The sequence below is a fragment of the Micromonospora sp. DT201 genome (assembly GCF_049841575.1).
GTDB lineage: Bacteria > Actinomycetota > Actinomycetes > Mycobacteriales > Micromonosporaceae > Micromonospora.
On sequence record NZ_JBNCKP010000010.1, the window covers coordinates 56508 to 171850 of the forward strand.

Here is a 115343-nt window from a genome sequence, read left to right on the forward strand (position 1 = left end):
TCGCCGACCCAGATGATCTTTCCATCAGATGGTCGGCCCGGCGGGCCGCACGAGGAGTTACTTTACACGCCGCTCGTGGATCATGCACATCGCCTTCCGGTGCCTTCCTCCCAGCGCTTTCGCCGCAGCTCAAACCGCCTCGCGCACGCTCATCGACACCATGCCGGGGCGTGTCCGGGTGGCGTCCGACGGCCCTCTGGCGGCAGCATTGCCACGTGTCCCATCCCTCCCCCCTGGCAGCCGCCCAGCACCGGGCCCTCGCCCTACGCGCCGCGGGCGACCTCAGCGCCGCCCGGCAGCTGCTCGCGGAGGCCGTCGGCTCCGCTCCCCCGCCTTACGGTGACGACCACCCCGAGATGCTGCACAGCGCGCACCTCCTGGCCCGGCTGAACCGCGAGGCGGGCGACCCGCTCGCCTCGCGCCGGGTGCTGGAGGAGGCGTTCGCGGCGGGCGAGCGGCGCTGGGAGCACTCCGACCCGGTGATGCTCGCCCTCGCCTTCGAACTCGCCGAGGTGGCGGAGGAGTTGGGCAACCGGCACGAGGCCCGTCGCAACTACACCCGCGTCGCCGCTGCCGGGCCCGCGGTGCTCGGGGAGCACCACCCGGCGGTACGCGCCGCCCGCCACTACCTCGGGCATCCCTCGTCGACGCCGAACGAGCAGCAGGGCCCACCGCCGACTCCCGGTCCGGACTCGGTCGCCGCGGCGACCGAGTCCGGCACCCGGTCGGCCCTGTCCGGCCCGACCTTGTCGATGGCGACCCTGGCCGCGATGCGGCCCTCCGCTGGTGGCCCGTCGGCCACCGGCTCGCCGTGGGCTCCGCCGCAACCGCCGGTCACACCCCAGCCAACCCCTCCAGGGGTACGCGGACCCGCCGCGCCCACCCGGCCCAACAACACCGCCACAGCACCGGCTCCAGTTTCTCGGCTGACGCCCGTCCAGCCGGCACCTTCCTCGGTCGCGCCCACGCAGCACACCCTGCCGTCCGCCGAGCCCGGGCCCACTCTGCCGCCGCGTCAACGCGCCGACCGACAATCGCCCGAGCCCACGGCGCCGCCGCGTCAACGCGCCGGCCAACAACCGCCCGCAACTGCCCGGCCATCGGTCGGCCAGCCGCCGATGCCGAGGGCCGACAGCCAGCCGCCCCAGCCGAGGGCCGAAAGCCACCCGCCCAGGCCGAGGGCTGAAAGCCAGCCGACGCTGTCATCCGGCCAGCGGCCACCACAGCGACCGCCGTCCGGGCCAGCCGTAGCGCCCCGTCAACGCATGGGCGACCAGGTGACCCACCAGACGGTCGACGTGCGACACCAGCCGCCAGCCCCGTCGGCCCCCGCGCCGGTCGCCACCGCGCCAGCAGCGGGGGTGCCGGCCCCCCGCTGGGACAACCCCACGATCCAGGTACGACAGATCGAACCGCTGCTCGCCGAGGAGGCTGCCCGAGCCGCAGCCGGGCCAACCGGGCCAACCGGGCCAACCGGGCCAACCGGGGCGAGTGGATCGGTCGACGCGTCCGGCGGCGAGGTGACGTCACCGGGCTGGCCCTCCTCAACCAGTGGGCACCCGGGGCCGGCGTATCCGGTGAGCGGGGCACCAGCCCACCCGGTCAGTGGGCCACCCGGTCCTTCACAACCGATCTCCGCGCCACCCGGCCACCCGTACCCGGTCTCCGGGCCACCAGGACATCCCTACCCGACCTCTGGACCACCGGCCCACACCTACCCGGTCTCCGGACCGCCCGGCTACGGGCCACCCGTGTCCGCACCACCCGGGCACACCTACCCGGTCTCCGCACCACCCGGTTCTGGGCAGCCCATCTCCGCGCCGCCTTACGGGCAACCTGTCTCCGCGCCTCCAGTGAGCGCGCCGCCGTGGGGGCTGACCGCGCCGCCGTGGAGCCGCAGCGCTCCCCCGCAACCTTTGCCGGCTCCCGGTGCCGAAGCTGCTGAGCAGTCCCCGATGGACGAGGCTGGCGCCCGCGTGGACGGTGAACTCGAACTGAGTAGCGTCGATGTCTCGGTGGTGCCGACGCAGCCGTCCCGTGTCGCGCTGGCCAACCAGACCGTGGTGTTCCCGTCCGTCCCGCCGGACAGTGGCCCGACCAGGGGCGACACCGGTTCGAGCCAGCCCATCGCCGCGCAGCCGAACCCGACACCCGCGCAGCCAAACCCGACACCCGCACAGCCAAGCCAGGCGGTGACGGTGGCCGACCCGGCTCCGGCAGCGTGGTCACCGGGCACCGACGCCGACCAGGCGAGGCCGACCGCGCCGCGTCAAACGCCGCAGCACCACCAGGGGCAGTACCCGACCCAGGAGCAGTACCCAACCCAGCACCAGTACCCAACCCAGGGGCAGTACCCAACCCAGCACCAGTACCCTGCCCAGCAGTACCAGCCGACCCAGGCTCCGTACCCAGGCCAGCAGTACGAGCCGACCCAGGCTTCGTACCCAGGCCAGCAGTACGAGCCGATCCAGGCTTCGTACCCGGGTCAGCAGTACCAGTCGGTGCAGGACGTGTACCGGCCGGCGTACGCCGATGAGGGCGGGTCGCCGGGCCGCAGCCGTGCGACGCTTGTCGGCGCGGTGGTAGCGGCCGGGGTGGCCGTCGTGGCGGTGGCCGGCCTGGGTGCGGTGATGCTGACCCGCGACGACCCGCCGTCCCGCACACCGACGACGGAGGCGACACGGACAGCGGCCGGGCCTCCACCAGGGGATCTGAAGCTTCGCGATGACTCGACCACGATCACGCTGACCTGGACGGACCCGTCCGGCGGGGCGGTGCCGTTCATGGTCGCTGCCGGTCGGGCCGGGCAGCCCTTGGGTGTGCTGGCCACCGTGGACCCGGGCAAGACCAGCTACACGGTCAATGGGTTGAACTCGCGGGTGGATCACTGCTTCACGGTGTTGGCGGTCTACTCCACCGACACCTTTGCGACCTCGGCGCAGGTCTGTACAGCGCGGGAACCCACCGCCACGTCGAGCAGCGAGCCCTCGGCCCAGCCAACGCCAAGCTGAGGCGAGGCCGACCCGAGCTGAGGTGACCCGAGCTGAGCTGGGCGTCTACAGCACACACGCTCGGTATCCACAGGGGTGACGGTGCGGGTTCCCCCGTCACCAGCAGAGCCATATGATGGCACCCGGCTCAGGGGAGGGGTCGCCGCGAGGCGCGCCACCTGCCACGACTCAGGGAGGCAGCCGGCTGTGGCCAGCATCGACGACGCCGAACGGACCAACGCCCCTCGCTCCCGGTCTCGACTTCGGGGCGGGCTGGTGACCGTTGGCACGGTGACCGCGCTGCTGGCCGCCATGGGGTTGACAGTCCTCGGGCTGGGCGCAGCCGACAACGCGGTGGCGAATTACGACGCGAGTTCCTGGCTCTGGAGCACGGCGCGCAGCGAGCTGGCCCGGGTCAACGGGGTCACCGCCCGGGTGGACACCCGCACCGAGATCCCCAGTGCCCGTCAGCACCCGATGCAGATCGCCCAGACCGACCGGCTGCTGATCCTGCGTGACCTGCAGACGGGGCAGATCAGCTCACTGGACCTGGCCACCCTGCAGCTCAGCGCGACTACCAAGACCACTCCTGGCCTGGGCGTGAGTGTCGCCCTGCACGAGGATTCGGCGTTCGTCGTCGATGCCGTGCAGGGCATCGTGCGGCAGCTCGACCCGCGGTCGCTGACCCCGGTCGGCGAGCCGGTGCGCTATCCCCCAGGCATCACCGGCGGCACCTTCGACGGCAAGGGTCGACTCTGGATCGCGGTGCCCAGCCAGGGCACCGTCTCGGCGATCACCGCCGCCACGTTGCCGTCCGCGCCGGCCTCGGCCGCGCCCGCCGGAGCGGGGCTCAGCCCGAAGCGTGTCGAGTCGTACGACGTCGCCGAGGCCAGCCACGAGCTGGTGGTGTCCACCCTGGATGAGGGTGTGGCGGTGCTCGACCGCACGGCCGGGAAGCTGGTGCGGGTGCAGCGGGGCGAGGTTCACCCGACGCCGTTGACGCTGTCCGGTCCGGCGGCGCTGCCCGCGCGCACCAGCGGGCAGCGGGTCCCGGTCACCGTGCCTGCCGAGCGGCGGGTGCTGGTGGTGGGTGACGGTGGTGAGGAGCGGGCGTTCACGGTGCCGGGCGAGGGTGACCGGCTCAGCCCGGCGGTGGCCTGGGCGGACCGGTTCTACTGCGCCGACGAGGCCACCGGCACGATCTACGCCTTCGACGCGGGCGGTCAGCTGGTCGAGACCATCGCTGGGCGGGCGACCGGGCCGATGGAGCTGGAAGTCCGGGAGAATCACCTGTTCATCAACTCCCCCGACGCGGCGACCGCTCGGGTGGTGGACGACAAGAACCAGGTGCGCGAGGTCAACAAGTACGCCAATGACGTGCTCGGCGGCGACCCGCCGCCGGTGGCCCCGCCGCCGCCACCGCCGAAGAAGCCCCGGGTGGGTAAGCCGAGCGCGCCGCGCAGTGTCACCGCCGCCGCCGGCAACGCTCAGGCGCGGGTGAGTTGGCGGCCGGCCGCCGCCAACGGCGCCGAGATCATCAAGTACGTGGTGGAGGGCGCCGAGCAGCGCCTGGAGGTCGGTGCCAACCAGCGTGCGGTGGAGGTCAAGGGTCTGACCAACGGCGAGACGTACCGCTTCGCGGTGCATGCCGTCAACGCCAAGGGCGACGGTCCGTCGCGCAACAGCAACCCGGTCACCCCGACCGCAGCGGTGCCCGACCCGCCGGCCAGCGTCACCGCCGAGGAGCGGCCCGACGGCACGGTGCTGGTGAAGTGGCCGGCGGCGAACGGGCAGGGCAACACCATCGCCAAGTACGCGGTCACGGCCAGCTCGGCGGGGGCGAACGCGCCGGCCGGCGAGTCGACGAAGACGGAGTTGGTGGTGCCCGCCGGTGAGTTGGAGTTCGGCACCCAGTACGCGTTCACCGTGGTGGCGGTCAACAACAAGGGTGCCGGTTCGGCGGCGTCGCCGGTCAGCAACACGGTGGTGCCGTTCGCAGCACCCGGTCGGCCGCTGGACCTGAGCGCCGGCACGGTCGCCAACCAGCCGGGTGCGGTCACGGTGCAGTGGGCGCCGGCCGAGGCCAACGGGCGGCCGGTGACGAAATACCTGGTGGACGTCGGTGGTCGTGCCAGCGAGGTGACCGACACCCGCACCACCGTCACCGGGCTGGGCAACGGCCAGAACGTCACGGTGAAGGTGAAGGCGGTCAACGAGGCGGGGGCCGGCCCGGAGGCAACCGCCACCGCGCGTACGGTGGCCGAGCCTCGGGTCACGGTGACCGGGTCGTCGGCGACGGCCACCTCGGCGACGGTGACGTTCACCGTGGACGCCGGCGGCGGCCAGGCCACCTGCTCGGTGAGCACGCCGGGTGAGCCGGCGAAGGCCGGGGCGTGCTCCAGCATCACGGTGCCGGGCCTGACGCCGGGCACGGCGTACACGTTCACGGTGACGGCCACCAACGCCGCCGGTAACGGCACGGCGACGAGGGCGCAGGAAACGCCTCCGCTGTACGGCATTGCGACCTGCAACAACGGGCCGGACGGCGACCAGCGGACCTACTGCAACGAGGAAGTTAGCGGACGCAACGGTAACGAGGTCTTCAAGGTCGCCGAGCAGGACAACAAGCAGCAGGTTGGCTGGGCGGAGCCCGGCACCCGGCTGAAGGCGTACTGCAAGAAGGCCGGTGACGACGTCGACTCCTGGATCTACAACAATGGGAAGCGCAGCACCTGGTGGGTGCAGGTCGACTTCAAGGGTAAGAACTACATCCCTTGGGCCTGGCTCAACCTGGAGGGCGGCGACAACATCAACGTCCTGCCCACCTGCTGAAACACCAGGCAAGGAGCACCGCCGACCGTGAACACCCACGAGCCGCTCACCCAGCCGGAGGTGCAGGGCTTCGCCGCCCTCGCCGCCCGGCTCGCCGAGAACGTCAACGCTGTGGTGCTCGGCAAGCCGCAGGTGGTTCGGCTGGCGTTGACCGCGCTCTTCGCGCAGGGTCACGTGCTCCTGGAGGATGTGCCGGGGGTCGGTAAGACGACCCTCGCGCGGGCCATCGCCGCCACGGTGAAGGGTGAGTGGCGGCGCATCCAGTTCACGCCCGACCTGCTCCCGTCGGACGTGTCCGGGGTGACCATCTTCAACCAGGCGAGCAGGGACTTCGAGTTCCACCCGGGGCCGGTCTTCGCCAACATCGTCATCGCCGACGAGATCAACCGGGCGTCGCCGAAGACCCAGTCGGCGCTGCTGGAGGTGATGGAGGAACGCACCGTCACCGTGGACGGGGTCCGGCATCCGGTGCCGTCGCCGTTCCTGGTGGTGGCCACGCAGAACCCGGTCGAGATGGACGGCACCTACCGGTTGCCCGAGGCACAGCTGGACCGTTTCCTGGTCAAGCTGTCCGTCGGCTACCCGGACGAGGCGGTCGAGGTGGAGGTGCTGCGCGGCGCGACCGTGCGCTCCCCGGAGGCGCTCGCCCCGGTCACCGACACCGCCACCGTCGGGGAGATGGTCCGGATGGCCCGCCGGGTGCACATCGCTGAGCCGCTCTACGCGTACGCGGTCCGGCTGGCCGCCGCCACCCGCACCCACCCGCAGGTGCGGGTGGGGGTCAGTCCGCGAGGTGTGATCGCGTTGACGCGGGCCGCGTGTGCGTACGCGCTGATCGACGGGCGGGGTTGGATCATGCCGGAGGACCTGAAGGCGCTCGCCGAAGCGGTGTTCGCGCACCGGTTGCTGCTCACCCCGGACGCCCAGGTGCGCGGGATGACCCCTGCGGAGGTGCTGCGCCAGGCAATCGCCTCGGTGCCGGTGCCCCTGCCGTCGGGGCAGCCCGCTCCGGTGCAGGGCTGACCGGCAGCAGCGGCATGGGGATCACCGCCCGCGGGGTCGGGCTGCTCGTCGCCGCCATCGTGCTGCTGGGGGCGGGTTTCCGGTTCGCGTACCCCGAGTTGACGCTGCTTGGCGCGGCGGCCGGCGCGGCCGTCGGCTACGCCGCGCTGGTCGCGGCCTGGCGGCCCCGGCTGACGGTGACCCGCCGAGCCGACCCGGACCGGGTGGCGCGCGGCGAGCCGGCGAGCATGACGTTGACGGTGCGCAACACCGGCCGGCTGCGGTCGGCGAACCTGCTGGCCGAGGACCGGTGCGGGGAGCGCACCGTGCCGGTGCCGGTGCTGCGCCTGCGCCCCGGTCGGGACACCGAGGTCCGCTACGACGTGCCGACCCATCGTCGCGGGGTGGTGCCGGTCGGGCCGCTGCGGGTGACTCGGCGTGACCCGTTGGGGTTGGTGGCGCTGGCCCGCCCGTACGGTGCGGCGGTGCCGGTCTGGGTGCATCCCCGGATCCACCCGCTGACGGCGGTGCCCCGCGGCTCGGGGCGCAGCCTCGACGGCCGGGTGGACGGGGTGCCCCACGGCTCGATCACCTTCGATTCGCTGCGGGAGTACGTGGTCGGCGACGAGTTGCGCCGCGTGCACTGGCGGACCAGCGCCCGGGTGGGTGAGCTGATGGTGCGGGAGAACGTCGACACGAGCCTGCCGCGTCTGGTCGTACTGCTGGACAACCGCGCCGCCGCGCACCCGCAGCGGGCGGGTGGGGTGGCGGAGTCGTTCGAGTCGGCCTGCGAGGCGGCGGCGTCGATCGTCACCGCCGCGCACCGCGCGGACCTGCCGGTGTTGTTGCTGTTCGCCGCAGCGAACCCGGACTCCGAAGCGGAGGCGGGGACGCCCGGCGGGGACCCGGACGTCGGGCAGGCTCTCGGGCCGCTGGACCGGCTCGCCGCCGCCGAGCTGTCGGGTGACGACAACGCGGTACGCGCGGCAACCACCCGGCTGCGCCAGGACCGTCTCGGTGACACGCTGATCTTCCTGACCGGGGCGGGTGGTCGGGACGAGCTGGGGCACGTCGGGGCGCTGCGCGGGGCGTACCCGTCGGTGGTGGTCGGGGTGTTCGGCGCGGCCGAGCCGACGCCGCCGGGCGCAGCCGGCCTGGTCGTCGTCGACGCGGCGGACGGCGCGCAGTTCGCCGCCGAGTGGGACGGGGTACGCCGGTGGTGACGCGCGTCGTGAAGGTGCTGCGGGCGGCGGTCGTCCCGCTGGCGCTGATCGGGCTGACCGCGCTCGCCGGGGTGGTGCTCGGCCGGGTGTACGCGGGTGACCTGCTGACCCGGCTGGTCATCGGTGCCGCGGTCGGTTCGGTGCTGGTCAGCGTGGCCGCCCGTCGGCTGCCGTCCTGGCTGGTGGCACCGGTGTCGGTCGCCGCGATGGCCGGCTGGACACTCTGGTCCCTGCGGCTGGCCGCCACCCACGCCGAGTTACCGGGCGGCCTGCTGGAGATCACGGCGGACGCCGCTCGTAACGGCATTCCTCGGCTGCTCACCGCGATGATTCCGGTGGAGCCCACACCGGACACGGTGCTGGTGCCCGTTGTCGCCGCCTGGCTGGCCGGGCTGGCCGGTGCGGAGGTGGCGCTGCGCGCCGGTCGGGTGTTGTTGGGCTACCTGCCGGCGGCGGGGCTCTACGCCGCAGCCCTCTATGTGGTCGGCCCGAATGCCACACCGGCGGTAGGGGCGACGCTGGCGTTCGTCACGATCGCGGCGGTCGGCCTGGCGGCCCCCACTCCAGCGGCATCGACTGCCGGCGATCCGACCGCCGATCTGGCCCCCCGCGTACGCGCGGCGGTGCGACTGCGGCTGGCCACCAGCGCGACGCTCGGAGTGGCCCTGGTGGTTGGGCTGGTCGCGCTGCTCGGCCCGGCCGTCGCCGAGGGAATCGACGGTCGGCCCGTGGACCCGCGCCGGTACGTGGAGCCACCGCAGGTGCAGACGCTCGACGAGAACCCGTTGATCCGGATCTCCGGCTGGGCGCTGCATCCGGAGCAGAAACTCCTCGACGTGAGCACGGAGAGTTCCGCTGCCCAGACCGGCGCTACCGCACCGAGCACCGGGCCGGCCACCGACGACACAGCGGCGGCGGACGACACCGACGCGAGCGTCCGGATCCGGTTGGCGGTGCTCAGCGACTACGACGGGGTGACCTGGCGGGTCGGCGCGACGTACCGCAACGCCGGGCGGATCCTGCCGGCCGCCACACCGCCGGACGACAGCACGGTGAAGACGGTCCGCCAGCAGATCACCGTGGCGGAGCTGAGCGGTCGCCTCCTGCCCGCCGTCGCGACACCTCGGGAGGTCAGTGGGGCGCGGGTGGCGTACGACCAGGAGAGCGGGACGCTGATCCGGCCGGAGGGGTTGACGCCGGGGCTGCGGTACGCGGTGACCTCTGCCGAGGAGCACCCGGACTCGAACCTGTTGGCCACCGCCAATGTGCCGGCCGGTGCGGAGGTGGCCCGGGTGCTGCGGGTCGCCGAAGGGGTGCCCGACCCGATGCGCCGGTTGGCCACGCAGCTCGCCGAGGAGAACGGCGCGCCGTACGCGCGAGCTGTGGCGATCGAGCAGTTCCTGGCCGAGCACTACCGGGTGGTGGCGGACGCGCCCAGCGGGCACGCGTACCCGAATCTGGGTTTCTTTCTTTTCGGGCCTCGTAACGGCGGCGGGCAGGAGGGCACCTCGGAGCAGTTCGCGGCGGCGTTCGCGGTGCTCGGCCGGCTTTCCGGGCTGCCGACCCGGGTGGTGGTGGGCTTCCGGGCTGGCGGGCAGGGGCCGGTGCTGGCCGGTGACGCGTTCGCCTGGCCGGAGGTGCTCTTCGACGGGTTGGGTTGGGTGCCGTTCGACCCGCGGCCTCGCCCGAACGAGGAGCCGAGGCCGGTGGAGGAGGATTTCCGCCCGACGCCGGAGGACCCGCCGCCGTCGGAGGTGCCGGCGCCCACCGCGGAGCCGAGCGCGTCGCCGGAGCCGGTCGCCGCCCCCGCAGGGCAGCCCGGTCGTGGGGGTGTGTCCACTCCGGTGCTTGTCGCTGGCGGCAGCGGCGGCCTGCTGCTGCTGGTGGGGGCGCTGCTGCTCACCCTGTTGGCGATGCGCCGCTCGCTCACCCGCGCCCGGCTCGTCCGGGGCGATCCCGGTCAACGCATTGTCGGCGCCTGGCGGGAGGTCACCGACGCGCTGCGGCTGGCCGGTCGACCGGTCGGTGCTGATCTGGCGGCCACCGAGGTGGCCGGGCACGCCCGCAGGGCGCTTGCCGATGCCCGCAGCGGCGGTCCCGCCGCTGCGGATCCGGACATCGGTGGCGTCGACGAGCTGGCTGAGCTGCTGAATCGAATGGGCTTCGCCCCGGATGCGGCAACCCCGGATCAGGCAACTCGGGCCGCCGAGGTGGCGAGCGCCTACGTGGCAACCCTGCGTTCCGCCCGCCCCTGGTGGCGACGCGTGCTCTGGTCCGTCCACCCCGCCCCGCTGCGTCGCCCCCACCGCTCCCGGCGGTGATCAAGAGGTTTGCGTCACCGCCGGGCCCATCCCTGACGCAAACCTCTTGATCACCGGAAGGAACGCCTGGGGGTGGGGGGGTGGTGGGTGGGGGGTGTTAGGGGGTTAGGCGGCGGATTAACTTGCGCATGCCGGCCTGCCAGCCGTCCGGGTCCTCGGCGCGGCGGCGCGCGTAGTCGGCGACCTTCGGGTGCGGCAGGATCAGGAAACGCTCCTCGGTCAGCCCGGCGATGGCCGCGTCGGCGACCTGGTCAGGGGTGAGCACCGCACCGGACGCGGCGACCACCCGGGCGCCGAGGTGGCCCTCGACGATCCCGTCGGCGAGCATCGGAGTGTCCACCCCCTGCGGGCAGAGCGCACTGACCCGGATGCCCCGGTCGCGGTAGGTGATGGCCAGCCACTCGGCGAACCCCACTGAGGCGTGCTTCGTCGCGGTGTACGCGGCGTCGCCCACCGCGGTCAGCACGCCCGCCGCCGAGCAGGTGTGCAGCAGGTGACCGCCGCCCCGGGCGAGCATTCCGGGCAGCACCGCCCGGGCCGAGTAGACGTGGGCGAGCACGTTGACCCGCCACGCCCGGTCCCAGCCGGCGTCGTCGACCTCCACTCCCCCGCCGGTGGTCACGCCCGCGTTGGCGCAGAACAGGTCGATGCGGCCGTACCGCTCCTCGGTGTCGGCGACCAGGTCGCGCACCTGCTCCTCGTCGGTGACGTCGAGTGCGATGGCGTGCGCGACCGGGCCGATGCCCTCGGCGACCGCGTCCGCCGCTTCGGCGTTCAGGTCGGCGACCACGACGGCGGCGGCACCTTCGGCGGCGAAGCGGCGCGACAGCGCGGCCCCGATGCCGCCCGCGCCACCGGTGACCACCACGATCCGGTCGGTGAGGTTCACTCGGACGCTCCTGCGGGGTCGGCGCCCAACTGGGCGATGAGGGTGAGCAGGGCGGTCGCGCCGCCGGCGGTCACCTCCGGGGTGGGCAGCAGCGCGAGCACCGGCACATCCACGCCAGCGTCGACATAGCGGCGCACCTCGGCGCGGCACCGCTCCGGTGTGCCGTGCAGCACCAGGGCGTCGACCACGTCGTCTGGCACCGCCGCGCTGGCTCCGCGCCGGTCACCGGCGGCCCAGGCCTCCCACATCGGTGCCAGGGCCTTGTCGCGGCCGAGCCAGCGGTGAAACTCGGCGTACGCTCCGACGGTGAGGTAACTGGTGATGAGTCGGCGGCCCAACGCTCGGGCGTACGCGGTGTCCTCGGTGGGGCAGACGAAGATCCGGGCGGCGACCTCGAAGCCGGCACGTCGTTCGCCCAGCTCGGCGAGGGCGCGTGGCACGTCGTCGGCGCTGAGCCAGTTGAGGATGACCCCGTCGGCCTCCGCGCCGGCCAGCCGGAGCATCCCCGGGCGCAGCGCGGCGAGCAGGATCGGCGGCGGCACCGCTGGAGGCAGCTCCAGCGTGAACCGGCGAACGGTGAATGTGTCGTAGGCCTTGTCGATCGTCTCGCCGCGCAGCGCGGCGCGCAGGAAGCGCAGCATGTCGCGGGTCCGCCGGAACGGCTCGTCGAACGGCACGGCGTTCCAATCCCGCACGAGCACCGGCGAGGACGCGCCGATGCCGAGCGAGAACCGGCCGGGCGCGGCCTCCGCCAACGCCGCCGCGCTCATCGCCAGCAGCCCGGGGCCCCGAGTGAAGACCGGTGCGATCGCGGTGCCGAGCCGCAACCGGGGCTGCCAGGCCGCCGCGAGCGCCAGCGGGGTGAACGCGTCGGTCCCGGCGACCTCGGACGACCACACGTCGGTGAACCCGGCCCGGTCGAGGGCCGCGTAGGCGGCGTCATGGTGGGCCAGCGCGATCCGGTCCAGTGGCACGGTCATGCCCCATCGATTCGTCACCGATCGATCGTGCCCGTTGACGGGGCGCGCGAGCAAGATCCCCGTACTGGGCAGAATCGCCGGTTTCCGGCTTTCCGCGCCAGCGTGGGGTGCTACGACTGCGAGGTGGACCAGACAAACGGCGTAGGCCACTGACCGTGGGTTCCAAGGCAGCGGGACGCCTGGAGCCGGTCCCTGCGTCGGCTACTCCCGGCCGGGCCACCTTCCTGGAGCTCTTCTTCGACCTGGTCTTCGTCTTCGCGCTCACCCGGATCTCGGCGCGCGCCTTCGAGGAACTGACCCACGAAGGCGCCATGGCTCAGGCCTGGGCTGCGGTAACCAGCGGCGGCAAGACTCTGCTCCTGTTGCTGGCGCTCTGGTCGGTCTGGCAGGGCACCGCGTGGACGACCAGCCGGTACGACCCGTACCGGTTGGCGTTGCAGGTCGTGGTGATCATCGCGCTGGTGGGCAGCATGGTGATGGGAGTGGCGATCCCTCGAGCGTTCAGCGCGACCGGGATCATGTTCGCGGTGGCGTACGTCGTCACGCAGGTGTCCCGGCCGCTGATCTTGGCGGTCGCACTCGGCGCGCACCCGTACCGCCGGCTGAAGGTGCGCATGGCGGTGGTGTTCGCCGTCAGCGGGGTGCTCTGGATCGGCGGGGCGACGCTGCCGACCGATGGGCAGGTGACGCTCTGGACCGCGGCGCTGACCCTCGAGTACGGGGCCGCCCGCTTCGGGTGGCCGGTCCCAGGGCTGGGCCGATCGACCGTCTCGAAGTGGGAGATCGCCGGGGAGCACCTGGCCGAGCGATACCAGCAGTTCTTCCTCGTCGCGCTGGGCGAGACGATCCTGGTGGCGGGTTTCGCGTACAGCGCCGAGCCGTACGAGTCGGGGCACGCGTGGGCGTTCGGGCTGGCGGTGGCCACCTCGATCATGCTGTGGCGGATCTACGTCCAGCGCGCCGGTCAGATTCTGGGCGAGGCGGTGATGAAGGCCCGGCATCCCGCCAACATCGGCCGCTCGGCTGCCGACACCCACCTGGTGATGGTGATCGGCCTGGCTGCCACCGCGATCGGCTACGAGCTGATCATCGGACATCCGCTGGAACAGATCCCGGGGCCGTGGTTGGCCATGGTGCTCGGTGGGCCGGCGCTGTTCCTGGTTGGCCGGGCCCGCTTCGAGTACGAGGTGTTCGGGCGGGTCTCCCCGTCCCGGTGGATCGCTGTCCTGGTGCTGGCGGCGTCGGCGGTGCCGCTGCTGTTCCTGCCGGGACTGGCCGCCACCGCTGTCGGGGTGCTGGTGCTGGCCGCGGTCGCGGTCGCCGACATCCGCCGTGCGCGCGGCGCCCCGCCGGAGGCCGCCGCGCCACCGTTCTGAGTCGTCGACAACACCATTGCGTTGCTGGCTGGGGGTCGGCGTGACAACCCCTCTGAGGACTGGGAAGGGAACCTTGGGGTCCGTGGCGGAAGAGCCTGTCATCACGCGTGGGCGCCTCGTAGGGCGGTTGGCAGGGGTGTTCGGGTCCCCTTTGCTCTGCTTCACCATAGGCAACACCCGGTGTCCGGATATCGGACGCGCGGTGTTGCCTGGATTGAAGCAGAGCAAAGGCGGCGATGCATAGGTGCCTGCCTGCCTGCCTGCCTCCGATGTCTCGACACAAGATGACCAACCAGGAGGTCTGTTCCCAGTCTCCTAAGGGCGTTGACATGACGGCCACCGCCCCGCCGCAACGGTGCTCAGGCCATCGACGTGCGGTGATCTTGCGGACGGCGCGGCCGGTTAATCTTGCCGAGTGACCTTTTCGCTCGTCGCCCGCTCCGCCGACGGCCGCCTGCATGGCGTCGCCGTCGCCAGTAAGTTCCTCGCCGCCGGTGCGCTGGTGCCGGCCGCCGCCGCCGAGGTCGGCGCACTGGCCACCCAGGCGCACGTCAACCTCGCCTATCGACCGCAGGGCCTCACCCTGCTGCGCACCGGGGTGACCGCCGCCGACGTGGTGGCCGGGCTGATCGCCGCCGACCCCGAACGGGACCACCGCCAGCTCGGCGTCGTGGGGGCCAGCGGTTCGGGCGCGAGTTGGACCGGGCCGGCCTGCCATCCGTGGGCGGGCGGGCGGACCGGCGACGGCTGGGCCGCGCAGGGCAACGTGCTCACCGGCCCGGAGGTCGTCGACGCGCTGGGCGATGCCTGGCTGGCCGGGTCGGCGTTGCCGTTCGCCGAGCGGCTGGTCGCCGCGTTGCGAGCGGGCGACGAGGCCGGCGGCGACCGACGTGGCCGGCAGAGCGCCGGCCTGCTGGTGGTCGAGCGCGGCGGAGGGTACGCCGGCGGCAGCGACGTGCTGGTCGACCTTCGGGTGGACGACCACCCGGACCCGGTCGCCGAGCTGAGTCGACTGCTCGCCGTGCACACCATGCTGTTCAGCCGGCCCGATCCGGCCACCCTGCTCGACCTGAGCGGCGCGGTCGCCGAGGAGGTGGCGGTGTTGCTCAGCGCGCTGGGCCATTCGGTGGTCGACGACGGGACGGAGGCGGCGTTGATCTCCTGGGCTGGGCTGGAGAACCTGGAGGAGCGGCTCGTGCCGGGGCGAATCGATCCGGTGGTGCTGACGCACCTGCGCGGCGTCGCCCCGCACGTCCCCGCACCGCGCTCCGCGAGCTGACCCACCCAGGCCGGTGCCGGCCGCGGCCGGTGTCAGCAGCGGCCGGTGTCAACGGCCGAAGGCTAGCCAGCGGAAGCCGGCGGCGTCGATCGCGGCCTGTTCCGAGGCGGTCAACGCCGCTCGGCCGGTGGTCTTGCGGATCAGGGTCAGCTCGTCCCAGCGCAGCCCGGCGGGTGTCGGCTTCCCGCCGGTGAGCAGGTCGGCGATCACCGCGGCCGCCTGCGAGGTCAGCCACGGCGGCCGGCCCAGCGCGGCGGCCAGGTCCAGACCGTGCACACCCACTTCGACGACCCGGGTCCGCAGGAACTCGGTGAGGAGCATCGCGTCGCCGTGCCGGGTTCGGACCACCCGATCGGGCGGCGCGGCGGCGACTGCGGCGTCGGTGGCCCGCCAAGCCGTGTCCAACTCGGTCGCCAGCGCTGCTCGGTCCACCTGTAGCGCGTCTTGCCGGCCGCCGGCGATCCGGTCGGCGTCCACCTGCGCGGTGAACTTCGCCCTGCCGAAGTAGCCGGCGGCATCCACCTCCGCGCGTGGCGGGGCCGGCGCGGCGAGCATGTCGGCCAGCCGGCCCACTCCGGTGCGGACGTGGGCGATCAGCTCCCGGACGGTCCACGGCGGGCAGTCGGTGGGTCGGTCGAGGTCGGCGTCGACCAACTCGGCCAGGATCTCGGTGAGCTGCGCGCACTCGGCGGAGAACGCCACGCGGACGGGGTCCACCGGCGCTCAGCCCTTGACCCTGGGCACCAGCCGGTGCACGACGGTCAGCACCAACGCCATCACCACCGCCATCGTGCCGGCGATGCCGGCGGCGCTGCCCGCGTACCCGACGAACAGTGGTCGGCGGGTCAGCTCGTCCGGCCCGGTGTCGCGCAGGTCGACCAGCCAGGACAGGGACAGATCACAGGCGACCAGGGCGAGCACACCAACCACCCCGAGCACCAGCGCGGCGATCCGGTGCGCGTCGCCGGGGGCGACCTCGGCCTGCTCTCGTTGAGTGATCAGCAGGAGCATCCCGGCCAGCGCTGCCCAGACACCCACCACCAGGTACGCGGCGACCGCGTCGCTGGGTCGGTGCCAGCCGGCGGAGAGGGTGGCGACTCCAGCGACGGCGGCATAACTGGCGGCGAGGAAGGCACCGACCGCCCGCACCTTGGCCGGCAGCACGAGCACGAGCGCGACCGCCACCGACGCGGCCACCGTGGTGTGCCCGCTGGGCAGGCTGTTGCCCACCGCGAGGCGCTCCGGGTCGAGGCCGTAGTCGGGCCGGTTGAGTCCATGCTTCAGCAGCTGGGTTGAGATGTTCGCTCCGGCGATCAGCAGGGTCGCGGTGATGGCCAGTGCGATCCGTCCCCGGATCAGTGCGATGAACCCGATCATCGCGGTGGCGGCCAGCAGGGAGACCACCGACATCGCGTTGAGGATCCGGTTGACAGGGCCGTCGATGGTGTCCTGCCCGATCCGGTTGCCGGTGAGCGCCACAGTGTCCACCCACTGGCCAATCTCGCTGTGCACGGCCACCCGCCACACGGCGAGGAAGGCAGCCGCCTGGACGAGGGCCAGTATGACCAACCAGACCGCGGTCCAACCCCGTGCCGTCGCGCGCATCCGCACACCGTAACGGCCCACGGTGGCCGGTCGACCGGTGGCCCGCCGGCCGTCGCCGGTTAGGTTGTGCCAAAGGCGAGGAGGCGGTGGTGGGCGGAACACCGGAGCGCGACATCAACCAGGTCACACCCGACCCGGACCAGCGGACGGGCACCGAACCGGGTCCTCGCGGGCAGAGGCGGGCCGAGTCACTGGCAGATCTGTTGGGCGGGCGAGGCGGTGCCATCGATGCCACCCTGCCACCGCTGGCGTTCGCCGCGGGGTGGCTGCTGGGCGGCGAGTCGCTCTGGGGTGGGGTCGGTGCAGCGCTGGCCGTGGGCGCGGTGGTGGCCGGCGTACGGCTGCGCCGCGGTGATCGGCCGCGTTCGGTGCTGATCGGTTTGCTGGCCGTCTGCGTCGCGGCGTTGATCGCGGTACGCACCGGCCGGGCCGAGGATTTCTTTCTCATTCAGGTGCTCTCCAACGCCGCCAGCGCACTCGCCTGGGCGATCAGCGTCGTGGTGCGCTGGCCGCTGCTCGGTGTGCTCGTCGGTGCGGTGCTGGGCCAGCGCACCCGGTGGCGGCGCGACCGGGCGTTGCTGCGCGGGTACGGCCGGGCCAGTTGGGTGTGGACGGCGACCTACCTGGTGCGGCTCGCGGTGTTCGTGCCGTTGTACCTGGGTGGGCAGGTGCTCGCACTGGTGGTGGCCCGGGTGGCCCTGACCTGGCCGCTGGTCGCCGCTGCGCTGGCACTGAGCTGGGTGGTGCTGCGGCGGTCGTTGCCGGCCGGGCACCCGGGTCTGCGTCATCCGGTCACTGAAGACCCGGCCGCACCGCCCCGCTGACCCGGGGCGGATCCGGGCGGTGGAGGGCAAAAAAGTGGAGAGGCCGCCACGGGGGGAGCGGCCTCTCCGGTGACGTACGTTACTCCGTCACGGACTTCGGCGTGATCCCGTGACGGCCCGAATTTCTGGGCTTTTTCGCGCTTGGCTCCAGTCCGGGCGGTGGGGTGGGCCAGCCGATCCGCTGCGTCGGCCAGATGGCTGACCCACCCCGGCCTGACCGTGGGTGTCAGGCCGTCCGCCGGCCAAGGTCCGTCGTTCCCCGGACCCGGGCCGGCCCCCGGGGTGGGCGGTCCACGCCACCCACCCCGGGTTGCCTCAGCCGTTCGGGAACAGGCTGCCGTAGTCGGCGTACGCCATGGCGACGTCAGCCTGTGCCCAGAACCGGTGGTAGTTGAAGCTGGGCTCCGCACCGCCGTCCAGGTACGCCTGAACCTTGGGCCAGTCCGGGTCGTTCTTGTAGAAGGACCGGAGGTCGAGGAAGGTCTTGCCGGCGGCGATGGTGTCGCCGTTCGGCATCTTCCCGGTCCAGCCCGGCGGGACGTAGACGCCCTGCCCGGTGGTGGCGTTGTAGGTGTCGTCGAAGCGCCGGTAGTCGCCACGCTTCTCGGTGGTGGAGACACCCTTGGCGTCGCTGGCGGCGGAGAGCGCGTCGAGCAGCCCCTTGGCGGTCGTCTTGGCCGCCGCGTTGCCCGACTTGGCCGCGTACGCGATCAGGATCCGGGCGTAGGAGGCGGCGACGCCGACGTCCTGGCCCTTGCTGATCACCTCGACGTGCAGGTTGGTGTTGGGCTGCGGGTTGGACGGGTTCCAGGTGGTCGGCTGACCGGTCCACGCCATGTCCGACGGGATCGACCAGTTGGTGCCGACGGTGGTGTTGGCGATCGCCCACGGCACCCACTTGTCCAGCAGCGCCTTGGCCTTCGCGTTGCCGGTCTGCAGGTACAGCTCGGCGATCCGCTGCATCGACCAGGCCTGCATGCCGAACCACTGGTTCGACGGCGGGTCGTTGTAGACCGGGTCGACGTCGTAGAACATGCCGTAGAAGGTGCTGGTGCCGGCCGGCGGCTGGGCGTAGCTGCCGTCCCAGCTGTTGGTGGCGCCGCCGGCGATGCCGCCCTCGGACGACTGCAGCCAGGTGTAGAACTCCAGCTGCCGGTCGAAGCTCTTGGTCCAGTCGGCGACCGCGGTCGACGACTGCGGCTTGAGCTCCGGGGTGTTGGTCAGCGCCCAGGCCGCGAACGGGTTCTGGTAGCCGAAGTGGTTGTGGCTGGAGCCGATCCGCCAGGACCAGTTCTGGCTGGCGTCGTACGCGCCACCCCAGGCGTAGTACCAGGACAGGAGGTAGTGCGCCGAGTCCTTGCCGCTGCCGGCGGGGCAGGTGCTGGCCCCGACGCAGTTGCCGATCTTCTTGAAGTACTTGTCGAACATCGCGTACCGCAGGTAGTCACCCATCTTGGCGGCCTTCGCGATGGTGGCCGCCACGTCGGCCTGCTTGCCCTGCGCCTTGGCCCAGGTCAGCGCCCAGTACGCGGCCTGCACGGCGCGGGCGTCGGCGTCCGGGGCGTTGGTGTACTTCCACTGCTTGGCGGGGGCGCCGGTGTCCTTGACGAACAGGTCGAGGTAACCGTACTGACCGCCGTGCTTGAAGGTGTCGCAGGACGGCTGCGGGATGGTCTCCCACACCGACTCCTGTGTGCCCCGCTGGAAGGTGTTGATGTAGGCCGGCTTGGTGGTGCCGTCACCGCAGCGACCGAAGCCGTAGGTGTTGTCCACGTCCATCAGCCAGTGCATGCCGTAGATGTCGCCGGTGCCGTAGGTGGACTGCAACTCGGCGCGGAGCGGGTCCTGCCCGACGGAGATGTTCGGGTTCAGTGCCGAGGGGTACTGGCTGGGCAGGTTGTACTCCGCGGCGTACTGCGGGGTGCCCGCGGAGCCGGCGGTCGGCTGGTCGGCGTGCGTCGGGATGATGTACTTCTCCATGACGGTCCAGGCGTTGTTGAACGGCGCCCAGTTCTGGGTGACGCGGCCGTACTGGGCCTCCAGCCAGAGCCAGAAGCTGAACGCCTCCGAGGTGGTCTCGTGCCCGTGGTCGGGCGCCTCGACGATCAGCGTCTCGACCGAGTGGTACGGCACGCCCTCGGGGCTGAAGTAGCCCGAGTTCTTGATTTTGCCGTACTGCTCGAGGAACTTCGCTATGTAGGTGTTGTCGCCGCCGGGGGTGTCGTTGTCGATCTCGGTGGCGGTGACCGCCAACGAGGCGAGACCGGTGGCGGAGGCGGTGATGGTGGCGGCACCGCCTGCGGTGTCGGTGTCCTCCGCCGCGGCGACCGTGACGGTGACCCCGGTGTTCCAGTTGCTCGGGGTCAGCGTGGCGGTGGCCGGCGAGACCGTGACATCGGTGTCGCCGGTGCGGGTGAGGGTCACTGGCACGTTTGCCGTCGGCGCGGCGCTGAGCTTCAGGTTGAAGGTGGCGGTGCCACCCTCGGTGACGCTCACCGCGGACGGGGTGGCGACCAGTCTCGGGCCGCTTGCGGCGGTGACCGTGAACGCCTTCTCGTCGACCCCGATGCCGTTGGCGTTGTCGTACGCCTTGGCCTGGACGGTGTAGCTGCCGGCCGGCAGGTCCTCCTGGGTGTAGGCGTACGGGGCGGAGGTGTCGGTGTTGATCAGCAGGCCGTTGCGGTAGAACTCGACCTTGCTGATCGTCCCGTCCGGGTCGCTGGCGGTGGCGGTCAGCGGCACGTCAGCCGGTGCGGTGAACGGCCCGGTCGGCAGACCGAGGGAGACCGTCGGCGGCTGGTTGGCCGCGGTGCCGTTGCAGACGGTGCCGTTGAGGGTGAACGAGGTGGGCTTCGGGTTGCTGCCCGAGTGGGAGCCGTTGAAGCCGATGGTGGTGGAGGCCCCGGTGCCAAGACTGCCGTTCCAGGACTCGTTGGTCGCGGTGACCTCACTGCCGGACTGGCTGAACTTGGCCGACCAGCCCTGGGTGACCCGCTGGCTGCTGTTCGGGAAGGTCCACTTGAGCGTCCAGCTGCTGACCGGGTCACCCAGGTTCTTGATGGTGACGTTCGCGGTGAAGCCGTTGTTCCAGTCGTTGGTCGCGTAGACCACGTCGCAGGCGGGTGCGGCCTGTGCTGCGCCGGCGGGCAGGGTCACCCCGCCGATGGCGAGCACGGCGGCGGCGACCATCGCCACTCGACGGCGTCGTGCCAGTTGTCTCATGTGCGCGGTGTCTCCTCGGACCGGGCCGGGACGGTCCCCGGCGAGGCGCCTGCCCGCGATGGTGGTGGTCTGCGGGGGTTGTGAGGCGCCGGGAAGGTGGTCTTCCCCGGGCCCGGCCGGGGTGGGGCGGTGCGGCCTGCACGGGAGGGGTCCCGCCGGCTGCGATCGGGTGACCGTGACCGGAAGTGGTGCTCCGGCTGCCCTCGGTGGACCCGCGCTCACGCGATGTGGCTCCTGTCGCGTTGAATCGACAGTCTGCCATGGAAGCGCTCCCACAACAAGCGCAGACGCCACTCGTTCAGCTCGTTGTTTCGATCTCGTTTTGGGTCTTTCACAAAGGCGTGACGGGCGTTACAGTCGCAACATCGGTCGATGGGAGCGCTTCCATCGACAAGGTTCCAACAAGAAGATCACCGGGGCTGTTTCTGACGGGCCCGGTGAACCAGCCCGAGGGCCGACGACGGGCCAGCCCGGACGCCGTCGTCAGCCATCGTCCCGCCACACGGAGGGAGGTGGAACCAGAGCCACTCGCGTGGCCCGGCTCCCGCGCGACACGCACGGCAGGACCCAAATTCCGCCCGTGTGTGTGCAGTTACGGTGGGGACGGGGGTTGCCCTCCCCCGTCCCCACACTAAACCCCCGTACACGATGGGAAAAGAGGCCGACGGGACAGGCGCGCCGCGCCGCCCGGCGGCCTCGTTCGCTGTCCGGGGCCTCCAACCGCCTCGACCCGCCATCGCCGGCCGCCATGACGGCCAGGTGACCCGGGTTGGCCACTCCTGGCCTAATCTGGGAGCGCTCCCGAATCTCGGCGGTGGCCCCGTATCCACGAGGAGAATCCATGTCGATACCTACTGGGCCTGCCAGCCCGCTGCGCTTCCCCGACAACTTCGGTTGGGGCGCGGCAACCTCCGCTTACCAGATCGAGGGCGCCGCCAAGGAGGACGGGCGCGGCGAGTCAGTCTGGGATACTTTCAGCCGCGTCCCAGGGCGCACCCGCAACGGCGACACCGGCGACGTGGCCGCCGACCACTACCACCGGTACGCCGAGGACCTCGACCTCATGCGCGACCTCGGTTTGCGCAGCTACCGCTTCTCCATCTCCTGGCCACGAATCCAGCCCGACGGCACGGGCGCGCCCAACCAGCGCGGGCTCGACTTCTACCGACGGCTCCTCGACGGGCTGCACGACCGCGGGATCACTCCGATGGCCACCCTGTTCCACTGGGACCTGCCGCAGGCACTACAGGACGCCGACGGCTGGGAGTCGCGCGACACCGCCTACCGCTTCGCCGACTACGCCGACCTGGTCTTCGCTGCCCTCGGCGACCGGGTGCCGGCCTGGCTCACCATCAACGAGCCCAAGACGGTGGTGCAGAACGGCTACCTCACCGGCCACCACGCCCCCGGCCGGCAGGACCCGGACGCCGCCTACCTGGTCGCGCACCACCTGCAGCTCGCGCACGGGCTCGCCGTCGGCGCACTGCGGGCCACCGGCAGCGACAGCCGGATCGGCCCCGCACTCAACCTGCACCCCTGCTACCCCGCCGACGACTCCCCGCAGGCTGCCGCAGCCGCCCACCTCTATGACGGCTACGAGAACCGCCTCTACCTGGACTCCCTGCTCAAGGGCAGCTACCCGGAGGATCTGCTGGCCGACCTGGGCCCGCAGAGCCGGATGGTCCAGGGCATCCGCGACGGCGACCTGGCGATCATCTCCGCGCCGGTCGACGTGCTGGCGGTGCAGTACTACACGCCGATCTACGTCACCGCCGACGGCGGCACCGAGCAACGCTGGGCGACCTCCGAAGCCGCATGGCAGCAGATCTACCCCGATGGGATGTACGACCTCCTGACCCGGATCACCCGCGACTACGGCCCGATCCCACTCACCATCACCGAGAACGGTCTGCCCACACCGGACACTCTGGCCGCGGACGACACCGTCCACGACGCGGGTCGGATCAACTTCCTGCGCGACCACCTCACCGCCGTGCACCGGGCCATCGCCGCCGGGGTGCCTCTGGAGAGCTTCCACGTCTGGTCGCTGCTGGACAACTTCGAGTGGGATGCGGGCTACGACCAGCGCTGGGGGCTGGTCTACGTGGACTACCCGACCCAGCGGCGGGTGCTCAAGAGCAGCGCCAACTGGTACCGCTCCGTCATCACCGACGGCGGCTTCTGAGCGGGCCGCCACCCGGACGGCCGGGCCCGGACGGCTCGGCTCCGGTGAGCCGATGACCGTCCGGGACTCGGCCGGCACATCAACGGGGCAACGCCTGCTGCAACTCCGCCCGCAGCGCCGGTGTCAGCATCTCCCCCGCCTGCTTGGCCAGCCGGGCCATCTCATAGCCCACCACACCGATGTCCGCGTCACCGGCGGCCAGCGTGGCAAGGATCGAACCGTCGCGTACCTGCATCACCAGGAAGTAGCCACGGCCCATCTCGACCACCGTCTGCTTGACGACATCGCCGTCGAACATCTGGGCCGCGCCCGCGGTGATGCTCATCAGCCCGGAGGTCACCGCCGCGAGCTTGTCCGCGTTGTCGCGGGGCAGGTGGTCGGAGAGCGCCACCAGCAGCCCGTCCGAGGAGACCACCACCGCGTGCGACACGCCCGGCACCCGCTCCGCGAACGCGCTCACCAGCCAGCTCAGGTCACGTGCCTCCTGGCTCAACGTCGTCACTGTCGTCGTCCCCCTTCATCGTGCCCCACGGACGGCGGCACGGGTATCTCGGTGGTGTCCTCGGCCTCGGCGCGCCGCACCCCGCTGTAGAGCCGGGAAAGCATGCCGCCGACAGCCTCCGGGTCCGGGTCGGCGCGGTGGGGCGCCGACATCGGTTGTGCCGGGCGGGTGACCGCGCTCAACTGCGCCATCGGCACCCGCACCGGCAGCCCCCGTTCATTCGTGCCACCGGTCACCGGGATGGCCGGCGGCACCGCGGGCGCGGGCGCTGCCGGCGCGACCGGGCCCTCCCGCGACCACCAGCCACCGCCGTCACCACGGGCGGCGGCCGGGGTCAACACGTCCTCGGCGCGCACCGGCACCGGACGTGCCTGGCGCGGCACGGCGAGGCCCGGAGGGCGGCCGGCAACCGGCAGATCCCGTGCTCCGTTGCCCAGCCCCGGGGCGCCGGCCCCCCAGGAGACCCCGGGCGGCGTTGCCACTCCCCGAGCGGCGCTCGTCGCCAACATCCGGGCCGGCGCGGGCGGGTCCAGCTGCACCGGGCCCCCTGGCGCCAGCAACTCCGCGGGCAACGCGAGCCGGGCGACCAGGCCACCCTCGCCCCCGTCGAGCCGCACGCGTAGGCCCAGCCGGGCCGCCAGGTGACTGACCACGAACAGACCCATCCGCTCCACCGTCGCGACGTCCGCGGCCGGAGGGCTGGCCAGCACCGCGTTCGCCTCGACCAGTGCGGCCGGGCTCATGCCCAGACCCTGGTCGGTGATCTCGATCAGCGGAGCCGCAGCCTCGACCTTGGCTGTCACCACCACCGAGGTGTCCGGGCGGGAGAAAGCGGTGGCGTTCTCCAGCAGCTCCGCCAACAGGTGCACCAGCTCACCGACGGCGTGCCCGACCACGTGCACCTCGGCCACCGACTCGATCTGGACCCGCTGATACTGCTCGATCTCCGCTGCGGCGGCCAGCAGCACCGCACCGAGGCCGACCGGCCGGTTCCACCGACGGGTGGAATCGGTGCCGGCAAGCACCAGCAGACTCTCGTCGTTTCGGCGCATACGAGCGGCCAGGTGGTCGAGCTTGAACAGGTTTTCCAGCTGGTCCGGATCGCCCTCCTCACGCTCGAGGTCGTCCAGCAGCTCCAGTTGACGCTCCACCAACACCTGGCTACGGCGGGCCAGGTTGACGAACATCGCGTTGACGTTGCGGCGCATGAGCGCCTGCTCGACGGCGACCGTCACCGCGCTGCGGTGCACCGCCACGAACGCCTCGGCCAGCTCGCCGATCTCGTCGAGCGAGCGGACCACCGCCGGCGCGACGTCGATGCCGGGCACGCCTCCGGTGACGGTCTTCAAACGGTCCAGTGCGTCCGGGAGTTCGACCTGCGCGATCCGGAGCGCCTGGCTACGCAGCAACCGAATCGACCGGGCGACCGACCGCCCGACGAGCAAAGAGATCAGCAGGGCGACCAGCAGGACCACGACGACCCCGCCGACGACAAGCAGGGTGGCCCGCAGCTGACCGTCACTGGCGTCGTCGGCCTGCCGCACGGCGTCGTCCAGCACGCCCGCCTCAAGCTGACGCAGCAACTCCTGGCGCTGTTGGCTGGCCACCCACCACTGCTCCGACGGCAGCACCTCCGGCGACGCGTCGCCGGTCGACAGACTGCGTTCCTCAAGCCGCACGGCGACCAGGAACGTCGGGGCAACCGTGGTCTCGTCGTACCGGCGGATCTGGTCGCTGGTCGCGGCCACCCGGAACGCGCCGAGCGCGGTCAGCTGCTGGGCGCGCAGATCGGCGAGGAGCACCCGGTCCTCTGTGCCGTACCCACCGGCGCGGGCGGCGGCGTAGAGCTGGGCCCGGACCCGGGAGGAAAGCTCCTTGACCCGAGCCAGCTGAACGTAGCGCAGCACCGCGTCGTTCAACTCGGGCTGGTCCTGTCCAGGGGCCGGCTCGGCGAGCAGGTCGATCATCGCGCCGACGGCCCGGTGATAGTTGCTCAGGATGGTGTCGCTGCTGAGCACCGCCGGCGGGATCGCTGGCCGGATGTCAACCACCTGGTCGTACGCCGCCAGTGCCTCGGAGAACGCGACCCGCCAGGACGCGTCGGCGTCCGCGAGAGGCTCGGCGGCCCGACGCAGGTCCTCGATGGCCCGGTCGGTGGCCGTCTGCAACGGCTTCAGGTCGGACGCCGAAGTGTCCCGGTCGCCGCCCCTGTGCCGCTCGCCCAGCTCCCCCGCCGAGCGGTCGCGCTCCTGCTGAAGTTCGTGCACCACGGCGGTGATCTGCCGGCCGATGCCGACCTGACGAGAGAAGTCGTTCAATGCCGTCGTACGCCCCACCAGCGCGCTGGTCTGCACACCCGCAAGCACCAGGAACGCCATCGACGGCACCATCAGCACGGTGGCGAGCTTCGTGCTCATCCGCCAGTCCCGCAGCCGGAACGGTGACCGGCGTCGATGCGGAACGACTCGAACGTCGAAGCGGCGCCGACGGTGGTTCGACACCGCGCCGTTCGCCGGGTCGGGACCTGCCGCCACCCTGCCTCCTCCGTCCTACCGCGTCCACCGCGGTCCGGGGAGCGCCGTCCATCCAACCAGGCTCGGGAGCGCTGTCAACGGCCCGGGCGACGCGGAGGCTCAGGAAGGATACTGCGGGTGGAACGTCCTGTCGTGGTCGGCAAAACCAGCTCGTCCGTCTGGCCGATGTCGGCGAGGTCGATCGCGTCACCGAACCGGCCCAACGCCACCAGTGCCGCGCCGGTGGCGCCGATCTCCGGGTTGCGTTGGTGCGACACCGGTCGCGGTGCCAGCGCGGCGGCGAAGGCCTGCCGCCACCACGTCGAGGCTGCCACCGCACCCCCGCCAAGCACCACACCGACCGGCTTGTCGATCGTGGACTCCAGCACCGCGAGATCCTCGGCGACCAGCTCACACAGCCCCTGCATCAGCCCGGCCAGAATGTCCACCGAGGTGGTGCTGAAGCTGAGGCCGCCGAGCCGGCCGGTGCCCGCCGGCGCCAGACCGGGCGGCCGGTCGCCGCCGAAGCGGGGGTCGGCCGGCCGGCCACCGCCCGCCGGCACCAGCGCCAGTGCCGCGTCCAGCTCCGCCCCCTGGGGCAACCGCAACTCCCGGTCCGCCCAGGCGAACAGGTTGCCCCCACTGGCGTACGCCGCACCGGTCACCACATGGTCGTGGTCGACCCGGTACCGCCACAGTCGCTCGGGGAGCCGCGGCATCGGTTCGCCAGCCGGGATCCGCTGCATCAGCCGTACGGCCGCGGAGGTGCCCACGGTGACCGCGGCCCGGCTCGGGTCGACGCAACCCGAGCCGACGTTCGACGCCCCACCGTCGCCCACGGGCGGCGACCACCGGGCCTGCGCCAGTTGCGGCCAACGGCGGGCCTTCTCAGCGCGAAGCCGGCCGTGCCAGTCCAGCTCACCGAGGGGTGGCAGATCCTGCGGTCGTGCCCCGGCCAGGGTCAGCGCCTCCTCGTCCCAGCGCAGGGTGCTCAGGTCCAGTAGACCGGTCCCGGAGGCCTGGGAGACCGACATGGGCGCCGTGTCGAGCAGCTCGCCCAGCACGTACTCGGGCAGGCCGACGAACCGTGCGATCGGTGTGCCGGACTGCTCGCGCAACCAGGGCAACCGCATCGACCAGTACGAGCGGTGCCACCAGCAGCCGGTGCGCTGGTGGAAACCGTCCGGGTCGGCCGGCCCCGCCGTGCCACCGACCGGCCCGGGCCGGGTGTCCAGCCAGGTGATCACCGAGCCGAGCGGGGTGCCGTCGTGGTCGAGTGGGAGCACCGAGTGCCACTGGGCGGAGACCGCCACCAGGTCGACGTCGTGCAGGTGCCCCGCGTCGGCCAGCTCGTCCAGGCAGCCGACCAGGGAGGCGAGATAGTCGGGCCCGGACAGCGTGCCGGTGCCGTCGTCACCGATGGCGAGGTCGATCTTGCGCCGGGCCAGGGCGCCGGGCAACGGTCGGGTGTCCCCGTCCAGCACCAGCCCGCGTACCGAGGAGGTGCCCAGATCGAGCGCGAGAATGTTCATCGCCGGTCAAGTTACCCGCTGTCAGGCCGCCCAAGGGCGCGTAGGGTGGATGACATGCTCGCGCATCCGACCTACTGGTGGCCCGCCGACCTGGCGGTCCACTTCCGCGCGTAGCTCCATCCACGCGGCCGCCATCGAGGCGGTCGCCGGATCTCCCGTCCGGATAGCCCGCCCCGACGGCGGCGCCCGGCCCGACGGAGACTCCGATGACCCACCTCACCGACCTGCTCGCCGCCGTCGCCCACGGTGTCGATCCTGGCCCCTTCGCGCTGCTGCGCCGAGACGGCGCGGACGAACTGGAGCTGTTCACCGGCCCGGTCGACACCGTCGAGCGGCTCGCGGACATCCCGCTGACGCCGGAGACCCCCGGGGCACGGACGCTGGCCCTGGTGCCGTACCGGCAAATCACCGAACGCGGGTTCGCCTGCGTCGACGACGGCGCTCCGCTGGAGTGCCTGCACATCCGCGAGCATCGGCGGATCGCACTGGCCGACGCCCTGGCCACGCTGCCCGACGAACCGGTCCGCACCATCGATGCCGCCTTCGACGTCAGCGACGAGGAGTACGCGCGGACGGTGCAGCGGGTGCTCGCCGAGGAAATCGGCCGTGGGGAGGGCGCGAACTTCGTCATCCACCGCGCCCTGCACGCCACCGTGCAGGGCCCACCGCTGGTGGCCGCGCTGGCCGCGCTGCGCCGGCTGCTGGTCGCCGAGCGCGGTGCGTACTGGACGTTCGTGGTGCACACCGGCACACGGACGCTTGTCGGTGCCAGCCCGGAGCGGCACGTCAGCGTCGACGACGGGCTGGTGATGATGAACCCGATCAGCGGCACCTTCCGGAGCGCCGGTAGCACCGCGGACCGGGCGGCGCTGCTGCGCTTCCTCGCCGACGAGAAGGAGGTCGAGGAGCTGTACATGGTGCTCGACGAGGAGTTGAAGATGATGGCCACCGTCGCCGAGCACGGCGGCCAGGTGATCGGTCCGCACCTGAAGGAGATGTCGCACCTGGCGCACACCGAGTACCTGCTCGCCGGGCGGGGCACCCGTGACGTGCGGGAGGTGCTGCGCGAGACGATGTTCGCCCCCACCGTCACGGGCAGCCCGATGGAGAACGCCTGCCGGGTGATCGCCCGGCACGAGCGCCGGGGCCGGGGCTACTACGCGGGTGTGCTGGCCCTGCTCGGCCACGACGAGGCTGGCCGGCAGACGCTCGACGCGCCGATCCTGATCCGTACCGCCGAGATCTCCCCCACCGGCAGGATGCGGGTGCCGGTGGGCGCCACTCTGGTCCGTCATTCGACGGCGGCCGGCGAGGTGGCCGAGACGCACGCCAAGGCGGCCGGAGTGCTTGCCGCGCTCGGCCTCGGGCCGGCGGCGCCCGTCGGCGGCAGCGGGCCGGTCGCGCGGCTGGCCGACGACCCGGAGGTACGCGACGCGTTGGCCGCGCGCAACGCACCGCTGGCCCGGTTCTGGCTGGACCAGCGGGCACCGGACGCGCCCGGCCTGCCCGGGCTTGTCGGCCGCCGTGTGTTGATCGTGGACGCGGAGGACACCTTCACCGGGATGCTGGCCCATCAACTGGGAGCTCTGGGGCTCGCGGTCACACTGCGGCCGTGGCACGTCAGCGGCCCGGTCGACTCATACGACCTGGTAGTGGCCGGGCCCGGGCCGGGCGACCCGGGCAGCCTGGACGAGCCGAAGATGGCGGCGCTGCGGAGGCTGCTGGCCGGGCTGCTGGCGAACGGCCGTCCGACCCTCGCGGTCTGCCTCGGCCACCAGGTCCTCGCTGGGCTGCTGGGGCTGACACTGCACCGCCGGGAGACGACCTATCAGGGATTGCAGCGGGACGTGGAGCTGTTCGGCCAGACCCGCCGGGTCGGGTTCTACTCGACGTTCACCGCCCGCGCCGAGTCGGACCGGCTGGCCACCGCGTACGGGCCGGTGGAACTGGCCCGGGACGCCGGCGACGGCGCCGTGCACGCCCTACGTGGGCGCGGCTTCGCCGGGGTGCAGTTCCACCCGGAGTCGGTGCTCAGCCCGGACGGGCTCGCGGTGCTGACCGAGCTGTTGAGTGACCTGCTGCCGGCACCGCGCGCCGACGAGCTGTCCGCCGCGGGTGGACGCGCATAGTCGCCCCGCCTCTGGGGTAGGGCTGGATCGACCGGTGGTGCGGACGGGCTGAGAGCCCCCGCCCGCGCCACCGGTCGCAGTCACCCGACTCACAGCCGCCGTCACCCAGCCATGCCCGCCTTCAGCGCGGCCCCGATCAGCACCGCGCGTCGGGCGGTGAGCGCGCAGGCCCCGAGTGCCACGGAGTCCGGGGCGATCTCCCCGTTGTTGCTCGTGTGCGAGGCGCCGTACGGGTTGCCAGCGATGAACTGGCTGGTGTCGGTGTATCCGGGGGTGACCACGATGCCGCCCCAGTGGTAGAAGACGTTGAACAGCGAGGTCAGCGTGGTTTCCTGCCCGCCGTGCAAGGTCCCGGTCGAGGTGAAGCCCGCGTAGACCTTGTTGGCCAGAGCTCCCTGCGCCCAGAGCGGGCCAGAGGTGTCGATGAACTGCTTCAGCTGAGCGGCGATGATGCCGTACCGGGTCGGCGCGCCGAAGATCACGACGTCTGCCCAGGACAGGTCGTCGAGCATCGCCTCGGGCACGTCCTGGGTCTCCAGGTGGTGCGCCTGCCAGCCGGAGTTGGAGCGGATCGCCTCGTCCGGCGCCAACTCGCGCACCTTGCGCAGGCGCACGTCGGCGCCGGCATCCCCGGCGGCTTCGCACACGGCCTGCGCCATCTGGTACGTGGTGCCGGTGGCGCTGTAGTAGATCACCGCTACCTTGGTCTGGGCAGCCATCAGATGTCCCCTTTTCGTCTCGGGTCAGCTCCCGCGACTACCCGTTGGGTCAGATCTCTAACGGAGGGACCAGCCGCTGCTGGCAGTAGAACAACACGCCGACGTTGATCTGCTCGCCGCGCTCGATGCGGGGCACCAGCCGGATGAGCGCGTATTTAGCGGATCGCGGTGACCTGGCGGAGCACGCCGCCCACCCTACTGTGATTGGCCGGGCAGGGCGGCCGCCCTGCCCGACCATGCCCGTCCCGGCGAGAGCGGCACCTCTGAGTCGTGGTGATACCTCAGAGCCAGCACGCGCACGGGTGCGGGCCGGAGTCGGTGCGGGCGTCAGTCGAGCTTGTCGCGCAGTTTGTCGACCTGGGTCTGGAGGCGGTCCACCGCGTTCTCGTTGTTGACGAACGTGGTGATGCCCGCGGCCAACCCCAAGCCGATCAGTACGGCCACGATGCTGAGCACGAGGCCGCCGATCGACACGCCACGGCCGGTGACCCCCGGTCGGCGGGCCATCTTGAGGCCGACGATGCCGAGGATGATCCCGATGATGCCGAGCACCAGCCCCAACCAGGCGAGGATGGCCGTCAACGCACTGAACAGACCGGCCACCCCGAACACCAGGGCGAAGGTCGCGGCGGCGCTCGTCTTCGCGTGGCCGTCTGCCCGATGGGTCCGGGACCCGGCCGGTGCGCCGGCACCCCGGGCCGGCTCGCTTGCGGCAGTCATGAGACTCCCTTCCGTACGCGCGGCGCGCGCACTTCCGGATGGCCGCCTTCCCATTGCGTGTGCGGTTATGCCACATCCGGTGCCCGGGCGCGTGCCCTACCCTGACGCAACCACCTCCGGGGAAGGATTCCGATGACCAGGGACCTCACGGCATCCGAGGCGCTCGATCTGCGGATGACGAGCCTGCTGCTGCGGGCGCACCCGAACGCCCAACCCGGCGGCGTCGCCGACGTGGTCGAGTGGTTCGGCGCGATGCAGGCGCAGGATCTGGCGAGCGGCCTGTGGTCGTTGGGCGCCCGGCTACCGGGACGGACCATGGTCGACGTGCAGGCGGCGCTGGAGCGCCGCGAGGCTCTGCGCACGTGGCCGATGCGGGGCACCGTGCACCTCGTCCCACCCGCCGACGCCCGCTGGATGCTGGAGCTGACCGGCGTCCGCTCGCTGGCGGCCGCGGCGACGCGCCGGGCGCAACTCGGGCTCACCGATGTCGACGCGGACCGGGCGGTGGACGTGCTCGGCGCCGCGCTTGTCGGTGGGGGCCGGCTCACCCGAGCGCAGTGCCTGGCGGCCCTTCGCACGGCCGGCCTGTCGACCGACGACCAGCGCGGCTACCACCTGCTCTGGTATGCGAGTGTGCGCGGGGTGACCTGCGTGGCACCGAACGTCGGCACCGAGCAGACCTTCGCCCTGCTCGACGAGTGGGCGCCCGAGCAACGCCACCTGGAGCGGGACGAGGCCCTGGCGCTGCTGGCCCACCGTTACACCCGTGGGCACGGGCCGGTCACTGCCCGCGAGTTCGCCGGCTGGACCGGCCTCACCCTGACCGATGCCCGGCGCGGGCTGGCCGCTGCCGCCGATGTGCTGGGCACGGTCCGGGTCGATGGTGAGCCGATGCACGTCGACGCGGCGTTGGCCGACATCGCGTTGGCCGACGCACGCACGCCGTTGGACGACGTGCTGGCGCTGCCCGGGTTCGACGAGTACCTGCTCGGCTACCGGGACCGCGCGCTGATGCTCGACCCGGCGCACCAGCCGGCCGTGGTGCCGGGCAACAACGGCATCTTCCAGGCCACGGTGGTCCGCGCAGGCCGGGTGGTAGGCGTGTGGAAGCGCAAGATCGGGCGGTCCGCGGTCACCGTGACGATCCAACCGCTGACGCCGCTGGACGCTGCCGCACGCGCCCGGGTAGAGCAGGCGCTGGGGCGGTACGCCGACTTCCTCGGGCTGCCTGCTCGCTTCGACTGGCCGGCCTGACCGCCGCTCGCGCACGACGGGGGCCGGCGGGCGAACCCACCGGCCCCGTCCGGGTGGCACTGTCAGTCGGCGAGCGCGCCAGCCGCCCGGCCCTCGTGCAGGGTCAGGTTGCGGCCGTTGGCCGGGTCGAACAGGTGGATCTTCTCCAGGTTGAACCAGACCCGACGCGACTGCCCCTCGGCGACCGGGGACTCCGCGGACAGCCGGGTCACCAGGTTGCCGCCGGCACCGGCGAAGTCGGCCGCACCGGCGTCGGCGGCCAGCTCCTCCAGCTCGGCAGCGCTGGCCCGCTCCCCTTCCACGGTGAAGTAGACGTACTTGTCCGAGCCCATCGACTCGACGATGTCCACCGGGGCCTCGAACTCGATGCCCCGGCGGCGGGTGTCCTCGTCGACCAGCTCGGCGTCCTCGAAGTGCTCGGGGCGGATGCCGAGGATCAGCTCGCGGGGTGCGTCCGCCGCCTCCAGCTCGCGGCGCAGCCGGTCGCCGAGGGGCACCTCACCCAGTGCGGTGTGCAACCCGCCTTCCTGCACGGCGGCGTGCAGGAAGTTCATCGACGGCGAACCGATGAAGCCGGCGACGAAGAGGTTGCGCGGGTGGTCGTAGAGCTCCTGTGGGGCACCGACCTGCTGCACCGCACCACCGCGCATGATCACCACCCGATCGCCGAGGGTCATCGCCTCGGTCTGGTCGTGGGTGACGTAGACGGTGGTGGTGCCGAGCTTCTTCTGCAACCGGGACACCACCGTGCGCATCTGCACCCGCAGCTTGGCGTCGAGGTTGGACAGCGGCTCGTCCATCAGGAACGCCTTCGGCTGGCGGACGATCGCCCGGCCCATCGCCACCCGCTGGCGCTGCCCGCCGGAGAGGTTGGCAGGCTTGCGGTCGAGCAGCGGAACCAGCTCCAGCACCTTCGCCGCCTCGTCGACCTTCTGGTTGATGGTCTCCTTGTCCAGCTTCGCCAATCGCAGCGGGAAGGCCATGTTCTCCCGCACGGTCATGTTCGGATAGAGCGCGTACGACTGGAACACCATGGCGATGTCCCGGTCCCGGGGAGCCTTGTCGTTGACCCGCTGCCCGGCGATGCGCAGCTCACCGGAGCTGATGTCCTCCAAACCGGCGATCATGTTGAGGGTTGTGGACTTACCGCAGCCCGAGGGCCCGACCAGGATCACGAACTCGCCGTCGGCGATCTCCAGGTCGACGTCCTGCACGGCGACGGTCCCGTCCGGGAAACTCTTGCTCACCTTGTCGAGCACGATGTCAGCCATGACTACTCACCTATCCCTTGACTGCGCCGGAGGTCAGGCCGGACACGATGCGGCGCTGGAAGAAGAGGACGAACAGGATGATCGGAACGGTGATCACCACGGCGGCGGCACAGATCGCCCCGGTGGGGTCCTCGAACTGCGACGCGCCGGTGAAGAACGACAGCGCGGCCGGCACGGTGCGTGACCGCTCGGTGGAGGTCAGCGAGATGGCGAACAGGAAGTCGTTCCAGCAGAAGATGAAGACCAGGATCGCCGTGGTGAACAGCCCGGGCGCGGCCAGCGGTGCGATCACCCGCCGGAACGCCTGCCCCTGAGTGGCACCGTCCATTTTGGCTGCTTTCTCCAAGTCCCAGGGGATCTGCTTGAAGAACGCCGACAGCGTGTAGATCGCCAGCGGCAACGCGAAGGTGATGTACGGCAGGATCAGCCCGGGCCAGGTGTCGAAGATCTTGAGCTGACGCTCGATCTCGAACAGCGGGGAGACCAGCGACACCTGCGGGAACATCGCGATGAGCAGGGAGATGCCGACCAGCAGCCGCTTGCCGGGGAAGTCCAGCCGGCTGATCGCGTACGCGGCCATCGCGCCGAGCACCACCGCGATCAGCGTGGCGATCAACGCGATGCCGATCGAGTTGACCAGCGCCCGGACGAACTGGTCGGTTTCGAAGATCGTCCGGTAGTTGTCCAGCGTCCACTCCCGGGGGAAGAATTTTCCGTCGGTGAGGGTGGCTGGCGTCTTGAACGACAGCGACGCGATCCACAGCACCGGGACCATCGCGAAGACGACCACGAGGACGTCCAGCAGACCCCAGCGCAGCTTCGCCCGGGTGGTGGTTTCGACAGCCATGTCAGCGCCTCTCCCCGTCGTCGCTGCCGGGGGCAGCGGTGCCGAACAGCTTCACGAAGACGAAAGCGATGATCGCCACGGTGATGAAGATCAGCACCGACATCGTCGAGCCGACGCCGAGGTTGAGACCCCGGAGCAGGTTGTTGTAGGCGAGCATCGACACCGACGACGTCTCGTTGCCTCCGGCGGTCAGCACGAAGATGTTGTCGAAGACCCGGAACGCGTCCAGCGTGCGGAACAGCAGCGCGACCAGGATCGCCGGCTTCATCACCGGCAGCATCACCTTCGTGAACTTCTGCCAGGCCGTCGCGCCGTCGGTGGACGCCGCCTTGAGCAGGTCCTCCGGCACCAACGCCAGCCCGGCCATCAGCAGCAGCGCCATGAACGGGGTGGTCTTCCAGATCTCCGCGAGCATGATGATCGCCAGGGCGCTGGCCCGTTCGGTGAGCGGCGCGCCGTCGCTGAACAGGTCGGCCAGGTAACCGGTGCCGGGCGTCCAGGCGTACCGCCAGGAGAACGCGGCGACCACGGTGACGATCCCGTACGGGATGAGCGCCGAGGTCCGGACCAGGCCACGGCCGACCAGAGTGCGGTGCATGATGATCGCCAGACCCATGCCGAGCACCAGCTCGACGGCCACGGTGACCACCGTGATCAGCGTTGTCACCCCGAATGCGGTCCACCAGAACTCGTTGCTGAGCACGGTGACGTAGTTCTCCAGCCCGATGAACTCGCGCTGGTCGGGGAAGCGCAGGTCGTAGCGCTGCAACGACAGCCAGAACGAATAGATGATCGGGTACGCGGTCACCAGGACCATGACCAGCGCGGCGGGCGCGCAGAGCAGCAGGCCGAGTTTGCGTTCGGCTTTCTTGTTTTCGCTCAGCGGCGGCTTGCGGCGGCCGGCGCGTTGGGTGGGCACGGTGGCGCGCTGGCCGGTCTCCTCGGTGGCGGAGTCTGTCGGCGCGGCGTTGATGCTCATGGAAGCACCCCCTTCGACTGGAGGGCGTCGGCGATGGCGTCGCGCAACTCGTCCGCGGTCTGTTGCGGGCGGATCGCCGACGGCGGGGACAGGATTGCCGACATCACGGTGGAGATGCTCTGGTAGGCCGGGGTCAGCGGACGGGTCGCCGGCTCCTTCAGCTCCTCCAGAATCGTGTCCTTCATCGGGTACGCCTCGGTCATCTCCGGCTCGTCGTAGACGGCCTCGATGGTCGGCGGCACGCCGTCGTTGATGGCGGAGAACTTCTGGTGCTCGGCGCTACGGATGCACCGGGCGGCTTCGAAGGACAGCTCCGGGTGCTTGGAGTAGGAGCTGACCGCCAGGTTGACCCCACCGATGGTGACCTTGCTGGGGGTGCCCTCGTCGACGCCGGGGATCCGGGCCCAGCCGACCTGCTTGGCCAGCTCCGGGTTCGCCTCCTGCAGGGCCGGGTAGACGAACGGCCAGTTCACCTGGAACGCGCCCGAGCCGGACTGGAACTCCAGCCGGACCGGATCTTCGGTGGCGTTGCTGAACGACGGCGAGGTCACGCCCGACGTGGCGAAGCGCTGCAGTTGCTCCAGCGCCCGAACCGTGCCGTCGTCCATCACGGCCTGCTTACCGTCGTCGTCGAGGATCTTTCCACCGGCGCTCTCGGCCAGGGTGTTGTAGAGGACGACCAGACCCTCGTACTGGGCGCCCATGGTGAGCACCTGGTACGGCTTGCCCTGGTCCTTGAGCTGCTGGGCAGCGCTGATCATCTGGTCCCAGGTCGTCGGCGGCTGGGGCACCAGGTCCTTGCGATACCAGAGCAGCTGGACGTTTGTGTTCTTCGGCGCCGCGTACAGCTTGCCTTCGTAGCGGGCGGTGTCCAGCGGCCCGGCGAGGGTGCCCTGCTCGACCTCGGCCTTGTCCTGGCCGGTCCACTCACGGATCCAGTCGGCGCTGGCGAACTCCTGGGTCCAGGTCACGTCCAGGCCGAGCAGGTCCATCCCGCTGTCCTCGGCGGCCAGCCGGCGCACCATCTGCACCCGCTGGTCGTCGGCCTGCCGGGGCAGGACCCGGTAGGCGATCTCATACCGCCCCTGGGCTTGCGCGTTGCAGTCGTCGACGACCTTCTGCAGGTTCTGCTCGGGCGGGTAGTACAGGTTGATCGTCGGTGGGCCACCAGCTTCGTCCGCGCCGCACGCGGCTAGCGGCGCGACCAGCGCCAGCGCGGCAGCTGCCGCTCCGAGCCGAACAATCGGCCGACGCCGGCGTCGAGCCGTCTCGGGGTCCGTCATCGCCCTCCCCCTCTCTTCGGCGAGAACCGGGGAGGGGCAACCGTGCCCCGGTGCACGGCGAGACATTCCGAGCCGGTGAGCTGCGCAAACACGCCCGCCCGGGTGCTCCGTGCGGGCTACACTGCCCCACCCGTGAAGCCGCGAAACCTGGCCACGAGGACGGCCGAACACGGGTTTTCGCTTCGGTATATCGCGACGCCAAATAGCAAGGTATTATGTGTCGCATGGTAGTGGCAGGGAGTCAGCCGGTTGAAGACAACGAGCGGCAGACCCAACTCTTGCGGGGCGCGCTGGACATGTGCCTGCTGGCGCTGCTGGCGCGCGAGCCGGCGCACGGCTACGAGCTGGTTCGGAGGATGGAGACAGCCGGGTTCGGCGCGATCAGCTACGGCACCATCTATCCCCTGCTGACCCGGATGCGCCGACTTGGCCTTGTTGCCCACGAACAGCAGGCCAGCCCCACCGGCCCACCCCGCAAGGTCTACGCGCTGACCGAGCCCGGCCGGACCCACCTGGACGCCTGGCGGAAACAGTGGAACCACTTCGCCGACACTGTCGGCGCCGTTCTCGACCCGCTCGACCATCGCCCCCCGAGGAGTTGACCATGGACACCATCGACAGTCTTCTGGGCGAAGCCGACCAGGCGTGGCGCGCGTACGGGGTCGGCCCGGCCGATCGGGCGGCACTCGGCGCCGATCTGCGCCTCGACCTGCGGGCCGCGGCTGCCGACGGGGGCGACCCCGCGCAGTTGATCGGCGATGACGTGGCCGGCTTCGCGCGGCGGCTCGCCGACGAGGCCGGTGTCCGACGCGTGCGCAGCGACTACGGCCGCGTTCTCGGCACCGCACTGATCGGCGCGATGGCCGGTGCGGTGCTCGGCTACGGCCTCCTGATGGCGGTCTACCCGATATTCGTCCGCGTGGTCGACATCCCCCGCTCGATCGACGTACCGATCCAGCTCGCCGTCGCCGTCGGATACGGCATACCGGCCGCCGTGGTCGCCGCGGGAGCGGTCATCGCGGTGCGGACCCGGCTACGCGACCTGCCCAAGATCCGGCGGACGGCTCGGTTGATGAGCGTCCTCGTGCCGGCGGCCGGCATCGTCATCACGCCGATCACCGTCGGCTTCGCCTGGGCCACCGGCTACAGCACGGCACCCGAAGTGGTGACTACGGAGATCGCCATGGTCCTGGCCGCGCTCGCTGGTGCCACGGTCCTGGCCCGCCGTCTGTCGCTCCGCGAGGGCCGGACCGCTTCCGACACCCCTCACACAGATACCACGGTAATCAGGCCCGTGTGACGCGCCACCTATCGTCAGCCCCGGGCCCTCGCCCAGGAGAGGAAGCGCTCGGTCATCCTGGCTGGCGGATGATCCGGGTGGAGTTGGGTGAGCTGGTTCGTCGCCTCGTGCATCAGGGTGCCGAGATAGATCAGCAGTGCGGTCCGGCTGGCCCGGTATTCGGCCAGCAGGGCGAGCTTGGCCGGCTGGCAGGGCCACTCCTTGCCGCAACTGCGGCACCGCCACAGCGGGCGCATGGCGACGTGCGGGACGGGCGGCCGGATCACCATCACCGCCACCGCACCGCGGGCTGCTGGTCTGTCGGGCTCAACACATCGACCTCCTCGGGGGGCAGGGAAGGGGCCGCTCCCGCAAGGGGGAGACGGGAGCGACCCCGGGTGCAGGGCCCGCCGCCGCCATTGCGGCCACCAGCGGACCCGCCACTGGTGACAGTGTGGTGATGACGCGACTACGGTCGATACGTGCTCGCGCCATCCGTGCAGCTCAACGGTCCAGGCGAGCACCTAAGAGGGACACGCCGAGCCAGACTGAGCGAAGGTTGGGGAATCGATGGGGACCGTCACCGACTACGTGCTGGAGGAACTACGCCTGTTCCGGACGGGGTTCGGGCTCAGTCAGGACGACTTCGGCAAGGGCATCGGCTATTCGGGATCGCACGTCAGCTCGGTGGAGACCGGCGGGCGACCGCCCACGAAGGAGTACATGAGGGCGGTCGACACCCACCACCAAACCGGCGGACGCTTCCTGCGCATGTTGGACGGGTTGGCCCAGCTCGACGCCGAGCCGGCCTGGCTCCGCGAATGGATCGAGTTCGAGCGGGAGGCGACCACGCTGCGCTGGTTCGAGTTGGCGTACGTGCCGGGCCTGCTCCAGACCGAGCGGTACGCCCGCGCGACGCTGGCCGGTGGCCGGTTCGACGCGGAGGACGTGGACCGGATTGTCGCCTCCCGGCTGGAACGGCAGGCGATCCTGCAACGCCCGCGCCCGCCTCAGCTCATCGCCGTCCTGGACGAGGCCGTGCTGCGCCGGCCGGTGCTCGACCAGCCGGGGCTGATGGTCGAGCAGTGTGAGCACCTGGTCGAACTGGCGGCGGCGGAGCATATCCAGGTGCACATCGTGCCGGCGGATGCTGGGATGTACCTGGGGCTGGCCGGCCAGTTCATCATCGCCGAACTGCCGGACGGCGCGCGGGTCGCTCATGCCGACAACCAGCTCACCGCGCAGATCATCGATACGCCGGCCGATATCGCTAAGCTGGCGAAGACATGGGAGATCGTGCGGAACGAAGTGCTTCCGCGCCGGCAGTCAGTCGAGCTGATCAAGGAAGTGGCGAAGTCATGGACATGCTGACCCCGCAGTGGCGCAAGTCGACCAGGTCCGGCGGCAACGGCGGGTCCTGTGTCGAGGTCGCCGACAACCTGCCGCACGTGGTCCTGGTGCGTGACACCAAGGACCGCGACGGCGGCACCCTGCACGTCGACCCGACGGCCTGGACGGCGTTCGTCGAGTACGTCAAACAGCACTGACCGTGCACCCGCTCCTCGCGGGCTGTCTCCGGGGCGAGCGCCCGGCAAGATCCGCACAACTTCCCTGATGGTGCTGCCTCGGGGCCGCCGGAGGCAGCACCATCACCGAAACTGCGCGGATCTTGCGGACCTCCTTGCACGCCCGCACGACACCGGGCCCACTGGACCAGGCAGGTTGGAACCATGATCGCTCAGTTCAAGGATCTCTGTCTGGATGCCGCTGACCCGCTCGCGCTGGGTGCCTTCTGGGCCCGGATGCTCGACGCGGACGTGGCCGACGCCGGTGACGACGACACCCGGGTGGACCCGCGCTCGGCGCGCTCAAAGGCCGAGTCGATCTGGGTGAACAAGGTGCCGGAGCCGCGGGTCGGCAAGACTCGCGTACACCTGGATCTGCGGTTGGCCGACGCGGAGCCGGCGGCGCTGCTCGCGGATGGCGCGCGACTGGTCCGCGAGCCCACCGGCGAGGCGACCTGGTGGGTGCTGGACGACCCGGAGGGCAACCCGTTCTGCGCGTTCCCGGCCCGCGACGGCACCCGGCCGGGCCCGTTCGAGCTGGTCGTCGACTCGACCGCCCCGGCCGCGCAGGCAACGTGGTGGGCCGGGGTGGTCGGCGGCACCGTCGAGGACGAGGGGACCCACGCGTCGGTGGTCGGCGCGTCCGGGTTCCCCTGGGACTACTGGGTCTTCGACGCGGTGCCCGAGCCCAAGACGGTCAAGAACCGGCTGCACTGGGACGTCGACCTGGTCGACCCGGAGCCCACCGCGCTGATCGGCGCCGGTGCGACGCTGCTGGCGGAGCCGAGCGCCCGCAGCAACTGGTGGGTGCTGGCCGACCCGGAGGGCAACGAGTTCTGTGCCTTCGCACCACGCTCAATTGGGTGAACGACCGACTACCGAGCGCGGGCGGTGTCGGCTAGCGTTTTCGTAACGCCGCAGCCAGCGCGGTCGCCGCCGCCGTCGACACGCCTCGGCCGACCCCCAGCCTGCCCGATCGGTTGGTAATCGCGGGAACGTCCCACCGCCGCTCCCCCGGTTCGGCAGGATCGTCCCAACGAGGAGGTGCCGTCGTGCAGGACACCCGCGCTCTCGCCCTGACGTTCGAGGTGAGCGGCCTGCCACCGGTAAAGACCGAAGCGTTGTCCATCTTCGCCGCCGGGCATCGGCAGGCGACGAGGGTCCGCACCCTGCTCCAAGCCGCCCTCACGGCGGCCCAGCGCACCGGCTGGACGCCGTTGCCCGGGCCGATCGAGGTGGACCTGGTCCTGCGCTGCCCGCCTGGGCACCGGACGGCCGACGCCAGCACCCTGCTTGGCGGCGTCTGCACGGTGCTGCAAGACAAGAAGCGGGTGTCGAGCATCGGCCTCACCCACCTCGGCGTGCTGGTGGACGTCGCCCTCTTCGACGACGACCGGCAGATCCGCCGATTGTCGTACCAGGAGGAGCCGGCGGAGGACTTCTCGTACCAGGTGCGGGTCGCCGCCGTACCGGCCGGGGTTTGATCAACGTCCGCGGTGGGGTACCGCGGACGCCGACGAAGGGAGCACCGATGTCGGAGCCACATGTCACGCTCGACCCACGCGGGCTCGACCCTGTGCAGCAGAAGCTGCGGGGCCCGCTGGAGGAGCAGCTGACCTCGGCGCTTCAGGCGGCCACCGACCGGGTCCGCACCGGCTACGCCGGTGAGCCGGTCGAGCAGGTCTGCCAGCGGCTCCTGGACGAGACCCGCTCGGGTCTGCATCCCGACATCGCGGCCGCTTTCAACCCCGACATGGACGAGTTCTGCCGGGTGGCGGTGGCGATCGTCCGACGCGAAGGATCCTGATAGTCCCCTGGCCGGGCTGGGACTCTGGATCGGTCAGGCCGCCACGGGGTCGACCCGCCAGCCGGTCGTCGGGTGCGCCGCGACGGTGGGCGCGGCGGCCAGGTCCTCCAGCGTGCGACGCAGCCGCGCGCCGGGGATCCCGAGCTGCCGGGCGACCCGCTCCGGCTGACGCAGGGCGTCGGACGCCGCGCCGAGCAGGGCGAGGAGCCGTCCGGCCACCTCGTTGTCAGATCGCAGGGCGGAAACCACGGTGGCCAGACTGGCCCGTACCGACAGGTCCTCGTAGTCCAGCAGATCGAGGCGTTCCCGCCCGTCGGCCAACTGGCCGACCAGGGCACTAACCGATGAGCTCCGGCACCGATCGGTCGATGCTGATAGTCAGCGGACCGTCCGGCTGAAGTCCAGAAACACCGACGGCCCGATCGACCGACGCCAACCATCCAGGCAGTGCCGACTCCACCAGGTCGATAGAGGTCGTCACCGGCGAGTACCCGATAGTGAAGGCTCGGATGTCGTCGCCTACATCCAACCTGATGAACTGCCATCGGGAACTGGCGCGGTCCGCAGCACGCAGCGTCAATTCAGAGTTGTTTATGGAGGCGATGAATTCCCCCGTGACACCGACCACCTCCCGACCGACGTTTCGATTGACGAACGTGAAGGAATCCACGACCTGCTCGCCGCCCGACAGGTACGACCTGAGGTCGGATGCCTTCTTCACCGAGGCGAGGTCGGCATCGCACAGCCAGGTGGATCGTCTCAGGCAGAAGCTCGGAGCCTCGCCTTCCGGCTCGTCCTCCAGCGAGGTGTCGGTCCGGTAGATCCCTGTGACGGAAACACCGGGGCCCTCATCGATCATGGCCGTCAGCCAAGGCTGGAACAGCAATCGGTCCCCTGCAAAAGAGGCACTGATCATTCGGATTCCGGCCAGCTTGGCCACAGCGATGCGCTTGAGCGTGCCGACGTTCTGCAGGAGGCGAGGCGGTCGCATCACCGTGAATCCCAGGTACCCAGCTTCCGCACCTTGGCCATCACCCACGGAAGCCGCCCTTCAATATGCGCGGGATCACTAGAAATCCGCCATGTTCCCCAACATACAAACCCTCGTTCGGATCAGTACCCTTCTGGACGGCGAAGATGTTGTCGTTCTTGTCGACCTAGAGATCGAAGTAGGATTCTTTATCAGGCAGGCCATCCTTGACCGTGTGCGGGTCGACCCCGTTGCGCTTGAACCACCGGTCGTCACGCTTCGTCGGGTTGTCGGGCTTTGGCGTCTCCAGGCCTGTCGGCGTACGCGATCATAATCGTCGATGCTGTTCGCGTTTGCTGCGGTCAGAAGTGCCACAGCAGGTCGCGGAACGCGGCCAGCCGCAGGACACCGCCGTCGGTCGGGTCCAGCTCGTCGTCCTCCAGCACCCAGGTGTTTTCGTTCGGGATGAACACCGCGTTTAGCCCGGCAGCTCGCGCCGGCAGGATGTCCGACTTCGGGGAGTTGCCGATCATCCAGGCGCCGGACGGGTCGAAGCCGTGTTCCCGCACCAACCACCGGTACGTCTCGACGTTCTTCTCGGCGACGATGTGCGCGGCCCGGAAGTGGTGCAGCAGCCCGCAGGCGTCCAGCTTGCGTTGCTGCTCCGCCTGGTCGCCCTTGGTCAGCAGCAGCAACTTGTGCCGATCAGCCAGCTCGTCGAGCGCATCGGCCACACCGGGCATCAGCTCCACCCGGTGCTCGATCAGGGCCACCGACAGCCGGTCGATCTCCTTACGTTCGGAGTCGGTGGCCGGCCGCTCCCGCAGCCGCTCCAGGCACTCCGCCAAACTGCGCAGGAAGACCTTGCTGCCGTACCCGTGCGCCACCGCGTTGGCCCGCTCGATATCGTCGAGGATCGTTCGAATCTCAGCCCGATCCAAGGTGGGGTGATCGAGCCATTCGAGGAAGTCGTCAATCACCCGCTCGAAGACGACGTTGTTCTCCCACAACGTGTCGTCCGCATCGAAGATCAACACCTGCGCCTGCCGCCGCGCCGTCATACCAAGTCCTCCTCGTGCCAGCTGTCGAGGCCGAGGAAACAGGATAGGCGCGAGATCGACTACCGATTTTCTCGGCGCGATCTCCCCCGCCTGACAGCGGCGCGCGTTGCTGGTCACGGCCAACGCAGCAAGCGCTGTGCGATCAACGCTTCCCTCTCCTCCTGCCCTTCAGGGCGGAGCCGGCCACCCCGGGTGAGCATCACCACCCCGTGCAGCAGGCTCCAGCCCACCTCGGCGAGGGTGTCCGGGTCCCGGCCCTCGGCCAGTGGGGTCAGGGCCGCACGCAGCTCGGCGAAGACCGCCCGCGGCGCGGCCGGCACCCCATCGACGCCGAGGGCCAGGTCGGGGGTCAGCGCGAGCATCGCGTCGTAGACCTCAGGATTCGTGTACGCGAAGTCGAGGTACGCGCTCGCGACCGCCGGCCAGGCACCCTCGGGGCTGCTGGCGGCCTCTGCGTGCGCCTCCGCCAGATCGGCGGCCAGGTCGGCGAAGGCGCACACGGCGACGGCGGCGAGGAGCGCCTCCAGATCCGCGAAGTGTCGGTAGAGGTCGCCGACGTCGATCTCGGCCCGCTCGGCGAGGCGTCGGGTGCTCACACCCGCCCAGCCCTCCACCTCGGCCAGCTCTCGCGCGACCGCGACGATGAGGTCACGCCGGTCCTGTTCGGTGGCCTTCTCGGCAGGTCCGGGCACGCACCCGAGCCTAGGGGTGGACACCAGCCGTAGTCTTCCGGTGACGGATTGGCGACTGTGCCGGATCCTCAGGCCAACTACGCCAGCCGGTCGTCGATGATGGGGTGTTGCAGGTACGGCGGCCACGGAACCTGCCCCCACGTGCCACAGCCGACCCCTGAGTCGTGAGCACTCCAGCTGTAGAAGGATGCCACCGCTATGAGTTGCCTCGGGCAGCCCGGGCACGTTGTCAGTGGCGGCAACTACCTTTGCCGGTGTGACAAATGATCTCCGTGAAGCGTTGATTCCCTTTCGTACGAGGGCCGTTGAGGTGGGCAGTGTGGACCCGATACCGGCGGAGGAGGTGGACCGGTGGATCGGCCACGCCCGGCCTTGCGCGATCCTCAGGTTGGACGGAGAGGGGCCGGTCGCGGGGAGGTTCGGCGGGCCGCTGCTGCTGCCCGCCGACGTCCCGGACCCGAGGCACCCGTACGTCGGGTACATCGACTTCGCCGCGTTGCCGAAGGGCTCGACGGACCTTCCTCTGCCGCCGGACGGACGCCTGCTGCTCTTCGCCGAGATCTGGGAGCTATGGGACGGCGACAACCGCGGCCATGCCGTCTATGTCCCGGCCGGCACCCCGGTGACAGAGCGCGACAGGTATACCTGGACGGCCTACGGACTGACCTACGGGTACAACGACGTCGACGAGTTCCGGGAGAACTTCGACAACTTCCCGCAGGGCGAGTTGAGAGTCACGGCCGAACCGGACCTGCCGGACCAATCACCTGACGGTTTCCCGCACGCGGACGGGCTCTTCGATGTCTGGTGGGACGTCGCGGGCAGGAACCGGAACCGGCATCTGCAGCTCGGCGGCTACGCGGCGTACCCGGACCCGCTGGAGGAGATCGTGAGCTGCGCTGTGCAGCAGGCCGAGCAAGGGCGGTGGGGTGGCGGTGAGCCGGTGTCGGGCGACCCCGAGGACTGGGTTGCGCTGGCCTACTGGGACGCGGATGTCGCAGACCGGGAAGGCACGCAAATGCAGTGGGTCATCCAGCGCGCGGACCTGGAGGCCGGTCGCTTCGACCGCACCTACGTGACCGGCTACTACAACCCCTGACCCGGCCGGGCGAGCCGGTGACCGTGACGGACGGTCAGCGGCTCGCCGGGGCCGTCAAGCCCTGCCGCAGCCCACCAGCGGCGGTCGGACACGGCGCGCCATGAATTCGGTCCTGAGGGTGCGGATCGAGAGGTCGGCTGCGAGCTGGTCACTCGTCGGACTTCCCAGCGCGGGTCCCTGGGCGGAGCCCGCACCCGGGTCTCCCCGTACCTGACCGAGGCCCTCGTTGTCCCGGGGGCGGTGTGGTTGATGTCCGAGGCCGTGGCCGAGCTTGAGACCCGCAGTGGGGCATCCGATGCCGCCACTCCTCAAGCGGATCTATCTCGAAGTCGCCGATCGGAGCGCTGAGCGATGAGTGCACGCCCCGACAACGCCGTAAGCATGAGCGTCGATCGCATCTATGCTCCACCGGCAACGCGACCGTGACGGGAGACCGCAGTGATCGACACGATCTTCTTTGATATCGGCGGGACGATTCTTGACGAGTCCCGCGAGTTCGAGACCTGGGCGGACTGGCTCGGCGTTCCACGGCACACGTTCTCGGCGGTCTTCGGTGCGGTGATCGCCCGGGGTCTGGACTATCAGGAGACGTTCCGGGTCTTCCGGCCCGATTTCGATCTCGCGGCCGAGCTGGAGCGCCGAGCAGCTGCCGGCAAGCCGGAGTCGTTCGGCGAGGACGACCTCTACCCCGACGCGCGGGGCTGCCTGACCTCCTTGAAGGAGCAAGGTCTGTTCGTGGGCCTGGCCGGCAACCAGCCAGCTCATGCCGAAGCGCTCCTGCACGCTCTCGACCTCCCGGTGGACGCGATCGGCACCTCACACGGTTGGGGCGTGGCGAAGCCGTCACCGGTCTTCTTCGAGCGGGTCATCAGCGAGGGCGGTGGCGATCCGTCCTCGATCCTCTACGTTGGCGACCGCCCCGACAACGACGTACGCCCGGCCATGGTGGCCGGTATGCACACGTGCCTGATCCGACGCGGTCCGTGGGGTCACATCCTCGACCTTCCGGCCGTGTCCGAGCAGTGCCTGTTCCGCATCGACTCGCTCGACGAACTCCCGAGCCTGGTCGCGAAGCACAACGCGGCAAGGTGAGCGTCCCGGTCAGGGCCCTTGCGGGGGCCCTGACCGGGACGACCGGTCAGCCGATCCGGCCGGCGCGCTGCCTGCGCCCGGTCAGCAGCACGAGGACGATGCCGAGGAGCGCCAGCATCGCGCCGACGGTCAGCGGTGCGGCGATGGCGTCACCGGTCACCGGCAGGCTCCGCGGAACGTAGCGGAAGGTGAGCGCGCTGGAGACCCCACCGTCGGTGCGCACGACCACTGTCGTGTTCCCGGCCGCGCAGGGTGGCGTACGGAAGGTCAACGAACGCCCATCCGGTGCCACGGTGACCTCGTTCACCGGGATGGTCCGGCCGCAGATGGTGACGACGGTGCCGCCCGGAACGAAGCCGGAACCACCGACCGTCACGGTGGTGCCGCCACCGGCCGGTCCCTGAGCCGGGGACAGCGCACTGACGACCGGCGGGGCAATCCGGTACGCGAAGCCGTCCGGCACGACGACGTCGTCACCGGGAAGTTGGACGGTCACGTCCACCGGGCCGGGCAGGCCCGCCGGGGTGACCACGGTGATCGTCGTGCCGGCCTGGTTGACGGTGAACCCGGTGCCGGGCACCCCGTCGAACGTCACGCCTGTCGCGCCGGTGAGGCCGGTCCCGGTGATGGTCACCGTGGTGCCACCCGAGTTCGGGCCCGTCGTCGGGGTCAGACCGGTCACGGCGGCGTCACCCTGATCGGCCAGGTACGTGTAGTCCAACGGTGCGGACGAACCACCGCCAGTGGTCACCACCACGACCGCCGGGCCGATGGCGCCGGGCGGGGTGACCGCCGTCAACGACGTGCCCTGCGGATTCACCGTGACGTTGGTGGCTGGTGCACCGTCGAACGTGACAGTCGTGCCACCGGGGACGAAGCCCGTACCGGTGATCGTCACGGTCTGTCCACCCGCCTGCGGGCCCTGGTTCGGAGTGACCGCCCCGGCGGTCGGAGCAGCCGCCACGTACGTGAAGCCACCCGGCGCGTCCGCGTTCGCCCCCGGGAGGAGGACGCTCACGTCCACCGGGCCGACCGGCCCCGGCGGTGTGACCACGGTCAGTGAGGTGCCGCTCGGGTCTACGACGAGGTTGGTACCCAGCGTGTCGCCGAAGGTCACGCCCGTCGCGCCGGTGAACCCGGTCCCGGTGATCGTCACCGTCGTACCGCCGGCGGTCGGCCCGGAGTCCGGCGTGAGGCCGGTGACGGCGCCGCCGCCGGCCAGGTACGTGTAGCCCAGCGGCGGTGCCGTGCCGTTCACCGTGCTGACCACCACCGACGCCGGGCCGATCGCACCGGCCGGGGTGACCGCCGTCAACGAGGTGCCGCCCGGTGCCACCGTGACACCGGTTGCCGGCACGCCGTCGAAGGTGACAGTGGTGCCACCCGGGATGAAGCCCGTGCCGGTGATCGTCACCGTCTGGCCGCCCGACTGTGGGCCCTCGTCCGGCGTGACCGTAGCGGCGGTGGGCGTCGCCGACGGCCGCTCACAGGTGGCCTCGGCCACGATGACGGTTCCGACCGGAATGATCGTCGGGGTGCCGAGGACGGTGCCCGACAAGGAGAGAGTGACCCGCACGGCGACCGCGGCGGCACCGTTGGCGGTGGTCATCTCGGTCCGGGTCAACGAGGCGTCCAGGATCGCACCCAGCAGCCCCGGCACCACCACGGGCACGCTGCCCACGGTGGGCGGGCCGTTCGGCGTCGGCGCCACCGTCACGCCGAAGAGTTCCATCCCGACGAGCGTGGTGCCGGCGCTTGTCGCACCGACCTGCGGGCAGGTCGCGGTAGCGGCGGCCTCGGTCGCGTCCAGCACGTCGACGCCGAGCACGGCCAGGTTGAAGTTGGTGACGCGGGCAGCGGCAGACGACGAAGCGGCAGCGCGGGTGGCGGTTACCTCGACGGTGCCGCCGGCGGTCACGCCGATCGCCCCGGGCAGCGAGACGGCCTGGTTGTCGGTGTCGGTGCCGCCGCCGGCCGGAGCGGTGGCCGTACCGATGGTCCGGTCCGCATCGATCACAGGAGTGCCGAGCACCGCTGCGGACAGGCCGACGACAACACCCCGCGCGCTCGCGTCGCCCGGTGCCGCCCGCGCCGGCGTCCCCAGTCCCAGGGTCGCCAGGCCGGCGACCAGCACCGCCGTGGATGCGGTCGTCATTCTTCGCAGGACAGAACTCACCAATTTCCCCCGTTCAGCTCGACTGACGGGCGTGCTCAGCGTGTTCGGCACCCGTCAACGATTGAACGAGGGCAAAAAAGACAAGTTGTGGCATTACGGGCATTTCATACCGAAGGCGGCGGTCGTTCGTCGGTATCCGCGTGCCCCGCGTCACGACGTTTGACTTGAAGCGCTTGAGGTTGGGGACGCTTCGGTCATGGCAGCGACGAGGGCCGGTCGGGACCGGACACAACCACCCCTGACCATCCAGGAGATGGCCCAGCGGTCGGGCTTCAGCGAGCCGACGCTGCGCTACTACGAAAAGGTCGGCCTGCTTGGGGTGGTGCCGCGCGACGACAGCAGCGGCCACCGCCGCTACGACACCCCGCTCGCCGAGCGGGTCGACGCCCTGGCCTGCCTGCGATCGTCCGGAATGAGCGTCGCGGAGATGCGCCGGTACCTGGCACTGCTCGACGAGGGCGACCGGGCGGCCGCCGCCGAACAGCACGACCTCTTCGCGCGGCATGCCGAGCGGCTGACCACCGAGATCGAGCGGCTACGGGTACGCCAGGCGTACATGCGCGGCAAGGCGGACATGTGGGCCGCCCGGTACCGCGGTGACAGCGCTGCCGAGGCCCGCGCGATCAAGCAGGTCGAACGAACCCTTCAGGAGTTCTGAACAACGATGGGAGAGATCATGCGCAACGACATACCGCTGAGCGCCACCGACGACACCCCCGTGCTGGTGACCGGTGCCACCGGACACCTCGGCGGGCACTCCGTCGTCCGGCTGCTCGACGAGGGCTACCGGGTGCGGGTCACCGTCCGCGAGCCGGGCCAGCAGGACGAGGTGCTCGACCGGCTCCGGCAGATCGGCACGAACCCAGACGGCCGGGTCGAGTTCCGGACGGCGGCCCTGTCCACCGACGAGGGCTGGGCCGAAGCGGTCGACGGGGTGCGGTACGTGCTGCACCACGCGTCACCGTTCCCGTTCACCCCGCCGAAGGACGAGGACGAGGTCATCCGGCCAGCACGCGACGGAGCGCTGCGCGTCCTGCGGGCCGCCCGCGAGGCCGGCGTACGGAGGGTGGTGCTGACCTCGTCGTACGCGGCGGTGGGTTACACGGTCAAGCCCGACGGACGATACAGCGAGGCGGACTGGACGAACGTTGATGACAACATTCCCGCATACCACAAGTCGAAGACGCTCGCCGAGCGCGCCGCCTGGGACTACGTCCGGGACAACGGCGGGGTGGAGCTGAGCGTCGTCAACCCGACCGGGATCTTCGGGCCGTTGGTGGGACCGCGGGTGTCCGCGTCGACCGGCCTGGTGCAGGCGTTCCTGCAGGGGTCGATGCCGGTCGTACCCCGGATGTACTTCGGGGTGGTGGATGTTCGGGACGTGGTCGACCTGCACCTGCGCGCGATGCTGCACCCGGCCGCTGCCGGCGAGCGGTTCATCGGCGTCGGCGGGCCGTCGGTCAGCTTCTTCGAGGTGGCGAAGATGCTGGCAAAGCACCTGCCCAGCCTCGCCGACCGGGTGCCCGCCCGGGAACTCACCGACGAGGAGGTCCGCGAGGCCGCGAAGACCGAACCGGCGCTGCGGGACGCGGCCGCCCTTCGTGGCCAGGTCCCGCTGATCAGCAACGACAAGGCTCGCAATGTCCTCGGCTGGCGGCCTCGCCCGGTGGAGACGACCATCACCGACACCGCCGACAGCCTGATCAAGTTCGGCCTCGTGACCGGCTGACGGTCATGCAGGCCGCATGATCGCGCTCGATCCATGTTCGAGTGGCCTCCCGACGCCGAGGACACCACTACAACATGGATCGAGCGCGATCATGCCGGAAGTACTCGGGGAATGCGATCAGGTCCCGCCAGTCCGGATGGGTCTGGAACATCTGAGCGGCACCGTAGATCGGCCGGCGGCCCCAGTCGCCCTGCGAACGCTTCACCCGGAGCGGGTCGGATATTCCACCTGAAGGTCGTCGCCGAAGAACGCCGCGTGGTACGCAGCGCACTGATCAGTCGGGAGCGCCCGCCACCGGTTGATCGGCTGCCGGGGCACGGACGGCAGCGCGGCCAGTTCGGCGGCGTACTCGCGGACCAACCCCGGGAGCCGGTATCCGGCCAGCTCGTCGAGGTACACGAGGTGCGTGTCGATCAGCTCCTCGAGTGCCCGCCACGCCCGTTCGGTGTTGACGCCGAGCCGCGCCGCGGCGCCGTCCGGCAGCAGCTGCCCGTCCGGTGCGCCGCCGAGCAGTTCGAAGAGCCGACCGGCTACCTCATCCTCGGAGCGGACCGCCGCGTAGCCGGTGGCGAGTCGTTCCCGCATGGAGAGGTCACCGTGCGCCAACCAGTCCAGCCGGCGACGCCCGTCGCCGATCTGCTCGACCAGCCGATCCATGGGCAACGCTGGCCGGCCGGCCAATCGGGCGCCGGCGACCCGCAGGGCCAGGGGCGAACCCGAGCAGTGCCGGAGCAGCTCGCGGGTCGCGGCGGGATCGGCGTCGAGGCGCTCCGGGCCCGCCAGCGCGCCGAGCAGGGCCCGCCCGTCGGCGTCACCGAGTGCGCCGACCGTGATCCGGCGTACCCCGTCGAGGCTCTGCAGCTGGCGCTGGCCGACCACGACGAGTGCGGGCCCGGGACCGGCGGGGACCAGCGGGCGTACCTGCGCGGCGTGGGTGACCCCGTCCACCACCAGGAGGATGCGGCGGCCGGCGAGCCGGGAGCGGAGCCGACCGGCCCGCTCCTCCGGGTGCTGCGGGACGTCGGCGGCGACGACGCCGAGGCTGCGCAGCACCCGGGCGACGACCTCCTCGGCCGGCACGTCGGTCCGGTACCCGAGGTCGACGTAGACCTGGCCGTCGGGGAAGGCGGCCGCGACGGTGTGGGCGGCGCGGACCGCGAGTGCCGACTTGCCGCCGCCGGCGGGCCCGCAGACGACCGCGACGGCGGGCGTCGGGCCGGTCACCGCAGCGACCACATCGGCCAGTTCCCGGGTACGCCCCACGAAGGCGACCAGGTCCGCCGGCAGCTCACGGGGGCCACCCAGCTTCCGTCGACGGCCGACACCCGGTGCTGGGCGACAGGGACTGGTTCGACCACCACAGGCGGCGCCCAGCCCAGCTCGGGCGATCGGTCGAGCATCGCGCGGTGCAGTGCCGCCAGTTCGCTGCCCGGCTCGATGCCGAGTTGGTCGTAGAGGCTGTCTCGGGCGGCCCGGTACGCCGACAGCGCGGCGGGGGTGTCGCCGCACCGGAAGAGGGCGAGCATCAGTTGACCCCACGCGCGTTCCCGCAACGGATGAGCCGCGAGGTGCTCGCGCAGATCGGCGAGCAGGTCGGCGTGCTCACCGACGGTCAGCCGGACCTCGGCCAGCTCCTCGAAGATCTGCAGCCGCTGCTCGTCCAGCGTCGCCCACCGGTTGTCCAAAGACGTGCTACGCGGCACGCCCCCACCGGCCGGCCCGCGCCACTGGGCGAGGGCATCGGTGAGCCGGCCGATCACGGTCACCGGGGCAACGTTGTCCCGTCCTGCCCGAGCGTCCCCCGCCAGTCGGAGGAACTCGACGACGTCCAACTCACCCGCGGCCAACCGCAGCTCGTACCCGCCCGGATGGGCGACGATCCGATCGCCGACCGCGCGGCGCAAACCGGCCACATGGGAGCGGAGGTTCGCCACCGCCGAAGCAGGGGTGGAACCGGCCCAGACCATCTGCGAGAGCCGGTCCAGCGAGACCGGCCGGTTCGCCTCGAGGGCAAGCCCGGCGAGCACCGCCCGACGCTTGGCAGCGCCGACTGTCACGAGCTGGTCATCGACCCGTAGCTCCACAGTGCCCAGCAGTCGGACATCGATCTTCATCTCACCGCTCCCCCGTTGAACCTTGAGCGCGCTCAGGCTAGGCGGCGGCGCAACGGCACGACAAGGCTTGCGCAGGGCGACATTAGGGTGACAAACGTCTATGTTTACGACGGCGTGTCGATGTAACGAAATTGGCAGGACGGACGCCCCGGCGAGACATCTGCGCATTCAACCCGACCGGTATTCACCACGATCCCCACCGATAGCGTCCGTCGTATAACCGAGGAGATCATCCACTCTGCCGGGGCAAGGGTGACAAAAGTGCGCACGGCGACGATGGCCAGCACGGCTGTCTGGGCTTGTACGGCGCGGCCAATCGCCGCACTCGCCGGCGCTGCTTTCCGTGATCGGTCGGGCACCAGAGGACCCCTCGCGGGCCAAAGACCGAGTTAGACCGACAGCGCCGACGAAATTTCAAGTAGATCAGCAAGCACATGCCCTGCCGGTCCCCAGGGTTGCGACGGCTGTAGCGGCCGTCACAAACTACCCCACCCTGGCTCTGCTGGCGCCATTGTGGCCATCTCTCAGGGTCCCGCAGTAGCCATTCGGCCAGCTCGCCGGAGCCCGCGCCACCCCCACAGGCCCTCAGTGCAGATTCCACAATCGCTGTCGCATCGGCGGGCAGATCGGCATCCCCGAAGGCGGGCAGCAGCAGCAACAGCCGTTGCTGCGGCACAGTCACTCCGTATGGCGCTCCCGACCAACTAGCGACTGCAATCAGCTCGGGCCAACTCAATCCTGGGCGAAATTCGTGACCCCCAACGTTCGCCAAACCGATCGGGTGTTCACCGTTTGACCGACAAAGTATATATTCCATGCTTAGGTCATCCGTCAAATTTCGGTATACCACATCAACCTCATGCCCGCCACGCAACCCGAGCGGGAACACTGGCCACCTGTCCGCGTCGGTCAACAAGCTGAAGTAACTCAGACAGGCCGATTCGTCAACCTCAAATGCCTCCGTGACCACCGAAGGCAAGCGTATCGCACAAATATGTCGGCCAAAAGATCGGCTCAGCCAGGAATGGCGTACCGTCGATCAAGGGAAAGTCTTCGTATCCAGGCATCTTCACGCCTACATACCCTGCCACTGGTCGTTCGGTCTACGACTTCGCCGGGGCCTTGGCCAGCCATGGCCCACCCATCAAGCTGCCCGCCAGGCCATATTCGAGTACATTAAGAGTGGTACAACACCCGCCGCCAGCACTCGACCCTGGGTTACCTCAGCCCCGCCGCCTTCGAAGCCACCGACTCGCACCTGCTACCAGCGATCCAGGCAGCCTGAACTGCTGCCGGCCGTCGCCGTCCTCGCGGTCGGCGACGCGCTGCTCGCCTCGGCGGTCACGCGTGCGCTCATCAACGTGTTCGCGGCCGGCCCGACCTCGGGCTGTCCATGGTGAGCAGCCCGAGGTCGAAGCCGACCCCCCTCTCGCCCCAAGTAGGCGGATGGCACAGCAACCGTGCCATCCGCCCACAACTGCTCATGGAACTGTGTTAATGAAAACTAGCCATCTTTGCCAGATCGCGTATCTGATTCAACGCACCTTCTCGATCCGCCCCAGGGCGGAGAAAAAGTTCGGATTCCGCCCAAGGCACCAACCGGTCTCTGATCGACAGCAGCAACTCCTGCCGCACATTCTCATCGAACTGGTCCAGTACAACTATTCCCAGGTTCTCATCTACAACTTCATCAAGCGCGCCAGCCGCACTTTTGTCTACGACACTCCGCGATAGCCGGCGAACCACCCAGTCAAAGAGCCATGACGGTGCCGACCATGCCAGGTCTCGACTTTCCGACAAAGAAATCAAGCCTGCCATGTCCGTTGCGACCCTCCAACCGTGAACACTCGCGCCCCGGTCGGTGGAGAGACCGCCTCGGGGGTTGACCACCAGGGAACTCCCCACATCCCCATATCCACCCAGCCCATGCGCTCGATCTCAACGGAACTTCGCCCATATCCGACACGCCAACGCGGGCATCATCACTCCCCGCCACTATCGATCATGAACCGGCTGTGCGGAACGATACCCACCGGATGGTGGGCATTGTCGCCATTCTCAATCCTGATTCTTCTCCAGCGATTCCGCTCTTTCATTCAACGCTGCGGCGATTTCACCCCAGTCGGGACCAAAGTTTCGCAGATCCGTCGCCGCCTCTCTCAGCAGAGCCACGTCGTCCGGCCTCTGTAGACAGGCCATCCGGTACGCGAGATTGCGCGCCCACACCGGTAGGCCCATCCAATCCTCGTCGAGCACGGCATGGAGAACGGCGACGATTTCGTCCGCCGGTGAGAATGTGATCACCTCGACGAACTCCTGCTCGATGTTCCTGACCTCGGCCAGACCGCGCTCGCCGAACTGACCCGACGACAACTTCCGGGCCAGGTCAAGCAATGTTTCCACTCGGCCTCCACATCCCCGTCAGTTGAGCCAGTTTACGACCCCGGCTCGATGCTGTGAATCAGCGCCGCTTCTTACGCCTCGTCTCAAGGTCCTCCAAGTGATCAAACAGAGCTTGGCAAATCAGACGATCGAACGAGTTATTCCGCATCTCCAAGGGCAGCCAGGATGCAGGATCGTCAGGAGCCAGCTTCCGAAGGAGCAAAGCTTCCCACCCCTAGGTTCTGCCCAGTTCCGAGGTCGCCAACCAACTTCTCCTTAAGCTTGGCCAGCAGATCATCACCAGAGCCCTCCTCGTACCCCTTGAGGAAGGCCACGTACATGCCGTACGAGCCGTCCAGCCCGAACATACGAGGCCGCTGCCGAAGATTCTGAATGAGTCTCCGTCGATTCACGAAACAGGTGTCCACTTCAAGATGTCGCCGCCATATTCCCAGCGGGATTCGAACTCCTCCTTAGGATCACCTTAAGCGCGGGCACGGGCCTGTCGCCAGTACGACGACAGACCCGGCCGACTTGATCTTATTCCTCTGCGGCGTCAGCCTGCTTTCGCAACTCTTCTGCTATACGGTCCCAGTCTGGGCCATGATTGAACAGGTCAGCCGATGCTTCCCGCAGCAGGGCCGAATCTTCGGGTCGCTGCAGGCAGGCCAAGCGATAGGCGAGGTTGCGGGCCCAGATCGGAAGACCGGCATAGTCCTCGTCGAGGACCGTTTCAAGCATGCGAACGATTTCATCCGCCGAAGCGAATGTCACCGCTTCGAGGAACTCGGATTCAACCTTTGCAAGTTCCACCTGGCCCTGGCTCCAACTGGCCGCAGAAAGCAACCGTCCCAGTTCTAACAGGCTTCTCAAAGTCACTCTCACTAGTTGAGCCAGTACATGCCGACACTGACTGAATTTGGTCCCGTCTGCACCACTCGGTAGCTGATGGAGCTCCCGTCAACGTCTACTGTTCGAGCCGGAGCCTGGGCTCCACGTCCACCCGCCGGCAGCGTCTCACCTCCCGACTTGTAATTTTCAATATCTTTGATAATGGAGTGCTCGACCTGATCTGGAGTTAGGGAGGTGTTACGTAGGTCCGTGGGTTGACCACAACTCCGATGCCCTCACCAATCTTGCAGTAGATTCCGCTGAAATCCTCCTTGGAGGCGCTGCTGTCGGCGGAGGCCTTACGCTGACAGTTTCCGGCCTCGCCGCATGCGCGGTTACTGAGCCTTTCCGCGCAACGTGTTAGTGACTGAGAGTTGTCACGTGGTACGGGCGTGGTCGAAGTGGAGGATGACCAGGGCAGCGGCGACGATACGGCCTCCCGTCCGGTAGACGCAGCGCCACCCGCCGTTGACCTTGACATAGGTCTCGTCGACGTACCAACGGTCACGGGGTGAGTGATGGGCGAACCGGGCGGCATCGGAGTGAACCGCTGCGCCCACCGGTAGACCGTTACATGGTCGACCTCGATCCCGTGTCGGCGAGCAGTTTCTTCGACATCGCGGTAGGAGAGCCCGTATCGCAGGTACCACCAGACCGCCACGACGATCACCTCGGCCGGGGAACGGAACGCCGCGCGACCAGGCAATGTACGAGGCGAAGCGATCTGGCGCCTTTCTCCAGACCCCGTTTGTGACCGGCCAGGGCAGCCGTCGTTCGGATGGTTTCTCTACTTGGGCGGGATGAGGGCGGCGATCTCGCAGCGGGTGAGCAGCCAGGGCAGGTGCGGCGTCCCGATCTGTCCGCGGCCGCGGGCGACGACCACCAGCGTGACGTCGCCGACGCGCATCACCGCGCGGTCACCGCTGGCGTACGCCTCGTCGCCGATGCCCGGAAGCAGGGTCGCCGCCCTGCGCCCGTTCGTTTGCCACGCGAGCCTCCCGGCCATGCCGGCGGCCCATTCCGCGCGCAGCAGCAGGCTGTTGTCGGCCTCGGAGCGGAAGTCAACGCGCTGTGGCTGTTGCCGACGGTCCGCGCGTACCGGTTGGCCGACGAGCCGTGCCACGTCGTCGACCGACAGCGGAAGGGGTCCTGCCGTGCGGACTTCGCCGAAGAAATCCCTGAGCGCCGGGCCGGTCTGTTCGTCGGCGAACGCGGCCGCCGGCCGGGCTTGCGCCGCCGATCGCCGGATCACCGCGGTGACCCGTCTGCTCCAGGGCCGGGCGGTGATCGTTACGACGTCGCCGGAGTGGCATCGGTCGCTCCACCTGGCGGGCAGCCCCCAGGCCGTGGTCGTGTCCGTGGTGCCGTCGTCGATTACCAGGTAGTCGAGTCGGGGACGGCCGTTGTGCTGCCGCCAGGGACGGCGTGCGAGGACTTCGCCGGTGACCTCCTCGGACCTCGCCAGGTCGAGCAGGGCACGGACCAGCACGTAGACGCCGACGGTGATCAGCGCGTATCCGGGTAGCGAGTACCGGCTTGGGTGACCGGCGATGGCCGCGGCGATCGAACCTGCCGCCACGAACAGCATCGCTTGGAGGATCAGGGTGCGGGTGGTGCTGGCACGCCAGGGGCCTCGCGGGTACCGCACCCGGATCCGGCGCCAGCCGCCCTGGTACGACGACCACAGCCTGCGCCGCGTGCCGACCTCGAGATCGAGCACGTCACTGGCCCGCCGGGTGACGCCCAGAGCGGAGCCGTACGCCAGGTAACGGTCCCAGACCGCCACCGCCGAGGGTGGCAATTCCGCGAACTGCTCGTGGTTCCGCAGCCAGACCTGTACCCCGAACCAGCGGGAGGCGGCCTCCAGCCCGGTCGGGGTGTCCCGTTCGCCGATGTGCTGCACCAGGCCGACAAGCGCGGCGGCGAACGGCAGGACAAAGCAGAACGCCACGAGGCGGTGGGTGTGGTGCACGGCCATGGAGCCGCACGTCACGGCGATCGCGAGCGTGCCGAAGTGCAGTGCCGTCATCATTGTTCGGCCGAACCGGCGCTCGGACAGCCCGGCCGCCCTCGCGTCGGCGACCACGGCGGCGCGCAGCCGGCTGTTCCAAGCCTTTGACTCGTTCTCGTTGCGGAAGGCCAGCGCGGTCAGCGGTACCACTCCGTCGACGGCGAGCCCGCGGATGCGGTCCAGCACCTGCCGCTCGTACGGCCGCAGACCGCTTGGGTCTGGCTGATTGCGGGCCAGGTGCACGGTGGTGCGGTAGGGGTCGGCATCCGGCTGGCGCAGCTCGTAGTAACCGGCCGCAGCCAGATCGAGCACCGTCGACTCAGCCGTGTCGACGCTCGTGGACCAGCCGTTGACCAGCATGCTGACTACGGCCGGCGACTCCGAGCCGAGGTCCATAGTGGCTGGTCCCACCGGCGGCGCCGCGGGCCGGGTGACGATTCGGCAGCCTGCATACGCGATCAGCCAGAGCCCTACGCTGGCCACGGCGATGATGAGTTCGAGCATCGGTCTAGAAACTGACCTCGACCGGGCCTCGTTCCGAACCGGCCACCGCGAACAACTCCCGCCGGTGGAAGCCGAGCAAACCCGCAATCAGGTTGGCGGGAAAGCTTTCGATCGCAGTGTTGTACTGCTGTACGGCGTACGTCACAAACTGCCGCGAGTATGCGATCTTGTTCTCGGTGGTCGCGAGCTCGGCCTGCAGCGCCGCGAAGTTCTCATTCGCCCGCAGCTGCGGGTACGCCTCGCCGAGCGCGATGAGCCGGCCCAGCGCCCCGCTCAGCGCGCTCTCGGCGTCGGCCTGGCCGGCGTCGCCGCCGGAGTGAGCCATGGCCGCGCCGCGGGCGGTTACCACGGCGTCGAGGGTGCCGCGCTCGTGCGCCGCGTATCCCTTGACGGTCTCGACGATGTTCGGGATGAGGTCGTGCCGCCGCTTGAGCTGTACGTCGATCTGCGACCAGGACGCATCGACCTGGTTACGCATGCGGACCAGCTTGTTGTACAAACTGACCAGCCACACCGCGAGCAGCGTAACGGCAGCCAGCCCGACTAGACCGACGACCACAACCGATATCATGGCGGGCAAGATAGCTTACTGGGCTAAGCGTGCCGACGGTGGCCCGCACTGGTTGACTGAGCCATTGCGCGCAACGGTCCGCTTGCCGACTGTAGTGGGCTCAGTGTCCGGAAGGTCCGAGACGCGCCTGATCGGCCATGCCACGTAGAAAAGGCGCAGAACCCCGGTACGAAGTGGTCCTCTCACAGATCAACTTCACAGGGGTCCTGCGCCGACGATGAGTGTCACGTACACCGCCGTGTTACCCGTAGACGAGCACACCGTGGACTTCCTGACCGGGTTGTTCGCCGCCGAGCGCGTCCGCCGGGGCACCCGGGCCGGCACCCGCGCCCCGTGCTGCCGCGACCAGGCCGTCATGGTGTTGCGCTGGTTCCTCGACGGCACCCGGATGCGGCAACTCGCCACCGACAACCAGACCAGCATCTCGACCGGCTACGACTATCTGAACAAGGGCATCGATGTCCTCGCCGCCCGCACGCCCAGCCTGCACGCCGCGCTACTCGCGGCCAAGGCGGCCGGGCACGACTACGTGAACATCGACGGCACCCTGATCGAGACCGACCGGTGCCGCACTCCCGGCCCGACCGAGGGCGTGGACTTGTGGTGGTCCGGCAAACACGACCAGCACGGCGGTAACGTCCAGGTCGTCACCGTGCCGAACGGCTGGCCGATCTGGACCTCCGAGGTACGGCCCGGCCGGGAACACGACACCACCGCCGCACGCGCCCACGCCGAGATCCTGCCCGCTCTCACCGAGGCCGGCGCCGACCTGCGTACCTTGGGCGATCTGGGCTACGAGGGTCTCGCCGACACGGTCACCGTCGCGTTCAAAAAACCGAAAACCGGCGGACTGCTCCTCGCCCAGCAGCAGTTCAACAAGGCACACAACAGCCTGCGCGCGATCGGTGAACGCGGCAACTCGCTGCTCAAGACGACCTTCAGAGCGCTACGCAATATCAGCCTCAACCCGTGGCGGATCGGGAAGATCGTCGCCGCCGCGCTGGTCATCCTCCACATCGACCACGATCGCACAACATGACGACCGTCCGTAGTCACTACCTTGCGCGGAAAGGCTCACTGCGCCGGCGCTTGCGGGGGTAGTTACCGCACCTATCACCGCTGCGGGTTGCGGGCTGGAGCCGCTTCTGCCCCAGGTGCCGGCACTGGCGGTCTGGTTGTCCGTCTTCACCGTCGGACCCGCGCTGGGATTGACCGTGTACTTCGCCTCGGTGGCCGCCCCGGACACCGTCGGGAAGCGGGCGTACACCTGGTAGGTGCCCGACTGGGGCACGTTCAGCTGCCAGGTGAACACGTTGGTGCCCGTACCCGCCCGATGGCGCGACAAGGTGGCTAATGTCAATGTTTATCGGCAACGTGTCGATGTAACGAAATCAGCAGGGAGGACGCTCCGGAAAGATCCGCACCGCCAACCGATCCGGCATTCGCCACGCCCCGCGCCCTGGCGTGCTCGAAGTGCCGGGGCGGCACCGGTCAGCCGGCCGAGCCTTCGGGAAGGAACTTTACGCGCCAGTCCAGGGGGAGCGCGCAAAAGAGACCCCGATTTGGCTGTGTTGATCGCTATACCTGAGAAGAAATGAACTGAATGAGAAGTCATCAAGAAACACCGGCTGAAAATCGGGTGCGATCATCGCTACCCCCCACTGGTTGGGGTCTGCACCGCCAGCCTTCCAGTTGATAGTCCAACCGTCGGCGATTGCGCCCCAGGCTATGAGTGCAACCGGCTCCGGATAGAGGGCCGACATTACATCTGAAGGCATGCCGGCCGCCCGCGCTCCCTGACGCTGCATGAGTTCGACCATGTCAAACTCACTCGCCGCCATGGGGGCATAAATTCGTACGTCGCAGAAGATACCGACACCAAATTCGTCGATGAACGACTTATAATCGTCCGGGAAGGGGATTCCCAACTGCCGTTCCACGTTCTCCCAGTTGCGTGCCTCTGGCCTCACGGCCGGTGAACCTAGGACATGGGACAGTTCAGGGAATTCATTGCTCGGCGCCCGACTGCCCCACCTAAATTGATCACGCTCAAGGACGCGCGGAAGCGATTGTCGGACCTTGGGCTGAAAAGCCCTGAAGCCTCCTAGCAAGGAGGGCGCAGCCGCCTCCGTAGTGGCAAGCGCGACCACGTCCCCCAGTACAACCTTGAGGAGGAACTGGCACACGCCACCCGAAAAAGAATGCCACTCAGTGAAGTCAACGTCAGCCCAGACGACAATCCATGAGTCAGGCTCTGTCGAATTGGTGAGCCAGAAGAAGAGCTCCCCGCGCGGGCCTTCCCCCCACGGCAGAAGGCCATCCGGCTCGGGGAAGATAGGGTAGGGGAAGACTCCGTCACCGTCCGCCCTCCATTCGCGCATGTCATTCAGCCGGTGGCTGTAGTAGCCCAGGAAATCCTCAGGATCACCCCTTTTCACACCGGGACGAATAACGGTTATCGCTTCGGCGAACCTCCCGTCTGGAAACCGCTCCACCAAAGCCTTGTAGTCCCCAGGCAACGCCAGGTTTCCCAGCGACCGCTCTATCAACGACCAGTCGAAAGGCCTGCCGGACTGACCGTCCGGCAATTCCACGGCACTGACAAGCCTATCAATACATCCCATGGACGTCATCCACGCTCAACTCCCGCTTCGTGAACTGCTGCAGCAGGCCACCGTCCCGGGTCAGCTCAGACCCGCCGCACGGGCCTGCTCCACCTAGATCGTGAAAGACCTGGGCCAAGGCTGCGTGAAAACTTGACACAAGTGTGAAGAACCTAGGGACCAAAGATCGTTAATACGCGGAGATCCGCCCTGCGCGGTCCTCGGCTGGATCCCGATCGGCTAGAACGTTGGGGGGATGCACGTTCCAGAAATTCGGCCGTCCGGGCGGCAACACCGGAACTAGAGCCTGGTAGACCCGCTCGGCCGCACCCTCGTCGTATTGCGAGAAGCACTCGGTGGCCTGAGCCAGGTAGCCGCCGCCAGCGAGATGCTTGACCCTTACGAAAGCGCCGGTCCCGTTCAGTCCGGCCTCGCCCCCTAGCCGGTTGCCGATCTCTTCAGGCAGAAGTGTGATCCAGCCATAACCGCGCAGAACCCGCCGGGCTCGGGGAAGTACATCGACCGGATCGACACCCAAGGCCAGTTCCAGTACAGACGGATAAACTTCCCACTTCCAGGAAATCTCGCCGTACACCGGATCGGCATGGTTCGCCACCGCCTCCAGGAAGCCGACAAACCGTTGCTGGTTTGCCCCTTCGGCCAGAAAGCTGTCGCCGGAAACCTGCATGAGCAGCCAACGATCGCCATCGCCCACCCTTTTGCACTGGACAATCAGCCCCTGCCCGTCTGGACGCCCCTGTTCATCGTTCGTGATGATGTCGAACCAGGCGAGATCAGGCACTTCGTCAAACCCGTCTAGGAATTGCCGCCACGCCTCCGGGGAGTAAGGCCGGCTGAAGTCGCTCCCATCACTCTCAAGCCCGATCATCGCACTGATGGCGCTTGGGCCTCGTACCGCACGAGCCTCGCCAGTCAACTGCTCGGGAGAGACATCAAGAACCCGTTGGTGGAAACGTGCGCCCAAGTCATCCCATGCCCGGCCAAAGAACATTTTAATCACCGAGACGACCTTCTCCATATCATCCTCGATGGCTACGCAAAGGTGGGCTCGAACCAAACTTGCCGACCGATTCCAGACCGCATTGACCTCTTCGGGCGTTGGCCTTCGCCGACGTTCCACCAGCAACTCCCTGCTAGAGCAGACCACGTGATCATGGCATGGATCACCTTGCATGGCGTGGCGGGCCACGGTGCAGGCTGACCCGCCACGCCAACTTAAATCAGCTAGCCGACAAGTTCGAAAAGCCCTCGAGAGGCCGCCCCCACACCGCCGGCAGCAGCGCCGCCGGTGCCGGCTGCTGCACCACCACCAAAAATGGCCCATCCGCCGAATATCAAGGCGGCCGAACCGCCACCGATGAGAAGCGCGTCGTACGCGTAGGACGAGTACTGCTTGTCGTAGCTGGTGGTCAGCGGCGCGCTGTTCTCGTTGTAGGTGAACGACGTCGAGTTCACCACCGTGCCCGACTTCGACTCGGTGACCTTGTCGACCTGGTTCAGCCTCGTATAGGTCATCCCGTGCATTACGGGCGTCAGACCGACGAAAAGTGCTGCCGTTCAGATCAGGTATTCGGGCTAAGCGGCAGCCACCGTTTCAGTCACTTATTGACAGTTCAAAGCGTTCAGCTTCGCCTCGATTTCGATCGCACTCCTCCGCTCGCCGCAGGATCGCCACGATCTCGTCAAAGCGATCCCTTCCCATGGCTTTCATGCTGACCCGCGCGTGGTTCCAGACCAGCCGCACAGGACGCTCAACATCGAAGCTCACGCGATCCCAAAGAGCGTCCAGGTTTTTCCCGTAATAGGGCCCGAAGTCAAGCAGACGAGCTATCTCAGCATGAAACTCAGCAGCCGATCTGATCCGCCGACCATCCAAATCGACCCGCATTCTCACTTCCAGTTCAGGAGTTGATAGATGAACCCATAGTCGTCACCCGAATAGGTGAAAGACGTCGCCACCGGAGAAGCCTTCGACTCAGAAGCTCACTGGGGCCCGCCGACAGTCGGCGGGCCCCAGCGTTCGGGGCTATTTGTTTATGATAGACGAGAACATCGGAGTTGCGCCGCGCATTGGTTACTCAATCAGCGCTATGCGAGCGGCGCGAACAGTGGTCGCATGACGAACCTGATCATGCCCGTCAGATCGGGCCGCAGCGTCGCCATCTCGCCTTGGACATCGGGAGAGCAAGCAGGCCAGGCCGCCTTGAGCCACACCTGTTCAGCCTTGTAGAGCTTCCCCCAGCCAGCGGAGACCTTCTTTGCGAGCAGCCCCGTCTGATTAGCGGTGGCGCAATACCGCAGGAGGTACACTACTGCGGGAATCGCTTCAGACTGCGCCGAAAGCATCGCAGGGTTAAGGGCCCCTGCGAACTTCGGCGCAGGACCCGAGAGTATCGCGTCGAGAAGTTCCGAGACGCCGCCCCTAGATCGCCCGTCACCAGCGACCGCTAAACAGCGAAGGGCGTAACGTCGCACCGCAGCGTTTTCGTCAGCCAAACATGCTACGGCAACGTCCGACGCCTCAACTCCATCACGCTTTGTAAGCGACACCAGCGCCGCGCACCGCTCACCTTCCATAGCTGCCACATCTGTCGCGTGCCCCTCAAGAAGAGTACTTACTCTTGAGGTTGTTGCCGCAGCAGGAACAGTGACCGCAATCACACATGCCGCGTGTGCGTCGATTTCACCCCCAACTTCGGAAAGCTGCGATTCCATACTCCTAAGGTCCTCTATCTCCAAGTCCCGTCGGTAGTAAAGCTGCAGCGCGTAGTAGTCGCCGTCGCGAACCACATGGTAGGTCCGTCCGCCATCTCCGATGCGGACGGTGTCCCCGCGGGCTATACCGTCCGCCATCAGCGGCGAACGCTCCAGCACATACAACTCCGCCTCATCAGGGGTTACCAGCAGCGGTTCAAAGGAATCCTGACCTGCCCGTGTCCTGCCAATCAAAACCTGAACGACTTCTGGCAAGGGACTCGGTCCGTCCTTCCGTCCGTATTTCCACAGCGCCCAACGCGCAATCGGCGCCCGCCCGCTCAGAACTCCACGACGCCGATCACGTTCTTGGCGGGGAGCGGCCCATTCTGCGAGGAGTCGTTCGCCACGCCTCGGTAGTCGCCAAGGAGATATATCTCGCCCGGCGGCACCGTGATGGGTTGGATCTGCGCTGGTGGGCCATCTATCTGGATGTAGGGCTCGTCCTGCCCGGTGCCGTTACGGATGACCCAGCCCTGGGGATCGCAACAGGCGATCGTGTCGCCGGCAACCGCCACCACGCGTAAGAACCGGGGCCGTCCATCGGGGTTCCACCCGCGACTCTCCGGTGGAGAGAACATCACGACGTCGCCTGTGCGTGGCTGGTAGTCGCCGGGCTTCACCGCCGTTACGCTGACCGTGGATCCTTTCTTGATCGTCGGCTCCATAGTGGGTGAGTTGACCTCGTAGCGCTTGCTCTGGGAGCCATCAACAAGCGACGTGCAGGCGGTCAGACAGAGGACGAGTCCCATCAGGGCGACAATCTTTCGCACGCCGGAGATCATGTCAGCTTGCCTCCTGCAAATCCATGGCCGGCGGACGTGAAGCCCAGCTCCGGCACTGGGCCGGCTACCCGGCTCCCGAAGGAGCACTGGTGGCGTTGGTGCCCTCCGAGTCAGGTTGGCGAACCTAATAGGTTCTGTCCCAACTCGGAGGGCACCTGCCTGTCATCGACCGTTGTCGCAGCCGGTGGTCACACCTGCCCGGGTAAGACTCCGGCCAGCTAGTTCAGCTCTGCCGGTTCGGGCTGGCAAGGGCATCCCATTCCTCGGCGCTGGAGATCGTCTGCCCGGCTGGCAGATAGAACGCTCGGCGCGGCGGATCGGCTACCGTGAAAGGCGTGAACTCCGGATCCGCAAGTAACCGATAGACGAATTCCGTGGTGGACACGTCGAACCGGTGCCATGACTCCAGCGGGTCCTTTCGGGCGATCACCGGCCACTGGTCGGCGTCCACCGAGCGGTCAGCCAGCCAGAAGAACGGCGCCGGCATCACGAAGACCGGCTCACCGCCACCCATACGGACGAAAGCGATCGAGCCGTCCTCCCGCTGCTGGGCGGTGAGGCCGGCCGTGTCCAACGTGAACGTGTACGACACCGGCCCGCTCGGCGCCCGGCGCAGGACGATCTTCTCCTTCAACGCCGTGGAGGTGACGTCATACACGACATCCGCGCCACCGGCCACACCGGCGTAGGTCACCCTCGAGCCGGACACCGTCGGCGTCACGCCCCTCGCCGCGCCCTCCAGACCCAGCTCGATGCTCCGCCCACCCTGCTCGAAGCGGACCAGCTCATCCGAGCTGTCACCGAACAGGCTGGTGAAGCTGTTCGTCCGGTTGCCCTGGACGTACCCCTTGTCCTTGACCGGACGGACCCGGGTGTCGATGGTCTGGAACTTGCCGTTGGCGTCCCGGTAGTGCAGCGGAACCATCGAGATCTCGGCCTGCGTCCGACCGTCCGAGAGCTGGTAGACCTTGCCGTTGGCGGTCCGCTTACCGGTCAACTCCTCGACCCGCTTCTGCGGCGGCCACTTCTTCGCCGGCGGCGGCTTCTCCTGCACCGCCAAGCCGGCGCTGACCACCTCGGGCTTGGCCCGATTAGATCCGCTCCCACCCACCAGGTTCTCGGCGGCCTTCCCGATCCTGGAGAGGAAACCGTCGTCCTCCGCGGCGCTCGCCGCGCGATCCGCGCTGTCGGGTTGTTGGTCCGGTAGGACCTCCATCCCGCCCAGCGTGGCCACCAGGGCCAGCGCCAGCCCCCCGGATCAGGGGGCCCCGCAATTTCTTCCTCACCCGTTTTCCTCCGGTCTGGAGACAGACACGTCGGGTGCAGGCTAGGAACGGGCGATATACGGACCGGCATCACTCAGCTACTTTCCAGCAGCCGACCCCGGCCGAGCAGGGGTTCGGGAAGCCTCCTGGCGGACGTCAGCGTCGTAGCGTGAGGATCAGGTCGGCCACCAGGGCTGTCCAGCCGGTCTGGTGCCAGGCGCCCAGGCCGGCCCCGTTGTCGCCATGGAAGTACTCGGGGAACGCGATCAGATCCCGCCAGTCCGGATGGGTCTGGAACATCTGAGCGGCGCCGTAGATCGGCCGTCGACCCCAGTCGTCCTGGGTGAAGAGCGAGATCAGCCGAGCGGAGAGGTCGTCGGCGATCTCGTCCAGCGAACGCTTCACCCCGGAGCGGGTCGGGTATTCCACCTGCAGGTCGTCGCCGAAGAACGCCGCGTAGTCACGCAGCGCACTGATCAGCAGGAAGTTCGTCGGCATCCAGATCGGACCCCGCCAGTTCGAGTTGCCACCGAACAACCCGCTTGTCGACTCGGCCGGCTCGTAGCCGACGGAGAACTCCTGCCCGCCGAGGGTCACGGAGAACGGCTTGTCCAGGTGCGCGCGGGACAGCGTCCGCAGGCCGAAGTCGGAGAGGAACTCGTCGGAGTCCAACATCCGGGCGAGCAGTCGGACCACCTGCTCCGGGCCGACCATGGACAGCAGCCGCTGCTGCCGTCCGTCGGGGCCCAGCCGTCGGGTGCCGATCACCTGGGCGTACTCCGGGCGGTTGGTGAGGAACCAGCGCAACCGGGCGCCCAACTCCGGCAGGCGGTGCAGGGTCTTCGCGGTGAGCCGGGTGGTCGCGGCCAACGGCAGCAGACCAACGACGGAACGGACCTTCAGCGGCACCTTCGTGCCGTCGGCGAGACGCAGCACGTCGTAGAAGAAGGCGTCCTCGTCGTCCCACAACCCCTGCTCGTACGCGGCGGCGGCGATGTAGGCGAAATGTTCGAAGAACTTGGTGGCGGTGTCCACCCAGGTCCGGTCGTGCTCGGCGAGCACGATCGCCATGTCCAGCATGTTCAGCGCGTACATGGCCATCCAGCCGGTGCCGTCGGACTGCTCCAGCACACCAGCCACCGGCAGCGCCGCCGAGCGGTCGAACGGCCCGACGTTGTCCAGCCCGAGGAAACCGCCCTCGAAGACGTTGTTGCCGCCGGTGTCCTTGCGGTTGACCCACCAGGTGAAGTTGAGCAGCAGCTTGTGCATCACCCGGGCCAGGAACTCGTAGTCCCGGCCGCCGTCGATCTCGAACACCTTCAGCGCCGCCCACGCGTGCACGGGCGGGTTCACGTCACCGAACGCCCACTCGTACGCCGGGATCTGCCCGTTGGGGTGCAGGTACCACTCGCGCAGCAGCAGCAGCAGTTGTTCCTTGGCGAAGCTCGGGTCGACCCGGGCGATGCTCACGCAGTGGAAGGCCAGGTCCCAGGCCGCGTACCAGGGGTATTCCCAGGGGTCAGGCATGGAGATGACGTCGAAGCTGGTCATGTGCCACCAGGCGCTGTTGCGCCCGTGCCGGCGCCCGGCCGGCGGCGGCGTCGAGCCCGGGTCGCCTTCGAGCCAGCGTTTGACGTCGAAGTGGTAGAACTGCTTGCCCCACATCAGCCCGGCGATGGCCTGCCGTGCCACCAACGCCTCGTCCGCGGTGGCGGCCTGCGGGATCACCCCGGCGAAGAAGCGGTTCGCCTCGGCCCGCCGCGCCCACACCACCGCCTCGAAGCCGTCGCTGAGGTCCGCCGGAGGCGGCGGCGCGGCAGCCGGCGGTGAGGCGGTACGGGTCAGCCGCAGCCGAATCTGGCGCTGCTCGCCGGCCGGCACGTCGAGCACGTAGTGCAGTGCGCCCTTGGTGCCCTCCCGGGCCGGGTTGACCGTGGCCGCGCCGTTGACCACGTGGTCGTTGATGCCGTCCTTCGGGTACGGCGAGCGGCCGGGCAGGCCCCAGAGCCGCTCGGCGTTTGTGTCGTTGTCACAGAGCAGCGGCACCGGGCCACCGTCGCCCTCCAGCAGCAGTTGGCCGAGCACCCGGTGCTCGCCGACGAGCCGGGTGCCCTGGCCGGTCAGCTGCGGGATCCGGTCGCCGCCGGGCAGGCCCCAGGCCCAGGTGTTGCGGAACCACAGGGTGGGCAGCACGTGCAGGGTCTCCGCCTGGTCGGCCCGGTTGGTGACGGTCACCACGATGCAGAGGTCGGTCGGGGACGCCTTGGCGTAGTCGACGGTCACCGCCCAGTACCGGTCGTCGTCGAAGATCCCGGTGTCCACCAGCTCGTACTCGGTGTCGTCGCGGCCGCGCAACGCGTTCACCGCGACGAGTTCGTCGTACGGGAAGGCGGCCTGCGGGTAGTGGTAGCGCCAGCGCATCCAGGAGTGGGTGGGCGTGGAATCCTCGTACCACCAGTATTCCTTGACGTCTTCGCCGTGGTTGCCGCTGTCGCCGCCGAGGCCGAACATCCGCTCCTTGAGGATCGGATCCTTGCCGTTCCACAGCGCGAGAGCGAAGGCGAACGTCTGTCGTTCGTCGCAGACGCCCGCCATCCCGTCTTCATTCCACCGGTAGGCTCTGGACCGCGCGTGGTCATGCGGGAAGTAGTCCCAGGCCGTACCGTGCTCGCTGTAGTCCTCCCGTACCGTCCCCCACGCCCGTTCGGACAGATAGGGACCCCATGCGCGCCAGTCCTGCTCCCCCGAGTCGGCCTGGGCGAGCCGGAGCCGCTCAGCGTCGGGTGGCGAGTCGTCGGAGGACGATCGGTCAGTGATCACGTGCACATCTTTGACGCCGCCGCGGTACTTGACCACAGCGGCCATTCTCGTCGTGGCGTGTTACACCCCGCTGCCGGTGGAGGAAAGTTGATTGACATTCACTTCGGCCCGCAGGTCCTCGGCGATCTGACCAGTGCGGCTAGCCGGGAGTGGCTGGTCCCCGACGGCCTCGGCGGCTATGCGATGGGCACGGTCGGCGGGCTGCGAACGCGTCGTTACCACGGTTTGTTGGTGGTCCCGGGCGAAACCCCGGCGTCCCGTCAGGTGGGATTGGTCAGTCTGGACCCGACGGTCACCCTGCCGTCTGGTGCCCGGGTGCGGCTCGGCGCGCACGAGTGGTCCTCCGGCGACGTGGACCCGCGCGGCTTCGAGCTGTTGGAGCGGTTCGACCTGGTCGACGGGCTGCCCCGGTGGCGGTGGCGGATCGGCGCGGTGGTGATCGAGCGGGAGGTGGCCATGTTGCCCGGCCGCTCCTGCGTGGCGGTGGTGCACCGGCTGGTCGCCGGCGGGCCCGTCCGGCTGGACCTCTCCGCCGCCTGCACCTGGCGCGACGCGCACGGCGAGCGGCGTGCCGACGGCCCGATCCCGCAGGTCGAGGCGGTGGCCGACGGCGCGGTGGTCGAGGGTGCGTACCGGCTGGCCGGCCCGGGCTGGACGCCCGAGGGGCAGTGGTGGCTGGGCGTACACCACCGCGAGGAGGCCAACCGGGGTCTGCAGCCGGACGAGGATCTCTGGTACGCGGGACGCTTCGCCGGCGAGTTGGAACGCCCCGGCGACACGGTGTCGGTGCGGGCCTGGGCCGCTCCGCTCGACCTGGAACCAGGGCCGGCGGAGGGCATCGTGGCGGCGGCCCGTCGGCGCAACCGGCACGTGGTGGCGACGGCGAAGCCGGCCGACGACGTGGAGGCCACCCTGGTGCTGGCCGCCGACGCGTTCGTGGTGCGCACCAACGACGCCGCAGCGGACGTGGTCGCCGGCTACCCGTGGTTCGGGGCCTGGTCCCGGGACACGATGATCTCCTACGAGGGGTTGTTCCTCTGCACCGGTCGGGCCGACCTGGGAAGGTCGTTGCTGCGGTCGTACGCGGCGACGCTGTCCGAGGGGATGCTGGCCAACACGGCCGACACCGGTCGGGTGGAGTACAACACCGTCGACGGCACGCTGTGGTTCCTGCACGCGGTGAGCCGGCACGTCACCGTCACCGGTGACACCGATCTCGGCGACGAGCTGCTGCCCGCACTACGTGCCGTGATCGACGCCCATGTGGCGGGCACCCGGTACGGGATCCGCGTCGATGAGGCCGACGGGCTGCTCACCCAGGGCGCCCCCGGCACCGCGCTGACCTGGATGGACGCCCGGGTGTACGGCGTACCGGTCACCCCGCGTACCGGCAAGCCGGTCGAGGTCAACGCGTTGTGGATCAACGGGCTGGCCGGGCTCGCCGAGTTGACCGAGCTGGCCGGGCAGGACGCGGCCGAGCTGTGGCGACGGCACAGGACGGCCACCGCCTCGTTCCGGGAGCGGTTCCCGGCACCGACCGGCTGGCTGCACGACGTGCTGGACGCGCCCGCGCCGGCGTACCCCCTGGGTGGGGCCGCCCTGCACGACGACGACGCGCTGCGCCCCAACCAGCTGCTGGCCTGGTCGCTGCCGTTCGCACCGATGGAGCCGGACGAGGCGACGCTTCGCCGCATCTCCGGCGGGCTGTTCACCCCGCTCGGGCCGCGCAGCCTCGCCCCAGACGCGCCGGAGTTCGTGGGCCGGCACCGGGGTGGCCCGGCCGACCGGGACGGCGGCTACCACCAGGGCACGGTCTGGCCGTGGCTGCTCGGCCCGTACGTCGACGCCGCGCGCCGGGGAAAGATATCAGTCGATGACGTTTTCGTCGGTATTGAGGCCCATTTGACCGAATATGGGCTAGGCTCGGTAAGCGAAACGGCCGACGGCCTCGCGCCGCACACCGCGACCGGCTGCCCATTCCAGGCGTGGTCGGTGGCCGAGCTGCTGCGGGTGCGCCGAAAGGGTCAGTAGCGCTTTACACGACCGCAACGGTGGTGTCGCCGCTGGTTATCGCGATGCCGGCAGGATTGGCCCCGATCCAGACGCGACGGCGACATCGACTTCCGGTGTCGGTCGGCGCGCGCCCGGGGACAACTCAAAGGGGGCCCGCATGTCACCCGATGCCCACGTGATCGACATCCACCCCGCCCGGCAACTGCGGGTGCTGATGCTCTCCTGGGAGTACCCGCCGGTGCTCGTCGGCGGCCTCGGCCGACACGTGCACGCCCTCTCCGTCGCCCTCGCCGCCGCCGGCCACGAGGTCACAGTCGTCACCCGGCACAGCGACGGCGCACCCCTTGAGGAATACGCCGACGGCGTCCGCATCCTGCGCGCCCCCGAAGACCCCGTCACCTTCCCCCTCGCCACCAGCTCCCTGCTCGCCTGGACCATGGCCTTCAACCACACCCTCACCCGCACCGCCCTACGCGCCACCGAAGCCGGCACCTACGACGTCATCCACGCCCACGACTGGCTCGTCGCCCACACCGCGATCACGCTGGCCGAGCACCTAGACCTGCCCCTGGTCACCACCATGCACGCGACCGAGGCGGGGCGGCACCAGGGCTGGTTGCCCGAGGAGATGAACCGGACCATCCACGGCGTCGAGCACTGGCTCAGCAACTCCTCGGTCCGGGTGATCGCCTGCTCCGGCTACATGCGCGAGCAGGTGACCGCCCTGTTCGACGTACCGGCCGCCCAGGTCGACGTGGTGCCCAACGGGGTCGACGGCCGGGCCTGGCGGGCCCGTCCACGAGCGGTCGCATCGGCCCGAGCACGGTTCGCCGGGGACGGCCCGTTGGTCGGGTACGCCGGCCGACTTGTCTACGAGAAGGGCGTCCAGCACCTGGTGCACGCGGTGCCACAGCTGCGCGAGCAGCACCCGGGGCTACGCGTGGTGATCGCCGGCGACGGCCCGTACCGCACCGAGTTGGAGGCCCAGGCCCGGCGGCTGGCGCTCTGCTCGACCGTCCGGTTCACCGGCTTCCTCGATTCCACCCAACTGCCGGCGATGCTCGGCGCCACCGACGCGACAGTGGTGCCCAGCCTCTACGAGCCGTTCGGCATGGTGGCGCTGGAGGCGGCTGCCGCCGGGGCGCCCCTCGCCGTGGCCCGCACCGGCGGCCTCGCCGAGATCGTCGAGTCCGGCGTGACCGGCGTGACGTTCCCACACAGCGACCCGGACGCACTCGCCGGCGCGGTCGGTCAACTGCTCGGCGACGAGGTCTTCGCCCGAAGGGTGGCCCGCCGGGCCCGCACCATGGTCGGCGAGCAGTACGGATGGGCCAGCATCGCGGCCCGCACCGCTGCCAGCTACACCGCTGCCCGTCGGGAACACGGCCCGCTGCAGGCCCGGCGTGCCGCCGCTCGGCTGGCTGGCGGACGTGCCCGGATCGCCATCCCGGAGGGCAATCTGCTGGCCCGCGCCGAGCACGCCGCCTGCTGAGCTGAGTCGGGCGACCGATAGGTGACTTCCGATCCGCTGGTTAGGGTGTAGCCCGGACAGCGGTTGAGGAGGAGCGTGCACAGGTGCTGATCGCTGGTCGGTACCGGCTGCTCGACCTGGTGGGTCGCGGGGGCATGGGTCGGGTGTGGCGGGCCCGCGACGAGATGCTGCACCGCGAGGTGGCGGTGAAGGAGATCGTGCCGCCGAGCTGGTTGGCCGATCGCGAACGGGACGAGCTGCGCTCGCGCACCCTGCGGGAGGCGCGCGCCGCGGCCCGGCTCAACCATCCCGCCGTGGTCCGGCTCTACGACGTCATCCCGGTCGAGGGCAGCCCGTGGATCGTGATGGAGTACGTCCCGTCGCGCACCCTGCAGGACCTGGTAGACGCCGAAGGGCCACTGGAGCCGGCCCACGCGGCCCGGATCGGTCTGGCCGTGCTCGACGCGCTGCAGGCCGCGCACACCGCCGGGGTGCTGCACCGCGACATCAAACCGCAGAACGTGCTCGTGGCGCACGACGGGCGGGTGATGCTCACCGACTTCGGGCTGGCAACCTTCGACGGCGGCGACGGCGTGATGACCCGCCCCGGCATGGTCTTCGGCTCCCCGCAGTACGTCGCCCCGGAGCGGGCCGCCGAGGGGGTCTCCTCGGTGGCCGCCGACCTGTGGTCGCTCGGGGCAACCCTGCACGCCGCTGTGGAGGGCCGCTCCCCGTACGCCCGCAGCACCGCGATGGCCACCCTGACCGCACTGGCGGCCGGGCCACCGGACCCGGCCCCGCACGCCGGGCCGCTCGCGCCGGTGCTCGCCGGGCTGCTGCGTCGAGACCCACGCCACCGCCTCGACCACGAAACGGCCCGCCGGTTGCTCACGACGGCCGCGACCGGCCGCATCGACCCACCGCCGTCGACCGACCACCTCGCCCCAACGGCGGGCGACCGGAGCACTGTGGCCGAGGACCTGGCCGATCAGGACCCCACCGTTCCGCTGCCCGAGCCCGGCCAGGCCGCCGACCCGGGTAACCAGGCTCCGGCGCTCCCCCGGCCGAACGGACCGCGCCCGGCACGGCGGGCCGCGCTGGTCGCCGTGGCGCTACTGGTGGCCGCCGCGGCCGGCGTGGGCACCGCCCTGGCCGTCACCGCCGATGAACCCACCGGCACCGGCGACAAGCCCACCGGCACCGCCACCGGCACCGCCGCGCCGCCGCCGTACGGCCCGCCGCCAGACGGAGGCGGCCCGGATGGCCCGTTCGGTCCCGGCCCCGACCGCCCCCCGCCGGGCGGGCCCGCAGTGCCCCCGCCACCGTTTCCCTGCGTTCGCCCGGACGTCATCGGTGCGCCGGTGGTGGCCGGCGCGCCGGTCCCCGGCGGAAAATTCCGCCCGCCACCCGGCTGGGTCTGGCACACCGACACCACCGGCTTCCGGGTCTCCGTTCCGGCGACCTGGCGATACTCACGCGACGGCACGGTCGCCTGCTTCCAGGACCCGGCGACCGGCCGGGCCTTCAGCGTCGACAAGGACGGCGCGGCCGACCCTCTGGCCCGGCTACGAGCCGCCCGCGACGCGGCGGCCGGGGCCGGGGCACTACCGGGGTACGACGAGGTCCTGCTCGCCGCGAACGACGGTGGTGCGGAGTGGGAGTGCCGCTGGAGGGCACCGGAGGGGCCCTGGCTGCACGCCCGGCAGCACACCGTCGGGGCCGTTGGCTGGACGCTGGGCTGGATCACCCGCGACGAGGACTGGGCGATGGCCGGCGCAGATTGGGCGAAGGTGCGAGACAGTTTCCAACCACCCCACTGACCTGCACCGTACGGCCATGATCCAAACCACCGTCCGGCGTGGATCTAGGCCGCCCAGTGGATGAGAATGCTGACGTCGGTGGCTATCGTGTAACCCGGGGTGACCGAGGGGAAGCGACCGTGCAGCAGTTGCTGATCGCGGGTCGGTACCGGCTGCTCGACCTGGTCGGCACCGGCGGGATGGGCCGGGTGTGGCTTGCTCGCGACGAGATGCTTCACCGCGACGTCGCGGTGAAGGAGATCGTGCCGCCGTCCTGGCTGGCCGAGGCCGAGCGCGAGGAGTTGCGGCTGCGCACGTTGCGCGAGGCACGCACCGCTGCCCGGCTCAACCACCCCAACGTGGTCCGCATCTACGACGTGGTGCACGACCGGGAGAACCCCTGGATCGTGATGGAGTACGTGGCGTCCCGCTCGGTGCAGCAGATCATCAGCGCCGAGGGGCCACTGAGCCCACAGCGCACCGCCCGGATCGGGCTGGCGGTGCTCGCCGCATTGCGGGCCGCGCACGCCGCCGGGGTGCTGCACCGCGACGTGAAACCGCACAACGTGCTGGTGGCCGACGACGGGCGGGTGGTGCTCACCGACTTCGGACTGGCTACCTTCGATGGCGGCGAGGGTGCGATGACCGGGCCGGGCACGGTGCTCGGTTCGCCGCAATTCGTCGCGCCGGAGCGGGCCCGCGAAGGGGTGTCCGATCCGCGTACCGACATGTGGTCGTTGGGCGCGACGCTCTATGCGACGGTCGAGGGGCAGTCGCCGTACGCGCGGTCGAGCGCGATGGCGACGCTGAGCGCACTGGCCACCGAACCACCCGACAAGATGCGCCGCGCTGGTCCCCTACGTCCCGCGCTCACCGGCCTGCTGCAGCGCGACCCCTGGCGGCGGTTGACCGCCACCGAGGTGGAGCCGCTGCTGCGCAGTGCCGCGGCGGACCACGACCAGCCCGTCGGGCCGGCCCGGTCCTCGGCGGTGGCCGCCGTACGCAGCGCGGGCCGGGTCGTCGTGCCCGACCCGATAGCCCCGGTAGGCCCAGCGGACCAGGTCGACCCGGTGGACCCGTCCGATGCCCCGGCGACGCCGACGGTACGGCCAACGAGCCGCCTCCGCAGGCGGCGCCAGCGCCTGATCGCCCTGGGTGCGGCGGCCACCGCCCTGCTCGTCGCCACAGGTGTCACGTTGACGCTGGTCGACCGCGACAATGAGCGGAAACCACCGTCCGGTTCCGGCGGCGGCATCGCGACCCCCCGACCGGCCGCCTTCGCCTGCGCGACGCCACCACCACCGCCATCGACGGCCGCACCGGTGGCATCGGTGCCCCGGCCGGCCGACGCGCGATACGAGCTGCGTGAGGGCTGGACCTGGCACGACGACCCGGCCGGGTTTCGGATCGCCGTGCCGGTGGGCTGGGCGCACTGGACCGAGGGGGCGGTGACCTGCTTCCGGGAGCCCGATGGCGCCCGGGGGCTCAGTGTCGAGGCGGGGCCCGCCCGGCCCGACCCGGTGGCGTACTGGCAGGCCGAGGAGGCGCGACTCACCACCGGCGACGCGCTACTGACCGGCTACCGCAAGGTGGACATCTCAGCGATGGACATCTTCGAGGGTGGCGCGGTCTGGGAGTGCGGCTGGGAGAACGCCGCCGGCGATCAGGTGCACAGTTTCCGGATGCTGGCCAACACGTCGGCCGAACGTTCCTACACCGTCTCGTGGTTGACAAAAGAGTTCGACTGGCAGGTCAACGCGGCATACTTGCCGATGATCCGGCAGAGCTTCACCCCCACCCTGTGACGCTGTCCGTTGTGGACCATCCGGGTGATGCCCCTGCGGCGCCGGTGCTGACTACAGTGGCGTAGCTTTGGGCGCTCAAGATCCCTGGGGAGGGTGAGCCGAAATGATGGGACCGCAGCACGCGCTGTCTGGCGCGGCGGTGTGGTTGGCCGGGTCCTGGGCACTGGACCAGTTTGCCGACTACCACCAGTCGCCGCTCGCGTTGGCCGTGGGCACCGCGGTGTGCGCCGGTGGTGCGCTCTTTCCCGACCTCGACATGTCGGGCAAGGTGACCAAGAACCAGGGTGGGGCCACCGTGGCCCGCACCTTCGGGGTCTTCTCGCTCTTCGCCGCCGAGGTGATGGAGAAGGTCTCACTCGGGGTCTACTACGCCACGAAGCTCAGCAAGGACCCCCGCCGCAACAACGGGCACCGGACGCTGACCCACACGCTGCCGTTCACCGTGCTGGTCGGCTGGGGCACCACCGCGCTCTGCGCCGCGTACGGCAAGTGGGCGGTGATCACCATCCTGTTCTTCATGTTCGGCCTCGCCATGCGCGGCCTGTTCGACGATTGGGCGGAACGCGCCGGCTGGGTGATCGTGACCCTCGCGTCGGCCGGAGCGGCCTGGTTCACCTTCGTCAACCTCCCTGGCGGGCGCGGCTATCCCCTGATCGGCACCGCCCTGGGGGTGGGCTGTTTCGTGCACATCCTCGGCGACATGATCACCCGAGCTGGCGTGCCGATCCTGTGGCCGATCCCGATCAAGCGGCGCATGTGGATGATGATCGGTCTGCCGAACCGCATCGCCCTGCGAGTCGGCAGCAAGGCCGAGGTGGTCGGGATGCGCATCGCCCTGACCGTCGTCTCGGTGCTCGCGACCATCGGCCTGATCGCGCCCTCGGTGCTGAGCCGGTTCGACATCGACATATGACAGACGCGGCGCCAGAGCCACCGCCAGCCGCGGATGCGCGGGTGCCGGAGTTCTGGCGTTCGCTGGGGCTGCCAGGTCTAGCCGACGTCCACGTGCACTTCCTGCCGCCGCGCCTGCTGCGCCGGGTGTGGGCGTACTTCGACGCCGCCGGGCCACTGGTCGGCACCGAGTGGCCGATCCGCTACCGGTGGAGCGACGCCGACCGGGTCGCGCACCTGCATCGGCTCGGCGTGCGCGCCTTCAGCGCGTTGGCGTACGCACACCGGCCGGGCATGGCCGCGGAACTCAACCGCTGGACACTGGAGTTCGCCCGCAACACCCCCGGTTGTCTGCCCTCGGCCACGTTCTTCCCCGAGCCGGACGCCCCCGGGTACGTCGAAGCGGCGCTCGCGGGCGGCGCCCGGCTGTTCAAGGTGCACCTGCAGGTCGGCGGCTTCGCACCGACCGACGAGATGTTGGACCGGGTCTGGGGGATGCTGGCCGAAACGGGTGTGCCGGTGGTGGTGCACGCCGGGCACGCCCCGGTGGGTACCGCGCACACCGGGCCGGGCCCGTTCGCCGCCCTCCTCGCCCGCCACCCTCGGCTGACCGCGGTGGTGGCGCACCTCGGCGCTCCGGACTACAGCGCCTTCCTGGACCTGGCAGAGGCGTACGAGCGGGTCCGGCTGGACACCACCATGGCGTTCACGCCGTTCCTCAACCGGTTGGTCCCCTTCCCCACCGACGAGTTGCCCCGGCTGCGCGAGTTGGGGCTGGCCGGCAAGATCCTGCTGGGCAGCGACTTCCCGAACATCCCGTACCCGTACGCCGATCAACTGACCGGGTTGGCCCAACTGGACCTGGGCGACGACTGGCTGCGCGCGGTCTGCTGGGACAGCGCCGCCGCCCTGTTCGACCTGCCCTGACTGCTCCACCCCGCGCTGGATAAGGGACTCCAGGTTGATCAGGGCGTGTCGAGCGGGGGATCGCGTCGATCTTGCAGTTGTGGTTGTCGACATGGGTGGAATGCCCCTTGTGTCAGGACAGGAAGTGCAAGATCGCGGAGCAGGGGCAGTTCGGGCCAGCAAGCCCGAAACGACCCCCGCAGCGGGCCGGACTTCTTTTCGACATCACCTATTGACGTCGCCGTAACAGGTGGCCTAGCGTCTGTCGAACCGCTTCGTCGAAGCGTTTCGACGATCATGCGGGAGCGATCCCAGGCCAGGCCGGAGGAGGTGCGCGGTGGCCACCATGCACGACGTCGCCCGCCTCGCGCAGGTCTCGGTCAGCACCGTCTCGTACGTGCTTACCGGCACCCGGCCGATCTCGCAGGCCACCCGGAACAAGGTGCTCGCCGCGATGGCCGAGCTCGACTACCAGCCCAATGCGATGGCCCGTGGCCTCGCCAGCCGGCGCAGCCGAATCCTCGGTCTGCTGATGCCGATGGACGAGCGCGGCCTCGGCGCCACCGAGACCGCCTTCGTCACCGGTGCCGCCGCCGCTGCCAGCGCCGCCGGCTACCACCTGGTGCTCTCGCCGGTCGGCGGCGGCGACCTCGACGACCTGCGTCGGCTGGCCAGCCAGCGGATGCTCGACGGCGTCGTGCTGATGGAGGTTCAGCTGGCCGACGAACGGGTCACCGTTCTGCAGGAGGCCGGCGTGCCGCTGGTGCTGATCGGCCGCACCGGTGACACCAGCACGCTCTCCTACGTCGACATCGACTTTGACCAGACCGTCCGGGAGGCCGTCGCGCACCTGGTCGGCCTCGGGCACCGGCAGATCGTCTACGTCAACCACTCGGCCGCCACGCTGGCCAGCGGTTACGGGCCCGCGTTGCGTACCCGTGACGCTTTTGTCGCGGCGATGACCGGGCACGGCCTGGACCCGGTGATGATCGCGGCCGAGGACAGCGCCGCTGGCGGGCGGGCGGCCCTGGCCGCCGCGCTCACGCAGGCTCCGGAGCTGACCGCCGTGCTGGCCATGAACGAGACCGCGATCTTCGGCATCCTCGGCGAGCTGATCGGTCGAGGGTTGTCGGTGCCCGACGACGTCTCCGTCGTCTCGATGGTCACCTCGTCGCAGGTCGCCGAGTTGGCTACCCCGGCGCTGACCGCGATGACGTCACCCGGTTCGGCTCTCGGTCGGATCGCGATCGAGGCGCTGCTGCGCCACCTGGATGGTCCTGGCGACCAACGTCACCAGCAACTGCTGCCGTGTGCGTTGGAGGTCCGGGGATCGACCGCCGCGCCACGTCGGCCGGCATTGGTCACCTCTCGTCCGTCGTCGAGCGACGGGGGCTGACCAGCGACAACGGCCCGCCGCCGCGCGGCAACGCGACGACGGGCCCCGTGAAGTACCGGCTAGATACTCAACGAGGAGGATAGCAATGCAGCGATTCCGCCGGCTCGTCGCCGCGATCGCCCTGGCGGCGACCGCGACGACCACCGTGGCCGCCTGCGGCGGTGGTGACAACGGGGACGACAGCGATGCCAAGGTCCTGAAGCTCTGGCACTACGAGAGCGAAACCAGCGCCATGGGGGTCGGCTGGAACCGGGCGATCGAGATCTTCAAGTCCGAGCACCCGGGCGTCGAGGTGCGCTTCGAGCGCAAGGCGTTCGAGCAGATCCAGCAGAACGCTGGCATGATCATCAACTCGTCCGAGGGCCCGGACATCATGGAGTACAACAAGGGCAACGCGACCGCCGGTCTGCTCTCCTCCCAGGGCCTGCTCTCCGACCTGAGCGCCGAGGCCGACAAGCGCGGCTGGGCCGGCAAGCTCAGCCCCAGTCTGCAGACCACCGCCCGCTACAGCGACAAGGGCGTGATGGGCTCGGGCAAGTGGTTCGGCGTGCCGAACTACGGCGAGTACGTGACGGTCTACTACAACAAGGACCTCTTCGAGCGTAACGGCGTCAAGGTTCCGACCACGATGGCCGAGATGACCGCCGCGATGGACACCTTCGTCGGTAAGGGGATCACCCCGCTGGGCGTGGCCGGCGCCGAGTACCCGGCCGGTCAGCTCTTCTACCAGCTGGCGCTGTCGAAGGCGGACCGGCAGTTCGTCGACAACTACCAGCTCTACAAGAACCCGGTGGACTTCAAGGCCGACCCGCTGAAGTACGGCGCGGACACCTTCGCCGACTGGGTGCGCAAGGGCTACGTCGCCAAGGACTCGGCCAGCCTGAAGGCCGAGGACATGGGCACCGCGTTCATCGGCGGCAAGGTTCCGATGATCGTCTCGGGCAGCTGGTGGTACGGCCGGTTCAAGACCGAGATGAAGGCCAACTGGGACACCTTCCTCTTCCCCGGCAACACCCTGCAGGCCGGCTCCTCCGGCAACCTCTGGGTCGTCCCGGAGAACAGCAAGGCCAAGAGCCTGGCGTACGACTTCATCGACATCACCCTGCGTCCGGAGATCCAGGACCTGATCGGCAACAACGGTGGTGTTCCGGTCGCCGCTGACGCGTCGAAGATCAGCGACCCGAAGGACCGCAAGCTGATCGAGGACTTCAACACGGTCAGCAAGTCCGACGGGCTCGCGTTCTACCCGGACTGGCCGGTCCCCGGCTACTACGACGTGCTGGTGGGCGGCTTCCAGGGCCTGATCAACGGCTCCAAGTCGCCCGACCAGGTCCTCGACTCGATCGCCAAGCCGTACGCGGATGGCGTCAAGGAGATCACCGGCAAGTGACACGGCGAGCGGCGGGCGCGATCGGCACGACCGGCGCGCCCGCCCGCCCCGCCGGGAAGGATCTTCCATGGCAGTCTCCGAGACGGTCGCCGCCACACCGCCGGCCGTGACCCCCACCCCGCCCGTGCCCAGCCGCCGACGTCGCGGCCGCAACGCGGCGTACTGGCTCTACCTGCTCCCCGGAGCGGTGCTCTTCATCCTGGTCATCGGCGCACCGCTGATCGGCACCCTCTACCTGTCGCTGACCAAGTGGTCCGGCATCGGTGACCCCAGGTGGGTCGGCCTGGACAACTACCAGCAGTTGTTGCACGACGACGTGTTCTGGGCGTCGTTCCGCAACACCGTCTGGATGCTCGTCGCAATGGTGGTGGTGCCCACCCTGCTCGGGCTGCTGCTCGCCGCGGTGCTCTTCGACGTCATCGGCCGCCGGTTCAAGCCCCGCACCGCCGCCGCGTTGCGGGCCGCGTTCTACCTTCCGCAGGTGCTGCCCGTGGTGGTGGCCGGCATCGTCTGGGGCTGGATCCTGCGCCCCGACGGGGCGTTCAACAGCCTCCTCGACGCGGTCGGTCTCGGCGCGCTACGCCACGACTGGCTCGGCGACCCGGACACTGCCCTGCCGGCCGTGATGGCGGTGATGATCTGGGTGCAGATCGGCTACCCGGTGGTCGTCTTCATGGCGGCGCTGCAGCGGGTCGACCCCGAGTTGTACGAGGCGGCCGAGGTCGACGGCGCGAACTGGGTCCACCGGTTCCGGGCGATCACTCTCCCGCAGATCCGGCCGGAAACCTTCGTGGTGGCCCTGACCTGCACCATCGCCGCACTGAAGGTGTTCGGGCCGATCTTCGCCCTGACCCGGGGCGGCCCGGAGAACGCCACGAACGTGCCGTCCTACTTCGCTTACTACACGTTCTTCAAGAAGCTGCAGGTCGGCTACGGTTCCGCGATCTCCACCGTGCTGACTCTGATCATCGTTGTGGTGGCCGTGCTCTTCATCTGGCTGCAGGCTCGCAGCGAGCGCCGGGACCGGGGGTTCTGAGATGGCCGTCATCACTCCGACCGCCGCGCCGGTGACGCCACGCCGGCCCGTACGCGATCGGCACCACCGCGGCGTCAGCCGCTGGGTCGTGCTCGCCCTGGTCGTCCTCGGCGCGCTGGTCATGCTGGTGCCGTTCGCGTTCATGCTGCTCAACGCGTTCAAGTCGCCCGGCGACTACTCGTCTGCTGGCCCGCTGAGCTGGCCGACGGAGTTCTACACCTTGGGTCTGCGGACGTACTGGACCGAGGTGAACTTCCCGCTCAAGCTCTGGAATTCGACGCTCATCGCCGGCTCCGTGGCCGTGCTCGGCGTCGCCGTGTCGCTGCTCAACGCGTACGCCCTGGGCATCGGCCGGGTCCGTGGCCGGCTCTGGATCGTCGGTCTCTTCCTGCTGGCCAACATGCTGCCGCAGGAGGCGCTGATCTACCCGCTGTACTACGTGGCGAAGCAGGTCGGTCTCTACAACACCCAACTCTCGGTGATCATCATCTTCACCGTGATCCAGAGCGCGTTCGGCACGTACCTGCTCGCCTCGGTGATGAGCACGTTCCCGCGCTCGCTACTCGAGGCCGCGGCGCTGGACGGCGCCGGCAAGTGGACGGTGCTGTGGCGGGTGGTCTTCCCGAACCTGCGGCCCACCCTCGCGGTGCTGCTCATCTTCTTCTTCATCTGGACCTGGAACGAGTTCCTCATCCCGCTGGTCATGCTGATCGACAACCAGACGCAGACCATTCCGGTCGCGCTGGCGTCGCTGCAGGGCGACCGGCTGATGGACGCTCCGACCACCAACGCCGGCGCGCTGATCAGCCTCGTGCCGGCGATCCTCTTCTTCCTCATCTTTCAGCGCACCCTGGCGCGCGGCATCACGGCAGGAGCCGAGAAGTGAAGTTCACCGACGGGTACTGGCAGCTGCGCCCCGGCGTCAGCGTCCTGCGCCCCGGCATCGTGGAATCGGTCGAGCCGGACGATCGCGGCTTCACCGTCTTCGCGCCGACCGGTCAGATCACCGGACGCGGCGACACCCTCAACCGGCCTCTCGTCACCGTCCGGTTCTTCTCCCCCGCCCCCGGCGTCATCGGGGTGACCATCGCCCACCACACCGGCGGGCTGCCCCGCGAGCCGCACTTCGGGCTGAACACCGACGAGACGCACCCGGTCACCGTCGACGTCACCGGGATCAGCGCGACGCTGACCACCGGTGAGCTGACCGCGCGGGTCGCGCTCGTCGACGGGTGGCGGGTCGACTTCCTGCACGGCGACCGGCTGGTCACCGCGTCCACCGAGCGCAGCATCGGCGTCGTCACCGACGCCGAGGGCCGGCCGCACGTGCACGAGCGGCTCGCGCTCGGTGTCGGTGAGACGGTGTACGGGTTGGGTGAGCGCTTCGGCCCGTTCGTCAAGAACGGGCAGACCGTCGACATCTGGAACGCCGACGGCGGCACCGCCAGCGAGCAGGCGTACAAGAACGTGCCGTTCTACCTGAGCAGCGCCGGCTACGGGGTGTTCGTGGACCACCCGGAGCACGTGTCGTTCGAGGTCGGCTCCGAGGTCGTCACGCAGACCCAGTTCAGCGTCGAGGGGCAGTCGCTCACCTACTACGTCATCGACGGGCCCAACCCGAAGGACGTGCTGCGCCGCTACACCGCGCTCACCGGCCGGCCGGCGCGGGTCCCCGCCTGGTCGTACGGGCTGTGGCTGTCCACCTCGTTCACCACCTCGTACGACGAGAAGACGGTGACGGAGTTCGTCGACGGGATGGCTGAGCGTGGGCTGCCGCTGTCGGTGTTCCACTTCGACTGCTTCTGGATGCGTCAGTTCCACTGGGTCGACTTCGTCTGGGACCCGGCGACCTTCGGAGACCCGGAGGGGATGCTGCGCCGGCTGCACGAGCGTGACCTGAAGGTGTGCGTCTGGATCAACCCGTACATCGCACAGCGCTCGTACCTGTTCGAGGAGGGCCGCGAGGCCGGCTACCTGGTCCGCAACCCGGACGGGTCGGTCTGGCAGTGGGACAAGTGGCAGGCCGGCATGGCGCTTGTCGACTTCACCAACCCGGACGCGGTCCGCTGGTTCACCGGCAAGCTCAAGGCGCTGCTCGACATGGGCGTCGACTGCTTCAAGACCGACTTCGGTGAGCGCATCCCGACCGACGTGGTGTGGCACGACGGCTCCGACCCGCAGCGGATGCACAACTACTACTCCTACCTCTACAACAAGGCCGTCTTCGAGCTGCTGGAAACGGAGCGTGGCAAGGGCGAGGCGGTGCTGTTCGCCCGCTCAGCCACCGCCGGTGGGCAACAGTTCCCGGTGCACTGGGGCGGCGACTGCGAGTCGACCTTCGTCGCGATGGCCGAGTCGCTGCGCGGCGGGTTGTCCCTGGCCGCGTCCGGCTTCGGCTACTGGAGCCACGACATCGGCGGCTTCGAGGGCACCCCTGATTCGGCTGTGTTCAAGCGGTGGGTCGCCTTCGGGTTGCTCTCGTCGCACTCCCGGCTGCACGGTTCCGGCTCGTACCGGGTGCCGTGGGCCTTCGACGACGAGGCCGTCGACGTGCTGCGGCACTTCACCCAGCTCAAGCTCGGCCTGATGCCGTACCTGGCGGCCGCCGCGCAGGAGGCACACCGCGACGGTACGCCGGTGATGCGGCCGATGTTCCTGGAGTTCCCGAACGACCCGGCCACGACGCACCTGGACCGGCAGTACATGCTCGGCCCCGACGTGCTTGTCGCTCCGGTGCTCAGTGCCGACGGCGACGTCACCTATTACGTACCCGCTGGCACCTGGACGCACCTGGTCACCGGAGCGCAGGTCACCGGCCCGGCGTGGGTCACCGAGAAGCACGGGTTCGACAGCCTGCCGGTGCTGGCACGGCCCGGCGCGGTCATCCCGTTCGGCTCTCGCAACGATCGACCGGACTACGAGTGGGCCGACGGTGTGCGGCTGCGGTTGTTCGCACCGGCGGAAGGGCAGCGCACCCGGGTACGGGTACCGTCACCCGGGGACGGGCCGGGCGCCGAGTTCGACGTGCGCTACGAGGCTGGGACGGCCAGCGCCGAACTGGTCGCCGGCACCTCGACGGGCTACATCTGCGAGATCCAGGGGACGGAACGATGACGCAACACCACTTCCCGGAAAGCTTCGTCTGGGGGTCGGCGACGGCCTCGTACCAGATCGAGGGCGCTGCCACCGAGGACGGGCGCGGACCGTCCATCTGGGACACCTACAGCCACACCCCCGGTCGGACGCTCAACGGCGACACCGGCGACGTGGCCGCCGACCACTACCACCGGTGGGCTGAGGACCTCGGGCACATCGCCGACCTCGGGCTCAGCGCGTACCGGTTCTCCATCGCCTGGCCGCGGGTGCAGCCGGGTGGCTCGGGCCGGTTCAACCAGGCCGGCATCGACTTCTATTCGCGGCTGGTGGACGGTCTGCTGGAGCGGGGCGTCCGCCCGGTGGCCACCATGTACCACTGGGACCTGCCGCAGGAGTTGGAGGACGCCGGCGGCTGGGCGGTGCGGGAGACCGCGCTGCGCTTCCAGGAGTACGCGGCGGGCATCGTCGGTGCCCTGGGCGACCGGGTGCACACCTGGACGACGCTCAACGAGCCGTGGTGCTCGGCGTACCTGGGCTACGCCTCGGGTGTGCACGCGCCCGGTCGGACCGAGCCGGCGGCGGCACTGGCCGCGGTGCACCACCTCAACCTCGCGCACGGCCTGGCCGGCCGGGTGGTGCGGGAGCTGGCCCCGGCGGCCGAGCTGTCGGTGACGCTGAACCTGCACGTCATCCGTGGGGCGTCTGACTCGGACGCGGACTCCGACGCGGTGCGTCGGATCGACGCGTTGGCCAACCGGGCGTTCCTCGGCCCGATGCTGGACGGGGCGTACCCGGCCGACCTGCTGGCCGACACCGCATCCGTCACCGACTGGTCGTTCGTCCGCGAGGGCGACGAGAAGGCGATCGCCGTGCCGCTGGACGTGCTCGGGGTGAACTACTACTCGAGCACCCTGGTCCGGGCCTGGGACGGGGTGTCGGCCCGCTCCGACGCCGACGGGCACGGTGCTTCGGCCTCCACGCCGTGGGTCGCCGCGGACAACGTCGACTTCCTGCCGCAGCCGGGCCCGTACACGGCGATGGGTTGGAACATCGACCCGCCGGCCCTGACCGAGCTGCTGCTGCGCCTGCACCACGCGTACCCGAGCCAGCCGATGATGATCACCGAGAACGGTGCGGCGTTCGACGACGTCGTGTCGGCCGACGGCCAGATCCACGACGACCGTCGGATCGACTACCTGCGCCGGCACATCGGCGCGATGGCCGACGCCCGGGCGCAGGGCGCCGACGTCCGCGGCTATTTCGTCTGGTCGCTGCTTGACAACTTCGAGTGGGGCTACGGCTACGACCGCCGCTTCGGGATCATCCGCGTCGACTACGACACCCAGGTGCGCACCTGGAAGGACAGCGCCCACTGGTACCAGCGGCTCGCCGCCACCGGCGAGCTGGACCAGACACCGGACTGACTCGACCCCACGGCGTTGGTGGGCCCAGGACCGTGTCCTGGGCCCACCGTCGCCAGTGTCAGTTCTCGTTACGTCGCAGTCTCAGTCGGGCCAGCAGTAGCAGGCCCACGCCGAGGCCGACTCCGGCGGACCCTATCCCGAGCATCGGCCAGGACGAGGTGCCGGTGACCGGCAACGGGTGCTTGGTCGGGTAGCCCGTCGGGCTCACCGGCGGCTGGGTCGTCGGTGCGGAGGTCGGCCCGGTAGGTGTGGGTGTCGGCCCCGTCGGTGTGGGCGTCGGCCCCGTCGGTGTTGGCGTCGGCGTCGACGGTGTGGGCGTCGGCGTCGTCGGTGTGGGCGTCGGCGTCGACGCTGTCGGCGTCGGCGTCGGTTGGGAGCAGTTCAGCAGCGTCGAGAACGGGAAGTCGTGGATCTCCCCGCCGTCGTGCGTCAGAGTCCGGCTGATGACGCTTCCCTCGATGTTGCTGTTCGTCGCGGCATTCAGGGCGGCGTTGGGCGCGTAGATCGTGCCCTCCAGCGTCGCACTGTCGTCGGTAAGCGTGATCGAGGTGGCAGTCGGGAGGTTGAACAGGATGTATCTGGCCTGCTGTCCGCCGATTCCGGCGAAGTTCGGCACCCGCCAGATGAACTCGTCATCGACGTCGCTGGTGTCCACGTTGACCAGCAGTGGCGTGTCGGCTGTGGGCTGGTCGGCAAAGGTGAGCACCGAAATGTTGGCAAGGTCGCTGGCCGACAGATTGAGCACGTTCGTGACACCCGGGGTGAGGTTGACCACCGCGTTGCTGCCCGGGGGAACGGGCCGGGGCAACGGCGCACCCTCGGGGGTGGTCAGCACAACGTTCCCCTGACAGGTGGCCAAACTGGTGGCGGTCACGCGGAACCCGTCGAACGCGCTGGCAAAATCCAGCGGCGAGGACGGCCCGACACTCGCCACAGGTTGTCGGGTTACGAGTTCGACCCGGGGTGCTGCCTCGTAGTCGTCCGCCGGCAGGACCCTGGTGTTGACCGCTGCGTCGTTGTTGTCGGTGTCGCGGACAAATGTTCCGGTCAGGTCACCGATCTTCACGTAGCCGTTCTGCAACACCTGCAGCCGCGACCCGGGGACGCTGGCGGCGAAGTCGACCCGGCCGCCCACCAGGAGCGCCGTCGGATTACCGTCCGGCGGCACGACGAAAGACCCAGCATTGTTCGCGGCGACCTGATAGTTGCCGAAGCTGAGGTTGCCTCCGACTGCAATGGTCCCCTCGTTCTCGGCACCGAGCAGCCGCGCGTCTCCGGCGGTCATGACTAGGAAGCCCTGCGTGCCGGCCACCGGATCGACCGGTTGCCGGGGCTGAGCCTCGGAGGTGGTCGCCAGCAGAGCCAGCATGACGACGGTCGCCCCTCCCACCAAGGGCAGAAGCAGGCGTCGATTGCCCACCCTGGTACGCGCTCTCATTTGCACTGTCTCACTAAAGGTCACGAATCGGTAACGAGCCGCCCCGCAGCATGAGACGCACCGGTCCGCAGAATCACCCCAAACGGTGATCCAAGGGTCAAATCACCGTCCCCGGCGGCTCGCCGCCCCCCAGCCGTCTCGACTGCGGCGTCCAGCGCCGTGTCACTTTCCGTGGGTACGGCGTCATTGCGCCATGATGGCTCGGCCGGCAGGCTCAGGGCATGGTTGAGCGCGTCACCGTTGTCGCTTTTCCGGGCGTGCAGTCCCTCGACATCGCCGGGCCGTGGGAGGTCCTGACAGGGGCGAACCGGCACCAGGCAGCACGTGGTGAGCAACCCGCGTATGACCTGAGGCTGGCGGGCGCGGAGGCCGAGGTGGCGTCCGAGAGCGGCCTCATCATGGTGGCCGAAGCGCTCGGAGAGCCTGTCCGGGCCGGCACCCTCGTCGTCCCCGGCGGCCGTACGGCGGCCGCCGAGGATGGGCACGCCGACCTCGTCGACTGGTTGCGGGAGTGCCGTCCCACACGATTGTTGTCGATCTGTTCCGGAGCGTTCCTCTGCGCACGCGCTGGGTTGCTCAGCGGTCGCCGGGTTGCCACCCACTGGTCCGTGTCCAGGGACCTCGGTCGGCGATTTCCCGACCTCACCGTCGACCACGACGCTCTCTACGTGCACGACGGCCCGGTATGGACGTCGGGTGGTGTCACGGCAGGAATCGACCTGGCACTGGCTGTCGTGGCGGCCGACCACGGAGCACGAGTCGCCCAGGAGATCGCCCGCTGGCTCGTGATGTTTCTGCATCGGCCCGGACAGCAGGCCCAGTTCTCCGGCCCGGTGTGGTTGGAACGCGCCACCGAGAAGCGGGTAGCCGCCGTTCAGCGTGCCCTCGAAGCCGACCCGACGGCGACACACCGCGTCGATGACCTTGCCGCGCAGCTCGCCATGTCACCTCGCCACTTCCAGCGTCTCTTCGCCCGTGAGACGGGACTCACCGTCGGGCGCTACCTCACCGAACTTCGCCTGGAGACCGCCAAACGCCTTCTGGTGCAGTCCGACCTCGCCCTCGATGCGGTGGCGGCCAGGTCGGGATTCGGGTCCGACGAGTCACTTCGACGCGTCTTCGGCGAACGACTCGGCACGACCCCGGGCGCGTTTCGCGCACGCTTCTCGATGCTCTGACCGCATTCGACTGCCCATCGCCTTGAACCGAAAGGACCTCTGGTGACCCACGTCATCATTCCGCTGTACGACCGCTTCACCGCGCTGGACGTCATCGGCGTCTACCAGCCACTGGCCCTCACCCCGGGCATTGACGTGGCCCTGGTCGCCGAACGCCCCGGTCCCGTCCGAGACGACTGCGGGATGGCCTCCCTGGTGGCCGAGACCGCGCTCGAAGACGTGGAAGCGGCCGACGTTCTCGTCGTCCCGGGAGGACCAGGGACCGCTCAGGCTCTCACCGGCCCTCTGCCAGGCTGGATCAGACGGATCCACGACACGACGACGTTCACGACCTCCGTGTGCTCCGGCTCGCTCCTGCTGGGGGCCGCCGGGCTGCTTCAGGGACGACGGGGCACCAGCCACTACCGCGTGACGCAGGAGCTGATCCGCTTCGGCGCCGAGCCGACGGACCAGCGAGTCGTCGAAGAACTGGACGCCCGCATCATCACGGCGGCCGGCGTGTCGAGCGGCATCGACATGGGACTGAGACTCGTCGAACTCCTCACCGACCGGACGACCGCAGAGAGCATCCAGCTGATGATGGAGTACGACCCACAACCGCCGTTCGACAGCGGCCACCCATCCCGTGCGACAGCCGAGGTGATCGCCCGAGCGGCAGCGTACGAGAGCGCGGCCAGAGTGGCGCACTGACCTGCCGTTGCTGGACGGGCTCCCCGGTGAACTTAGGCCGCGCCAGGGGCTGCGGGCACAGCGAAGGGCGCTCGCCATCCGTTTTGGCTGCCTGCCCTGTCGATGTGCTGTTGAGCGGTATACCTCAGAGGTATGAATATGACTCTGAGGTATACCGCTCAGCACCGCGCGTGCTCACCCTCTCCCGCGATCTTGCACTTACGGCCCCGACATAGGGGGTATTCCACGCATCTCGGCGACGGAAACTGCAAGATCGGCGCCCCGGGCGAGCCGGGCGTGGGTGAGCCGCGGTGTGGGCTAGACGCCTACCCGCTGCGGCGGCACGGTGAGGCCGTAGAGGGCCATCAACTCCGGTGTGTCGACCCGGCTGCCGTCGGCCACCGAGTCGCAGGCGATGTCGACGATCTGGTCCTTGTGCGCCAACAGGTAGGGCCGGGCGCCCACGTCGGCGCTGGCCAGCGTCGCGATGCCGGGCCAGTGCCGGCGGCCGAAGAGCATCGGGTAGCCGCGCAGCCCGTCGTACGTCGCGCAGACCAGCACGTCCGGGTACGGCAGCGCGGCCACTCGACGAACCGCCGCGGGGGTCAGCCCTGGCATGTCGACCGGGACCACCACCACCGCCTCGATCCCCTCGTCGCCCATGGCCGCCAGACCAGCCCGGATCGACGAACCGACCCCGGTGCCCCACGCCTTGTTGATCACTACGGTGGCCTTGCCCAGGTCAGCGGTCTCCCGCACCTGATCCGCGGCGGCACCCAGCACGACTACGATCTGCTCGCAGCCCGCCTCGGTCATCGTGTCGATCATCTGGTTGACCAGGGGCTTCTCACCCTGGTGCAGCAGCGCCTCGGGGCCACCGATCCGTCGTCCCCCGCCCGCGGCGATGATCATTCCTGCGATCCGGTTCAGCTGCGCCCCCTCAAGCATGGGACCGACCGTGACCGATCCGCCCCTTCCTACGGACACTGCAACGAGGACGGTTGGGCGAGGGTGGCGGGGCGAATAGGAGAAATAGTGCAACTGTTACACGCCCGGCATCTCCCAGCGCGGGCACCTGATGGTCACCGAGCACGGCTCGGCGTTCGACGCGGTGGGGTCGGCCGACGGCCGGGTTCGCCGGGACCGAGCGGCGATCAGTTCGCCTCTGCGGACAGTGCGACCGCGGTGCCGCCCCAACGCCGGGGCACCCGTCGAGCCACCCAGCCGAGGCCGCACACGGTGAGCGCGTACAGGACAACCGGTGCAAGGACGAGGAGCGCGGCGATTGCCGCGACCAGGGGCACGTAGCCGGCGGACACCTCCGTGGCAATCGCCCCGGTCACGGCATAGACGACGGCCAGGGCGACCGCGACGGTCACGGACAGCGCCACCACCCGGCCGGTACCCCGACGTCCACAGACGGCGTCCGCGACCACCACGGCCGGCAGGAAGAGCAGGGGGAGCAGGACCATGCCGAGCACTGCGGCGGCCAGCGTGAGCATCGGTCCGGCGAGCGGGCCACCCAGCTCGGACCCGGTGGCCAGCGCGTACGCCAACAGGCCGAAATAGCCCACGACCCCCTCGGCGACGAAGACCAGCCAGGCGGCGGCCATTCCGGCCAGATGACGGACGACTGCGGCGACCATGGCACACCTTCCCATCCCGACGGAGGCGCAGGGCTCCAGTGAGGCTAACCGAGGCGCTGCCTCGGGTTGGGCCCCCGCTCAGGCCGCGTCGGCGTAGCAGTCGACGATGGACAGATCCATCGGAAACCGGACCGGCGTCTCGCCGAACAGCAGCGCGGACGCCCTCTCGCCGGAACGGGTCACGGCCTCGGCGACCGAGGCCGCCTGACCGGCGGGCGCGTGCACGACCACCTCGTCGTGCTGGAAGAAGACCAGCTCGGAGTCGGTGCCGGCCAGCTCCGTACGCAGTGTCGCCAGCAACGTGGAGGCCCACTCCGCAGCGGTTGCCTGGATGACGAAGTTGCGTGTGAAGCGCCCTCTGGACCGCGCGGCACGGGCTCGGGGACTGCGCGGGTCCGCCGAGCCTTCCGGATCGGTCGGCACGTCGTCGGGATCACCGAACCCGACCGAGCCGGGCGGGCACGTCCGCCCCAGCCACGACCGCACCAGCCCACCTGCCTCACCGGTACGTGCCGCCGCCTCGACGTAGCCGAACGCCGTCGGGTAACTGCGCTTCAGCACCGCCAACGCGGGCACCGCAGCGCCGCCGGTCTGCCCGTACATGGCACCGAGCAGGGCCACCTTGGCCCGAGCCCGGTCACCGCCGAACGAGTCCCGCGCCAGTGCGGCGTAGAGGTCGCCGGCCCCACCCGCGGCCGCCAGCCGGGCGTCGCCGGAGACAGCGGCGAGCACCCGGGGCTCCAACTGGCCGGCGTCGGCGACCACGAACTGCCAGCCCGGATCGGCCACCACCGCACGCCGGATCACCTTCGGGATCTGCAACGCGCCGCCGCCCCGGGTGGCCCAACGGCCGCTGACCACCCCACCCGGCACGTACTCGGACTGGAACCGGCCGTCGCGCACCCACTGCTCGCGCCAGGACCAACCGTGCGCCGTCCAGATCCGGTAGAGCTCCTTGTATTCGAGCACCAGCGGCACCGCCGGATGGTCCACCTCACGCAGCACCCAGGCCCGGGTGTTGGGCAGTTCCACCCCGACCCGGGCGAACGCCTTCAACAGCTCCGCCGGAGAGTCGGCGTGCAGGTGGCGTACGCCGAACGCGTCGGCGATCCGGGTGGCCAACTCGGCCAGCCGACGCGGTGGGCCACCGACCGGGGACGCCTCGCCGAGCAACTCGCCAAGGATCTCGTCGTGCACGTCGGCGCGCCAGGGCAGCCCGGCGACGCCCATCTCCACCGCGATCAGAGCGCCGGCCGACTCGGCGGCCACCAGCAACCGGAACCGGCCCGGGTGCTCGGTGGCGGCGATGCGAGCGAGTTGGTCGGCGTACACCTGGGTCAGGGCGTCGATGCCCGGGCCCGACGGACCGGGCAGCGTGTCGAAGAGCGCGCCCTGGCCGTGCCCGGGCGGCGCGGCGGCGCGCGGCGGCGGGTCGGGCGGCACCGCCGCGCCGGTCAACCGGGCCCAGGCGGCGGCCAGCGAGCGGGGCTCACCCCAGCGGCCGGCATGCCCGAGCAGCAGCGCCTCGGTCAACTCCACGTCGTGGCACCTGTCGACTCGGACGCCGGCGCGCAGCAGCCCCGGGTAAATCGATGGGGCGGCCGACCAGACCCAGCGCGGGTGCTCGGCGGCCTCCCGCGCGGCGACAGCGGCGGCCAGGTCGGCGACGACCTCGGTCGGGCCGGCCGCCCGGCCTGCGGCGTCCAGCGGGCACAGCACTCCCCCGCCTCGCTCATCAGCCACCACCGCCACCAGCACGAACGCGATTCTGCCCCTCCCCTCCGACAGGAAGTGAGGGGCACCTTACGTTTGTCGGGTCGGTGGGGTGTCGGAGCGGACCGGTAGCGTGACCTGGTGCCTCCGCAGATCCCGCATTCCGCTCCTGGCACTCCGGACACCCGCGGTCCGATGCGATACCTCTGGTGGTTGATCCGCCGGCAACCCTGGCGGGTGCTGCGCGGCAGCCTGCTCGGGACGACCTGGATGATCGGCCTGTCGGCACGGCCCTACCTGATCGCCCGTGCGGTCGACGACGGGCTGCGCGCACGCGACACCCGGGCCCTGGCGTTCTGGGTCGCGGCGATCATCGTCGCCGGACTGGCCCTGTCGTACGTCGGCACCATGCGGCACCGCACGATGACCTTCATCCGGGAGGACGCCAAGGCCCGCACGGCGGAGGTGCTGCTGCGCCACCTGTCCCGAATCGGCGCCGCGCTCCCGCGCCGGATCGGCGCGGGCGAGGTGGCCACCGTCGGCGGTTCCGACATCAACTGGACGGCGGAGGTGTTGACGCTGACCGGGCCGGGCGTCGGCGCGATCATCGCGTACGCGGTCATCGCCGTGGTGCTCTGGTCGATCTCCCCGCTGCTCGCGCTCTGCGTGCTGGTGGGAGTGCCGGTGGTCGGGCTGGTCGTCGGGCCGCTGCTGCGCCGCCTCGAACGCGCGGAGTCCGTCTACCGCCAGCAACAGGGCGCGCTCACGGCCCGATCCGGAGACATCGTGGCCGGGCTGCGCGTGCTCGCCGGGGTGGGCGGTCGGGACCTCTTCGCCCGGCGGTACGCGGCCAGATCCCAGGACCTGCGCGCCGAGGGCTACCGGGTCGGCGCGGTCAACAGCTGGATCGACGCGGCGAGCGTCGCCATCCCCGGGTTGTTCCTGGCGGCGGTGGTCTGGCTGACGGCCCGCATGGCGGTGACCGGTGACGTCACGATCGGTGAGTTGGTCGCCGTCTACGGCTACGTGGCGACCCTGATCGTGCCGGTCTGGTTCCTGCTCGAAGGCAGTTACCAACTGATCCGGGGGCGGGTTGCCGCCCGGCGGATCGCCGACCTGCTCAACGTGAGCCCCGACGATGTCGGCGGTCCGGGCCGACGGTGGCCGGGCCCCGTGCCCGACGCCCGTCGGCCGGGCGCCCTGGACGCGCCGGCCGGCCCTGCCGACCTGCACGACCCGGTGACCGGGCTGACCGTGCGCGCCGGTCGGCTGACCGGGGTGGCGGCAGACGACCCGGCAGCGGGCGTGGCCTTGGCCGACCGGCTTGGCCGTTACGTGGTCAGCGGGACGACCTGGGGCGGTGTGCCGCTGACCGGGATCGCCCTGGACGAGGTCCGCTCCCGCATCGTCGTCGCCGACCACGACTCGTACCTCTTCGCCGGGACCCTGCGGGACATCCTCCGACCCACCGGCGGCGACGCCGGAGGAGATGATCACGACCGGGTTCGCGCGGCGCTGCGGGTCGCCTCGGCCGAGGACGTCGTCGACGCCCTGCCGGCCGGGCTGGACACCCCGATCGACGCCCGAGCCCGGACCCTCTCCGGCGGTCAACGCCAACGGGTCCGCCTGGCCCGGGCACTCCGCACCGAGCCGGAGGTGCTGATCCTCATCGACCCGACGTCGGCGGTGGACGCGCACACCGAGGCCCGGATCGCCGAGCGGCTGCGAGCCGCGCGGGCCGGACGGACCACCGTGGTGATCACCACGTCGCCACTGCTGCTCGGCCGGGCCGACCTGGTCGCGCACCTGAGCGCCGGCCGGATCACCTCCACCGGCACCCACGAGGGAATGCTCGACTACGAACCGGGCTACCGACGCCTGGTGGCCCGGGGCAGCGAGGATCCGGACATCGAGCGGCCCGCCGACACCGAGGAGGCGTACCGGTGACCCGGCTGCCCGTTGCCGACCGCCGCACCGTACGCCGGGCGTTGCGGGACATGATCGGCCGGCACCGCCGCGCGGTCGGGATCGTGCTCGCGCTGCACGGCGCCGCCGCGGTCGCCGGGCTGGCCCCACCGTGGCTGCTGGGCACCATCGTCGATGAGGTCACCGCGGGCGCGGGAGTGGCCACGGTGGACCGGCTGGCGCTGGCCATCGCCGGCTGCGTCCTGGTCAGCGCGTTGCTCTCCCGGTACGCCCAGTACGCCGGCCACCGCTTCGGCGAACGGGCCGTCGCCGAGCTGCGCGAGGAGTTCGTCTCCCGGACTCTCGGCCTGCCGGTCTCGGTCGTCGAACGCGCCGGCTCCGGGGACCTGGCCACCCGCAGTTCGGTCGACGTGGCGACGGTCGGGACCACCGTCCGGGACGTGGCGCCCACCATCGTCATCGCCGTGGTGCAGTTGGCCTTGCTGTTCGGGGCGGTCTTCCTGCTGCATCCGTTGCTCGGGCTGGCAGCGCTGGCCGGGCTCCCGTCGATCGTGGCGGTGGCCCGCTGGTACCTGCGGCGGGCCACGCCCGCGTACCTCACCGAGGGCGCGGCGTCAGCCGAGTTGACGGAGACGTTGACGACCACCGCCGAGGGCGCCCGCACGGTGGAGGCGCTGCGGCTGACCGACGACCGGATCCAGCACGGCACCGTCCGCATCACCCGGCTCTGGCGGGCCCGACGGGCAACCCTCGCGCTGCGTACGGTGTTCTTCTCGGTCGTCGAGGCCAGCTATCCGCTGCCGATCGCCCTGGTCCTGCTCGTCGGCGGCTACCTGCTCTCCAAGGACATCGTCACGCTCGGCTCGGTCGTCGCCGCCGCGCTCTACCTGCAGCAGGCGATCGAGCCGTTGGACCGGTTGCTGCAGTGGACGGAGCAGGCGCAGCGGGGCTTCGCGTCGTACGCCCGGGTGCTCGGCGTCGGCATGGTCCCGCCGGAGCCGCCCGGCACGACGGCCACGTCACGAGGAGAGCGACTCGTCGTGCGTGGGGCACGGTTCTCCTACTCCGGCGGGCCGGACGTGCTGCACGGCATCGACCTGGAAGTGCAGCCCGGTGAACGCCTGGCCGTCGTTGGTCCGTCGGGTGCCGGCAAGTCCACCCTGGCAAGGCTGCTGGCCGGGATCGACGCGCCACGCGAGGGCGTCGTCAGCATCGGCGGTTGCCCGGTCACCGACCTCGACCCCGCCGAGCGGCGCCGCCGGATCGCCCTGGTCACTCAGGAGCACCACGTCTTCATCGGCTCGGTGCGCGACAACCTCTCGTTCGCCGCGCCCGACGCCTCCGACGAGCAGATGCGCTCCGCACTGGTCAGCGTCAGCGCTGACTGGTTCTCGGAGCTGCCCGACGACCTGGACACCCAACTCGGCGACGGGGCCCGGCAACTCGGCGCGGCCGAAGCACAGCAGCTCGCGCTGGCCCGGCTGGTGCTCGCCGACCCGCACACGCTGATCCTGGACGAGGCGACCGCCGCGCTCGATCCGACCACCGCCCGTCGTACCGAACGGGCGCTGGCCGCTGTGCTGGTCGGGCGGACCGTCATCGCGATCGCGCACCGGCTCAACACCGCGCACGACGCCGACCGGGTCGCCGTGCTGGCGGACGGCCGGATCACCGAGATCGGCAGCCACGACGACCTCGTCACGGCCGACGGGGCGTACGCCGCACTCTGGCACTCCTGGCACAGCCAGGCCGAGGAGCGCCCGAGGTGACCGACTACTTGACGGCGCCGGAGGTGAGGCCGGCCTGGATCTGTCGTTGGAAGACCGCGTACACGATGATCATCGGGAGGATGGCAATGGTCAGCGCGGCGAACAACCCGGACCAGTCGGCCTCGTAGCCGGCGTTGACCGAGATGTCGGCGATGCCCTGGGTGAGCACCCACTTGTCCTTGGCATTGGAGAGCAGCACCAACGGAAGCTGGTACTGCGCCCACTGACCGATGATGTTGAAGATCGCCACGCTGATCAGGCCCGGCTTCGCCATCGGCATCATGACCTGGAAGAACAGCCGGCTGTGCCCGCAGCCGTCGATCAGCCCCGCCTCGGCGACCGAGGTTGGCAGCGTCTTGAAGAACGCGGCCAGGAAGAACACCGTGAACGGCAACGAGTACGCGCTGTAGACCAGCACCACGCCGGTGTGGGTGTCCAGCAGGCCCAGGTTCTTCACCACGAAGAAGAGCGGCACCAGGGCGAGGAAGACCGGGAACGCCAACCCGGACACGAAGAGGAAGTAGATCGCCCGGTTGCCCCAGAACTTGTACCGGGCCAGCACGTACGCGGCCATCGAGCCGAGCAGCATGGTGAGGAACGTGCTGCACCCGACCACGATGACACTGTTGAGGAAGTACCGGCCGACGTGCGCCTTGGTCCATGCGCGACCGAAGTTCTCCCAGCGCAGCTCCGCCGGGAGCGTCCACGGGCTGCTGAAGATCTCGCTGGTGTTCTTGAACGCGGCGAGGAAGGTCCAGAGGATCGGCACGATCACGATCACCGCCCAGACGGCGAGCGCGACGTGCCCAAGGCCGGCGAAGAGCCGTACCTCCGAGCGGGGGCCCTTGCTTCCTCGCCCGCCCGGGGCATTCGGGTCGCCGGTCTTCGGCGGTAGCGCCGCCGGTGTCGGCGGCAGCGTCGACTGCGGGTTCATCAGTACTCCACGCTTTCCCGCTTGGTGAGCCGCAGCGTCAGCGCCGCGAACGTGATGGTGAGGAAGAACAGCGCCACGCCCATCGCGGAGGCGTAACCGTACTTCGAGTAGACGAACGCATTGCGGTAGATCTCCATCGCCAGGACGGTGGTGGCGCCGTCCGGGCCGCCACCGTCCACCGAGAGCACCGCCACGATGGCGAAGCAGTCGAACGCCGCGATGCCCAGATAGACCCAGGCCACCTGGAGGGTGTCCCAGAGCAGCGGCAGGGTGACCCGGAAGAACAGGGTGACCTTGCTCGCGCCGTCCATCTCGGCAGCCTCGTAGATCTCGCCCGGGATGGAGGCCATCCCGGCCGAGAACAGCACCACGTAGAAGCCGACGGCCTGCCAGACCAGCACCCCGATGATCGACCAGAGGGCCAGGTTCGGCTTGACCAGGAACAGCACCGGGTCCAGGCCCAACTTCATCAACACGCCGTTGATCAGGCCGGACTCGTTCGGCCGGTACACCATCTGGAACAGCACCGCGATGATGGCCACCGCCAGGACCTGGGGGAAGAAGAACACGACCCGGTAGAACTTCGCCCCCCAGACGCCCTGACGTTGCCCACCGCTGCTCTTGCCGCCCACGTTGAGCTGGAAGGCGAAGAACAGCGCGATGGCGATGGTGATCAGCGGCAGAGCAAGCAGCAGTACGCCGTGGTGCTGGACCGCCTTCCAGAAGGCCCCGTCGTCGAGCAACCTCCGGTAGTTGTCGAAGCCCACGTACTGCGGGGCCGACAACCCCCGCCAGTTGGTCATCGAGATCTGGAACGCCTGCGCGTACGGCCAGATCACGAAGGTCACGTACAGCGCGACCGGGGCGAACAGGAACCCGATCACGAATGGATACTTGCCGTGCCGCATGACCCTAGCTCCGATCGATCAGCGCTTGAACTTGGCGACCGAGGTGTCCTTCTTGATCGCGTCGGCGCGCTTCTGGATCCGCTCCACGAAGGCGTCCGCGTTGATCCGGCCGAACATCAGCTCGTTGGTGGCGGTCCGCGCCTCCGTGTCGAGCTCCTTGTACCAGCCGTCGAAGTACAGGTTGAACACGTCCTGGCCGGCCGCCTTCAGCGCGGCCTGAGAGCTGGCCACACCGGGCGGGAAGGCGAAGCCCTCCGAACCGGCGGTGACCACGGTCGGGGCCTTGACCACCTCGGTGAAGCCCTTCGCGCCTGCCACGGACAACATCTGGCGCATGTACTCCAGGCCGCCCTTGGGGTTCTTGCTCTTCGACGAGACGAAGTAGCCCTCACCCGCGGTGGCCCGCAGCGCCGTGGCCGGCAGCTTGTCCGACGCGGTCAGGCTCGGCACCGGCATGAGCTGGTACTCGAAGCCGGCCGGGGTGTCCTGCTTCTGCTCGCCCTCCAGCCAGTCACCGCTGGGGTACAGGGCAACCTTGTTCTGGTTCTGCCGCAGCTGCACGTCGGTGTGCTTGAGCCCCTCGAAGCTCTTGTCGCTGAACTTCGCTCCGACCTCGGCCCACGCCGTGGCGGCCTGCTTGATGGCGTCCTGCTTCCAGGCGCCGTCCTCCAGGTTGTCGATGTTCTTCAGCACATCCGTGCCGCCGATCTTGGCGGCCTGGGTGAGGATCACGTTCCACTGGTAGTAGGCCGCGTTCGAGCCGGCGTAGCCGTACGGGGTGATGCCCTTGGCCTTGATGGAGGTGAGCAGGGCGATGAATTCGTCCCAGGTCTTCGCCGGCGCCCAGCCGTTGTCCTTGAACAGCTTGCCCGAGTACCAGATACCGAAGACGGTGGAGACGTAGTACAGGACGTACGGCTTGCCGTTGAACGAGCCGGCCTCGACGGTGCCGGGCACCACGGTGTCGCGGACCTTCTTGGCCGGGTCGTCGACCGACGGGGCGTCCCACAGCTCGGTGAGGTCCTGCAGCTGGCCGTCGTTGACCAACGCGCCGAAGTCCATCAGCTTCTCGCCCGAGTTGTTCACGAACTCCGGCGGGTTGCCGGACGCGAACCGCGGCTGGAGCACCGTGGAGACGGCCTGGGTGGCCTGGTGCTTGACCTCCGCCTTGGGGAACGCTTTCTTGTACAGCGGCTCGTGCACGTCGGTGGCGTACTTCTCGCCGTAGCCGCCATTGAAGATGATCACCTCTATCGCGGCGTCCTCCTTGACGCCCAGCGGGTTCTTCTCGCTCTTGGTGCCGCCGGCGACCTGCTCGTTCTCCTTGTCGCTGCCGCTGGTGGCGCAGGCGCTGAGCAGGCCGATGGCCGGGGTGGCGAGCATGCCCACGGCAGCGGCGCGACGCAGCACCGTGCGACGGTCGAGTGCGGCCGGCTGTTCGGGGGTAATCGACATCGTCGTCTCTCCTTGTGGAATTCGGGTCAGGCGGTGCGCCGGAGACGCCCGGCGTACTGCGACTCGAGGGCGATGTTGTGCTCGTCCCCGCCGGGGACGTTGGCGGAGAGGTAGATAGGGGGTACCTCCCCGGCCTGGTGGAACCGTCGTACGACCTCCGCGGTCAGCAGCTGCGCCAGCAGTGCCGTGGTGACCGAGGAGACCGCACAGACCGCGCCGCCGCCCTCGAGCGGCAGCAGTGCATCGCCGTACGGCGCGCCGTTGTCCAGCACGACGTCGGCGAGGTCGGCGAGCCGATGCCCGGACGGGTGCCGTGGAGCGACCCGTGCGGTGTGCTCGACCGAGGTGACCGCGATCAACGGGTGACCGCGCTCGGTGACCAGCGCCGCCAGCTCGACCACCGAGCCGTTGATGCCGGATTGGGACGCCACCACGAACACGTCGCGCGGCTGAGGCGCCGCGAGCGCGTAGATCTGGTGGGCGATCAAGGGGTCGCGTTCCAGCTTCGGGTCGGCGAGCACGTCACGCGGGGCGTCACCGTGCACGACCAGGTCCCGAACCGACAGCCGGTTGGTGGGAACCAGCCCACCCGCCCGGGCAACCAGCTCGGCGGCGAACGCCTCGGAGTGCCCGGCGCCGAACGCCTGGAGCACGCCACCGTCGCGCAGGCTGTCGGCGATGAGATCGGCGGCCCGGTTGATCCCGTCGGCCTCCGAGTCGAGCAGTCGGTCGAGCACCGGGCGGACCGCGTCCGCGTACCCCTGAGCGCTGATCATGACAGGACTCCCTCAGAGGCTGTCGGGAAACCTCGCGTCGGCTGCGGCGGTCCCGGCCGACGACCGGCCGCGTTGGAGGTCGGTCCGGATACAACACCGGTATCCGGACCGACCTCCGCCTTGCCGGATCGCCGGCTGGACTCCGCCTCGCTCGCCCCGGGGTTTCCCGACAGCCTCTTGGCTGCCTTGTGCCCGTCGACGGCCTGCGCGGTGCGCCGGAAGGCCGCGTGCGCACGGTCGTGCGTGCGTTGGGCGACGGCGATGTAGAGCAGGTCGAGCACCACCAGTTGGGGGTGCCGGGCGGAGAGCGCGTCCGGCCGGAAGGTGGTCGCCTGGCTGGCCGTGAGTAGCACGATGTCGGCCAGCTCGGCCAACGGTGAGCGGGGGAAGCCGGTGAGCGCGAGCGTGGTGGCGCCCCGGCTGCCCGCCTCAGCGAGCGTCTCGATCGTCTCCCGGGTCTGCCCGGTGTGCGAGATGCCGAGTGCCACGTCTCCGCTGCGCAGCAACGCGGCGCTGGCCAGCCCTTCGTGCACGTCGTTCCACGCCCAGGCGGCCACACCGATGCGGTGGAGGCTGAACTGCATCTCCTCGCCGACAAGCGCGCTGCCGCTGGCACCGAAGATGTTCACCCTGCTGGCGCCGGCGATCGCCACGGCGGCCCGTTCCACCTCGGCGAGATCGAGCAGTGTGGCGGTGTCGTGCATGGCCCGGGTGTCGGCGGCCATGATCTGGTCGAGCACCCGGGCGAGCGGGTCGCTCGGCTGGATCTCGCGTCCGATGTCGATGGTCCAGCCGGCCGAGCGGGCCCGACCGGTCTCGGAGGCGATGCCCAGCCGCAGGTCGGCGTAACCCTCGAAGCCCATCGCCCGGCAGAAGCGGGTGATGGTCGCCGGCGAGGTGCCGCTGCGCTCGGCCAACTCGACGATTGTGGATCGGGCAGCGGCCTCGGGGTCGCTCAGCACGTGCTCGGCGACCCGGCGCAGGGCGCCGGTCAGCTCTCCGAGCCCGTTGCGGACGCGGGCCAGCACCCCGTCGGACGCTGATCCGAGGGCGTTCCGCCGGTCGATCACGTCGGCGTCGACCACCGCGGTCCCCGCGGCGGCGTCCACCTCGTGATCAACCATGGGTCGCCTCAGCTTTCCGAAAAGACTGTTAACTGTTAGTGGTAAAAGTTCTTACTGAACGGCCCTCCGTGTCAAGACTGTGGGCGAAGTTTTCAAACTGTTACCTGGCGCACAGCCCGCTGCACCCCCCGGCGCTTGCCCCGTACGACGCCGCCGACCAGCATGAACAGGCCCGATCGCCGTCGAACGCAAGGAGTCCCGTGCCGATGTCCGACACCCTCGTGATCGGTCTCGATGTCGGCGGCACGTCCACCCGGGCGACCGCCCTGACCCTCACCGGGCAACGCGTCGGCACCGGCCGTGCCGGCGGTGGCAACCCCACAAGTCACGGCGCCGAGCGCGCCGCCGCCGAGCTGTTGACCGCGCTACGCGAGGCGCTCGCTGACCTCGACCCGACGCGGGTCGTCGCCGGCACCATCGGGTTGGCCGGAGCAGGTCGACTGCTCGCCGACCCAGCCGGGCGGGCCGCCTTCGACCGGGCCTGGCACGACGCCGGCCTGCGCTGCCCGTACGCGGTGCACGGCGACGCCCTGGTCGCCTACGCCTCCGGCAGTGCCGCCCCAGACGGAACCATCCTCATCGCCGGCACCGGGGCGATCACCGCGCAGGTCCACGACCTGCGACTCGACCGGATCGCCGACGGCCACGGCTGGCTCCTCGGCGACACCGGCTCAGGTTTCTGGCTCGGCCGCGAAGCGGTACGCCGGCTGCTCGCCGATCTGGACGTCGGTCGGAAACCCGGCCCGCTGGCCACGGCGGTGCTCACCGAGTTGCTGGGCAGCGCCGAGATCGCCGCCCACCCCAGGACCACCGTGGACGCCGCGATCCAGGCCGTGACCCGACGAGCGCCGATCGAGCTGGCCCGGCTGGCGCCGCTGGTCGTCGACGCCGCCACCCACGGCGAGCCGGTCGCCACCGCGCTGATCACCGAGGCCGCCGCTCACCTGGCCGAGAGCGTGGGCCGCATCCGCGCGGCCGGCGCGGTGACACCGGTCGTCCTCGGCGGCGGGCTGCTCACCGCCGACACCCCGCTCGCCGCCGCCGTCCGGGTGGAGATCGCCCGCCAGTGGCCGGACGCGCCGCTACGGACCGCCGGTGACGGCGCTGCCGCCGCAGCCTGGCTCGCCGCCCGCGACCTCCCCGAGGTCACCGACCCGGCCGCCCTGCACGCCCGTCTCTTCCCCACCCCCTGACCACCCTGCGCGCGCTGCGCGCCGCCGGATGCGCAAGATCCACGCACTTTCGGTGAAGTTGCTGCCTCAGCGCGCCGTGAGGCAGCAACTTCACCGAAGTTGCGCGGATCTTGGGCTGGACGGGCCGCGACGGGCGGGGACGGTCAGCGTCGAGTGGGTGTGGGCCCTACTTGAGCTGGCCTGCGGTCAGGCCGGCCTGCACCTGGCGCTGGAAGGCCACGTAGATCGCGAGCACTGGCAGCACCGCGATGCTCAGCCCGGCGAAGAGCCGCGCGTAGTCGCCGGCGTAGCCCTGGCTGACCGAGAGCGCGAACAACCCTTGCGCCAGCATCCACTTGGACTCGTCGCCCTGCATCAGCACCTGCGGCAACAGGAACTGGTTCCAGTGGCTGAGGAAGTTGAAGATCGCAACACTGATCAATCCCGGACGCGCCATCGGGAGCATCACCCGAAAGAAGAGCCGGAAGTGCCCGCAGCCGTCGACCATCGCGGCCTCTGCCACCGAGGTCGGCAAGGTCCGGAAGAACGCGGTCAGGAAAAACACGGTGAACGGCAGCGAGTAGGCGGCGTACACCAGGATCAGCCCGGTCCAGGTGCCGAACAGGCCGGCGTTGCGGACCACGAAGAAGAGCGGCACCAGGGCGAGGAACACCGGGAACATCAGGCCGCCGACGAACAGGTAGTAGACAACCTGGCGACCGCGGAACTCGTAGCGCGCGAAGACGTACGCGGCGGTGGCGCCCATCAGCATGGTGAGGCTGACCGAGCCGGTAACCACCACCAGGCTGTTGAGGAAGTACCGGCCGATGTGCGCGCCCGTCCAGGCCCGCGCCCAGTTGTCCAGGTGCAGCGCCCCGGGCAGCCCCCACGGGTCGGCCAGGATCTCGCCGTTCGTCTTGAACGAGCTGATGAACATCCAGAGCAGCGGCAGCACGGTGAGCAGGCCCCAGAGCATCAGGAAGCCGTGCGAGAGTGCGTTGGCCACGCCGACCTCGCGGCGCATCGGGCGATCACGACCGGTGGTCGACGCTGGTGCGGTGACGGCAGGGGTGGGCTGATCCAGAGTGGTCACGAGAACTCGATCCGTTCGCGCCGGCCGACCCGCAGGGACAGGACCGCCACCGAGAGGGTCAGGAAGAACATCACCACGCCGATCGCCGAGGCGTAGCCGAACTTGGTCTCGCTACCGAAGGCGGTGTCGTACATCCGTACACCGATGACGTCGGTGGAGAAGTTCGGCCCGCCGTTGGTCATGAGCTGTACGAGGATGAACCCGTCCAGGGCGAAGATGGCCAGGTAGACCCAGGCGACCTGGACCGTGTCCCAGAGCAGCGGCAGGGTGACCCGGCGCAGTGTGGTGTATCGGGAGGCGCCATCGAGCAGCACCGCCTCGTAGATCTCCTTCGGCACGGCGGACATCGCGGCGCCGAACAGCACCACGTAGAAGCCGACGTTGCTCCAGACCATCACCGCGAGCACGCACCAGAACGCGGTCGCCGGATCGCCGAGCCAGGTCGGCGCGGGCAGGCCGACCGCGTGTACGGCGCTGGTGAGCAGCCCCTGGTTGGGGTGGTAGACCTCCTTCCAGAGCAGCGCGATGATCACCACGGAGAGCACCTGTGGGAAGAAATACACAGTGCGGTAGAGCGCGCCGCCGCGTACTCCGGTCACGCCGGCGCGGCCCTTGCGCCCGCCCATGGCGAGCATGGTGGCGAAGAAGAGCCCGAGCACGATGGTCAGCACTGGCACCAGGCCCAGCAGGATCGCGTTGTTCTTGAGCGCGTTCCACACGTAGTCGTCGTGCCACAGGGTCTTGAAGTTCGCCAGGCCGACCGAGTTGGCGTCCGCCGAGTAGCCGAGCCAGTCGGTGGTGGAGATCTGGAACGCCTGCAGGTACGGCGAGACGACGAAGACGACGTAGAGCAGCACCGGCGGCACCAGGAAAGTGACGATCAGCGGCCACTTGCCATGTCTCACGAGAAGGACCTCTTCCGCTGGGGTGCGGCCGGTGAGGGCGGACCTCCCTCACCGGCCGGGCTGTCAGGCCGCTCGCTTGTACTTCTTGATCGAGCTGTCCTGGGCGATCGAGTCGGCGCCCTTCTGACACTGGTCGAGGAACTCCGCGGGGCCGATGCGGCCGCTGAAGAACTCGCCGCACGCGGCGTCGACGAGGTTGCGCTCCAACTTGCGGTAGAAGTTGTTGTAGACCCAGTTGAAACCGTTGGCGCCGGAGGCGTCGAGGGCCTTGACCACGGTGTTCAGCCCGTACGGCAGCTCGACGCCTTCGCTGGCACCGGCAACCACGGTGAGGCTGGCGACCTTCTTCGTGAAGTCCTGGGCGCCCTTCATGGAGAGCATGGTCCGGAAGTACTCCAGGCCGCCGGCGACGTTGCGGGCCTTGGCCGGCACCATGAACGGCTCGCCGGCGGTGCCCCGGATCGCCTCGTACGGCAGTTTGTCGCCGCTGCCCAGGCTCGGTGTCGGAGCGATGGTCATGTTGAACCCGGCCGGGGTGACGTCCTTCTGCTCGCTTTCCAGCCAGGAGCCGCAGGAGATGAACGCGGCCTTGCCCTGGCACCAGGCGGTCTGCGACTGCTTGTGATCCAGACCGGGCGAGCCGTCCAGGATGTACTTGTCCTTGACGATCTGGTGCCACGCGTCGGCGGCGGTCCTCATCGAGTCGGACTTCCAGGCGTTCGGCTCCAGGTTGTCGATGGCGGTCGCCACCGACGGGCCGCCGAACTTGATCGCGGTCGCGATCAGGGGCCAGCTCATGTACCGCGGGTGCAGGCCGGCGTACGTCCATGGGGCGGTGCCTGCGGCCTTGATCTGCTTGCAGAGCGCGATGTGCGCGTCCCAGGTCTTCGCGTACTCCCACGAGCGTTCGGTGAACAGCTTGTCGGAGTACCAGATGCCGTAGGCGGTGTACGTGTAGTTGAGCACCAGGAACTTGCCGTCGTACGAGCCGACCTCGACCGCGCCGGGCAGCAGGGTGTCCTTGACCGTCTTGCCGGGGACGTCGAGGCTCGGCGCGGCGAGCAGCTCACCGAGGTCGGCGAGGGCGTTCTGGCTGACCAGGCCGTTGAAGTCGATCTGGCCGGCACCGGAGTTGTTGACCACGTCCGGCGGGGTGCCGTCGACGAAGCGCGGCTGAAGGGTCTTGCTGATCTCCTGCGTGGCGGAGTGTTTGACCTTCGCCTTCGGGTACTTCTCGGTGTACATCGCCTCGTGGGCCTTGGCGTATTCCTCGCCGAACCCACCCCCGAAGATCACCACCTCCAGTGGGGCGTCCTCCTTCACGCCGAGCGGGTTCTGCGCGCTCTTGGTGCCCTGGTAGGTGGCCTTGTCGTCCTTGTCACCCCCGCCGCCGGTGGCGCAGCCGGTCAGCAGACCTGCGGCGGGGGTGGCCAGTAGGCCGGCGGCGGCACTGCGCCGCAGGATGTCACGCCTGTTCATGGAATCTCCTCGGGTCGGGTCGGGCGGACCACCGTTGTGAGGGGGAGGCGTCCACCGCGCGAGGGGCGTTGATTCTCTTCATTTCATGCTGTGTTACTGAAGAATTTCTACGACAGCCCGGCCCGGACTTCAAGTCCTCAAGCTCTTCAATCTCCGGACCGCCTCCGCACGGCCATCAGCACGATGGTCATTTTCGGACACCGCATGACCCCGAGGCGGGCGTACGACGCCCCCTCAGGTCTGGCTACCACTCGATCCGCAGCGTGGCCCGGCACCGCTACCCTGGCCCCGTCCGCTGTCGCCGAGGAGGCACGCCGTGCGGGTCGAGCAGACGATTGCCGAGTTGGAACGGGTCGCCGCGCACGAAGCGGGCCGGGGCAGCGAGGCGCTGGCCGTCCCGGCGGCAGGAGGGCTGCTCGCCGCCGCCCAGTCGCTCGCCTTCTCCGAGCGCGTGCCGGACGCGGCGGTGCTCACCGGGTTCTTCATCCCGGGTGCCGAACCGCCAGCCGCCGAGACCGACGGCCCGATCGGTGCGGTCCAGATCGCCGCCGCGCTCCGGCTGCTCGGTGGCCGGTGCCGACTGGTGACCGATGAACCATGCGCGCCGGTGGTCGAGGCCGCCGTGGCGTCCGCCGCACCAGGCCTGCCCGTGGACATCGCTCCACTGCAGGGGTACGACGCCTGGGCCCGCCGCCCTCCAGCTCCGGTATGACCGGCTGACCCATCTCATCGCCTGTGAACGGGCACAACCGGGGGTGTCGAGAACCGGTCCGGTAGCATCCGCCAGGTGTGCAGAGCGGAAACGGCCCTGCCGACCGGTGCGCTCGCCGAGCGGATCACAGTGGAGGTCTGGTCCTGGATCGGCTCCGTCCCGCTCCGCGGGCTGGTCTGGCAATTCGGCGGTGACTGGCCGGACGGCGACCTCACCGAGGTGCTCCGATTCCTGGACGAGTTCTCCGCCCGACACTGGGACTTCCGGGGCGGCCGGGAGCGGCCCGACGCACGGGAGCCGGCCCTCGATCCCGACACCGCCGCACTGGTCCTCCACGCGGCATCCGCGCTCGGCATGGTGCGTCCGGTGCCGCCGAGCCGGCCGGCGTACGCCCATCTGGTGGTGCTCGGGGGCCTGGCAGCCGCCTGCGTACGCCGCGTCGCCTACGCCGCGCACCTGCTCCGCACCGGCCTGCGGGTGAGCGGCGAAGTTGCCGTGCTGGGCAGCTTTCGACCCCTGTCGGACTGGGAACGTCAGACGCTTGCCGACGCGGGCCTACCGGCCGACGAGACCGAGGTGGACGTGCTGGACTCGGCCGTCCGGCGGGTGTTCGAGGTGGCCAACCCGGCCGAGCAGCACGGCGTCGACACCGGCCACCCGCACCACTCCTGGTCGTCGCGGACCTACCGGCCGGAAGGCCTGCCACCGGTACGGGTGCTCGCCGCACCGTCCAGCGAACCGCACCTGCGCCGCGCACACACCGCCGACACGCAGCGGTTCTGGGCCGGGCACGTCCAGCTCGCCCCGGGCGACGAGGTGCTGCTGGTCACCGCGCCGATCTACGTGCCGTTCCAGCACTGCGACGCGTTGCGCACCCTGGCCCTGCCGTACGGGTCCGACATCGAGACCGTCGGGGTGGACCCGACGCTGGCCGACCTGGCGGTGTTACCGGAGCAGACGCTCTCGCCGGGGCGCTACCTCCAGGAGATCCGCTCGGCCATCCGCTCGATGCGCGCCCTGCACACCGCGCTGACGCACCCGGCGTGACCTCGGCCGGCCCGATTGCCGGTGGGTCGCCGGCGCACTGGTCAGGCGAAGATCAGCAGCGGGTCCGTCTCCGCGCGGACGCCGATGAAGCAGGCCGCCGAGGTACGGCAGCCCGCCCGCACCTCGCGAACACCGTGCATCCGGCCCGCCTCGAACATCACCAGATCGCCCTTTCCGGGCAGCACCGTGTCCAGTGGTGGGCCGACCCGCTCCGGTTCGATCCCATAGTCGAACGGGTCGGCCTTGAGGGCCACGAACTCCTCCTCGGACAGGGTGCCCCAGAAGTCGATCTCGCCGCCCGCGCCGGGCTCCGGCACTTCCAGGTAGATGTTCACCCCCAGCCGCCGATGCAGCCGGTAGGTGTCGAGCAGCGGGATCTGCCGGCGGTCGATGTGCGGACGGCCCCGACCACCGGGCGTCATCCGGCGCAGCACACCGGGCAGCATGATCCGACCGTCATGCCGACCGACGGTCGCCCCGTACGGCCACATCTCGTCCAGGTCGAGCCGGACCAGATCAGTGGGTGACTGCTGCCCGGCGAACACGTCGTGGCGGATCAGCCGAGTCGTGTCGGTGGCCGTGTCCAGGTAGCGCTGGACGCTGTCGCCGCCGTTGGCCACCTCGCCCATCGAGGTGCCGACGCTTGTGAACTCCTTGGTGAGCAGGAAATTGGTCTCGTCGACGGCACGGACCACCCGGGGCAGCGCGGCGTCGCACTGCTCCGGCGGGTAGTACTCGCGATGCCAGATCACGTCGATCTCACCGGTGGCCAACTCCCGCAGCGACTCGGCGGTCAGTCGGTCCCGGTGACGTAGTTGATCGCTCAACGTCAGCTCCTCGTCAGGCTTGCTGCGGATCGGGAGCGGGACCTCGACGTCCCGTCCGTCACTCGCCACGTAGCTTCCTGAGGTCGGTCTCGGCCCGAACCGTGTCGGCGTGGTCGTCGCCGAGAATCCGACGCCGGTCCTTCACCACCCCGTCCAGCACCTTTGCCGCCTCCTCGGTGGCGCCGGTGGCAATGAGACATTCCGCCAGGGTGTGCCGGGCCGCGATCATCGCAACGTGCTGGACCTGCCGCTTGGCGCTGTCCGTCGAAAGGATCTCGCGAAGGTCGGCGAGGGCCTCCTCGACCTCGCCCTCGCGCAGCCGGCACAGGTCCAGCGTGTGCCGGACCGTCAGGGTCTCGAAGTGGTCCGGGGCCCAGTGCCGCAACCGGATCTCCAGGATCTCGGCCAGCTCGGCGTGCGCGTCGGCGTACCGTCCCTGGTAGACGATCGCGCGGGCCAGGCTGTGCCGCGCGGTCATGGTGTCCCGGTCCTCGGGGCCGCGCACCCTGTACTCGGCCCGGACAATGTCCCGCAGCTCGTCCTCGGCGTCGCTCCACCGGCCCCGTTCCAGGATGGTCCGGGCCAGCTTGTGCCGGCTGGCCAGCGTGTTGCGGTGCTCCCGCCCGAGCAGCGCCTCCCGTGCCGGGATGATGGCGCGAAGCTCGTCCTCCGCCCAGCTCAGATGCCCCTGCTCCAGCGCCGCCCGGGAGCGTTCGTGGCGGAGGCTGAGCGCCGGCCGGCCGTTCAGGTCGACACCGATGCGGCGGCACCCGGCCAGGCAGAGGTCCAGGAAGATCTCCGCCTGCCCGGGCAGGCCCACGGCCAGGATGTAACGGGCGATCAGTCGGGCCAGGTCGAGCGCGACGTCCAGCAGGTCCGGGCGGGCCCGGGGCAGGTCGCCGCTGTCGAGGAAATCCAACACCGCGCCCATCGTGGGTGGTGCCAGCACGTGCCAGCTCGACCACTTGTCCGGCTCGTCGGGGTCGAACTCTTCCTCGCGAGGCCGGTCCGGGTCGCGCAGCCGAAGCGCGTCCAGCAGGTCGAGCACCAGTTCGTGGTACGCCGCCCGAGCAGTCACGACGTCGGGTAGATCCCGGATCAGCTCACGTACCAGCGGGTGCAGGGTGACCACGTGGGCGACCGGGGACTGCGGCGGCAGCGACTCGATCACCCCGAGGTCGACAAGCGCGAAATCCGCCAACGAACGCAGGACATCGCGCAACCGATCCTCGCCGATCTCGCCGATCAGCGGCGAGGCGGACAGCCGGACCGGGTCGAGCAGCACCGTGTAGGGAATCGGCGCGTCACCGAGACAGGCCAGCAGGCGGAGCACCGGCCGAGCCTGGTCGAGCCCGCGACCGGCGAGCAGGTCCAGCGACATCTCCCAGGACTGCACCACCGGACGGACGGCCATGTCGAAGCCGCTGGAGCCTTTCCGTCCGGTGCCGGTTCGCCGGTCCAGTGCCTCCCGGTAGTCGTCGTAGGTGCGGATCGAGGACCGGGTGGTGCCGACCGGGATGCGATTGGCCTGCGCCAGGTAGGTGCCGGCACCGCGCAGCGCCAGCGGGTGCCCCTTGAGCCGGGCGGCGAGCCCGGTCGCCTGGGCCAGCGTGCCGGGGGCAGTGCCGGCGAGGTCGACGAGCACCTGCGCGCCGTCCTTCGGCGACAGCTCGTCGACCAGGTACATCGTGGACCACTCGCCCCAGGTGTCCCGCCGCCCGTCGCGGGTGGTGACCAGGACCAGCCCGTGGGGCGTACGCGGCTGGCGGAGCCAGCCCGTGCCGTCGGCGACCTGCCCGTCGACGGGGGCCAGCAGAGTCGGTTCGTCGGCGTTGTCGAAGATCAGCAACCACGGCCGGTCGGAGTTGTTCAACAGGTCCCAGACCAGCTCCACCGGGCTGCGGGCCTTGCCGGCCCAGGCCAGGTCCAGTTGGTTCTCCGGAGCTTGGAGCTGGCCCGCGACCTCGCGCATCCCGGCGCTGACCCGCGCCGAGTCCTTCGCGGAGATCCACCAGACCAGCCAGCCACGTTCCTCGAGCTGACGGGCCACCTCCTGGGCGGCGAGGCTCTTGCCGCAGCCGCCCAGCCCCCAGAGGATCTGCGTGGCCTCCTCCGGGGCACGCGAGGTGCCACCGGGCGGCTCGGCAGCCCGCAGAATCGTCTCGACCAGTTCGTCGCGCCCCCGCAGCGGCAGCCGGTTACGGCGAGGCGGGATGATCGAGAATCCGGTGGCCTGTGCCGGCGCGGTCATCGGACCGGCTCCGTAGGGCCCGTCCCCCTTCGGTGCGTCCCCGGGCTGCCGCGCTTCGCACGGCCCGCGCGGGGGCGGGTCGGCCGGGCCCAGCCAGGCCGGTGAGGGGTGGGGTGACGGTGGGTCATCTGGCCTCCCGGAAGGGGGGTGACGGCAGGCTCCACGATGGTTGGTCACGCCGAGGGGGTGATCCGTAACCAACACTACCGGCTCAAGCTCCCGCAATCACTCTGTGCAGCCGTACCAACATGAAAGATGCAGTCCCGTCGGCAGGACGGCCGACGGGAGCCGCTGAACGGTGGAGCCGAGAGCGGACCTGGGCTACCGCGACTACCGTTGTCGCATGTCGACAGTGGAGGTTCTGGCGTGCATTCCGGCCGATTGGAGCATCGACTGGGGATCGGTACCGGACTGGTTCGGCGGGCTCGGCACTGTCGGCACCCTGCTGTTCGGTGTGCTCAGCCTTCGTCGTGAGTTGCGGGCCCGGCGACGCGAGGACCGGGCCGCGCAGGCCCGCCAGGCCCGGCTCGTCTTCACCACAAGCCGCACCGAGGGCAAGAGCGTTCTGCGCGTACGAGTCGCCAATGACAGCGACGGGCCGATCTTCGACCTGGCGGCGACGCCGGTGGTGCAGACGGGCGACCCGGGCCCGGGTGGCCGGCAGGTGCCGGTGATTATGGTGACCGGCCCGGTCGACCGGCTCGACGGCGGGGCCTCTGCGGACCTGTTCATCGCCGTCGACCGCAGCGTCGACCTCACCGGCTACGCATCGGCGACGGTGCGGCTGCACTTCACCGACCAGCAGGGCAACCGGTGGTGGCGGGAGGGGACCGCCCAACCGGAGCCCGACATCGGCGACGAGGCGATACCGGCCCGCCGCTCCTGGCTGCGCCGACTCCTGCCACGATCCGGCTGAACCGGCCCCGGCGCGTCCGCCCGCGTGCCCGGAGTCAGCCGACGGTGTCGGCGACGGCCTGGGCGAAGACCTCGGAGCGGTGTTCGAAGTTGCGGAACTGGCCGTAGCTCGGCGCAGCCGGGGACAGCAGCACCACCCCGCCGGCCGGGGTCAGCTCCCGGGACAGCCGCACCGCGCCCACCAGGTCGTCGACCAGCTCGGTACGCACCTTGGGCAGACCGGCGAGCACCTCGACGATGCGGGCACCGCTGTCCGGAATGCCGATCACGGTCAGCTCGCGCTCGGCCAGGTGCTCGGCCAACGGCGTGTAGTCCAGACCCCGGTCGTTGCCGCCGACGATCACGGTCAACGGCCGCCCGTCGTACGCGTCGATGGCGTGCATGGCCGCGTACGGGCTGGTGGCCAGGGTGTCGTCGACGAAGGTCAGCCCGGACGGGTCGGCGATCTCGGTGAGGCGATGGGCCAGCCCCTGGAACTCGGCGACCGCGACGGCAAGGTGGTCCTTGCCGGCCACCACGTCGACGCCGAGCGCGTCGAGCACGGCGAGGGCGACGCACAGGTTGCCCTCGTTGTGCCGGCCGACCAGCGGCAGCACCGCGCGCGGAAAGAGCGGCTGGTCACCGAGGTGGAACCAGGGCGTGCCGTCCGCGCCTTCGGCGACGTGGGTGGTGTCGGGGCCGCCGGCCCGGACCGCCGGCCGCTCCCCCAGCTCGGCGGCGAGTCGGGGGTCGCCGCCGTTGACCACGATCGTCTGCGGGTCGTGGGCGAGCAGGTTGAGCTTGTCCCGGTAGTACTCCCGCTCCCCGCCGTGGGCGTCCAGGTGCTCGGGGAAGAGCGCGGTGACCACCGCCACGCGTGGCGAGTCGGTGAGATCGCTGCACTGGTAGCTGGACAGCTCCAGCACGTACAGCTCCGCCTCCGGCAGGTCCAGGGTCGGCACCCCGATGTTGCCGCCGAAGACGTTCGGCTGGCCCATCGCGGTCAACAGGTGACTGATCAGGCTGGAGGTGGTGCTCTTGCCCTTGCTGCCGGTGACCCCGACGGTGCGCGCGGCATGGTCGGCCATCCACAGCGCGGTGCCCTGGGTCACCGTGACACCGCGTCGGCGCAGCTCGACCAGCCACGGGTGGGTCTGCGGGACGCCCGGGGAGCGCACCACCACGTCGGCTGCGGCCAGCCGTTCGAAGCCGGCCTCACCGGTGACCAGCGGAGCCGCCTCGGCCAGCGGGCCGTCCCAGGGCAGCGAGAGGAAGTTCGCGCTGTCATCGACGGCGACCAGCTCGGCCGGGCCGTGCGCGGCGATCGCGGTCACAGCGGCCCGACCCTCCCGGCCGGTGCCCCAAACGGCGACGGTACGTCCGCGCAGGTCAGACAGGCGCACTGGGCTCTCCTCGGGGGTCGCGGCGGCAGCAGGGCGGGCCCGGTCCGGACACGGCCGGACGAACCAGGGCCTAGTATGGCGTGTGCCCAACGAGCAGCTCCGGCGGATGGACGCCTTCACCTTCCCGTCCTACTCGATCGACTTCGCGACCGGCGAGGTGTTGTTCGACTACGCCCTGACCGGCCCGGCCGGTGAGCAGCGGTTCACCGAGGTGATCACCCTTCCGCTGCCGGCAAAGCCGCCCTCGGACGAGACGGTGGCGACCCTCGGCCGGGTGTTGGAGGTGCTGCACCTCGTCGCCGGGGTCAGCTACTACAAGGCCGCCGCACCGCCCCGGCTGGTGCTGCCGGCGCCGTTGGGCGGGGCCACCGTCGACTACGTCACGGCCGTCTACACCAAGGGCCTCGGCGAGTACGCGTACCGCAACAAGCTGCCGCACGTGCTGGAGCTGCGCCCGGAAGTGCCGGTGGGTTCGCCGGAGTCACCACGCGTGTACGACGACTCCGATCGTCGTCCGCTCTCCGCGGTCGGTGGCGGCAAGGACTCGATCGTCAGCCTGGAGGCGTTGCGCCGCGCCGAGTTGGACCCGGTGCCATTCTCGGTCAACCCGAACCACGTGATCGTCTCGGTCAACGAGGCGTCCGGGCTGACCCCGCTGGCCGCCCGCAGGCGGATCGACCCGGTGTTGTTCGAGCTGAACGCGGCCGGCGCGCTGAACGGGCACATCCCGGTCACCGCCATCAACTCGCTGATCGCGGTGGCCACCGCGGTGCTGCATGGGCTAGGTCCGGTGGTGATGTCCAACGAGCGCTCGGCCTCCGACCCGAACCTGGTCTGGGACGGTCACGAGATCAACCACCAGTGGTCCAAGGGTGTCGAGGCGGAAGGGCTGCTGCGGGCGGCGCTGGCCGAGCACGCCGGCCTGACCGAACCGTACTTTTCGCTGCTGCGCTCGCTGTCCGAGCTGCACATCGCCCGAATGTTCGCCGAGTTCACCCGCTACGACGACGTGGTGACCAGCTGCAACGCCGCGTTCAAGCTGCACGACGCGAGCGAGCGCTGGTGCCGCAACTGCCCGAAGTGCCGGTTCGTCTTCCTGGCCATGGCGCCGTTCATGCCGCGAGAGCGGGTCACCCACATCTTCGGCGGCGACCTGCTCGCCGACCCGGAGCAGATCCCCGGCTACCGCGAGCTGCTCGGCGTGGACGGGCACAAGCCGTTCGAGTGCGTGGGCGAGGTCGAGGAGTCGGTGGTGGCCCTCGGCCTGCTCGCCGAGCAGGACCAGTGGCGTGACGCCCCGGTGATCCAGGCCCTGGTCGAAGCCGTCCCGGAAACGGCCTGGTCCGCGGTAGCCACCTCGGATGTCTTCACCCCCGGTGGCCCCAACCACATCCCCCCCACCTACGCCAAAACCCTAACCCCCCTCCCCTAACCCACCCACCCCGCTCCACCCACCTCCCCACCCCCACCCCACCCACCCCCTCAGTCGGGTGATCAAGAAGTTTGCGTCATCGGGAGCGAGATTTCTGACGCAAACCTCTTGATCAACACGGGGGGTGGGGGGTGGGGGGGCGTTAGGGGGTGCGGACTGCTTCTAGGGCTAGTAGGGCTACGTGTAGGGACAGGGATGCCTCTACCGAGTCGAGGTCGACGTCGAGGATGCGGGCGATGCGGGCCAAGCGCTCGTAGAACGCCGGCCGGGACAGGTGGGCGGCGGCAGCGCCCGCGGTCTTGTTGCGGCCCTGCTCCAGGTACGCACGCAGCGTGTCGAGCAACTGCTCCCGGGGGTGCCGGGCGTCGTACTCCAGCAGGGCACCGAGTTCGCGCTCCACGAACGTCTGCAACCGGGGCTCGTCGCGCAGCAGGTGCAGCAGCCCGGCCAGGCCGACGTGCGGCAGCCGGAAGATCGGCAGTTCACGCCGGTCCCGGCGGGCCGCCTCGGCGATCTGCCGCGCCTCGACCAGCGACCGTCGCGCCTCCCGCAGGTTGCTCACGCCTGAGCCGGCGGCCACGATGACCCCACCCGGAGCACCGCCGGCACCCCGGGACGGGTCAGCACCGCCCACCGCCCGAGCGGCATCGGCACCGAACGCCGAACGGGACGCCTCCACCCCGAACGACGACCGGGA

General features: G+C 69.8%; 96 protein-coding genes and 3 pseudogenes (1 of these 99 only partly in view). 46 read left to right on the forward strand and 53 right to left on the reverse strand.

Annotated elements, in window-relative coordinates:
* The first annotated feature begins 215 nt into the window (after positions 1 to 215).
* The 5 genes from ACLQ28_RS18230 to ACLQ28_RS18250 all read left to right on the forward strand — a co-directional run bounded on the left by ACLQ28_RS18230 (position 216) and on the right by ACLQ28_RS18250 (position 10368).
* Entirely contained in the window at positions 216 to 3011 is a 2796-nt protein-coding gene (locus tag ACLQ28_RS18230; protein ID WP_425687469.1) for a hypothetical protein, read from the forward strand.
* Positions 3012 to 3197: 186 nt separating this feature from the next.
* On the forward strand, positions 3198 to 5822 hold the full coding sequence (locus ACLQ28_RS18235; protein ID WP_425687470.1) for a fibronectin type III domain-containing protein: 2625 nt from the start codon (positions 3198 to 3200) through the stop codon (positions 5820 to 5822).
* A 27-nt stretch (positions 5823 to 5849) separates the two neighbouring features.
* A complete protein-coding gene (locus tag ACLQ28_RS18240) occupies positions 5850 to 6845 on the forward strand; it encodes an AAA family ATPase (protein WP_425687471.1) in 996 nt (331 codons plus the stop codon).
* A gap of 14 nt (positions 6846 to 6859) precedes the next feature.
* Complete coding sequence (locus ACLQ28_RS18245; RefSeq protein ID WP_425687472.1) at positions 6860 to 8047, forward strand: DUF58 domain-containing protein; 1188 nt, start codon at positions 6860 to 6862, stop codon at positions 8045 to 8047.
* Positions 8044 to 10368: a transglutaminaseTgpA domain-containing protein gene (locus tag ACLQ28_RS18250; RefSeq protein ID WP_425687473.1), complete on the forward strand. Its 2325-nt coding sequence runs from the start codon at positions 8044 to 8046 to the stop codon at positions 10366 to 10368. The genes ACLQ28_RS18245 and ACLQ28_RS18250 overlap by 4 nt, the downstream gene beginning before the upstream one ends.
* A 97-nt stretch (positions 10369 to 10465) precedes the next feature.
* Here ACLQ28_RS18250 and ACLQ28_RS18255 read toward each other — a convergent pair whose 3' ends face one another.
* Positions 10466 to 11257 carry an SDR family oxidoreductase gene (locus ACLQ28_RS18255; protein WP_425687474.1) on the reverse strand — a complete coding sequence of 264 codons (792 nt, stop codon included), beginning with the start codon at positions 11255 to 11257 and terminating at the stop codon, positions 10466 to 10468.
* Positions 11254 to 12237 carry an LLM class F420-dependent oxidoreductase gene (locus ACLQ28_RS18260; protein ID WP_425687596.1) on the reverse strand — a complete coding sequence of 328 codons (984 nt, stop codon included), beginning with the start codon at positions 12235 to 12237 and terminating at the stop codon, positions 11254 to 11256. The genes ACLQ28_RS18255 and ACLQ28_RS18260 overlap by 4 nt, the downstream gene beginning before the upstream one ends.
* Before the next feature lie 155 nt (positions 12238 to 12392).
* On the opposite strand from ACLQ28_RS18260, the gene ACLQ28_RS18265 reads away from it, so the two are divergent.
* On the forward strand, positions 12393 to 13613 hold the full coding sequence (locus ACLQ28_RS18265; protein WP_425687475.1) for a low temperature requirement protein A: 1221 nt from the start codon (positions 12393 to 12395) through the stop codon (positions 13611 to 13613).
* A gap of 415 nt (positions 13614 to 14028) precedes the next feature.
* Positions 14029 to 14892: a DUF1028 domain-containing protein gene (locus ACLQ28_RS18270; RefSeq protein ID WP_425687476.1), complete on the forward strand. Its 864-nt coding sequence runs from the start codon at positions 14029 to 14031 to the stop codon at positions 14890 to 14892.
* A gap of 48 nt (positions 14893 to 14940) precedes the next feature.
* Here ACLQ28_RS18270 and ACLQ28_RS18275 read toward each other — a convergent pair whose 3' ends face one another.
* A complete protein-coding gene (locus ACLQ28_RS18275; protein ID WP_425687477.1) occupies positions 14941 to 15609 on the reverse strand; it encodes a maleylpyruvate isomerase N-terminal domain-containing protein in 669 nt (222 codons plus the stop codon).
* A 6-nt stretch (positions 15610 to 15615) separates the two neighbouring features.
* Positions 15616 to 16503 carry a phosphatase PAP2 family protein gene (locus tag ACLQ28_RS18280; protein WP_425687597.1) on the reverse strand — a complete coding sequence of 296 codons (888 nt, stop codon included), beginning with the start codon at positions 16501 to 16503 and terminating at the stop codon, positions 15616 to 15618.
* 194 nt (positions 16504 to 16697) lie between these two features.
* Here ACLQ28_RS18280 and ACLQ28_RS18285 point away from each other — a divergent pair, with 194 nt between their 5' ends.
* The gene (locus ACLQ28_RS18285; protein ID WP_425687598.1) at positions 16698 to 17321 is read left to right on the forward strand and encodes a DUF3159 domain-containing protein; all 624 of its coding nucleotides are present in this window, start codon (positions 16698 to 16700) and stop codon (positions 17319 to 17321) included.
* Positions 17322 to 17636: 315 nt separating this feature from the next.
* Here ACLQ28_RS18285 and ACLQ28_RS18290 read toward each other — a convergent pair whose 3' ends face one another.
* Positions 17637 to 20534: a glycoside hydrolase family 48 protein gene (locus ACLQ28_RS18290; RefSeq protein ID WP_425687599.1), complete on the reverse strand. Its 2898-nt coding sequence runs from the start codon at positions 20532 to 20534 to the stop codon at positions 17637 to 17639.
* A gap of 850 nt (positions 20535 to 21384) precedes the next feature.
* On the opposite strand from ACLQ28_RS18290, the gene ACLQ28_RS18295 reads away from it, so the two are divergent.
* Positions 21385 to 22728: a GH1 family beta-glucosidase gene (locus ACLQ28_RS18295; protein WP_425687478.1), complete on the forward strand. Its 1344-nt coding sequence runs from the start codon at positions 21385 to 21387 to the stop codon at positions 22726 to 22728.
* A 79-nt stretch (positions 22729 to 22807) separates the two neighbouring features.
* On the opposite strand, the gene ACLQ28_RS18300 is transcribed toward ACLQ28_RS18295, so the two are convergent.
* The 3 genes from ACLQ28_RS18300 to ACLQ28_RS18310 all read right to left on the reverse strand — a co-directional run bounded on the left by ACLQ28_RS18300 (position 22808) and on the right by ACLQ28_RS18310 (position 27275).
* A complete protein-coding gene (locus ACLQ28_RS18300; protein ID WP_425687479.1) occupies positions 22808 to 23230 on the reverse strand; it encodes a roadblock/LC7 domain-containing protein in 423 nt (140 codons plus the stop codon).
* A complete protein-coding gene (locus tag ACLQ28_RS18305) occupies positions 23227 to 25764 on the reverse strand; it encodes a nitrate- and nitrite sensing domain-containing protein (protein ID WP_425687480.1) in 2538 nt (845 codons plus the stop codon). Before ACLQ28_RS18305 ends, ACLQ28_RS18300 begins: the two co-directional genes overlap by 4 nt.
* Positions 25765 to 25838: 74 nt before the next feature.
* On the reverse strand, positions 25839 to 27275 hold the full coding sequence (locus ACLQ28_RS18310) for an FGGY family carbohydrate kinase (RefSeq protein ID WP_425687481.1): 1437 nt from the start codon (positions 27273 to 27275) through the stop codon (positions 25839 to 25841).
* Between the two features lie 206 nt (positions 27276 to 27481).
* Between ACLQ28_RS18310 and ACLQ28_RS18315 the strand changes: the two genes are divergently transcribed.
* Complete coding sequence (locus ACLQ28_RS18315) at positions 27482 to 29404, forward strand: anthranilate synthase family protein (protein WP_425687482.1); 1923 nt, start codon at positions 27482 to 27484, stop codon at positions 29402 to 29404.
* Between the two features lie 101 nt (positions 29405 to 29505).
* On the opposite strand, the gene wrbA is transcribed toward ACLQ28_RS18315, so the two are convergent.
* The 3 genes from wrbA to ACLQ28_RS18330 all read right to left on the reverse strand — a co-directional run bounded on the left by wrbA (position 29506) and on the right by ACLQ28_RS18330 (position 30843).
* Positions 29506 to 30123, reverse strand: coding sequence for an NAD(P)H:quinone oxidoreductase (wrbA, locus tag ACLQ28_RS18320; protein WP_425687483.1), 618 nt, complete (start codon positions 30121 to 30123; stop codon positions 29506 to 29508).
* A 49-nt stretch (positions 30124 to 30172) separates the two neighbouring features.
* Positions 30173 to 30361 carry a DUF3037 domain-containing protein gene (locus tag ACLQ28_RS18325; RefSeq protein WP_425687484.1) on the reverse strand — a complete coding sequence of 63 codons (189 nt, stop codon included), beginning with the start codon at positions 30359 to 30361 and terminating at the stop codon, positions 30173 to 30175.
* Between the two features lie 89 nt (positions 30362 to 30450).
* Positions 30451 to 30843 (reverse strand): hypothetical protein, encoded by a 393-nt coding sequence (locus tag ACLQ28_RS18330; protein ID WP_425687485.1) that lies wholly within the window; start codon positions 30841 to 30843, stop codon positions 30451 to 30453.
* A gap of 132 nt (positions 30844 to 30975) precedes the next feature.
* On the opposite strand from ACLQ28_RS18330, the gene ACLQ28_RS18335 reads away from it, so the two are divergent.
* On the forward strand, positions 30976 to 32097 hold the full coding sequence (locus tag ACLQ28_RS18335) for a winged helix DNA-binding domain-containing protein (protein WP_425687486.1): 1122 nt from the start codon (positions 30976 to 30978) through the stop codon (positions 32095 to 32097).
* Positions 32098 to 32159: 62 nt separating this feature from the next.
* Here the strand turns inward: ACLQ28_RS18335 and ACLQ28_RS18340 are convergent, their stop codons facing one another.
* The 4 genes from ACLQ28_RS18340 to ACLQ28_RS18355 are packed head-to-tail and all read right to left on the reverse strand — an operon-like array spanning position 32160 to position 36477.
* A complete protein-coding gene (locus tag ACLQ28_RS18340) occupies positions 32160 to 33368 on the reverse strand; it encodes an ABC transporter ATP-binding protein (protein ID WP_425687487.1) in 1209 nt (402 codons plus the stop codon).
* Between the two features lie 10 nt (positions 33369 to 33378).
* A complete protein-coding gene (locus tag ACLQ28_RS18345; RefSeq protein WP_425687488.1) occupies positions 33379 to 34215 on the reverse strand; it encodes a carbohydrate ABC transporter permease in 837 nt (278 codons plus the stop codon).
* Position 34216: 1 nt separating this feature from the next.
* On the reverse strand, positions 34217 to 35194 hold the full coding sequence (locus tag ACLQ28_RS18350) for a carbohydrate ABC transporter permease (protein WP_425687489.1): 978 nt from the start codon (positions 35192 to 35194) through the stop codon (positions 34217 to 34219).
* Positions 35191 to 36477: an ABC transporter substrate-binding protein gene (locus ACLQ28_RS18355; RefSeq protein ID WP_425687490.1), complete on the reverse strand. Its 1287-nt coding sequence runs from the start codon at positions 36475 to 36477 to the stop codon at positions 35191 to 35193. Before ACLQ28_RS18355 ends, ACLQ28_RS18350 begins: the two co-directional genes overlap by 4 nt.
* A gap of 224 nt (positions 36478 to 36701) precedes the next feature.
* Here ACLQ28_RS18355 and ACLQ28_RS18360 point away from each other — a divergent pair, with 224 nt between their 5' ends.
* A complete protein-coding gene (locus ACLQ28_RS18360; RefSeq protein ID WP_425687491.1) occupies positions 36702 to 37079 on the forward strand; it encodes a PadR family transcriptional regulator in 378 nt (125 codons plus the stop codon).
* Between the two features lie 2 nt (positions 37080 to 37081).
* Complete coding sequence (locus ACLQ28_RS18365) at positions 37082 to 37777, forward strand: hypothetical protein (RefSeq protein WP_425687492.1); 696 nt, start codon at positions 37082 to 37084, stop codon at positions 37775 to 37777.
* Positions 37778 to 37791: 14 nt separating this feature from the next.
* Here ACLQ28_RS18365 and ACLQ28_RS18370 read toward each other — a convergent pair whose 3' ends face one another.
* Positions 37792 to 38046, reverse strand: coding sequence for a flavin reductase (locus ACLQ28_RS18370; protein WP_425687493.1), 255 nt, complete (start codon positions 38044 to 38046; stop codon positions 37792 to 37794).
* A gap of 280 nt (positions 38047 to 38326) precedes the next feature.
* Here ACLQ28_RS18370 and ACLQ28_RS18375 point away from each other — a divergent pair, with 280 nt between their 5' ends.
* From ACLQ28_RS18375 to ACLQ28_RS18395, 5 genes are all read left to right on the forward strand, one after another.
* A complete protein-coding gene (locus ACLQ28_RS18375; protein WP_425687494.1) occupies positions 38327 to 39127 on the forward strand; it encodes a helix-turn-helix domain-containing protein in 801 nt (266 codons plus the stop codon).
* Entirely contained in the window at positions 39121 to 39303 is a 183-nt protein-coding gene (locus ACLQ28_RS18380) for a DUF397 domain-containing protein (RefSeq protein ID WP_425687600.1), read from the forward strand. The genes ACLQ28_RS18375 and ACLQ28_RS18380 overlap by 7 nt, the downstream gene beginning before the upstream one ends.
* Before the next feature lie 183 nt (positions 39304 to 39486).
* Positions 39487 to 40188 (forward strand): VOC family protein, encoded by a 702-nt coding sequence (locus ACLQ28_RS18385; protein ID WP_425687495.1) that lies wholly within the window; start codon positions 39487 to 39489, stop codon positions 40186 to 40188.
* Positions 40189 to 40373: 185 nt separating this feature from the next.
* On the forward strand, positions 40374 to 40805 hold the full coding sequence (locus ACLQ28_RS18390) for a hypothetical protein (protein ID WP_425687496.1): 432 nt from the start codon (positions 40374 to 40376) through the stop codon (positions 40803 to 40805).
* Between the two features lie 47 nt (positions 40806 to 40852).
* Complete coding sequence (locus tag ACLQ28_RS18395; RefSeq protein ID WP_425687497.1) at positions 40853 to 41128, forward strand: hypothetical protein; 276 nt, start codon at positions 40853 to 40855, stop codon at positions 41126 to 41128.
* A 33-nt stretch (positions 41129 to 41161) separates the two neighbouring features.
* Here ACLQ28_RS18395 and ACLQ28_RS18400 read toward each other — a convergent pair whose 3' ends face one another.
* The 4 genes from ACLQ28_RS18400 to ACLQ28_RS18415 form a co-directional block, all read right to left on the reverse strand.
* The gene (locus tag ACLQ28_RS18400; protein WP_425687498.1) at positions 41162 to 41449 is read right to left on the reverse strand and encodes a hypothetical protein; all 288 of its coding nucleotides are present in this window, start codon (positions 41447 to 41449) and stop codon (positions 41162 to 41164) included.
* A 16-nt stretch (positions 41450 to 41465) separates the two neighbouring features.
* Positions 41466 to 42167, reverse strand: coding sequence for a hypothetical protein (locus ACLQ28_RS18405; RefSeq protein WP_425687499.1), 702 nt, complete (start codon positions 42165 to 42167; stop codon positions 41466 to 41468).
* Positions 42168 to 42460: 293 nt separating this feature from the next.
* On the reverse strand, positions 42461 to 43159 hold the full coding sequence (locus ACLQ28_RS18410) for an HAD family hydrolase (RefSeq protein ID WP_425687500.1): 699 nt from the start codon (positions 43157 to 43159) through the stop codon (positions 42461 to 42463).
* A gap of 113 nt (positions 43160 to 43272) precedes the next feature.
* Positions 43273 to 43851, reverse strand: a complete 579-nt coding sequence (locus tag ACLQ28_RS18415; RefSeq protein WP_425687501.1) for a TetR/AcrR family transcriptional regulator — start codon at positions 43849 to 43851, stop codon at positions 43273 to 43275.
* Between the two features lie 319 nt (positions 43852 to 44170).
* On the opposite strand from ACLQ28_RS18415, the gene ACLQ28_RS18420 reads away from it, so the two are divergent.
* Entirely contained in the window at positions 44171 to 44950 is a 780-nt protein-coding gene (locus ACLQ28_RS18420) for a hypothetical protein (protein WP_425687502.1), read from the forward strand.
* 438 nt (positions 44951 to 45388) lie between these two features.
* Positions 45389 to 46042: an HAD family hydrolase gene (locus tag ACLQ28_RS18425; protein ID WP_425687503.1), complete on the forward strand. Its 654-nt coding sequence runs from the start codon at positions 45389 to 45391 to the stop codon at positions 46040 to 46042.
* A 46-nt stretch (positions 46043 to 46088) separates the two neighbouring features.
* On the opposite strand, the gene ACLQ28_RS18430 is transcribed toward ACLQ28_RS18425, so the two are convergent.
* Positions 46089 to 48197, reverse strand: a complete 2109-nt coding sequence (locus tag ACLQ28_RS18430; protein WP_425687504.1) for an IPT/TIG domain-containing protein — start codon at positions 48195 to 48197, stop codon at positions 46089 to 46091.
* Between the two features lie 217 nt (positions 48198 to 48414).
* Here ACLQ28_RS18430 and ACLQ28_RS18435 point away from each other — a divergent pair, with 217 nt between their 5' ends.
* Both ACLQ28_RS18435 and ACLQ28_RS18440 read left to right on the forward strand, forming a co-directional pair.
* The gene (locus ACLQ28_RS18435; protein ID WP_425687505.1) at positions 48415 to 48876 is read left to right on the forward strand and encodes a MerR family transcriptional regulator; all 462 of its coding nucleotides are present in this window, start codon (positions 48415 to 48417) and stop codon (positions 48874 to 48876) included.
* An 18-nt stretch (positions 48877 to 48894) separates the two neighbouring features.
* The gene (locus tag ACLQ28_RS18440; protein WP_425687506.1) at positions 48895 to 49947 is read left to right on the forward strand and encodes an NAD-dependent epimerase/dehydratase family protein; all 1053 of its coding nucleotides are present in this window, start codon (positions 48895 to 48897) and stop codon (positions 49945 to 49947) included.
* A gap of 201 nt (positions 49948 to 50148) precedes the next feature.
* Here the strand turns inward: ACLQ28_RS18440 and ACLQ28_RS18445 are convergent, their stop codons facing one another.
* Together ACLQ28_RS18445 and ACLQ28_RS18450 are read right to left on the reverse strand one after the other, a co-directional pair.
* Positions 50149 to 51210 carry an NB-ARC domain-containing protein gene (locus tag ACLQ28_RS18445; protein WP_425687507.1) on the reverse strand — a complete coding sequence of 354 codons (1062 nt, stop codon included), beginning with the start codon at positions 51208 to 51210 and terminating at the stop codon, positions 50149 to 50151.
* The gene (locus ACLQ28_RS18450; protein ID WP_425687508.1) at positions 51168 to 52061 is read right to left on the reverse strand and encodes an AfsR/SARP family transcriptional regulator; all 894 of its coding nucleotides are present in this window, start codon (positions 52059 to 52061) and stop codon (positions 51168 to 51170) included. The genes ACLQ28_RS18445 and ACLQ28_RS18450 overlap by 43 nt, the downstream gene beginning before the upstream one ends.
* Positions 52062 to 53200: 1139 nt before the next feature.
* On the opposite strand from ACLQ28_RS18450, the pseudogene ACLQ28_RS18455 reads away from it, so the two are divergent.
* Together ACLQ28_RS18455 and ACLQ28_RS18460 are read left to right on the forward strand one after the other, a co-directional pair.
* Positions 53201 to 53346, forward strand: a pseudogene (locus ACLQ28_RS18455) (IS3 family transposase); the annotation flags it as partial.
* Between the two features lie 212 nt (positions 53347 to 53558).
* On the forward strand, positions 53559 to 53795 hold the full coding sequence (locus tag ACLQ28_RS18460; RefSeq protein WP_425687509.1) for a hypothetical protein: 237 nt from the start codon (positions 53559 to 53561) through the stop codon (positions 53793 to 53795).
* Between the two features lie 324 nt (positions 53796 to 54119).
* On the opposite strand, the gene ACLQ28_RS18465 is transcribed toward ACLQ28_RS18460, so the two are convergent.
* From ACLQ28_RS18465 to ACLQ28_RS18490, 6 genes and pseudogenes are all read right to left on the reverse strand, one after another.
* Entirely contained in the window at positions 54120 to 54464 is a 345-nt protein-coding gene (locus ACLQ28_RS18465) for a hypothetical protein (RefSeq protein ID WP_425687510.1), read from the reverse strand.
* 176 nt (positions 54465 to 54640) lie between these two features.
* The gene (locus ACLQ28_RS18470) at positions 54641 to 54811 is read right to left on the reverse strand and encodes a hypothetical protein (RefSeq protein WP_425687511.1); all 171 of its coding nucleotides are present in this window, start codon (positions 54809 to 54811) and stop codon (positions 54641 to 54643) included.
* Between the two features lie 172 nt (positions 54812 to 54983).
* Entirely contained in the window at positions 54984 to 55322 is a 339-nt protein-coding gene (locus tag ACLQ28_RS18475) for a hypothetical protein (protein ID WP_425687512.1), read from the reverse strand.
* A gap of 455 nt (positions 55323 to 55777) precedes the next feature.
* Positions 55778 to 56040, reverse strand: a pseudogene (locus tag ACLQ28_RS18480) (IS6 family transposase); the annotation flags it as partial.
* Positions 56041 to 56121: 81 nt separating this feature from the next.
* Positions 56122 to 57849, reverse strand: a complete 1728-nt coding sequence (locus tag ACLQ28_RS18485) for a DUF2207 family protein (protein ID WP_425687513.1) — start codon at positions 57847 to 57849, stop codon at positions 56122 to 56124.
* Between the two features lie 4 nt (positions 57850 to 57853).
* Complete coding sequence (locus ACLQ28_RS18490) at positions 57854 to 58420, reverse strand: LemA family protein (RefSeq protein WP_425687514.1); 567 nt, start codon at positions 58418 to 58420, stop codon at positions 57854 to 57856.
* A 217-nt stretch (positions 58421 to 58637) separates the two neighbouring features.
* Here ACLQ28_RS18490 and ACLQ28_RS18495 point away from each other — a divergent pair, with 217 nt between their 5' ends.
* On the forward strand, positions 58638 to 59459 hold the full coding sequence (locus ACLQ28_RS18495; protein WP_425687515.1) for a transposase family protein: 822 nt from the start codon (positions 58638 to 58640) through the stop codon (positions 59457 to 59459).
* A 481-nt stretch (positions 59460 to 59940) separates the two neighbouring features.
* Here ACLQ28_RS18495 and ACLQ28_RS18500 read toward each other — a convergent pair whose 3' ends face one another.
* The 8 genes from ACLQ28_RS18500 to ACLQ28_RS18535 all read right to left on the reverse strand — a co-directional run bounded on the left by ACLQ28_RS18500 (position 59941) and on the right by ACLQ28_RS18535 (position 68713).
* Positions 59941 to 61014 carry an SMI1/KNR4 family protein gene (locus ACLQ28_RS18500; RefSeq protein ID WP_425687516.1) on the reverse strand — a complete coding sequence of 358 codons (1074 nt, stop codon included), beginning with the start codon at positions 61012 to 61014 and terminating at the stop codon, positions 59941 to 59943.
* A 199-nt stretch (positions 61015 to 61213) separates the two neighbouring features.
* Positions 61214 to 62062: a hypothetical protein gene (locus ACLQ28_RS18505; RefSeq protein WP_425687517.1), complete on the reverse strand. Its 849-nt coding sequence runs from the start codon at positions 62060 to 62062 to the stop codon at positions 61214 to 61216.
* A gap of 206 nt (positions 62063 to 62268) precedes the next feature.
* Complete coding sequence (locus ACLQ28_RS18510; protein WP_425687518.1) at positions 62269 to 62559, reverse strand: hypothetical protein; 291 nt, start codon at positions 62557 to 62559, stop codon at positions 62269 to 62271.
* Between the two features lie 79 nt (positions 62560 to 62638).
* The gene (locus ACLQ28_RS18515; RefSeq protein WP_425687519.1) at positions 62639 to 62932 is read right to left on the reverse strand and encodes a barstar family protein; all 294 of its coding nucleotides are present in this window, start codon (positions 62930 to 62932) and stop codon (positions 62639 to 62641) included.
* Positions 62933 to 63132: 200 nt separating this feature from the next.
* The gene (locus ACLQ28_RS18520) at positions 63133 to 64014 is read right to left on the reverse strand and encodes a DUF4265 domain-containing protein (RefSeq protein ID WP_425687520.1); all 882 of its coding nucleotides are present in this window, start codon (positions 64012 to 64014) and stop codon (positions 63133 to 63135) included.
* Positions 64015 to 64079: 65 nt separating this feature from the next.
* A complete protein-coding gene (lepB, locus tag ACLQ28_RS18525; protein WP_425687521.1) occupies positions 64080 to 64571 on the reverse strand; it encodes a signal peptidase I in 492 nt (163 codons plus the stop codon).
* A 235-nt stretch (positions 64572 to 64806) separates the two neighbouring features.
* Positions 64807 to 65799, reverse strand: a complete 993-nt coding sequence (locus ACLQ28_RS18530; protein ID WP_425687522.1) for a hypothetical protein — start codon at positions 65797 to 65799, stop codon at positions 64807 to 64809.
* 205 nt (positions 65800 to 66004) lie between these two features.
* Positions 66005 to 68713 carry an MGH1-like glycoside hydrolase domain-containing protein gene (locus tag ACLQ28_RS18535; protein ID WP_425687523.1) on the reverse strand — a complete coding sequence of 903 codons (2709 nt, stop codon included), beginning with the start codon at positions 68711 to 68713 and terminating at the stop codon, positions 66005 to 66007.
* A 42-nt stretch (positions 68714 to 68755) separates the two neighbouring features.
* Between ACLQ28_RS18535 and ACLQ28_RS18540 the strand changes: the two genes are divergently transcribed.
* The 12 genes from ACLQ28_RS18540 (at position 68756) to ACLQ28_RS18595 (ending at position 85895) form a co-directional block, all read left to right on the forward strand.
* Positions 68756 to 70699: an amylo-alpha-1,6-glucosidase gene (locus ACLQ28_RS18540; protein WP_425687524.1), complete on the forward strand. Its 1944-nt coding sequence runs from the start codon at positions 68756 to 68758 to the stop codon at positions 70697 to 70699.
* 139 nt (positions 70700 to 70838) lie between these two features.
* Positions 70839 to 72173 (forward strand): glycosyltransferase family 4 protein, encoded by a 1335-nt coding sequence (locus ACLQ28_RS18545; RefSeq protein ID WP_425687525.1) that lies wholly within the window; start codon positions 70839 to 70841, stop codon positions 72171 to 72173.
* 83 nt (positions 72174 to 72256) lie between these two features.
* Positions 72257 to 73972 carry a serine/threonine-protein kinase gene (locus tag ACLQ28_RS18550; protein ID WP_425687526.1) on the forward strand — a complete coding sequence of 572 codons (1716 nt, stop codon included), beginning with the start codon at positions 72257 to 72259 and terminating at the stop codon, positions 73970 to 73972.
* A 119-nt stretch (positions 73973 to 74091) separates the two neighbouring features.
* Positions 74092 to 75756, forward strand: a complete 1665-nt coding sequence (locus ACLQ28_RS18555) for a serine/threonine-protein kinase (RefSeq protein ID WP_425687527.1) — start codon at positions 74092 to 74094, stop codon at positions 75754 to 75756.
* Between the two features lie 103 nt (positions 75757 to 75859).
* A complete protein-coding gene (locus ACLQ28_RS18560) occupies positions 75860 to 76669 on the forward strand; it encodes a metal-dependent hydrolase (RefSeq protein ID WP_425687528.1) in 810 nt (269 codons plus the stop codon).
* Positions 76666 to 77574, forward strand: coding sequence for an amidohydrolase family protein (locus ACLQ28_RS18565; RefSeq protein ID WP_425687529.1), 909 nt, complete (start codon positions 76666 to 76668; stop codon positions 77572 to 77574). Before ACLQ28_RS18560 ends, ACLQ28_RS18565 begins: the two co-directional genes overlap by 4 nt.
* 325 nt (positions 77575 to 77899) lie before the next feature.
* Positions 77900 to 78949, forward strand: coding sequence for a LacI family DNA-binding transcriptional regulator (locus tag ACLQ28_RS18570; protein ID WP_425687601.1), 1050 nt, complete (start codon positions 77900 to 77902; stop codon positions 78947 to 78949).
* An 85-nt stretch (positions 78950 to 79034) separates the two neighbouring features.
* A complete protein-coding gene (locus ACLQ28_RS18575) occupies positions 79035 to 80339 on the forward strand; it encodes an ABC transporter substrate-binding protein (RefSeq protein ID WP_425687530.1) in 1305 nt (434 codons plus the stop codon).
* A gap of 67 nt (positions 80340 to 80406) precedes the next feature.
* Positions 80407 to 81375: a carbohydrate ABC transporter permease gene (locus tag ACLQ28_RS18580; protein WP_425687531.1), complete on the forward strand. Its 969-nt coding sequence runs from the start codon at positions 80407 to 80409 to the stop codon at positions 81373 to 81375.
* 1 nt (position 81376) lies between these two features.
* Positions 81377 to 82261, forward strand: a complete 885-nt coding sequence (locus ACLQ28_RS18585; protein WP_425687532.1) for a carbohydrate ABC transporter permease — start codon at positions 81377 to 81379, stop codon at positions 82259 to 82261.
* Complete coding sequence (yicI, locus tag ACLQ28_RS18590) at positions 82258 to 84489, forward strand: alpha-xylosidase (RefSeq protein ID WP_425687533.1); 2232 nt, start codon at positions 82258 to 82260, stop codon at positions 84487 to 84489. The genes ACLQ28_RS18585 and yicI overlap by 4 nt, the downstream gene beginning before the upstream one ends.
* Positions 84486 to 85895 (forward strand): GH1 family beta-glucosidase, encoded by a 1410-nt coding sequence (locus ACLQ28_RS18595; RefSeq protein ID WP_425687534.1) that lies wholly within the window; start codon positions 84486 to 84488, stop codon positions 85893 to 85895. The genes yicI and ACLQ28_RS18595 overlap by 4 nt, the downstream gene beginning before the upstream one ends.
* 58 nt (positions 85896 to 85953) lie before the next feature.
* On the opposite strand, the gene ACLQ28_RS18600 is transcribed toward ACLQ28_RS18595, so the two are convergent.
* Positions 85954 to 87264: a collagen-binding domain-containing protein gene (locus ACLQ28_RS18600; RefSeq protein WP_425687535.1), complete on the reverse strand. Its 1311-nt coding sequence runs from the start codon at positions 87262 to 87264 to the stop codon at positions 85954 to 85956.
* 290 nt (positions 87265 to 87554) lie between these two features.
* Here ACLQ28_RS18600 and ACLQ28_RS18605 point away from each other — a divergent pair, with 290 nt between their 5' ends.
* Together ACLQ28_RS18605 and ACLQ28_RS18610 are read left to right on the forward strand one after the other, a co-directional pair.
* Complete coding sequence (locus ACLQ28_RS18605; protein WP_425687536.1) at positions 87555 to 88511, forward strand: GlxA family transcriptional regulator; 957 nt, start codon at positions 87555 to 87557, stop codon at positions 88509 to 88511.
* 42 nt (positions 88512 to 88553) lie between these two features.
* Positions 88554 to 89201, forward strand: a complete 648-nt coding sequence (locus ACLQ28_RS18610; protein ID WP_425687537.1) for a DJ-1/PfpI family protein — start codon at positions 88554 to 88556, stop codon at positions 89199 to 89201.
* Positions 89202 to 89498: 297 nt separating this feature from the next.
* Here the strand turns inward: ACLQ28_RS18610 and ACLQ28_RS18615 are convergent, their stop codons facing one another.
* The 3 genes from ACLQ28_RS18615 to ACLQ28_RS18625 all read right to left on the reverse strand — a co-directional run bounded on the left by ACLQ28_RS18615 (position 89499) and on the right by ACLQ28_RS18625 (position 92584).
* Positions 89499 to 90092: a nucleotidyltransferase family protein gene (locus ACLQ28_RS18615; protein WP_425687602.1), complete on the reverse strand. Its 594-nt coding sequence runs from the start codon at positions 90090 to 90092 to the stop codon at positions 89499 to 89501.
* A 242-nt stretch (positions 90093 to 90334) separates the two neighbouring features.
* On the reverse strand, positions 90335 to 90826 hold the full coding sequence (locus ACLQ28_RS18620; protein WP_425687538.1) for a hypothetical protein: 492 nt from the start codon (positions 90824 to 90826) through the stop codon (positions 90335 to 90337).
* 78 nt (positions 90827 to 90904) lie between these two features.
* A complete protein-coding gene (locus ACLQ28_RS18625) occupies positions 90905 to 92584 on the reverse strand; it encodes a bifunctional 3'-5' exonuclease/DNA polymerase (RefSeq protein WP_425687539.1) in 1680 nt (559 codons plus the stop codon).
* A 150-nt stretch (positions 92585 to 92734) separates the two neighbouring features.
* On the opposite strand from ACLQ28_RS18625, the gene ACLQ28_RS18630 reads away from it, so the two are divergent.
* Both ACLQ28_RS18630 and ACLQ28_RS18635 read left to right on the forward strand, forming a co-directional pair.
* Positions 92735 to 94486 (forward strand): ABC transporter ATP-binding protein, encoded by a 1752-nt coding sequence (locus ACLQ28_RS18630; RefSeq protein WP_425687603.1) that lies wholly within the window; start codon positions 92735 to 92737, stop codon positions 94484 to 94486.
* A 50-nt stretch (positions 94487 to 94536) separates the two neighbouring features.
* Positions 94537 to 96234, forward strand: coding sequence for an ABC transporter ATP-binding protein (locus tag ACLQ28_RS18635; RefSeq protein ID WP_425687604.1), 1698 nt, complete (start codon positions 94537 to 94539; stop codon positions 96232 to 96234).
* 4 nt (positions 96235 to 96238) lie between these two features.
* On the opposite strand, the gene ACLQ28_RS18640 is transcribed toward ACLQ28_RS18635, so the two are convergent.
* From ACLQ28_RS18640 to ACLQ28_RS18660, 5 genes and pseudogenes are all read right to left on the reverse strand, one after another.
* Positions 96239 to 97168, reverse strand: coding sequence for a carbohydrate ABC transporter permease (locus ACLQ28_RS18640; protein WP_425687540.1), 930 nt, complete (start codon positions 97166 to 97168; stop codon positions 96239 to 96241).
* A complete protein-coding gene (locus tag ACLQ28_RS18645; protein WP_425687541.1) occupies positions 97168 to 98076 on the reverse strand; it encodes a carbohydrate ABC transporter permease in 909 nt (302 codons plus the stop codon). The genes ACLQ28_RS18640 and ACLQ28_RS18645 overlap by 1 nt, the downstream gene beginning before the upstream one ends.
* 18 nt (positions 98077 to 98094) lie before the next feature.
* A complete protein-coding gene (ngcE, locus tag ACLQ28_RS18650; RefSeq protein WP_425687542.1) occupies positions 98095 to 99531 on the reverse strand; it encodes an N-acetylglucosamine/diacetylchitobiose ABC transporter substrate-binding protein in 1437 nt (478 codons plus the stop codon).
* Positions 99532 to 99557: 26 nt separating this feature from the next.
* Positions 99558 to 100307 (reverse strand): sugar isomerase domain-containing protein, encoded by a 750-nt coding sequence (locus tag ACLQ28_RS18655; protein ID WP_425687543.1) that lies wholly within the window; start codon positions 100305 to 100307, stop codon positions 99558 to 99560.
* A 176-nt stretch (positions 100308 to 100483) separates the two neighbouring features.
* Positions 100484 to 101431, reverse strand: a pseudogene (locus tag ACLQ28_RS18660) (MurR/RpiR family transcriptional regulator); the annotation flags it as partial.
* Between the two features lie 206 nt (positions 101432 to 101637).
* Between ACLQ28_RS18660 and ACLQ28_RS18665 the strand changes: the two are divergent.
* Positions 101638 to 102624 (forward strand): N-acetylglucosamine kinase, encoded by a 987-nt coding sequence (locus ACLQ28_RS18665; RefSeq protein WP_425687544.1) that lies wholly within the window; start codon positions 101638 to 101640, stop codon positions 102622 to 102624.
* A 166-nt stretch (positions 102625 to 102790) separates the two neighbouring features.
* Here the strand turns inward: ACLQ28_RS18665 and ACLQ28_RS18670 are convergent, their stop codons facing one another.
* From ACLQ28_RS18670 to ngcE (ACLQ28_RS18680), 3 genes are all read right to left on the reverse strand, one after another.
* Complete coding sequence (locus ACLQ28_RS18670) at positions 102791 to 103627, reverse strand: carbohydrate ABC transporter permease (RefSeq protein WP_425687605.1); 837 nt, start codon at positions 103625 to 103627, stop codon at positions 102791 to 102793.
* A gap of 65 nt (positions 103628 to 103692) precedes the next feature.
* Complete coding sequence (locus ACLQ28_RS18675; RefSeq protein ID WP_425687545.1) at positions 103693 to 104601, reverse strand: carbohydrate ABC transporter permease; 909 nt, start codon at positions 104599 to 104601, stop codon at positions 103693 to 103695.
* A gap of 63 nt (positions 104602 to 104664) precedes the next feature.
* Positions 104665 to 106080, reverse strand: coding sequence for an N-acetylglucosamine/diacetylchitobiose ABC transporter substrate-binding protein (gene ngcE, locus ACLQ28_RS18680; RefSeq protein ID WP_425687546.1), 1416 nt, complete (start codon positions 106078 to 106080; stop codon positions 104665 to 104667).
* A gap of 316 nt (positions 106081 to 106396) precedes the next feature.
* Here ngcE (ACLQ28_RS18680) and ACLQ28_RS18685 point away from each other — a divergent pair, with 316 nt between their 5' ends.
* Both ACLQ28_RS18685 and ACLQ28_RS18690 read left to right on the forward strand, forming a co-directional pair.
* Entirely contained in the window at positions 106397 to 106792 is a 396-nt protein-coding gene (locus tag ACLQ28_RS18685) for a glutamate cyclase domain-containing protein (protein ID WP_425687547.1), read from the forward strand.
* Positions 106793 to 106867: 75 nt separating this feature from the next.
* Positions 106868 to 107839 (forward strand): hypothetical protein, encoded by a 972-nt coding sequence (locus tag ACLQ28_RS18690; protein ID WP_425687548.1) that lies wholly within the window; start codon positions 106868 to 106870, stop codon positions 107837 to 107839.
* Between the two features lie 41 nt (positions 107840 to 107880).
* On the opposite strand, the gene ACLQ28_RS18695 is transcribed toward ACLQ28_RS18690, so the two are convergent.
* Both ACLQ28_RS18695 and ACLQ28_RS18700 read right to left on the reverse strand, forming a co-directional pair.
* Positions 107881 to 108735, reverse strand: a complete 855-nt coding sequence (locus tag ACLQ28_RS18695; RefSeq protein ID WP_425687549.1) for a 2OG-Fe(II) oxygenase — start codon at positions 108733 to 108735, stop codon at positions 107881 to 107883.
* Positions 108725 to 110917: a tetratricopeptide repeat protein gene (locus tag ACLQ28_RS18700; protein ID WP_425687550.1), complete on the reverse strand. Its 2193-nt coding sequence runs from the start codon at positions 110915 to 110917 to the stop codon at positions 108725 to 108727. Before ACLQ28_RS18700 ends, ACLQ28_RS18695 begins: the two co-directional genes overlap by 11 nt.
* A gap of 343 nt (positions 110918 to 111260) precedes the next feature.
* Here ACLQ28_RS18700 and ACLQ28_RS18705 point away from each other — a divergent pair, with 343 nt between their 5' ends.
* Positions 111261 to 111833, forward strand: coding sequence for a hypothetical protein (locus tag ACLQ28_RS18705; RefSeq protein ID WP_425687551.1), 573 nt, complete (start codon positions 111261 to 111263; stop codon positions 111831 to 111833).
* 34 nt (positions 111834 to 111867) lie between these two features.
* Here ACLQ28_RS18705 and murD read toward each other — a convergent pair whose 3' ends face one another.
* Entirely contained in the window at positions 111868 to 113214 is a 1347-nt protein-coding gene (gene murD / locus ACLQ28_RS18710) for a UDP-N-acetylmuramoyl-L-alanine--D-glutamate ligase (protein WP_425687552.1), read from the reverse strand.
* Positions 113215 to 113296: 82 nt separating this feature from the next.
* On the opposite strand from murD, the gene ACLQ28_RS18715 reads away from it, so the two are divergent.
* Complete coding sequence (locus tag ACLQ28_RS18715) at positions 113297 to 114646, forward strand: hypothetical protein (protein WP_425687553.1); 1350 nt, start codon at positions 113297 to 113299, stop codon at positions 114644 to 114646.
* A 142-nt stretch (positions 114647 to 114788) separates the two neighbouring features.
* On the opposite strand, the gene ACLQ28_RS18720 is transcribed toward ACLQ28_RS18715, so the two are convergent.
* On the reverse strand, positions 114789 to 115343 hold the 3' end of the coding sequence (locus tag ACLQ28_RS18720; protein ID WP_425687554.1) for a PucR family transcriptional regulator. 1350 nt of this gene lie beyond the right edge of the window; 555 of the gene's 1905 nt are visible here — the last part of the coding sequence; its start codon lies off the right edge, out of view; the stop codon is at positions 114789 to 114791.

Excerpts from the sequence above, each read along its gene's own strand:
- ACLQ28_RS18665 (WP_425687544.1), top strand. The coding sequence starts at position 101,638 with ATGTCCGACACCCTCGTGATCGGTCTCGATGTCGGCGGCACGTCCACC.
- ACLQ28_RS18345 (WP_425687488.1), bottom strand. The coding sequence starts at position 34,215 with ATGGCTGTCGAAACCACCACCCGGGCGAAGCTGCGCTGGGGTCTGCTG.
- ngcE (WP_425687546.1), bottom strand. The coding sequence starts at position 106,080 with ATGAACAGGCGTGACATCCTGCGGCGCAGTGCCGCCGCCGGCCTACTG.
- ACLQ28_RS18385 (WP_425687495.1), top strand. The coding sequence starts at position 39,487 with ATGATCGCTCAGTTCAAGGATCTCTGTCTGGATGCCGCTGACCCGCTC.
- ACLQ28_RS18340 (WP_425687487.1), bottom strand. The coding sequence starts at position 33,368 with ATGGCTGACATCGTGCTCGACAAGGTGAGCAAGAGTTTCCCGGACGGG.
- ACLQ28_RS18640 (WP_425687540.1), bottom strand. The coding sequence starts at position 97,168 with ATGAACCCGCAGTCGACGCTGCCGCCGACACCGGCGGCGCTACCGCCG.
- ACLQ28_RS18330 (WP_425687485.1), bottom strand. The coding sequence starts at position 30,843 with ATGACTGCCGCAAGCGAGCCGGCCCGGGGTGCCGGCGCACCGGCCGGG.
- ACLQ28_RS18670 (WP_425687605.1), bottom strand. The coding sequence starts at position 103,627 with ATGCGCCGCGAGGTCGGCGTGGCCAACGCACTCTCGCACGGCTTCCTG.
- ACLQ28_RS18530 (WP_425687522.1), bottom strand. The coding sequence starts at position 65,799 with ATGGAGGTCCTACCGGACCAACAACCCGACAGCGCGGATCGCGCGGCG.
- ACLQ28_RS18545 (WP_425687525.1), top strand. The coding sequence starts at position 70,839 with ATGTCACCCGATGCCCACGTGATCGACATCCACCCCGCCCGGCAACTG.
- ACLQ28_RS18575 (WP_425687530.1), top strand. The coding sequence starts at position 79,035 with ATGCAGCGATTCCGCCGGCTCGTCGCCGCGATCGCCCTGGCGGCGACC.
- ACLQ28_RS18605 (WP_425687536.1), top strand. The coding sequence starts at position 87,555 with ATGGTTGAGCGCGTCACCGTTGTCGCTTTTCCGGGCGTGCAGTCCCTC.
- ACLQ28_RS18350 (WP_425687489.1), bottom strand. The coding sequence starts at position 35,194 with ATGAGCATCAACGCCGCGCCGACAGACTCCGCCACCGAGGAGACCGGC.
- ACLQ28_RS18485 (WP_425687513.1), bottom strand. The coding sequence starts at position 57,849 with ATGCTCGAACTCATCATCGCCGTGGCCAGCGTAGGGCTCTGGCTGATC.
- ACLQ28_RS18295 (WP_425687478.1), top strand. The coding sequence starts at position 21,385 with ATGTCGATACCTACTGGGCCTGCCAGCCCGCTGCGCTTCCCCGACAAC.
- ACLQ28_RS18600 (WP_425687535.1), bottom strand. The coding sequence starts at position 87,264 with ATGCTGGCTCTGCTGGCGACCACCTCCGAGGCTCAGCCCCGGCAACCG.
- ACLQ28_RS18245 (WP_425687472.1), top strand. The coding sequence starts at position 6,860 with ATGGGGATCACCGCCCGCGGGGTCGGGCTGCTCGTCGCCGCCATCGTG.
- ACLQ28_RS18395 (WP_425687497.1), top strand. The coding sequence starts at position 40,853 with ATGTCGGAGCCACATGTCACGCTCGACCCACGCGGGCTCGACCCTGTG.
- ACLQ28_RS18580 (WP_425687531.1), top strand. The coding sequence starts at position 80,407 with ATGGCAGTCTCCGAGACGGTCGCCGCCACACCGCCGGCCGTGACCCCC.
- ACLQ28_RS18460 (WP_425687509.1), top strand. The coding sequence starts at position 53,559 with ATGAAAACTAGCCATCTTTGCCAGATCGCGTATCTGATTCAACGCACC.
- ACLQ28_RS18570 (WP_425687601.1), top strand. The coding sequence starts at position 77,900 with ATGCACGACGTCGCCCGCCTCGCGCAGGTCTCGGTCAGCACCGTCTCG.
- ACLQ28_RS18615 (WP_425687602.1), bottom strand. The coding sequence starts at position 90,092 with ATGATCATCGCCGCGGGCGGGGGACGACGGATCGGTGGCCCCGAGGCG.
- ACLQ28_RS18565 (WP_425687529.1), top strand. The coding sequence starts at position 76,666 with ATGACAGACGCGGCGCCAGAGCCACCGCCAGCCGCGGATGCGCGGGTG.
- ACLQ28_RS18515 (WP_425687519.1), bottom strand. The coding sequence starts at position 62,932 with ATGCGGGTCGATTTGGATGGTCGGCGGATCAGATCGGCTGCTGAGTTT.
- ACLQ28_RS18620 (WP_425687538.1), bottom strand. The coding sequence starts at position 90,826 with ATGGTCGCCGCAGTCGTCCGTCATCTGGCCGGAATGGCCGCCGCCTGG.
- ACLQ28_RS18645 (WP_425687541.1), bottom strand. The coding sequence starts at position 98,076 with ATGCGGCACGGCAAGTATCCATTCGTGATCGGGTTCCTGTTCGCCCCG.
- ACLQ28_RS18535 (WP_425687523.1), bottom strand. The coding sequence starts at position 68,713 with ATGGCCGCTGTGGTCAAGTACCGCGGCGGCGTCAAAGATGTGCACGTG.
- ACLQ28_RS18355 (WP_425687490.1), bottom strand. The coding sequence starts at position 36,477 with ATGACGGACCCCGAGACGGCTCGACGCCGGCGTCGGCCGATTGTTCGG.
- ACLQ28_RS18365 (WP_425687492.1), top strand. The coding sequence starts at position 37,082 with ATGGACACCATCGACAGTCTTCTGGGCGAAGCCGACCAGGCGTGGCGC.
- ngcE (WP_425687542.1), bottom strand. The coding sequence starts at position 99,531 with ATGTCGATTACCCCCGAACAGCCGGCCGCACTCGACCGTCGCACGGTG.
- ACLQ28_RS18375 (WP_425687494.1), top strand. The coding sequence starts at position 38,327 with ATGGGGACCGTCACCGACTACGTGCTGGAGGAACTACGCCTGTTCCGG.
- ACLQ28_RS18635 (WP_425687604.1), top strand. The coding sequence starts at position 94,537 with ATGATCGGCCGGCACCGCCGCGCGGTCGGGATCGTGCTCGCGCTGCAC.
- ACLQ28_RS18440 (WP_425687506.1), top strand. The coding sequence starts at position 48,895 with ATGCGCAACGACATACCGCTGAGCGCCACCGACGACACCCCCGTGCTG.
- ACLQ28_RS18490 (WP_425687514.1), bottom strand. The coding sequence starts at position 58,420 with ATGATATCGGTTGTGGTCGTCGGTCTAGTCGGGCTGGCTGCCGTTACG.
- ACLQ28_RS18370 (WP_425687493.1), bottom strand. The coding sequence starts at position 38,046 with ATGGTGATCCGGCCGCCCGTCCCGCACGTCGCCATGCGCCCGCTGTGG.
- ACLQ28_RS18655 (WP_425687543.1), bottom strand. The coding sequence starts at position 100,307 with ATGATCAGCGCTCAGGGGTACGCGGACGCGGTCCGCCCGGTGCTCGAC.
- ACLQ28_RS18495 (WP_425687515.1), top strand. The coding sequence starts at position 58,638 with ATGAGTGTCACGTACACCGCCGTGTTACCCGTAGACGAGCACACCGTG.
- ACLQ28_RS18360 (WP_425687491.1), top strand. The coding sequence starts at position 36,702 with ATGGTAGTGGCAGGGAGTCAGCCGGTTGAAGACAACGAGCGGCAGACC.
- ACLQ28_RS18510 (WP_425687518.1), bottom strand. The coding sequence starts at position 62,559 with ATGACCTATACGAGGCTGAACCAGGTCGACAAGGTCACCGAGTCGAAG.
- ACLQ28_RS18430 (WP_425687504.1), bottom strand. The coding sequence starts at position 48,197 with ATGACGACCGCATCCACGGCGGTGCTGGTCGCCGGCCTGGCGACCCTG.
- ACLQ28_RS18310 (WP_425687481.1), bottom strand. The coding sequence starts at position 27,275 with ATGAACATTCTCGCGCTCGATCTGGGCACCTCCTCGGTACGCGGGCTG.
- ACLQ28_RS18335 (WP_425687486.1), top strand. The coding sequence starts at position 30,976 with ATGACCAGGGACCTCACGGCATCCGAGGCGCTCGATCTGCGGATGACG.
- ACLQ28_RS18595 (WP_425687534.1), top strand. The coding sequence starts at position 84,486 with ATGACGCAACACCACTTCCCGGAAAGCTTCGTCTGGGGGTCGGCGACG.
- ACLQ28_RS18450 (WP_425687508.1), bottom strand. The coding sequence starts at position 52,061 with ATGAAGATCGATGTCCGACTGCTGGGCACTGTGGAGCTACGGGTCGAT.
- ACLQ28_RS18470 (WP_425687511.1), bottom strand. The coding sequence starts at position 54,811 with ATGTTCGGGCTGGACGGCTCGTACGGCATGTACGTGGCCTTCCTCAAG.
- ACLQ28_RS18435 (WP_425687505.1), top strand. The coding sequence starts at position 48,415 with ATGGCAGCGACGAGGGCCGGTCGGGACCGGACACAACCACCCCTGACC.
- ACLQ28_RS18630 (WP_425687603.1), top strand. The coding sequence starts at position 92,735 with ATGCGATACCTCTGGTGGTTGATCCGCCGGCAACCCTGGCGGGTGCTG.
- ACLQ28_RS18585 (WP_425687532.1), top strand. The coding sequence starts at position 81,377 with ATGGCCGTCATCACTCCGACCGCCGCGCCGGTGACGCCACGCCGGCCC.
- ACLQ28_RS18705 (WP_425687551.1), top strand. The coding sequence starts at position 111,261 with ATGTCGACAGTGGAGGTTCTGGCGTGCATTCCGGCCGATTGGAGCATC.
- ACLQ28_RS18560 (WP_425687528.1), top strand. The coding sequence starts at position 75,860 with ATGATGGGACCGCAGCACGCGCTGTCTGGCGCGGCGGTGTGGTTGGCC.
- ACLQ28_RS18325 (WP_425687484.1), bottom strand. The coding sequence starts at position 30,361 with ATGGTCGGGCAGGGCGGCCGCCCTGCCCGGCCAATCACAGTAGGGTGG.
- ACLQ28_RS18315 (WP_425687482.1), top strand. The coding sequence starts at position 27,482 with ATGACCCACCTCACCGACCTGCTCGCCGCCGTCGCCCACGGTGTCGAT.
- ACLQ28_RS18700 (WP_425687550.1), bottom strand. The coding sequence starts at position 110,917 with ATGACCGCGCCGGCACAGGCCACCGGATTCTCGATCATCCCGCCTCGC.
- ACLQ28_RS18260 (WP_425687596.1), bottom strand. The coding sequence starts at position 12,237 with ATGACCGTGCCACTGGACCGGATCGCGCTGGCCCACCATGACGCCGCC.
- wrbA (WP_425687483.1), bottom strand. The coding sequence starts at position 30,123 with ATGGCTGCCCAGACCAAGGTAGCGGTGATCTACTACAGCGCCACCGGC.
- ACLQ28_RS18380 (WP_425687600.1), top strand. The coding sequence starts at position 39,121 with ATGCTGACCCCGCAGTGGCGCAAGTCGACCAGGTCCGGCGGCAACGGC.
- ACLQ28_RS18410 (WP_425687500.1), bottom strand. The coding sequence starts at position 43,159 with ATGACGGCGCGGCGGCAGGCGCAGGTGTTGATCTTCGATGCGGACGAC.
- ACLQ28_RS18505 (WP_425687517.1), bottom strand. The coding sequence starts at position 62,062 with ATGGAGAAGGTCGTCTCGGTGATTAAAATGTTCTTTGGCCGGGCATGG.